This is a genomic window from Burkholderia crassaminum (assembly GCF_964265005.1).
GTDB lineage: Bacteria > Pseudomonadota > Gammaproteobacteria > Burkholderiales > Burkholderiaceae > Burkholderia.
Genome location: NZ_OZ183800.1, coordinates 1,196,513 through 1,309,052, shown reverse-complemented (window position 1 = coordinate 1,309,052; position 112,540 = coordinate 1,196,513). Strand labels below are relative to the sequence as shown.

Sequence of the window (112,540 nt, the reverse complement as noted above, 5' to 3'; positions counted from 1 at the left end):
CGGGCTCATCGTCGGCCTCCTCGCCCGCGCGCTCAAGCCCGGCGACGACAAGATGGGCATCCTGATGACGATCGTGCTGGGCATCGTCGGCTCACTGTTCGCCGGCTACGTCGGCCGTGCCGCCGGCTGGTACGCGCCGGGCCAGGGCGCAGGCTGGATCGCGTCGATCATCGGCGCGATCGTGCTGCTCGTGATCGTCGGCGCGGTACGCAAGCGCATGAACTGAACCGCGCACCTTCGGCTCCGACGCAAAACGGCCGCTCGATACCGAGCGGCCGTTTTGCTTTCCGGGCGGCACAAGGCCGTTGCCCACACAACGGTCATGACGACCGTTCGTCCTTCGATCTTATGCCACCCGGCATTTCCCTGACTTGCGCTTGCGCAGATTCGGCCTACATTGGTTTAAGCAATACGCAATCGTTTGCTTATAGCCATTATTTCGATTTTTTCATTCAAGAGGTCCAATGGTTTTGCCGTTTACGCATACAGCATCGCAGCGTTGACGGACTGCCACCCGAGCGGCCCCGCTGCGACGCGCTTCCTCTCTGGAGCCTGTCATGAAGCATCGCCATATCGCCGCCTCGTTCGCCCTGGCTGCCTCGCTTCTGGCCACTTCCTCGTCCTTTGCCGCCGGCGCGTCCGGCGTCATCCACTTCTCCGGCATGATCGTCGAGCCGCCCTGCTCGTTCGCGCTCGATACGACCGATCTCGCCCGTGGGCACGTGCGCCCCGACTGTCCGCGCCCGGCAACCGGCCAGATCGCGTTCGTCGACGCAGCGAGCCAGCAGGCCATCAAGACCACGACCTTTACTCAGGCCTCGCGCGCAATCGTTTTACCGAACCGTCCCGGCAACAATCAGGCACCGATGATCGCCGTCGTGACCTACCAGTAAAGCCGTTCGCCGGCGCGGCACCCGACGGGTTCCGTGACCTGTTCGGCGCACGTGTGCGCTTCGCCAGTCAATCGCGATGGCGTGCGATCCAGTCGCTGAACGCGCGGATCTTCTGCTGGTTGCCGATGTTCTCGGGATAGACGAAGAAGTAGCGCGCGCCCGTCTCGAGCACGATGTCGAACGGCCGTTCGAGCCGGCGCGCGCTGACGTCGTCGTCGACGAGCGTCACGTCGCCGATCGCGACGCCGAAGCCCTGCATCGCCGCGTTCGTCGCGAGATCGAGCGTGTCGAACGTCGGCCCGCGTGCGGGATCGACGCTGCGCTCGCCCGCGTGATCGAGCCAGGCGCGCCAGTCGCGATGGTCGCGGGTCGGATGCAGCAACGTATGACGCGCAAGATCGCCGACCGAGTCGAGCGGCGACGCCTGCCGCAATTCGGGTGCGCATACGGGTGTCAGCCGTTCGTCGAACAGCGGCAGCGCGAACACGCCTGCGCCCGGCGGCGTGCCGTAGACGATCGCCGCGTCGAACGGCTCGGTCGAGAAATCGACGACGTGCTGCCACGCGGTCGTGATCTGCACGTGGAGATCGGGATGCTCGCCCTGGAAGCGCATGATGCGCGGCAGCATCCAGCGCATCACGCAGGTCGGCACCTTCAGCGCGAGATCGGTGCGCTGCCGCGTGAGCTTCATCGAAATATCTTCGATCCGCGCGAAGCTCTCGTTGACGACCGGCAGCAACTGCTCGCCCTCCGCCGTCAGCGTGAGGCCCTTCGCATGCCGCTTGAACAGCGGAAAACCGTAATGCGCCTCGAGCGTCTGGATCTGCCGGCTCACCGCGCCCTGCGTGATGCACAGCTGCTCGGCCGCGCGCGTGAAGCTGCGGTGGCGGGCCACCATCGAGAAGATCTGCAGCGCGTGCAGGGGCGGAAGTCGGCGCATGAAGAAGGCAAACGGAAAAACGGCGCGGAAGGACCGCGCGCCGACCCCGGCGCGCGCTGTCCGACACGATAAGCCAAACGCCGGTTTTGCGCGAGGCGCGAGGCGCGGGTCGCTCAGGCCGTCGCGGTGAGCGCGCCCGCCACGATACGCGCCGCCGACGCGACGACGTCCGCGCGGGCCGCGGCGGCGGCCTGCGGCTGCGTGAACGACACGGCCATCACGATCGGCGCGCGCGACGGCGGCCACAGCACCGCGATGTCGGTCGTCGTGCCGTAACCGCCCGTGCCGGCCTTGCCTGCGATGCGCCAGCCTGGCGGCACGCCCGCCGCGATGCCGGTCGCACCGCGCGCGCCGCCGGCCATCCATTCCGTCAGTTGCGCGCGCTGCGGTTCGTGCAGCGTGTTGCCGAGCAGCAGCCGCTGCAGCGTGTCGACCATCTCGACCGGTGTCGACGTGTCCCGTTCGTCGCCGGGCGCCGCGTTGTTCAGTTCGGGTTCCCAGTGATCGAGGCGGAACGACATGTCACCGCTCGTGCGCGCGAACGACGTGACGGCCTGCGGGCCGCCCAGCACGCCCATCAACAGGTTGCCGGCCCCCTTGTCGCCCGATTGCAGCATCGCCACGCACAGCTGCTCGATCGTCATGCCCGTGTCGACGTGGCTTTCCGTGATCGGCGAGCCCGACACGACTTCATAGCGGCGGTAAAGGATGCGGCGCGGCAGCAGCGACGCGTCGAGCGAGCCGCGCGCGAGCATCGCGGCGGCCGCGACGACGGCATACGTGCCGCACAGCGGGAAGCGCTCGCGCGCATGGTGAGCGATGCGCACGCCGTTCGACGTATCGAGCGCGGCGACACCGAGCCGGCCATTCGAGGCCTTCTCGAGCGCGGTCAGTTCGGCCTGGGCGGTGTGCGCGCGCCCCTGGTCGGCGACCGGCGCGGACGTGCACGCGGCGACGAACGGCGCGGCTACGGCGGCAAGCAACAGCGAGCGGCGTGTCGGAGAGTGTTCCATGGATGAGGTGGGTTCTGTCTTCTGTCGGAAACGGTGGCACGAAGCGACGCGGGCGCGCGTCGAAACGGCGCGCCCGTTCACGCCGGCGGCCGGCCCGCGACGGCATTCGCCGCGCATCCCCGAAAGACGACCGTCGGCCCCGCGACGCGCGGGACTCGCATGAACAGACCCTAGGGTCTGTTTACATATGGAACGCGCATGCGTTGCCACGAGAACGGCCGCTCGCGAGGCGCGCGACGCCGCGAATACTGACGTATTCGCAAGGAGCGCAACGCGGCGAGCGGCCGTTCTCGTGGCAACCCCAAATTAAAAAATTCATGTCACGGGAATGCCCGAAATCGCCCGTATGGCGGCGTCGCTCGTCGCTTGTTTGGCGCGGCCAAACGGCGCTCCTCACTCCTTGCCCTACGAGCGATTTCGGGCATTCGCATGTGCGTTCCATATGTAAACAGACCCTAGCGTAGCAGCGACCGCCGCCACGTTCCAGCGAAACGGCCCTGCTTTACCCTTGTGACGAAGGCAGATACGGCATCGGATTGACCGGCTTGCCGTCGCGCCGCACTTCGAACAGCAGCGCGACACGCGAGTTGTCGAGATCGCCCATCTCGGCGATCTCGTCGCCCTGGCGCACGATGTCGCCCGTCTTCACGAGCAGCTTGCGGTTGTGCGCATACGCGGTCAGGAAATCCGCGTTGTGCTGGACGATGATCAGGCTGCCGTAATCGTTCAGGCCGGTGCCGGCGTACATCACGCGGCCGTCGGCCGCGGCGCGGACCGGGTCGCCCGGCCTGCCGGCGATCTGGATGCCGCGGTTCTGCCCCGGCCGAAACCCGTCGACGATCTTGCCGCTGGCGGGCCACTTGAGCGCGACACCGCCTGCATGCCGCTTCGTCTCCTTGACGACCTGACGGTCGTTCGCGGTCGACGCGGTGGCCTGCGCCGATGCCGGGTTGCTCCCTGCGCCATTGCTCGTGGCCGACGAGGCGGCCACCTGCGTGCCGCCCGAGCCCGGCGGCGGCAACGGCTGCTGCTTGACGATGCGCAGCACCTGCCCCATGCGCAGCCTGCCGTTCGCGCCCAGCTTGTTCCAGGTGCGCAGGTCGGCCACGCTGCAGCCGTTCGCGGTCGCGATGCCCGTCAGCGTGTCGCCGCGCTTCACGACATACTTCTGCGCGACGAGAATCGGCGCCGGAGGCGGGGTGGCGGCCGACGGCGCAATGGCGAGCGGGCTCGACGGCGACGGCTGTCCCGCCTGCGTGTCGCTCGGCGGAACGGACTGCGTGCCTGCACAACCGGCCATGACGAGCACGGCTGCCAGGCCTGGCAGCCACGCCGCGTGACGGTGAATCTCGCGCGTTTTCATGGACGATCCGACTCCGGTTTGACAATCTTTCAAGCATCTCAAAAACGGAACGGCCGACGTGTAACCGGATGCAAACAATGATGACAAACGATCACGAACCGGATGCCGGCCGGCATTCGCTACCGGTAATACGGTCCGATCCAGAAAAACTTGATGGTCTTTTGCGCGAAAACGGAAGAATTTTCGTTTCAGGAAACTATGGCGGATCTGTTTCGATAGGCACGAAGCGTGCGATTACCGCCCACGCCCACTGCGGCGCGCGTCCGCCGCGCCGCTCAGCGCAGCCACGCGGCGAGTTCGGAACAGGCCCACGCGATGCCGATGCACAGGAACAGCACGTGCAGCGCGATCTTGAACGACACGCCCCACGACGAATCGATCCGCATGACAGGCTCCCCGGTTGATGTGCGGCCATGATCCGCCATCGATCGCGCCCCGAAAATGCGGAACCGGCGAATCGGGCCTCAGGCTGCGCCTGAGACCACGGTTGCGGTTCCCTGCTAACTTATCGGCCATTCCAATACGATCGCCCCCACCCATCATGCGCTTCGACCTGACCGACCTGCGGCTCTTCCTGAACATCTGCGAGGCCGGCACGATCACGAGCGGCGCCGAGCGGACCCACATCACGCTGCAGGCCGCGAGCGAGCGCATCCGGGGCATGGAGGACGAGCTCGGCGTACCGCTGCTGCACCGGACCAAGTCGGGCGCGCAGGCAACCGATGCAGGCCGTGCGCTCGAACACCACGCGCGCACCGTGCTGCAGCAGATCGACCACATGCGCGGCGAACTGCAGCAATACGGCCAGGGGCTGCGCGGGCATATCCGGCTGCTGTGCAACACCGCGTCGCTGAGCGAATACCTGCCCGATGCGCTGGCCGATTACCTGCCGCATCATCCGAAGCTGTCGATCAGCGTCGAGGAGCGCTCGAGCCAGGAGATCGTGCATGCGATCCGCAACAAGACGGCCGAGGTCGGGATCGTCGCCGATTCGGTCGGGCTCGGCGGGCTCGAACAGAAGCCGTTCCGCGAGGACTGGCTGATCGTCGTCGTGCCGGCCGCGCATCCGCTCGCGTCGCATGACAAGGTCGCGTTCGACACGATCGCCGATGCCGACTTCATCGGCCTCACCGACGGCAGCGCGCTGCAGGTGCATCTCGCCGACCAGTCGCGCGCGCTCGGCAAGCGGATCCGCTATCGCGTGCAACTGAAGAGCTTCGATGCGATCTGCCGCGTAATCGCCAGCGGCGTGGGCATCGGCATCGTGTCGCGCCATGCGGCCGAGCGTGCAATGCAAACGATGGACGTGCGACTCGTCGAGCTGTCCGATCCGTGGAGCCACCGCCGACTGAAGCTGTGCGCGCGATCGTTCGACGCGCTGCCGAAATACACGCGGGAGTTCGTCGCGTTCCTGTCCGGCGAAACCACGCTGCAGTGACGCACGCCGTTCGCGGTCGATGTCGCGATGCGCCACACGATTCGCTTCGATCCTTATGGATAACGTTTTCTTTAAAATTCTGGCAAACGCACATCGCTGGATAACCCTTCTGCTCGACGCGTCCGCGTCGACATCCCGCTCTGCACTTCATCTCATCCGAAAAAATCCCGGTAATTTTCGCGATATTCCACGCTCGCGCTCCGTTCGTTCCTTTCCACCATCCGGGTTTGTCCCGGCGCATCCAGCGTGAAAGTTCATTGACATCATGTCGCTCGATGCCTAAATTTGGAAAACGTTTTCCAATGCATTCGCGCGACGCCGGTCACGGCCCGTGCAGGGAGAACGCTTGCCCGCTCGAGTGGTGATTCAGGCCGTCCGTCTTCAGGGATCAGGGTTCAAGACGGAGACCAGGCACGGGCATCGAGCGCGGCAACGGTCACACCCGCCCGTTCCTCATCACTATTCAAACTGGAGACACAATGCATCCGCGCAGCAGATTCGCGCTCGGCGCCGCGCTCAGCGCCCTTTCCGTCGTGTTCGTCAGTGCCTGCGGCGGCAACGACATCACCGATCCGCCGTCTTCGTCGTCCCCGCCGTCCAACTCGACGCCGACGTCGCCGCCCGCCGCCACGCTCGCGGCGAGCTCGCTGCAGGCGCTCGTCTACGGCGCGGCCGACACGAGCGTGCCGGCCGGCACCGATACGCCGATCACGATGATGGGCCAGATGCGCGCGCTGTTCGACCTGATCCGGAAGTCGCCCGACTTCACGCAGGTCGTGATGGATCTCGGCGACGGCACGCCGGTCCACGTGCTCGACACGAACACCGGCGACAAATTCCTGCCCGGCAAGCTCGCGCTCGGCCTGTCGTACATCCTGATCGACATGAAGTCGAAGAACGATCCGCAATACGCAAGCTACCTCGCGACGTACCAGACGATCACGACCGCGATGATGGCGCAGTCGGGCGGCAACTACACGTATGCGAATACGTCCTGGGGCGAGTACTACTATCTCGTCGCGCTGAACAACCTGAAGGCGCACGGGATGCTCAACGAAGTCTTCAGCGACGCGATGCTCGCGACGCTGCAGCAGCGGCTGCGGTTCTGCGACATGTTCGGCCCCGACGCGAGCGGCAAGGTCGACACGTGCCCGGCCGCCGGCACGCCGATCGACATCGCGTCGCTGAACACCGCGCAGAACTACTATGCGGTGTCCTACGGAATTGCCGGGTTGCGCCAGAAGCTCGGCTGGAGCAGCCCGTCGTTCGCATCGAAGACCGATCCGTCGGTCGCGACGATGGGCGCGCGCGACGCGCTGCTGTACACGCTCACGAACCACATCCGCAACGACTCGTCGGGCGGGTTCTCGGACGAAGCGTCGAACACGCACACGACCTATTACGACCAGGCGCGCTTCGACCGCTACAGCACGCTGCTGATCGGCGAAGTCACCGAGCGCACGCTCGAGATGGGCAACGAAGCGAATCTCACACCGGAACTGAAGGGGTATCTGCGCAAGTCCGTCGACCTGATCCTGCCGCAGCTGAACGGCGACGGCGAAGGTTTCAACTACGGCCGCTCGATCGGCCCGTACGGCGATTCCGCGTTCATGGAAGTGCTGACGGCGGCCGCCAACGCCGGCGTGCTGTCCGATCAGGAGAAGCAGGTCGCGTACACGTTCATCTCGAAGGCCGCGCATCGCTTCGACACGTTCTGGTACGACCCGTCGCTGCCGACGCCGTCGGTGAACATGTGGGTCAAGGGCCGCGGCACGGACGCGTATCGCGGCAAGCCGCGCGTGATGGGCGAGAACTTCAGCCTGCTGCACCAGTACCTGTACGTGAACGCGTGGTGGAACAAGCTCGGCTTCGGCGGCAAGGCGCCGATGGCCGATGCCGACTACAACGCGTGGCTCGACGCGCTGCCGCACTACACGCTCACCTGGTACAACCAGCCGAACGATCCCGCGCATCCGTACAGCGCGGCGCTGGTGACCGTGCGCGACGGCCGGCGCGTGATCAACCTGAACCTCAGCCAGGCGCCCGACTACAACTCGTTCACGCCGTACTACCCGGTGCCGTCCTCCGACAAGCTGACCTACGGCACGACCGATCTCGGCTATGCGCTGCTGATTCCGCAGGTGTCGTACAACGGCAAGACCTACATTCCCGTCACGTACTACAAGAACCTGAATGTCCAGCAAGGCAACGGGCAGGTGATCGTGTCGTTCGATACCGCGAAGTTCCGGCTCGCATCGAAGAACGCGGCGTATACGACGGATCTCGACCTGCAGGTGCACACGGTGCTGACGTTCGCGCACGGCTCGGTCTCACGCAGCGATACGCTGAGCACGGGCACGCTCACCGGCAACCTGTCGGTCGAGACGGACTTCACGTCGTTCGCGGATTTCGCGTCGACGCAGGCCAACGGCGACGGCGTGTCGGTCACGTACGCGAACAGTGCCGCAACCGGCTATGCGGCGTCCGGGTTCGACAACTGCGCGCTGTCCGCCTTCGACACGGTGAACGGCACGACGAATCCGCTGTCGACGACGCCGATCGGCCAGCTGCATTCGAACTTCGCGTGCACGACGAAGCCGTTCGCACTCGGCACGGGCACGACCCGCACGTTCGGGTGGACGCTGAAGTACGCCGACCCGGCCTGAGCGCTGTGACCCACGTCCGGTGAATGCGCCCGAAGCCGGTTGTCGAAACCGGCTTCGGGATCGTCACGGACAGCGGGCATCACGCACGCCGGCGATGCCCGCTCACAGCCACCCCGAAGCCGCCATATACGCGCCGAGCACGATCAGCCCGACGAAGAAGCAGCGCTTGAACGCCTTCTCGCTCATCACGCGCCGCGCATATTGCCCACCGGCCATGCCTGCCAGTGCGGGCACGAGCGCGAGCGCCGACACGCCGAGATCGACCGTCTCCAGCGCCCCCGTCACGCGCAACTGCAGGCCGAGCACGATCGTCGATGCGGTGAACGACAGCCCGAGCGCCTGGATCAGGTCGTCCTTCGACAGCCGCAGCGCCTGCAGGTACGGCACGGCCGGCACGACGAACACACCGGTCGCGGCCGTCACGACACCGGTCAGGTAGCCGACCACGGCCGACAGCCATTTTTCATGGCGCCCCGGCGCGGGCAGCCGCGCGGCGGCCAGCCCCCACAGCCCGTAGAGAATCAGCACCACGCCGAGCGCCGCGTGCGTCCAGGTGCTGCCGGTAGCGAGCGCGGGCAGCCCGCCCGTCAGCGTGCCGATCGTCAGACCGGCGAGCAGCGGCCACAGCCGGCGCAGCAGCGGCCCGAACGACGGGCCGAGCCACAACTGCCACACATTGGTGATGAACGACGGCACGAGCAGCAGGCTCGCGGCGGCCGACGGCGGCATCGCGAGCGTCAGCAGCCCCATCGCGATGGTCGGCAGGCCGAGCCCGATCATTCCCTTGACCGCGCCGGCCAGCAGGAACACCACCGCAATGATGGTCAGCGTATGAATGTGCATGACAGGCATTCCGTCCGGTTGAGTACGGCGCCGATGGTGAACCCCGATCGCGCCGCCCGCCATCTGGCTTTGCCTGAGGCTGGCTAGGGCTTGCCGGACGGAGCCGGTGGCGCGATTGTGCCGATGTGTCGTCGCGCCGCGGGCCACGGGCCGCGGGCCGGCGAAACACGCGCCGCCGGCGTCAAGGCAGGCGAGGCCGGACCATGCATCCGGGTTGCCAAATCCCGCCCCGGCACCCGATCCCGAGTCGAATACCGCACCCGTTCCGAAACAGAAGCCGATCTGAACCGATCAGTCCCCGTGAGATCCCCCCCGCCCCTGCTCGCTGTCGAGGTGCGCCATCTGTGCGGCCGGATAGCGCTCACCGGCAGCCGCCCCGGCGGGAACCGCCGCTTCGATGCGAGCGATGTCTTCGACCGTTAGTTGCATCTCTGCCGCCTGCAGCGCATCCTGAAGCTGCGTGCGCTTGCGCGCGCCGATCAGCGGCACGATATCGCCGCCGCGCGACAGCACCCACGCGATCGCGACCTGCGCCGGATTGCTGCCCTTCTCGTCGGCGATGGCGCGCAGCGCGTCGACGAGTGCGAGGTTGTGCGCGAGGTTCTCGCCCTGGAAGCGCGGGCTCGCCGCGCGGAAATCACGCTCGCCCTGCCGTGCCGTGCTCCAGCCCCCGCCGAGCAGCCCGCGCGACAGCACGCCGTAGGCCGTCACGCCGATCCCGAGTTCGCGGCACGCGGGCAGGATCCCGGCCTCGATACCACGCGACAGCAGCGAATATTCGATCTGCAGGTCGGAAATCGGCGCGACGGCCGCCGCACGGCGGATCGTGTCGATGCCGGCTTCCGACAGGCCGATATGGCGCACGTACCCGGTCTTCACGAGATCGGCGATCGCACCGATCGTCTCCTCGATCGGCACCGCCGGATCGACGCGCGCCGGCCGGTAGATGTCGATGTAGTCGGTGCCGAGCCGTTTCAGCGAGTACGCGACGAAGTTGCGGATCGCCGCCGGCCGCGCGTCGTAGCCGGCAAACCCGCCGGCCGGATCGCGCAGCGCGCCGAATTTCACGCTGATCAGCACTTGGTCGCGTGCGCGGCCGCGCAGCGCATCGCGAATCAGCATCTCGTTGTCGCCCATTCCGTAGAAATCGCCGGTGTCGAGCATCGTGATGCCGTGGTCGAGTGCCGCGTGCAGCGTCGCGATGCTTTCGTCGCGGTCGGCCGGCCCGTAGAAGTCCGACATCCCCATGCAGCCGAGCGCGAGCGCCGACACCCGCGGGCCCGACCGGCCCAGTTCACGCGTATCCATGTCCGTTTCCTCGAGTGATGAATCGACAGGCCGGATTCTGGACGCACCGCGGCGCACGATAAATGCGAAACACTCAACCAAACCATTCGACGCTGATTAACAATGGAGCCTGCCCCATCCGCCAACGCACCCGCCCCGCATGGACCATCTGCAAGCAATGCGCATCTTCGCGCGCGTGGCCCATCTCGGCAGCTTCACGAAAGCGGCCGAGCAGCTGCAACTGCCACGCCCGACGGTCAGCAACGCCGTCCAGTATCTGGAAAAACACCTGAAAGTCCGCCTGCTGCAGCGCACGACGCGGCGCGTCGCGCTGACAACCGAGGGTGCGACCTACTACGAGCGCTGCATGCGCTTGCTGGCCGATCTCGACGACGCGGAAACGCTGTTCGAGGACGCCGGCACGACGCCGCGCGGCGCGATCCGCGTCGACCTGCCCGAGCGCTTCGCGGTGAACCAGATGATTCCGGCGCTACCGGATTTCCACGCGCGCTACCCGGACCTGCGCGTCGTGATCGGCACGACCGACCGCTTCGTCGACCTCGTCGCCGACGGGATCGACTGCGCGGTGCGAATCGGCGCGATGTCCGACACGTCGCTCGTCGCGCGGCGCATCGGCGAACTGGCGCAGGTCAACTGCGCGGCGCCCGCGTATCTCGAACGGTACGGCACACCGCGCTCGCCGGACGAGCTGCCCGACCACGTCGCGGTCGGCTATGTCTCGAGCCGCACGGGCCGTGAGCTGGACTGGGAATATGCGGACATGGATTCGGGCGAGCTGCACGCGGTCAAGATGCGCAGCGTCGTATCGGTCAACAGCTCGCAGGCGTATCTCGCGTGCTGTCTTGCGGGCCTCGGGCTGATCCAGGTGCCGCGCGAAGGGCTCGCGCCGCTGCTGGCCGACGGCTCGCTGGTCGAGGTACTGCCGGAATGGAATGCCGAGCCGCTGCCGGTGTCGGTGGTGTTTCCGACCGGGCGGCATCTCGCGCCGCGCGTGCGGATCTTCGTCGACTGGCTCGCGGAAACGCTCGGCGCCACGCCCTGGGCGACGTGACGGCAGCCGGCGCCGAAGCACGCGGCCCCGGCACCGCCCGATCAGAACATCAGAACTTGTGGCGGATCGCGGCACGCACCGCGAACTGGTTCGACGACGCCGACGGGCCGTCCGTCCCGACCACGTAGCCGCCATCGGCCGCCGTGCCGGTCTTGTCGCCGGCAACCTTCTGCCATGCGCCCTGCAGGTAGACGTCGGTGCGCTTCGACAGGCTGTAGTCGGCCATCAGGCCGACCGTGTGGTATTTCGGCTTGAACGACCCCGCCGCGGCATCGAACTTGCCGTCCGTGTACACGTACTGCGCGCCGAGATAGAAATCGGGCGTGAGCTGGTACTTGCCGTTGATCTCGAAGTTCTGGAACTTCGTCGCGGTCAGCCCGAGGCCGGCGAACGTCGAAGCCGGCAGGTAGACGGTCGACACCGGATTCTTCACGTCCGTCTTCGTGTAGACAAAACCGACCGTGGCCGGGCCGAACGTGTAGTTGACGCCGCCGCCGAAGATCCGCAGGCGGTCGGCGATGAAGTTCGCGTCATCCGCCGCGATCGCCCCCGCGCTGCCGACACCCGGGTTGTTCGCCTGCAGGTACGCCGCCGCGACCTGCAGCCCGGCCAGCGAATATTGCGCACCGAGGCTGTACTGACGGTTGTTCGAGAAGCCGGTGCTGTTGCTGAAGCTGTACGTGCCGCCGAACGTCAGGCCGTTCCAGTCGGCGCTCGCATACTTGACCGTGTTGTTGACGCGGAACGAGTTGTCCGTGTTGTCGTTGTCGAACGGGTGCGAGAACAGCGTGCCGCCCCAGTTGCCGTTGGCCGTGAGCGGCGCGAGATAGTCGACGACCGAGTCGTACTGGCGGCCGAAGGTCAGCGTGCCGAAGCGCGACTCGGAGAGCCCGACGAATGCCTGGCGGCCGAACATGCGGCCGCCCTGGCCGAGCCGGCCGTTGTTCACGTCGAAACCGTTTTCCAGCGTGAAGATCGCCTTCAGCCCGCCGCCGAGATCCTCGCTGCCCTTCAGGCCCCAGCGGCTGCCCTGCGCATAGCCGCTCGCGAGCTGGTAATTCGATTTTCCGACCCCATTGACGTTCACGTTGTTCGTGTAATTGAAGCCTTCGTCGATCACACCGTACAGCGTCACGCTGTTCTGGGCGAAGACCGGCGCGGCGAAAGCGGCCAGCGCGGCGGTAAAAATGACGTGCTTCTTCATGACGGATCTCCGGAGCCGGGGCCGGGCAGGTCGAGCGCCCGGCGAATGTTTGATCTGTTGTATGTGTGGCCCGCAGGGCGGACGACGCGGTGTGCGGCCGCGTGAGGACAAAATGGTGTCACGTCGCAAACCGTCCGTCCATCGGGGTATGTGAACCCGGCGCAAAACGTTGCGCTCGTCCAACTGCCCTGCCGCGCAGACTGCCTGACCCGGCTTATCGGCAGCGGCAGGACGGCCCGCCATCCGCGTAAACCCGAGAGGTGGCGCATCGGTGGCACAATGCGCATCCGTTCGTCATTTCTTCACGAAGTCATGCTTCACCTCGATTCATGCGCGGCGCGTGCCGGTCGCGCACGCGGCCCGCGCCGGGAGGCGGTCCGATGACCGCGCCGGCCCGGGCCGGCCGCTACGCCGAGCTCGATTTCTTCCGCGGCCTCGTGCTGCTCGTCATCGTCGTCGACCACATCGGCGGCAGCATCCTGTCGCGCGTGACGCTGCACGCGTACGCGCTGTGCGACGCGGCCGAGGTGTTCGTGTTCCTCGGCGGCTTCGCGACCGCGATCGCGTACAACTCGCTCGCCGAGCGGCACGACGAAGCCGCCGCGCGCCAGCGCTTCATCCGCCGCGCGTTCGAGATCTACCGCGCGTTCCTCGTGACGGCCGGCCTGATGCTGCTGATCACGGCCGCGCTGAACGCGTTCGCGATCGACGGCCCGAACATGCCGACCAACGACCTCGACGGCCTGCTCCACAAGCCGCTCGCTGCGCTGCGCGACATCCTGCTGTTCCGTCGCCAGCCGTACCTCGCATCGGTACTGCCGATGTACGCGTTCTTCGCGCTGCTCGTCCCGCTCACGCTGCCGCTCGCGCGCACGCAGCCGTGGCTGCTGCTCGCGTTCAGCGGCTCGCTGTGGGTTGCGGCGCCACACGTCGCGCGCTTCTTGCCGACCGTCGAAGGCGCGCCGTGGGATTTCAATCCGTTCGCGTGGCAGTTCCTGTTCGTGCTCGGCGTGATCGCGCGCTGCCAGCCCGTCTACCAGACGCTCGCGCCCAAGCCGCAAGGCTGGCTGCTGACGGCCGTCTCGCTCGCGATCGTCGCGGCCGGCGCGTATTACCGGCTGCGCATCGAACCGTTCCCGACCGATCCGTCGATCAAGCAGAACCTCGGCGCGCTGCGGCTCGCGAACTTCCTCGCGATCGCGTGGCTCGCGGCCAAGCTCGTCCACCTCGGCTGGATGAAGAAGGTCGCGCACGCGATGCCGTGGATCGGCACGATCGGCCGGCAGGGGCTGCTGTGCTTCGTCGCGGGCACCGGCATCTCGCTCGCGGTCGATTCGCTGCTTTACCAGGCGACCGAAGGTTATCTCGACGTGAAGCTCGGGCTGACCGCCGACGTCGTCGCGATGGGCCTGCTGTATCTCGTCGCCAAACTCTACGGGCCGCTCGTCGCGCGGCTGCCGTTCCGATCGCGGCGATGACATGCCGCGCCGTCATGCGCCGCTGCTACGATAGCCGGCGCCTCTCCTGAAACGATTCGACATGCGCCGACTCGCCCTTCCGTTCGCCATCGCCCTGATCGCCGGCTCCATCGCCACCGCCCGCGCCACGCCGGCCGCGCCGACGGTATCGCCCGTGCCGCCGCCGGCCCTCCAGACCGCGACAACCCCGTCGGCCGCCCAGGAGCCCGCGCTCAATCCGGGCAGCAGCGTCGTGCTGCGCTCGTTCCGGTCGGCTTCGCTGAAGCGCGACTGGTCGTACACGGTCTACCTGCCGCCCGGCTACAACCCGGAAGGCGCGCGCTACCCGGTGATGTACCTGCTGCACGGCAATGCCGGCAACGCGAACGACTGGGTCACGCAGGGCCGGCTGCAGGCCACCGCCGACACGCTGATAGAGCGCCGCGAGATCCCGCCCGTCGTGATCGTGATGCCGCAGGGCGGCACCGACTGGTACGTCGACCGCAAGGAGAAGATGCAGAGCGCGTTCCTCAACGACCTGCTGCCCGAAGTCGAAGCGCACTTCGCGGTGTCGAACCAGCGTGCGGGCCGCGCGATCGGCGGCGTGTCGATGGGCGGCTTCGGCGCGCTGCGCTTCTCGCTGCTCGAACCCGGGCTGTTCTGCGGCGCGATGCTGCTGAGCCCCGCGATCTACGCAAACGAGCCGCCGCTCAATTCCGCCGCGCGCTACGTCGGCGTGTTCGGCGACCGGCAGTTCGACCCGCGCGTGTGGCACGAGCTCAACTACCCGGCGCTGATGCGCGGCTATTTCGCGCGCAGCTGGCGGATCCCGATGTTCATCGCGGCCGGCGACGACGACCTGACCATCCAGGCCGAATCGAGCGTGCTGTACACGCACCTGCGCCGCGCGCAGAACCCGGCCGAACTGCGCATCGTCGACGGCGGGCATACGTGGGACGTTTGGCGCGGGCTGCTCGGGCAGGGGTTGAAATATGCGCTCGAGTGCGTGAAGTGACGACCGCCCCGGTCGGGCGCGCGCTTGCTTGCGTCCGTCGCGCGGACGCAAGCAGTCTCCCGGCATGAACGCACGGAACCCGCGGCACGACGATGCCGTCCCTCCCTGCACCGATCACCGCGCGATGAACGGCGCGGCCAGTTGTCCGAATGCCCCTTTCTGATAGGCGCTGATCCGCTCGTCGAGCTGCGCGCGCGTATTCATCACGAACGGGCCGTGCCTGGCGATCGGCTCCCGTAACGCGGCACCGGACAGCACGACGAAGTGCGCATCGTCGTCGGCAACGATGCGGATCCGCACACGGTCGCCCGGCGCGTCGCGGTCGAACATGACGCCGACCGCGTCGCCGGCCTTCAGGCTGCTCGCGGTCGAGTCGACCTCCACGCGCAACGTCCCGGAAACCGCATGGATCGTCGCATTCCATCCGCGCGGCAGCACATGGTCGAACGACGACGCACGCGACAGGAATCCGTCCAGCAACGTGAACGGCTCGGGCAGTTTCTCCGTGACCGGCGCGCTCACACCGTTGCTGCTGCCCGTGACGACACGCACCCGCACGCCGGGCGCCGCGAACTCCGGGATGTCATGCGGCTCGACATGGACGGCATAGGGCGTGTCGTACTTCTTCGCGGCCGGCAGGTTCACGAAAATCTGCAGCGCATGGACACGATGCCCGTCGCCTTCCGGCTGCTCCGTATGCACGGCGCCGCGGCCGGCGGCAAACCAGTGCAGCGCGCCCGGTTCGATCGGCCCGTGGTTGCCGAGCGAGTCGTAATTGACATGCGCGCCCGTTGCATCTTCGAACACGTACGTCACGGCCGAGATGCCCGCATGCGGGTGCGGGTCGAAGGTCGGCGCCGTCATCTCGAAGTGATCGAGCATGATGACCGGGTCCATCGCCCCGCCGAACCTGCCCTCGTCGAAATTCCTGGCGCTGAATGATTCGCCGATGATCAGATCGCGTCCGGTAACGACGCGCGACATCCGCACATATTCGTTCATCGTGGTGCTCCTGGCTGGATAGCCTTTTCCTGCACGATGGCCCGGCGACGACGGCACACGCCCTCGCCGGCCCCGCGAAACCGCTTGCCCCGTCACTTGCCCGATGCGCTCTTGAGCTGCCAGACCAGGTTCGCGAACGGCATGTCGAGATCCGCATACACCTGCTGCGCCTTCGGATCGACGTTGCTGTGCAGCAATTCGACACCGACCGTCGCGTAGTCGGTCACGGGGATGCCGGCGCCCGCGAGACGCTGCAGCCCGGCCGTGCGCTTCGCGTCGCTGAACGTGCCGGACGCGTCGAGCACCACACGCGGATCGTAGCCGGCGGCCTTGAGCGTCAGCGCCGGGAACGTCGCGCACACCTCCAGCGACACACCCGCGATGACCACCTGCTTGCGGCCCGTCTTCTCGATCGCGGCCCGCACGTTCGGGTCGTCCCACGCATTGATCGACGTGCGGCTGATCACCGGCACGCCGGGCAGCGCCGCCTTCAGTTCGGGGATGGTCGGCCCCCACATGCCGTCGGGCATCGTCGCGGTAACGATGACCGGGATGCCGAGCGTCTTCGCGGCCTTCGCCAACGCGACCACGTTGTGCCGAAGCTGTCCGACGTCGATGTCCCGTACGCCCGTGAACAGGCCGACCTGGTGATCGACCAGCAGCAGCACGGTGTTGTCGCGCGACAGCAGCGAATACGGCGCGCCCGACGGCGCGACGGCGACGGGTGCTGACGCGGGCGTGGTTGCAGGTGCGGCTTCAGCAGCCAGCGCAGCCGTGCCGGCCGTACCGGCAAAGGCGATGGCGATGGCGGCAGCCGCGGCTTTCAGAAGGGAGAAGCGTTTCATGATGTCTTTCCTCACGATGATGTCGGGTGACGGATCGGCGGGACCGATGTGGCGGCCGAATCGCCCGGTGCCTGTCAGCGCCGGTTGGAAAGAATGATATTTACGCAACGACAAACGATAAATACACTTCAAATCAACCTATCGTTTCCATGTGGAAACGATAGATCGACATTTTCCCCTGGTGAATCCCGAATGAATCCGGCTTCCTCCGATCTGAACGACCTCTACCTGTTCGCGAAGGTCGTCGAGCATCGCGGCTTCACCGCGGCCGGTGACGCGCTCGGCGTCAGCAAGTCGCATATTTCCCGGCGCATCACCGATCTGGAGACCCGTCTCGGCACCCGGCTGCTGCAGCGCACCTCGCGCCGCCTCAGCCTGACGGACGCCGGCGAAGCACTCTACGTGCATTGCCGCGCGATGATCGACGAGGCGCTGGCCGGCGAGGACGCCGTGCGCCGCCGCACCGCCGAGCCGTCGGGGCTGGTGCGCGCGAGCATGCCGATCGCGATCACGGATATCGTGCTGGCCGGCCTGTTGCCCCGTTTCATGCAGCGCTATCCGAAGGTCCGGCTCGCGCTGCAGGCCAGCCATCGGCAAGTCGATCTCGTCGACGAACACATCGACGTAGTAGTACGGGGCATGGGTTTCGACGTCGAATCGTCGAGCCTCGTCCAGGTTCCGCTGTGCACCGCGCGCTGGGGGCTGATCGCGAGCCCCGCGTATCTGGCCGCAACCGGTCCGATCGATGCGCCCGACACGCTCCCCGAAGACGATTTCCTGATCCATGCGCCGATCGGCGACCCGGCCGCCGCGCTCCGGCTGATCGGCGCCAACGCCGACGTCGTCACGCGAACGATCCGGCCGCGCGTGCAGAGCGACAATGTCGCAACGCTGAAGCAGGCGGCGCTGGCCGGGCTGGGGATCGCGAGCCTGCCGCTGTATGCATGCCGCGCCGAGATCGCGTCCGGCGCGCTGCAGGTTGTTCTGCCGACGTGGCGCTCGCGGGAGGGACGGCTCGTGCTGCTGTTCCCGACGCGGCGCGGCATGATGCCGGCCGTGCGCGCGCTGGTCGATTTTCTGAAGGAAGAACTGCCGCCGTTGCTGGGTTGAGCCATGCTGCCGCATGAAGCAATACGCCGGGGGCGCGTGCCGGGCTGCAAAGGACTGCCGCCCGACTTCACCCAGCTACGTCCACGTGGAAATCGCCGCCTCCGGCATGCCCGGCTCAAAGCCACGTGCCGCCCTGCCGTTCGCTCGGCTCCCCGGCCAGCGCATCGAAATCGTGAATCCAGTCCAGGTGATGCAGCACGCTGTCGCGCTCGGCCAGACGCGCGTTGCGTGCCTGCGCGGCCGGCCCGTCGGGCAGGTGCAGCACGTCGGCCACGGAGATCGACGCGTACTGCACCTTGCGCGTGCGGCCGCGACGCAGCCGCTCGTACGCTTCCTGCGCCTCACGCCAGTTGCCCGGCCCGGCCTGCGCCAGTTGCGCCGCCAGCACCACCGCATCCTCGATCGACTGATTCGCGCCCTGCCCGTGGTGCGGCACCAGCGCATGCGCGGCGTCGCCGATCAGCGTCACGCGCCCGCGGCTCCAGCGGCCGAGCGGCGGCCGATGGAACAACCCCCAGCGCTGGCTGATCGGCACCGCGGTGATCATCTGCACCACCGCCGGATGCCAGCCCCTGAACGCACGCAGTTGCTCGCCCTCTTCCGCCGGCATCACCCAGTCGCGCGACGGCCACGGTGACGGATGACGCTCGACCAGCAGGAAATTCTGGTCGCCGTCGTCGCCGATCGGATAGTGCAGCAGATGCCCGTGCGGCCCGATCCAGTACTGCAGCGTTTCGGGATCAGGCAACAGGCTGAGCCGCGCAGCCGGCACCACGCCGCGAAAACCCGAACAGCCCGAATACAGCGCATCGTCGTAGCCGAGCATCCAGCGCCGCGTGATCGAGCGCGCGCCGTCCGCGCCGATCACGAGATCCGCGTCGATGCGCACACCGTTGTCGAACGCCAGCGTGACGCGATCGGCATGCTGCGCGAGATCGGTCAACCGATGGCCGAGATGGATGCATTCGAGGCCGACCGCCTTCGACAGCACGGCCTGCAGATCCGCGCGATGCACGCCCCAGTACGCGCCGCCGAATTGCCGGCGATAGTCGGGCGCGCCGCGATGATGGCCGATCACCGCACCGCTGCGGCCGTCGCGATAGACGAGCCCCGGGATGTCCGCGCACACCGCGTCGAAGGCCGCACGCAAGCCCATGCGTTCGTAGAATCGCGTCGCATTGGCCGACAGCGCGACGGCCGCGCCGACTTCGCGCAACACCTCCGTCTGTTCGTACAGCTGCGCGTCGATGCCGTGCTCGCGCAGGGCAAGCGCGAGCGTCAGGCCGCCGATCCCGGCGCCGACGATCGCAATCCTCAGGTTCGTCTGCATGATGAAGGTGTCTCCGATGTTCCGATGTGGGGTCTGCGGCTTGCGCAGCGGCCATGTCGATTGCATGGGCCGTATCGGTATTCTCGGGAGCGGACTTTCATCCCGCAATAAAATGAAAGTAATCTGCATCATCACTGGATGCAATGAACCGGGCGAGGCAAAACCCATGGAATTGAGCGATGTCGACCTCAACCTGCTGCTGCTTTTCCAGCGGCTGATGCAGGAACGGCGCGTGTCGAGCGTTGCCGAGCAGATGAACATGAGCCAGCCGGGCGTGAGCAATGCGCTGGCGAAACTGCGCCGCCGGCTCGGCGATCCGCTGTTCGTGCGCGGGCCGGGGGGCGTGGTGCCGACGCCGTTCGCACTGCGCCTGGCGGAACCCGTGTCGCACGCGCTCGCGACCCTGCACGCCGCGCTCAATCCCGAGATCGGTTTCGATCCGCTGCGCGCCACGCGCACGCTGACGATCGGCATGACCGACATCGGCGAAGTCGTGTTCCTGCCCGCGCTGCTCGAACACCTGTCGCGAGCGGCGCCGGGCATCACGCTCAATACCGTGCGCAACACGAGCATCAATCTCGGCGACGAAATGGCCGACGGCCGTGTCGATCTCGCGATCGGCCTGCTGCCGCAGCTCCAGGGCGGCTTCTATCAGCGCCGGCTGTTCGATCAGCGCTATGTGTGCCTGTTCCGTCGGGGGCATCCGCTCGAGGACGCGCCGCTGACGGTCGACGCGTGGCGCAATGCCGAACATCTGGTCGTGGTGTCGGCCGGCACCGGTCACGGGCAGGTGGACGAATGGCTGAAGCGCCGCCGCGTGAAGCGCCAGGTGCGGCTCACGGTGCCGCATTTCATGAGCGTCGGCTACATCCTGCAGCGCACCGACCTGATCGCGACGGTGCCCGAGCATCTCGCGCAGCAGCTCGCCGCACCGTTTTCGCTGGGCTGGCGCGCGCTGCCCGTCGCGCTGCCGGGTACGCCGATTCACATGCTCTGGCATGCGCGCGTCAACCAGGACGAAGGGAACCGGTGGCTGCGCGACGTCGTGGTCGATCTGTTCGCGCAAACCGGCACGCGGGCACGGAGGGCCACGCCCGGCCGGAAGAAGTAGTCGCGGCCATCGCGCAATCGAGCGTGCCTGACGATGTCGCTCGAACATGCGCGCCGCGCATTTCGACTACATTGCCGAATGCGGCGATGATCCCGGTCATCAGCCGCCTCGCCCTCTTTCAACCAGCAGGAAATCAAGCCATGTCAGTCTCGAAGAAATTCGCAGCCGTCACGGGCGCCGGATCCGGCATCGGTCGCGCGGCGGCCGTCGCGCTCGCCCAGGCGGGATTCACCGTCGCGCTGCTCGGGCGCACGGAGGCCTCGTTGCGCGAAACGCAGGACACGATCCGCGCCGCCGGCGGCGACGCGCACGTGTTTCCCGCGGATGTCACCGACGAAGCATCGGTCGACCACGCGTTTGCGCAAATCGCTCAGCAGTTCGGCCGGCTCGACGTGCTGTTCAACAATGCCGGCCGCAACGCCCCTGCGGTTTCCCTCGACGAATATGAATTCGACCTGTGGAACAGCGTCGTCGCGACGAACCTGACCGGCGTCTTTCTGTGCGCGCGGGCCGCCTGGCGCCTGATGAAAGCGCAAACGCCGCAGGGCGGCCGAATCATCAACAACGGCTCGATCTCCGCCCATGCGCCGCGCCCCGATACGATCGCTTACACGGCCACCAAGCATGCGGTGACCGGAATCACGAAGGCGCTGGCGCTCGACGGCCGCCGATACAACATCGCGTGCGGCCAGATCGACATCGGCAACGCAGCGACGTCGCTGACGGAACGGATGACGCAAGGCGTCCCGCAAGCCGACGGCAGCCTCGCGCCCGAGGCGCGCATGGACGTCGCGCATGTCGCGAACGCGATCGTCCAGATGGCGAACCTGCCGCTCGACACGAACATCCTGAACATGACGATCATGGCGACGGCCATGCCGTTCGTCGGGCGGGGATAGGCGCGCGCGACGCCGAATCCCGTTCGGGCTGCATGCGTATGTGGCGCCTTCGCCTGAAGGCATCACGCTGCTCGTGGTGCCGCCGCCGGTGTCATGCCCCGCCGTGGCCCTGCGCCCTCCGTCAGCCGGCCCGGGTTTTCTTGCCGGTGGACGGCGGCTTGACGATGACGAACTGACGACGATCCTTGCCCCTGATCCAGAGCGGTGCATTGCCGCGCCCGCTCCACTCCTTTCCACTCGCCGGATCGCGATAGCGCGCCGGCAGGACTTTCACGATGTACGTGCCCCGGCTGCCGTTGCGGCCGACCAGGTCGCGATGCTTGATCGCATAGGTATCCATCAGCGAGTGAACCTTCTCGATCGCATCGACGCGCTCGCGGGCACGTGCATGCTCGATTTCCTCGTCCAGTTTGGCCAGCTCGACTACGAGCTGCGCATAGGTCTTGCTCACGCTCATCTTCTGCTTCCCACCATGCATCCGCATACGAATCCACATGATTCGCATGACTAACAGAATGATTCATCACGTCCCGTGGGCGTGACCTTTACCTGATCGGCAGGCGACGCGCTCCGCGCATCGGCGACGCGATGCGGCAAAAGCGCGAATCCCTGGCGTACCGGCGCCGCACCGACGCCCCACACCGGAACGATCGTCCGCCCGGTCCCCGCCCGATGCGGACAGTCAGGCGCACCAGCACGCCACCTGTTTCATTGCTCGATAGATAATTGCAAATGCAATCGCAATGACATCCATCTCAAATATCAACCGATACCCGTCCGGCCATCACCGCGGTGCGCTTCGCCGTGCGGCCGACCCGCCGCATTTGATTGCCGCGGCAAAGCGGCCGGCATTGGTCCGTGTGATCCCTGCCCATTGCCGACAATGAGGTGCACAATCGCGCGCCGCATTCCACATATCGAGTGATATCTGAAATCGGATCGTAATGGTATCTATCTCAAATATCAACTGATATCCTTCCGGCCATGAACATGCCCTCCCTTCCCCCGCGGCTGAGCCGCGAAGAAAGCCGGTTGCAGACCCGCGCGCATTTGCTTGCCGCGGCGAAACGGCTGTTCGTCGACCGCGGGTTCGGCGCCACGTCGCTCAGGGATATCGCGGCCGAGGCCGGCTATACGCAGGGTGCGTTCTATTCGAATTTCGCGAGCAAGGAGGCGTTGTTCGTCGAGCTGATGCGGGAGCGTTCAAAGGCGCAAGTGGCCGACATCGCCCGGGTACTCAGCGACCCGTCCGCGTCCGGGGAGGACATATTGAATGCGCTGGATGTCTGGTCGCGAACCGTCGATGCCGAGCCCGAGTGGTCGGTGCTGGGCGTCGAGTTCAAGCTTCAGGGGCGGCGCAACCCCGCTTTTGCCATCGCGTCGCAGGCATTGCTGGACGCCCACCGCGATGGCCTCGCCTATTGCATCGAACAGATTTTCGCGCGGCTGAAGAAAGTGCCGCCCGAACCGCCGGCCGTCCTGGCCATTTCGTTCATGGGGCTCTCGCAGGGCCTGTCGCTGCAGCAGTCGATCCTGTCCGAGGTGCCGATCGGGCACATGATCATGGTGTTCCTGCGCAGCCTGCTGGCCACGGCCGCGCCGGTGGGTGGACCGGAAAGGTCGCGCTCGAAGAGAAAATGACCAGCGCCGCGGCGGAGCCGGATCGCGCGTAACGCCGTTCGGTCCGTTGCGGCCGTTCGACACACGCGATGGCGCCCGCATCCGGGCAACGAACGCCGCGATGCCGCGGGCGATGCGCCGCCCGCGACGCGCGGCGTCACGCCCGCAGGATCTCCTCGACGACCTGTTCGAACGGCACGCGCCCTTGTCGAAGCTCGACCGTGTCGTCGCTCCCGAAGTCGATGTGGCCGCTGTTCAGCCCGCGATTCATTTCGATGAAGCCATCGATCGCCACGGTCGAGAACGGATTCATCGCGAGTACCCCGGCCCACGCGGAAGGCTCGAGCGCCACCGGCCGCACCGGTCGATTCAGCGCGCGCGCAAAGATCGCCGCGATGTCGCCGGGCGAATACGCAATCGGCCCCGCCAGGCCGATCTTCCGGATGCCCGCCCACTCTTCACGCAGGAGGCCCGCCGCGATGCGGCCGATATCCTCCGTCGCGACCATCGGGACGGCACGCTCGACCGGCACGAGCAAGCTCGGCAGGATGCCTTGCGTGCGGACCGGCTCGACGACGCGCGCCCAGTTCTCCATGAAGTACGCCGCGCGCAGGAACACGACCGGTATGCCCAGTTCCGCCAGACGTTGCTCGGCCGTGCGGTTGGTCGCGATCACGCCGGTGCCGTCCGGCCGGTCGGCGCCTACCGACGACAGCAGCACGAGTTTAGGCAAACCCGCCGCGCGCACCGCTTCGGCGACGGCACGCGCCGTGACGTCTGCGTGTTCGAACAGGTTCTCCAGCGCATAGTTGGGCGGCTTGACCAGATACGCGCCGTGCGCGCCGGCAAAGGCACGCGTCAATGCGTCGGCGTCGGCCAGATCGGCAACCGCCACTTCCGCACCCTGCGCGGCAAAGCGCGCCGCCTTCGCGCGATCGCGCACGACCACGCGCACCGCGACGCCCGCATCGATCAGGGCCTGGGCCGCGACGGCTCCCGTGCGCCCGCTGACTCCCGTAACAACGAACATGTGTTCTCCCGACAGCCGCTCCACCCGTTGGAGCGATGGCTTCGATGATGTACGCTGGCATCTCATAACTCAAATGCATACCGATCATGTCCAGCATGCACGAAGTGGATTTGCGTGACGTCGATCTCAACCTGCTCAAGCTGCTCGACGCGTTGCTCAAGGAGCGCAGCGTCACGCGCGCCGGTGTGCGGCTCGGCCTGACGCAGCCGGCGGCAAGCCGCGCGCTGGGCCGGCTGCGCACGCTGCTCGACGATCGCGTTGTCGTGCGCACGCCGAAGGGGCTGGAATTCACGCCGCGCGCGGCATCGCTCGCGCTGCGCGTGTCGCGCGTGCTGACGGAAGCGGCCGGCATCGTCGCGCCTGCCGTATTCGATCCGGCCACCACACGCGGGCAGTTCTCGATCGCAAGCCTCGATCACATGGCGCTGACGCTGATGCCTGACGTGATTGCGCGGCTGGAACAGCGCGCGCCGGGCATGGATCTCGACATGCCGCCGTCACGCGGCAACAACGTCGAACTCGTGGCGAACGGCACGGCCGGTATCGCGCTCGGCGCGTTCGACGACGACACCCTGCCTGCCGGCATCTATCGTCGAAAACTCTACGACGACAGCCTGGTTTGCATCGTGCGTAATGGGCATCCGGCGCTATCCGCCCGACTGACGCCGAAGCGCTTCGCGGCGCTGTCGCATGTGCTGGTGACGATCGGCGGCCGCGGTGGCGAGCTGGTCGACGCGGCGCTCGCGCGGCAAGGGCTGCATCGGCGCATCGCGATGCGGTTGCCGCATTTTCTGGTGGCGCCGATGGTCGTCGCGAAGAGCGACATGACGGTGGTACTGCCGCGCCGTCTCGCGCAGCACGTCGCGTCGTCGATACCGGTCACGCTAGTGCCGCTGCCGGTCGAAGTCGCCCCTTTCGCGTTGACGATGATCTGGCACGAGCGCACGCACGACGATCCGGCGCACGGGTGGCTGCGCCGGCAAATCGCGGAAATTGCGCAGGACATGGCGCTGTAGTGCGCACCACACCCTGTCGCGCGGCGCGTCGACCAGCAGCGCAAACGCGAGCGACGCATGACGACGGCTCCGGTAATCGAGGGAGTACGGCTCGAACGTCTTGCGCCAGCCCGACAGTGTTTCGACCCATTGCCCCGAGGCGAGCTGGCCTGCGACTTACGCATGCGGCAGATAGTCCAGGCCGATCCCGCTCAGCGGGGCACCGCAATCACAGGCTTGTATCGAATGCCGGCCCGTCAAACATCCGGATCCGGAATCCGCGCCGACTGGATGACAACCAGCGTATCCCCCGCCTCGATCCTGCACGGCGGATCCTCGTAGAACGAAAAAATCTTCCCGCACCGATCGAGCCCGACGACGATCGCACCCGGCACGACATTCGTCATGCAGCCGATCTCTTGCGGCATCGCCTCGCGCTCCAGCAGCGTCGCGCGTCCGCGCGTCGACAGCATGTCGTTCACGAACGGCACGATGTAGCGGCTATGCACGGCATCCGCGAGCAGCAGCGCGCCGATCTTCGTCGACGACACGATCACGTCGGCGCCCGCCTGCCGCAGTTGCCGCTGGTACAGGTTCTCCTGGATCCGCACGACGATCTTCGTATCGGGCGCGATGCTGCGCACCGACAGCGTCAGCAGGATCGCGGTCGGATCGTCGGTCACCGAAATGATCACGGCCTTCGCTTCACGCACCTGCGCCTGCTGCAGCAGATCCTCATGCGCGGGATCGCCGAGCAATCCCGCCACGCCGAGCGACGTCGCGGCCTCGATCGCCTGCTGCTGCGAATCGATCACGATGAGCGTCGCCGGATCGACGCCGCTCTCGAGCAGTTCGCGCACCGCGATCGAGCCCGACAGGCCATAACCGCAGACGACGATGTGATCGGACAATTGCTTTTGCAGGCGTTTCATGCGGAATTCCTCGACGACGCGCTGGATCACGAACTGATAGGCCGTGCCCAGGAAAATGAACCAGATGACGATGCGGATCGGCACGATGAAGAACGCATCGATGAGACGTGCCCGTGCGGTGACGGGCACGATGTCGCCATAGCCGACCGTCGCGACCGTGACCATCGTGAAGTACACGAGATCGGCGACGGTCATCGGCGTGCTCTTGGTCGAATCGCGCAACCCGTCGCGATCGAGATACAACACGAGGAACGCGAGCGTACACAGCAGCACGACCGCGCCGATACGGAACAGCAGCGTGCGGCGCGGCGACGTCGCGGGACGCGTGAACAGCGTGCGCGCACGCGGTGCCTGCCACGGATTGCGGGCGCGACGCAGGCGTGAGCGCAACGAGCGGCGCTGGGCGGAAGGCGTTGCCAACGGGGAATCTCCTGAAGGATGCGGGCTCGATTCTACGATGGGTCGGCCGTCACCAGCCGACGTCATCAAGTCGATTCGCCTGCTACAACATGCTGCGCGGCCGCACCATCGTTCCGTCGACGAAGCGCTGCGCGCGAAACGCCGACAGGTCGAGCGACGGCGCGCCGGTGTCGATCCATTCGGCAAGCAGCTTGCCGACGATCGGCCCCATCGCGAAACCGTGGCCGCAGAACCCCGTCGCAATCGCGAGCCCGGACGGCGTACCAGGCGCATCGATCACCGGAATGCCGTCGGGCAGCACGTCGATCAGGCCGGCCCAGGCCTCGACGATCTGCGCGTCCTTCAGCACGGGAAAGATCGCCTTGAGTTTCGCGAGTGCACGCGGCGCATGCGCGCGATTCGGCTGCGGCTGCGGATCGCGCGGCTCGATCGGCCCGGTCGCGCCGTTGATGCGCGCAAGCGCATCGCGCCACGCCGCCCCGTTCATGTGCAGCCGGAATTTGTCGCGCTGCGACCAGAACTCCGGCCAGAACAGGCTCAACCCGCACAGGTGGCCGAGTGTCAGGTCGACGTCGACCTGCATGTCGTCCGCAAGATTGATCGCACCGTTCTTGCGTTGCCGGATGCCGAGGCCGTGCCCCCACACCGTCGCTGCCGACACCGGCGGCACCACATTGGTGCGCATGCAGGTGCCGCGAACGGCCTGCTGCGGCAGCCGGATGCCGACACCATCGAGCAGCCGGAAGCTGGTCGCGCCGGCCGCGCAGATCACGCGCCGCGTGCGGATCGTGCCGCGCTCGGTCACGACGCCGGTCACCTCGCCGCCGGCCGTCTCGATCGCCGTCACACCGCAGCCTTCGAAGAAGCGCGCGCCAGCCTCGACGGCACGCGCGGCGAACGCGGCGGCCACCCGGCGCGGCTCGGCCTGCCCGTCGGTCGCGGTGTACAGCCCGCCGAGCGTGCGTGCCTGCGGCGAAAGGCCGCTGATGCGCGCGTCGATCTGCGCGCGCGTCAGCGTGCGCGTGTCGAGCCCGTGCTCGCGCGCGACCGCGAGCCACGCGTTGAACGACGCCCAGTCCGTTTCGTTGTCCGCAATATAGAGACAGCCGCCCTGCCGCCATTCGAGATCGAAACCGAGCGTTTCCTCTAACCCCTCCCAGATCCGCATGCCGGCCATCATCAGCGGCACCTCGGCAGCTTCGCGGCCCTGCTGGCGCACGAAGCCCCACGCCCGTGTCGACTGCTGCCCGGCGATGCGCGACTTGTCGAGCACGACGGCCTTCAGGCCGCGCAGGCCCAGGTAATACGCGGCCGCGCAGCCCATGATGCCGGCGCCGGCGATCACGACATCGGCTTCGGCCGGGAATGGCAGGTCGGCAAGGGTCAGGGCATCGTGCAGCGGATAGGTGGTCGTCATTGTTTCCTGTCAGGCGTTAATGCATCCGGATACGGGCCGCGGTGGTAACGTCGTGACACACCTTTCACACAAACGCACCTTTCGCGACGCTGAATAACGACCATTTTGCGGTAAAGTTATCTTTTCCGCGCGTGGCCGGTCGGCTCGCCCCTGGACGTCATGAAGACTGTCCGTCGAGACTGCCGCAAGGCGTCGTTCTGAACGTCACGATCCGTTCCCGTAGCATGACCACTGAAGCAATCACCACGGATTCCCTCGCGGTTGCCGAGCGCGTGCGCGAGCTGATGACCCGCAACGGCATCGGCAAGCGCCAGCAGACCACCGAGCTGTGCCGCATCCTCGACCTGAGTTTCTCGCAAGGCCATCGTAAATTGCGCGGCAGCAGCCCCTGGACGCTCGCGCAGATCAAGAAAGTCGCCGAAGCGTACGGCGAACCCGCCGCCCAGCTGTTCGGCGCGCAAACGCTCGACCCCGGCATGGTCGGCGCCTACTCGCAGGAGGCCGTACTGTATGCGGGCGTCGCCGAGATTCCGTGCACCGCATGGATCGGCGCGCCGCTCGAAGCCGGCGCGCGCCCCGAATTCGTCGCGTACGAACAAAACGGCCGCTGGCGCGTGCTGCGCCACACCGGCGTGCTGTACCAGAACGCGTACGACGTGCACAAGATCGAGATCTATCCGCGCCGCGCAGAGAGCGACAAGCTCGTCGTCGCGGTGATCGACCCCGATCGCGTGAGCGCGACCGAGCTGTGCCGCTATCTCGAGCGCCAGGGTTTCGCGACGGCCGCATTCGACGGCCTCGCGCCGTTCGTCGACGCGCTCCAGGGCCAGGCGTTCGACGCGGTCCTGACCGAATGGCTGTTCGACGACAGCACGGCCGCCACCGCGATCAAGGCCGTGCGCACGTCCGACAACCCGGGCGCGCCGATCTTCGTGCTGACGGGCGACCTGCTCACCGGCCGCGCGAGCGAGGCCGACATCAGCGAAGTGATCCGCGCGTTCGACGTCGTCTGCTACGAAAAGCCCGCACGCATGGCGATCCTCAGCGCCGATCTCGCGAAACGGCTCGCGCGCGGGTAACGTCCCCGGGCCGCTCCTCCTCCGGACGGCCGACGTCCGCGCGGCACGGCGGTCGTGAACAGGTTCATAGCTCAGTACAATAGGCGCACCTGTTCACGCCCACCCCGGCATCCGCCGCCCGACGCCATGGCCCGCCTCATCCCCGACGACTGGAAAAGCCTCGCCGCGACCGGCGCGGCCGAACGCGAGCGCGAGACGCTCGCCGCCCTCGAACACGCGCTGCCCGACAGCTACACCGTGTATCACGGCGTGCACTGGACCCGCGCCGACCAGGCGTTCTCGGTGTTCGGCGAGGCCGCGTTCGTCGTCGTGAGCCCGGCCGGCCGCGTGCTGCTGATCGAGCAGAAAGCCGGCTTCCTGCGCGAAACGCCGAAGGGGCTCGTGAAGGTCTATCTGCAGAAGCAACGCAACGTCCCGATCCAGCTCGCGCGCACGCAGGAAACGCTGCACCGGCGCCTGACGGCCGCGCTCGGCGCGGGTGTCTATGGCGTCGAGGCGCTGCTGTACTGCCCCGACTACTCGATCCGCGACGCATCGATCGCCGGCGTCGCGGCCGACCGCATCGTCGATGCGTCGCGCAAGGCGCAGCTCGCGCAGGTGATCCTGCAGATCCTGCCCGAGGACGACGAGCATTTTCCGAACGCGCCGAAACTCCACCATTTCCTCGCGGACGAGCTCGCGCTCACGCCCGATACGAGCGCGCTCGTCGGGCAGGCCGGCACGCTCGTCACGCGGCTGTCGGGCGGGCTCGCCGCATGGGCGCGCCAGCTCGAATTCGCGCCGTTCCGGCTGCGCGTCACCGGCACGGCCGGGTCAGGCAAGACGCAGCTCGCGGTGCAGGCGATGCGGGATGCCGTCGCGGCCGGCAAGCGCGTGCTCTACGTGTGCTTCAACCGGCCGCTCGCCGACTACATCGCGCGCATCGCGCCGCCCGGCGCGAAGATCGCGAACTACCACCAGCTGTGCGACTGGGTCGCGCGCGACGGCGGCTATACGCCCGACTTCCAGGTGCCCGGCGAATTCGAACGACTCGAGGCGCGCTTCGCGCAAACGCCGATTTCCGAACGCTGGCGCTTCGACGTGCTGGTCGTGGACGAAGGGCAGGATTTCCATGCGCCGTGGGCGGCCGCGCTGGAGCGCCTGCTGGCGCCGGACGGCGCATGGTGGTGGCTGGAAGATCCGCTGCAGAACCTGTACATGCGGGAGCCCGTCGCGCTACCGGGCTGGGTCACGCTGAAGGCGCTCACGAACTACCGGAGCCCGCGCGACCTGCTCGAATTCGTGCGCGACATCGTCGGCCGGGTCGAGCCGCTCGCGGCCGAGCTGCGCTCGGGCAGCCCGTTCGACGGTTCGGATCCGTCGGTGTCGGCGTACGGGGAAGAAGGCGCGTCGCAAGACGCGTTGGCCCACGCCTGCGTCGACGCGACCAAGCGGGCGATCACGCACGCGCTGTCACTCGGCTTTCGCAAGCAGGACATCGCGGTGCTGTCGTATCGCGGCCGCGAAGGCTCGGTGCTCGCGCCGCTCGACCAGCTCGGCCCGCACCGGCTCAAGAGCTTCACCGGCAAGTACGACCTGTTCGGCAACCCGGAATATCGCGAAGGCGACGTGCTGCTCGATTCGATCTACCGCTTCAAGGGCCAGTCGGCGCCGTGCGTGATCCTCACCGAGGTCGACTTCGACACGCTCGACGCGCGTGCCGCGCGCAAGCTGTTCGTCGGCGCGACGCGCGCGACGATGAAGCTGCTGATCGTCGCGTCGTCGCGTGCGGCCGCGCAGCTCGCGGCCGTCTGACGCAATCGGCGGGCGGCCGGCGGGCAAGCGCCCGGCCCGTCGCCGCCCACGGCCGATCAGGCGACCCGGAACGCACCCACCGCGCGACGCAGCCCGTCCGCCTGCTCCTCCAGCGACGCTGCAGCCGCCGCGGCCTGCTCGACGAGCGCCGCGTTCTGCTGCGACACCTGGTCCATCTGCGACACCGCGCGGTTCACCTGCTCGATCCCGTCGCGCTGCTCGTTCGACGCGGCCGCGATCTCCGTCATGATGCCCGTCACGCGGCCGATCGCCTGCTGGATGTCCTGCATCGTCGTGCCCGCCACGCCGACGAGCCGCGAGCCGGTCGCGACGCGCTCGACCGATTCGCCGATCAGCGTGCGGATCTCCTTCGCCGCCGACGCCGAGCGCTGCGCGAGCGTGCGCACCTCGCCCGCGACCACCGCGAAGCCGCGACCCTGCTCGCCGGCGCGCGCGGCTTCGACCGCCGCATTCAGCGCGAGGATGTTGGTCTGGAACGCGATCCCCTCGATCGTGCCGATGATGTCGGCGACCTTCTGCGAACTCTGGTCGATCTCGTTCATCGTGCCGATCACCTCGCCGACCACGGTCGCGCCGCGCGTGGCGATCTCGCTCGCGGTGTCCGCGCAGGCCTGCGCCTCCACCGCATTGTCCGCGTTCTGCTTCACGGTCGCGGTGAGCTGCTCCATGCTCGCAGCCGTCTCCTGCAGGGCGGACGCCTGTTCCTCGGTGCGCTGCGACAGGTCGGTGTTGCCGGCCGCGATCTGGTGCGTCGCCGTCGAGATCGCCTCGGAACCCTGGCTGACCTGGCGCACCGTATCCGCGAGGCTGCGCTGCATGCCCGTCACGCCCTTCACCAGCTCGGCCATCTCGTCGCGCGACGACCAGCGCACTTCCGACGTCAGGTCGCCGTCCGACAGGCGGCGGAAATGCGACAGCAGCCGGTTCACCGGCTGCGTGATCGCGAAATGCAGGCCGATCGCACAGCCAAGGCACGCGGCCAGGCCGAATGCGATGCCCGCAATCGCGCCCACGCGCATCCAGCCGTAGTAGGTCTGCGCGGTGTCGTACACATCCTTGCCGCGTGCGACCTGGTACGCATCGAGCGCATCGGTCGCCTGCGTGAGCGCAACCGACAGCGGCGGCGCGACCGACATCAGCAGCCGGTCGGCCTCGTCGCGGCGGCCGTCGCGAACCGCGTCGATCATCGGCTTCAATGCCTGCCCGATCAGCGCCTGGCGCGCGGCGTCGAGACGGCTCGCGAGCGGGCCTTCGTCGCCGTCGTGCGGCATCGACGCGTAGCCGCGCCACGCGGTGTCGGCCTTCGCGAGATAGCTCTCGGCCTTCTTGACGAGATCGGGCACTTCCGGCGCTTCCGGATGCAGCAGCGCGCGGTCGAGCGTCGTGCGCACGATCGTCAGGTTCAGGCTGGCCGCGGACAGCGCGGTCTTCGCAGCGAGTTGCTGCGTATAGGCCTCGTCGAGCGCGCGGTTCGAGCTCTGCATGCCGGCGAGGCCGATCAGCCCCGAGACGACGAGCAGGATGGCAACGAGGCCCAGCGTGGAGAAAATCCGCGTACGGATCGAGAAACGGGAAAACAGGGCGTTCAGGTTCATGACGGGACGTGAGCGGTGAAAAATGCGGCGGCAATCGGTCTGCAGCACTCTGGATTACGGTTTGCCTGCAGAAAACTTGAGTCCGGCCCCGCTTTCCACGTGATCCCGGTCAATTTTTTGCGCTGGCAATTTACTGTTACGGTTGCAACAGATCGTGGCTGGGCAGAAATTGACTGGTCAATCATCCATGGCTATAGTTCGACACAATTCCCTGCCATGGCAGATATATCAATGACAACCGACACCCTCCTCACTCCGCCGGCCGCTGAAACGGCCCGCCGCGACGCGCCGACCGGGCTGATCGTCGCCGCGCTGCTGCTCGTCATGCTGCTGTCCGCACTCGACCAGACGATCGTGTCGACCGCGCTGCCGACGATCGTCGGCGAGCTCGGCGGGCTCGACCAGTTGTCGTGGGTCGTCACCGCGTACCTGCTGTCGTCCACCGTCGTGCTGCCGCTGTACGGCAAGCTCGGCGACCTGTACGGCCGCAAGATCGTGCTGCAGGCCGCGATCGTGCTGTTTCTCGCGGGGTCCGCGCTGTGCGGCGTCGCGCAGGACATGACGCAGCTGATCGTGCTGCGCGCATTGCAGGGGCTCGGCGGCGGCGGCCTGATGGTCGTCACGATGGCCGCGATCGGCGATCTGGTGCCGCCCGATCGCCGCGCGCGCTATCAGGGGATGTTCGGCGGCGTGTACGGCCTCGCGACCATCATCGGCCCGCTGCTCGGCGGCTTCCTGGTCGAACACCTGTCGTGGCGCTGGATCTTCACGATCAACCTGCCGCTCGGCTTTCTCGCGCTCGCGGTGATCGGCGTCGCGTTCCGGCCGCACACCGCGCACGTGAAGCACCGGATCGACTACATGGGCGCCGCGTTCCTCGCCACCGCCCTCACCTGCGTGATCCTGTTCACGAGCGAAGGTGGCTCGCTGCTGCCGTGGACGTCGCCGCAACTGTGGATGACGCTCGTGCTCGGCCTCGTCGCGATCGGCGGCTTCATTTACGAAGAACGGCTCGCAGCCGAGCCGATCATGCCGCTCGAACTGTTCCGCCATCGCACCTTCGTGCTGGTCAGCCTGATCGGCTTCGTCGTCGGCGTCGCGCTGTTCGGCTCGGTCACGTTCATCCCGCTCTACCTGCAGGTCGTGAAGGGTTCGACGCCGTCGCAGGCCGGGATGCAGCTGCTGCCGATGATGGGCGGAATGCTCGTGACGTCGATCGTCAGCGGCCGCCTGATCTCGCGGCTCGGCTCGTACCGGATGTTCCCGATCCTGGGCACGCTGACCGGCGGCATCGCGATGGCGCTGCTGTCGACGCTGACGCTCGATACGCCGCTGCACACGATGTATGCGTACATGGCGCTGCTCGGGATCGGGCTCGGCATGGTGATGCCCGTGCTCACGCTCGCCGTGCAGAACACGGTCGAATTCCGGCACATGGGCGTCGCGACGTCGGGCGCGACGCTGTTCCGCTCGATCGGCGGCTCGCTCGGCGTCGCGGCGTTCGGCGCGCTGTTCTCGCACGGGCTGCAGTCGCGGGTGATGGATGCGCTGCCGGCCGGCACGGAGCTGCCGCCCGCGCTCGGCCCGGCCGCTGTGCACCAGCTTCCGGATGCCGTGCGCGACGCGTACCTGCATGCGTTCGCCGGTTCGCTGCATGTTGTCTATCTCGCGGCGGCGACGGTCATCGCGATCGCGTTCGTGCTCGCGTGGTTCGTCGAGGATGCGCCGCTGCGCAAGCACAACTGACCGGCCCGCGAATCGCGACGCAGCCACCGGGCCGCATCGCGATGCGCAACCACCCGCCGTTACGGCAGCAGCACGACCCCGCCCGTCGTCGCGCGCGACTCCAGCAGCCGGTGCGCATCGGCCGCCTGTTCGAGCGGTAGCCGCGCGCCGATCTCCACGTGCATCCCGCTCGCCAGCCGGTCGAGCGTCGCACGCGCAGCCTTCCGATACCCGTCAACGTCGCGCGCGATGAAGCCGAGCACGCTCGGCCGTGCAAGCGCGATCGACCGCGCCGGCCCCAGTTCGTCGAGATCGAACGTCTGCCGCGCACCGATCGCGGCCACCTGCCCGATGCTCGCGACCATCCCGAACGGGCGGATCGCACCGAGCGTGCGCATCAGCACGTCGCCGCCGATCCCGTCGATCGCGTAATCGACACCGGCGCCGCCGCCGAACGCGCGTGCCGCCGCGACAAAATCCTCCTCGCGATAATCGACGACCGCCTCGGCGCCATGCGTGCGCACGAGCGCGGCCTTCGCGGCCGACCCGACCGTGCCGATCACCCGCGCGCCGAGCGCACGCGCCCACTGCGTCGCCAGCAGCCCGACGCCGCCGGCCGCCGCATGCACGAGCACCGTGTCGCCGGCCCCAACCTGCCGGACGCGATGCAGCAGCATGTAGACGGTGATCCCTTTAAGCAGCCCGGCGGCCGCTGCGTCATCGCTCAAGCCGTCGGGGATCGGCAGCACGCGCTCGGCCGGCATCGTGCGCAGGCTTGCGTAGCTGCCGGTCGGCATGCCCGCATACGCAACGCGCTGGCCAGGGACGAGATCCGTCACGCCCGGCCCGACCGCGTCGATCACGCCGGCCGCCTCGACACCGAGCGCGTCCGGCAGCGCGGGCAATGCATGCGCGCCCGTCCTGAAATAGATGTCGACGAAATTCACGCCGATCGCGGTCTGGCGAATCCGCACTTCGCCGGCACCGGGCGGCGCGACGGGTGCATCGACGCGGCGCAGCACGCCGGCGTCGCCGTAGCGGTCGATCCCGATCCGGATGGCGGTGGTGGTCTGGGTCATATCGTTCCTCGTAATCGGATGAAGTGACACGATCATCCCATCGTGCATAATCGAACGGAATTCCCGGTTATCGCCCATCTACTGTGCAAAATTCGACCGACCAAGAACCCATACCCGCGTCCGCGCCGCCGATGAGCTGGGACGACGTCCGCTACTTTCTCGCGGTGATGCGCGGCGGCAGCCTGTCGGCCGCCGCGCGGGCGCTGCAGGTACAGCATTCGACGGTCGCGCGGCGCATCGACGCGCTGGAGTCCGCGCTCGGCATCCGGCTGTTCGACCGGCTGCCGCGTGGCTGGCCGCCGACCGAAGAAGGGCTGCACCTCGCCGAGCACGCGAGCCGCCTCGAAGCCGACGCGCATGCATTCGCGCGCGCCGCCCAGGGTGCCGCGGCACTCGACGGCGTGGTACGCGTATCGGCGTCGCCGGTGTTCGCCAGCCATTTCCTCGCGCCACGGCTCGCCCGCGCGCAGCGCGCGTGGCCGGCGCTACGGATCGACCTGATGGGCGAGATGCATGCGGCGAACCTGTACGCGCGCGAAGCCGATCTCGCGGTGCGGTTGTCGCGCCCGAGCGAACCGGGGCTCGCCGTGCGCCGGCTCGGCACGATGCGTTTCGCACTATGCGCCGCGCCGGAATGGGCCGACGCGCCGCCCGACACCTGGGCGTTCGTCGGCTACGACGACGCGCTCGCGCAAACGCCGCAGCAGCAATGGCTCGAACGTTTCGCCGCCGGACGCCGTTTCGCGTTCGTCACCAACGACCTGGCCGCGCAACATCGCGCGTGCGCGGCGGGCGCCGGTGTCGCGCTGCTGCCCAGGTTTCTCGTCGACGATCCGGCGGCGCACGCCGGTGCGCCGCTCGTCGAGCTGACGGCCGCGCCCCGCTGCGACATCGAGCGAGAAATCTGGCTCGTCGTCCACCCGGACGTGCGCCGGTCGCCGCGCGTGCAGCGCGTCGCGGATGCGATCGCCGACGCGGTTCGCGCGGCGGACGGCCGGCTCTGACGCCCCGGCCTTGTCAAAACCGCTGCTGCAGCCCGGCCATGATCCCCAGCTGGTTCCGGCCCGTGTCGACCGTGCCGCCGGCGGCGACCGCCTTGGCGGCCGTGGCACTGTTCAGCATGTAGCCGACCGACGTGTAGACGCGCGTCCGCTTGGAAAGCTGATGGTTGGCGCGCCCGACCAGCAGCGTCGCGTTCGCATTCGCGTTCGCGTTATGCGCAGGCCCGCGTTGCAGATAACGCGAGCCTTGCGCGTCGAACGACACCGCCGGGGTCAGCGTATACGTAGCGCCCGCGAAGAAAATGTCGGTCTGCAAATGGACGGCCGCCGCAACGTTGTTCCGGATCCATCCCGCGCCGAGCTTCGCGCGCCCCATCACCGCGTATCCGTCGACGACGCCGTGCGTGCTCGTATGGGCGCTGCTGTCGAGCGGCGCCGATGCGCCCGCCCCGCCGCGCTTCACGTCGTAGGACACCGCGACGCCGAAGCGCGTCGCGTCGTAAGCGACCAGGGCCGTATATTGCCGGCACGCGAGCGGATTGCCCGGCACCTGCCCCGCGCAACCGGTGGCCGAAGGCCCGGCCGGCCCGGCAGCATCGCGGCCGAAGCTGTACGTGCCGCCGATCGTGAGCCCGCGGAACTTCCCCAGGTAGCCGATCGCGTTGTCGCTGCGCGCATTCGGCAGATACGCGTCGAAGCTGCTCGGCGAATGAATGGACGGCCCGATCACGTCGGCGTTGGCAAGCGCATAGGCCGTCATGTTCATCTGCCTGCCGAGCGTAAGCGTTCCGTACTGGCTGCTCAGCCCCACGTTCGCCTGTCGGCCGAACAGTCGCCCGCCGTAATTGAGCCGACCGGTGCCTGGCTGGAAGCCGTTCTCCAGCACGAAAAACGCCCGGTTGCCGCCACCCAGGTCTTCCGTACCCTTCACGCCCCACCGCGACGGCAATTCGCCGGTCAGATGCGGCATGCCCACCACCGATCCGCCCTTCCCCGCATGGTTGTAATACGAAATGCCGGTATCGACGATGCCGTACAGCGTCACGCCGCCTTGCGCATGCGCGATCGACGATGCCGCCGCCAGCGCCCACACGGGCATGCTCCCCTTCATCATCGCCTTCACTGCCTTCGAATCGATATGCATGACTGAATTTCTCCCAAAAGACGAAGGACGCTGCGTTGCCGCGCACGACAGACCGGCGGCCGCGCGCCGGCGCCGCGCCGGTGTGCCATTCAGGACTGCCGGGCGGGCGACGCCTGCGGTTCGCCGGCCGAAGCCGCAAGCCCGTGATGCGACGCCGAGCGCCGATGATCGATCAGGCCGACCGCGAAGGCCGCCGCCAGCGCGGGCAATCCGATCGCCATGAAGTTCTGCTCCAGCGGCAGATCGATACCCACCAGCAAACCGATGACGATCGGCGCCAGGATCGCGCCGCTGCGGCCCACGCCCAAGGTCCAGCCGATGCCGGTCGAGCGGATCGCCATCGGGTAGAACTGCCCCGCATACGCGCAGTTGACGATCTGCGTGCCGATCGTCGACGCGCCGGCGAGGCCGACCAGCACGAACAGCAGCGCGGTCGGCATCTTGTAGCCGAGCAGCGTGATCGACACCGCGGCGAGCAGATACATCGACACGAGCACTGTCTTGATCGGAAAGCGATCGGCCAACCAGCCGCCGCCGATTGCGCCTACCATCGCGCCGGCATTCAGCACCAGCACGAACGTCAACGCGGAGCCGAGGCTGTAGCCGGCGCTCGCCATCAGCCGGGTCAGCCACGAGCTGAGCGCATACACCATGAACAGGCACATGAAGCACGCGATCCAGAACATGACCGTGCTGAATCCGCGACCGTCGTCGAACAGCTGGCGGACCGGCGCGCCGCCCGCCTTGTCGTCGCGCGGAACGACATAACCGTCGCCCGGTTGATACTGGTATGCGGGATCGAGCCGGCGTGCGATCCGTGCGAGCTCGTCGGTCCTGCCGCGCCGGATCAGGAACGGCAGCGATTCCGGCATCCATTTCACGAGCAGCGGAACGAGCAGCACCGGCGCACCCGCGGCAACGAACACGGACTGCCATCCGTACGCCTCGATCATCCCCCTGCCCATCACGGCCGCCAGCATGCCGCCGACCGAATAGCCGCTGAACATCAGCGTCACCAGCGTGCTGCGCACGCGGCGCGGCGCGTACTCGGTCATGTGGGCGATCACGTTCGGCATCACGCCGCCGATGCCGATGCCCGCAACGAAGCGGGCCGCACCGAACAATGCGGGCGTCGGCGCCAGCCCGGCCGCTGCGGTAAAGACGCTGAACAGCGTCAGGCAGGCCGCGATGGCCCAGCGGCGCCCGATCCGCTCGGCGACGGTCCCGAACACGATGTTGCCGAACATCATGCCGAACAAGGCCGAGCTGACCATGAAACCGGCCTGCGCGGGGTTGACGCCCATCTCGTTCATGATCGCCGGCAGCGCGATGCCGGCCACGGCCAGGTCGTAACCGTCGAACACGATGATCAGCGCGCACCAGAACAGCACGACGCCGTGCAGCTTGCCCAGCCGCGCCTCGTCCGAGAGCGCCTGCAGGTTGATTTGACGCATGGAGCTTCCTTCCTTTTCCAGAGGGGATTCGGGCCCGGCGGTAGCCGTCGCATGACGCGAGTTCGAACTAATACGATCGATCAACCCATCAATTTAGTAGTTGTACGAATCATTACCGTGAAATGCGCCGCGGTTCGTCCGGCTGCCGGCGCAGTGTAGGAAGCCACAATGATTTCCACTATCCGGAATTTGCAGGCGGCTCGCGAATTCGATCCGTTTTCACGTGCCGCACGCCGCGCGCTATCCGGATTTTTTCCCGGCGGGGATGGAACTATCCGATTCTTGCGAAACTTTCGACAAGCCTGACAAAGATCAATATCATCCTTTCAGGATATCTCGCTCACAAGAGAAACCGATGTGGCACGACGCGCATCCGCGGCCAGCTGATGTGCTGCACGAAAATCGCCACGCAGGAGACGCCCCATGCCCCTCACCCCGAATGCGGACGTGCTGTCCGCGCTGTATCGGAATTGCGTGTTCCGATCCGGCCTGCGCGCGGATGCGCACGAGCAGGTCTCGCTGGAACTGGCCGAGCATGCGCTGCGCTGGAAGCAGGGCGTACCCGACGCAGCGCTTTTCAAGGGGCAACTGAATCACCTGAGCGTCTACGCGCTGCAGTACGGCGCCGAAGTCGAGGTCGCCCCGCGCCCGTTCGACGGCTTTTCGCTGGTCCACACGTCCCTCGCGGGCGGCGCCGAAATCGAGTGCGACGGGCACGTGATGGGCGTGTCCGAAGGGCGCACCGCCGTGCTGGCGCCGACGTCGCGCGTCCGCCTCCGCTGGCGATCCGGCACCCGGCAACTGATCGTCAAGGTGCCCGATTCGCTGATGCACTCGGTCCGCGGCCGCCCGCCCGACGACGCGGCGCCCGGCCTCGCGCCAGGCTTCCTGTTGCCGACGGCGCTTGCGTCGCAATGGGATCTGATCGCGCAGTCGCTGCTCAACGTGCTCGCCGTTGCCGACGACGGCGGCATCCGGGCCGAATGGCGCGACCATTTCGAACGAAGCCTTGCGCTGTTCCTGCTCGTGCATTGCCCGCCGTCGCCCGCTGCCGTGCATGCCGGCCCGGCGCTGCAAGCGCGCGGCGCACCCGCGCAAGCCGGATCGCGCGGCGGCATCCGGCAGATGGACGCGCTGCACGAATTCATCCACGCGCGGCTCTGCGCGCCGATCTCGCTCGAGGATCTCGCCCGCGCGGCCGGCGTCAGCCTGCGGACGCTGAACGTGCTGTGTCGCCGCTATCACGGCGCGACCCCGATGGAGCTGCTGCGCAACATCCGGCTGGATGCCGCGCGCGTACAGCTGCTGACCGACCCGGTGGCCAGCATCACCGATACGGCGCTGACGTTCGGCTTCGGGCACCTCGGCCGCTTTTCCGCCTACTACTTCGCCCGCTTCGACGAGTTGCCGCGCGACACGCAAAAGAAGCGCGCGCCGAACTGAACGCCGCGGCGCCGGACGCGCGGCCGCCGCTTTACGCGTCACGCAATCGCCCGCATAGTCATGGTTTGCCCGCACCCCGCCCTGCCGCCCCGTCACCATGTCCGCCACGCCAGCCACGCCCGCCGCCTGCATCGTCCGTGATTCGACCGACGCCGATCTCGCCGCTATCCACGCGATCTATGCGCACCACGTCCGCCACGGCGTCGCGTCGTTCGAGGAAACACCGCCCGACGCCGCCGAGCTGCGCGCGCGCCGCGACGCGGTACTGGGCCACGGGCTGCCGTATCTCGTCGCCGAATGCGACGGCCGCGTGGCCGGCTACGCCTACGCGACGCCTTACCGCACGCGCAGCGCGTACCGCTTCACGATCGAGGATTCGATCTACATCGACGATGCGCAGCGCGGGCGCGGGATCGGCCGCGCACTGCTCGCGGCGCTGATCGCGCGCTGCGAGGCCGGCCCGTGGCGGCAGATGATCGCGGTCATCGCCGACGGCGGCACGGGCGGTTCGACGTCGCTGCATCGCGCGTTCGGCTTCGCGCCGGCCGGCACGCTGAAGGCGGTCGGCTTCAAGCACGGCCGCTGGATCGACACGGCGCTGCTGCAGCGCCCGCTCGGCGACGGCGCACACACGCTCCCCGCCTCGCCTGAGCCTGCCGCGTCGCGCTAGAATGACCGCATGTCAAAACAGACTCATTCCACCCCTGACGAGGCCGCGGCGGATTCCCGCAACGAGTACACGGTCGACGAACTGGCGCGCGTGTCCGACACGACCGTGCGCAACGTCCGCGCGTACCAGGATCGCGGTTTGCTCGCGCCGCCCGAGAAGCGCGGGCGCGTCGGCATCTACGACGACACGCACGTCGCGCGCCTGAAGCTGATCAACCACCTGCTCGCGCGCGGCTATACGCTGTCGAACATCCAGGACCTGATCAAGGCGATCGACGAAGGCCACGACCTGCGCTCGATCCTCGGCCTCGAAAACGCGATCGGCGGCCGCTGGTCGCATGAACTGCCGAAGACCTATTCGCTCGCCGCGCTCGCACAGATGTTCGGCCCGCAGGCCACCACACAGCTTTCGCGCGTGACCGAGCTCGGGCTGCTCGAACGGCGCGGCCTGTCATTCGTCGCGAAGAGCCCCGCGCTGCTCGAGGCGGCGGCCGCGATGACGAAGGAAGGCATCCCGCCGCGCGAACTGCTCGACGTGATCAGCCTCGCGCGGCCGCACTTCGACGCGATCGCGCGGCTGCTCGTCGATCTCGTCGTGAAACGGCTCGACCGCTACGACGCCGGCACGCTGCCGCCGGCCACCGACGTGCCCGAACTGGTCGACGCGATCTGGCGCCTGCGCCCGCTCGCGGCCGTGTTCGTCGAAGGCGAGACGAACCGTGCGCTGGAAACCGCGGCGAGCGCGTATCTCGGCGGCCGCGTCGCGACGATCCTCGACAAGAAGCTCAGCGACGAAGCGGCGCGCCAGTCCGGTACGCCCGATGAGCAAAGCGACGGCGACAAAGCATAGGGCCGCCGCCGTCATATTCTTATCGGCAATGCTTCGTTTGCGGGCGTGATCGCTCATGCGACGATTCTTCCAACCGAGCGGCACCGCCGCTCGCCCGAAGACGTTTCGCATGGAGTCCGTTCGATGATTGGTTTCACCCGCTGGATCACCCGCACCGCCGCCGTCACGCTCGTTGCGCTCGTCACGCTTTCCGCCACGTCGGCCTTCGCGCAGGGCGACACCGGCAAGGTCGTGCGCATCGGCTATCAAAAGGCCGGCCTGCTGTCGATCATCAAGGCGCAAGGCTCACTCGAAGCGCGGCTCAAGCCGCTTGGCTACAACGTCCAGTGGTTCGAATTCCCGGCCGGCCCGCAACTGCTCGAAGCGCTGAACGCGAACAGCATCGACTTCGGCTATACGGGCGCACCGCCGCCGGTGTTCGCGCAGGCAGCGGGCGTGCGCTTCGTGTACGTCGGCGCGGAACCGCCGTCGCCGCACAACGAAGCCGTATTCGTGAAGGCCGATTCGCCGATCCGCTCGCTCGCCGAGCTGCGCGGCAAGAAGGTCGCGCTGCAGAAAGGTTCGAGCGCGAACTACCTGCTGCTGGTGGCGCTGAAGAAGGCCGGCGTGCGCTACGACGAGATCCGCCCCGTGTACCTGCCGCCCGCCGACGCGCGCGCCGCGTTCGAAAGCGGCAATGTCGACGCGTGGGCCGTCTGGGATCCGTATTACGCGGCCGCGCAGCATTCGCTGAAGATCCGCACGCTCTCCGACTACACGGGCCTCACGCCTGCGAACAACTTCTACGAGGCGACACGGGACTTCGCGGAGCAGCATGGCGACGTGGTCGGCGCGATCCTGAAGCAGGCGCGGGAGACGGGACTATGGGTCAACGGGCATTCGGCCGAAACCGCCGCGCTGATCGCGCCGAAAGTCGGGCTGCCGCTTGCGCTCGTCGAGACGTGGATCAAGCGCGTGCCGTTCGGCGCGGTGCCGGTCGACGAGAAAATCGTCGCGGTTCAGCAGGGCGTTGCCGATGCGTTTTACGGGGCTAAGCTGATTCCGCAGAAGCTGAGCGTTGCTGATAATGCCTGGAGCGACAAGCGGGTGGCGACGGCGTTGGCGGCGAAGTAACGCACGACGCAGCGCAGTGCGCACTCATTCGAGAAAGGCCGACGGGCACCCTGCCCGTCGGCCTTTTTTGGTTCGTCTGAAATGTTCGTGAAGCGCGGGCCGAACCGTCGGCGTTCGGCCACGAGCAACCGTTCCCGGCCATCACGTTGCAGCAGTCGAGGCGCATCGACTTGCCGGCATTCGACTCATGCGGCACCTCCCGCAAACCTTTCGGCCAGCCGCTCCCGGTCGAATGCTTCGACAACGAAGTCGACAAACACGCGTGTTTTCGCCGGCAGCAGCGTTCGCGTCGCGTAATAGATCGAAATCGCGCCGGCGTCCACGTACCAGCGCGGCAGCAATCGAACGAGTTCGCCCCGTTCGATTGACGACAGTACGTCCGACACGGACAGCAGCGCGACGCCCAGCCCAAGCACTGCCGCTTCACGCATTGCCGCCGGGTCGTTGACCACGATGGTCTCGCCGAGCAGCGCTGGCATTTCAACGCCTGCCGGGCCGCGCATCGTCCGGTGACGCACGCGGCCGGTGCGGCTCGAACGCATCACGATGCCGCCGAGCGCCGCCAGATCTCCAGGATCGGTGGGCGGTGGGCGGCCGGCCATGTAGGCCGGAGACGCGACCGCCACGAGATGCGCAGGCGCCAGCGGGCGAGACACGACGCCCGGTGCGAGATCGAATCCGCCACCGAGCGCCGCGTCGTATCCCTCCGCAATCAGGTCGACCTGCCGGTTCTCGAAGTACCAATCCGGGCGAACCATCGGATAGCGAGCGAGGAACGCCGGCAGCAGCGGCATCACGTACGTCATGCCGAACGTCGGCGCCATGCTGACTTTCAGCGCGCCAGCCGGCTCGCTGCGATCGGTCGAGACGGACGCGATCGCAGCCTGCAGCGCGTCCAGATTGCCGCCAATTTCCACGAGAAAACGCGCACCCGCTTCGGTCAGCGTGAGCTTGCGCGTCGAGCGCTGGAACAGCCGCACGCCGAGATTGCGTTCCAGCAGCGCAACGTTGCGACTGACCGCTGCGGGTGTCAGCGCAAGACGCCGCGCGGCCGCGGAGAAGCTGCCCGTTTCGGCGCTGCGCACGAACGATTCGAGGTTGGCGAGCGTTTCCATGCGTGAATCTTAAAGCATTGCTTGAAAATAATTCAAACAATTACCCACTAATCGTCAAGCAATAACGGCAGCAACATTCGCTCACCTGATCTTGGAGAGCGAACGTCAGTTGTTCCTCCCCTCGTCGACACAGGCATCGGCGTTATCACTTGATTCATCCCCTTTCACCAGGAGCATCGTCATGAACACCATCGGTATCATCGGAGCAGGCGCCATCGGGTCCGCGTTCGCGAAAGCGCTGGCGGGCAAAGGCATCGAAGCCATCATCGCGAACAGCCGGGGCCCGGATTCGCTCGCGGACCTCGCACGCGAACTCGGCCCGTCGATCACGCCGGGAACCCGGGAGCAAGCGGCTGCGCAGGACATCGTCGTCGTCGCGGTGAACTGGGCGAAGCTGCCATCCGCCCTCTCCGGGTTGCCGGATTTCGGCGGACGCATCGTGATCGACGCGAACAACCCGATCGAGGCGCCGCGGTTCGAACCCGCCGAATTGCATGGCCGGACGTCGAGCGCGGTATTCGCGGACCTCGTGCCGGGCGCACGCGTCGTGAAGGCGTTCAATCATCTGCCGGCGCACTTCATTTCCGACGATCCGCAGGCCGAGGGCGGACACCGCGTGCTGTTCTTCGCGGGAGACGACGAGCACGCGAAATCGGTTGTGAGCGGACTTATCGGGCGGCTCGGTTTCTTCGGCATCGACCTGGGTTCTCTCGAAAGCGGCGGGCGCCTCGTGCAAATCCCGGGCGGCCCATTGCCGGTGCTGAATCTCGTCAAATTCGGCTAGCCACCGAGGGGGGCGCCGCGCCTTTGCGCAAGATCCCGGGTGTTTTCTGCCGGCGGCCGCACGGGTGCGCAAACGGGCGCCCCTGTTCCGGCTTCGCGCAAGACTGCTACGGGTCGAGGCTGTGTGAAAACGCTGGCCGAATGCTCCATTCGAAAATTCGGCCCTTCAGATCGCACTGTATTGGCTTGGTAGCAACCTGGGAGGGGTGAGGCGGCCCCCCGAAACCGGCTGGTTTTGCGTTTTCACACAGCCTCGGTCGGAGAGCGCCAATCACGGTATTCCGCGAGTCACTCTTTTACCGGCACCGCGGGAAGCCACGCAAAACGCATGTAAAAAGGCCGGCGGGCAAATTACCCGCCGGCCCTTTTGCATTGCATGACCACGCGCCCCCGTTTACTTCAACGCCCCCGCCACCTTCTTCTGCCGCCACAAGCACAGCAAATCGCAAGCGACATGCGCCGCGGCGATCGCCGTTATATCCGCGTGATCGTAAGCCGGCGCGACCTCGACCACATCCGCGCCGACCAGATTCACCGCCCCGAGCCCGCGCACGATCGCCAGCGCCTGCGCGGACGACAACCCGCCCGCGACCGGCGTCCCCGTCCCGGGCGCAAACGCCGGATCGAGGCAGTCGATGTCGAACGTCAGGTACGCGGGCCGCGCACCGACGATCTCGACGATCCGCTCGACCGCCGCGCGCGCACCGTGGTCGTGCACCCACGCGGCATCGAGCCGCTCGATCCCGAGAAAGTCATCGTTCCACGTGCGGATGCCGACCTGCACCGACGTCGCCGGGTCGATCAGCCCTTCCTTCACGGCCTTGTAGAACATCGTCCCGTGATTGAGGCTGTCCGGATCGTCGTCGGCCCACGTATCGCAGTGCGCGTCGAAATGGATCAGCGACAGCGGCTTGCCGTAGCGCTCCGCGTGCGCGACCAGCAGCGGATACGTGATGTAGTGATCGCCGCCGAGCGTCAGCATCTTCGCGCCCGAGCGCAGGATCGTGCGCGCATGCTCGACGATCGCGGGCTTGATCGACAGCGGGTTGTGCGCGTCGAACCAGCAGTCGCCGTAGTCGACGGCCGCGAGATCGTCGAACGGGTTGAAACCCCACGGATACGGATGAAGCTCCGCGAGCTGCACGCTCGCCGCGCGAATCGCGGCCGGGCCGAGCCGCGCGCCGGAGCGATAGGTCGTTGCAAGGTCGAGCGGCACGCCGGAGATCGCGACGTCGACGCCGTCGAGCGCGCGCGAATAGTTGCGGCGCATGAAAGACAGCACGCCCGCATAGGTGTTTTCGATCGAGGAGCCGTACGGCGTCGTGCGACGGATCGCACCGTCGCCGTGGAGAAGTTCGGTCATGGTCGGACCATTTTTTCGTGGGGGCCGGCCTTACCCCGCGCTGCGTCAGCGCAAGGAAGCACGGCATGGATTCATCGGGCACGCATCGGCTTGCGCATCCTGTCGCGCGGCCGAGCGGGACAACGACAACTGCAACGACAACGACAACGACAACGGCAACGGCAACGGCAACGGCAACGGCAATACCGCGGCGATCATAACAAGCCGAATTGATGTCGTTGCCCCGGTTCAGCCGGGGCAACGCATCGAAGAAACCGGGCGACGGCGTTCGCCCATCGTGCGCCCGACGGCGCCGGCTCGTCGCAGTCGCAGCGCAATCGCCTGCGCGTACCATCGTTGGCCGCGCCCTAGAAGGATTCGCCGGTTTTCCCACGTCCTTTCTTCCGGATAATGGCCGACAGCCGCGCCCACGACCGTGCGCCGTCCACCGCAGACAACAACAAACCGGAGACACCCGCCTTGATCGCCACGCTTCCCGCCACCTACCGCCGGCTCTGGCCGCTCGCCGTCGCCGCCGCGCTGCTGTACGGGCTCTCGCTCGCCGTCGCGCCCTATCCCGGCCAGGCCGCTGCGAAAGCCGCGATGGGGATCCTGCTGCTCGCGGCGGGCAGCACGTGTGGCGCGCCGCGCGAACGCGCGTGGCTGTGCGCGGCGCTCGCGACCGCCGTGCTCGGCGACGTGCTGCTCGCGCTGCCCGACTGGCCGCTGTCGTTCGTGCTGGGCCTCGGCGCGTTCCTGCTTACGCACCTGTGCTATTGCGCGATCTTCATGCGCTGGCGCGCACGGCCGCACGGCTGGCGCATCGTCGCGCTCGTCGGGCTGTGGATCGCCGCCCCTGCTTTCTACATAGCGTTCTTCCCGCACCTCGGCGAGCTGCTGGCACCCGTCGCCGTCTACATGCTCGTGCTGTGCGTGATGGCGAGCTTCGCGCTCGCCGCCCGCACGCGCGGCCCGCTGGTGGCCATCGGCAGCCTGATCTTCGTCGGCTCCGACACGCTGATCGGAGTCGGCCGCTTTCTCGGCGGTTTTCCGGGCATCGATTACCTGATCTGGGGCCTCTACGCGCTCGCACAGGTCACGATCGTGGCCGGGGTTTTCCATGAGACAGCCGCCCGAACGATCCGTCCCTGATACTGTTTCAAACAGACCGCCGCGCGCCGGCGGTCTCGTCTGCGCCCTCTCTCGCCCTGTCGACGGCCTTTTCCGCGCATCCCGCAATACGGAAACCGGCCCGTTCCAAACCCCGCTCAGCCTTTTCCCGTCTGGTTTCCGGCCCTTAGAGCGCCGCTTCTAGCCTCTTGCGATTTCCGGGTTCACCCACTATCGTTACATCAAACAATGTAACATTCGAAAATGAGCCAAATCGGAGACACCCGGATGAATGCTCGCACGTTGCCTTTCGGTCCACCCGGCCACGACGGCCAGGACGAAACCATCGACATCGCCATCATCGGCACCGGCTTCGCCGGCATCGGCATGGCGATCCGCCTGCGGCAAACAGGCGTGACCGACTTCGTCGTCCTCGAGAAGGCCGCGTCGGTCGGCGGCACGTGGCGCGACAATCATTACCCCGGGTGTGCATGCGACGTGCAATCGCACGTCTATTCGTTCTCGTTCGCGCCGAACCCGCGCTGGACGCGCATGTTCGCGCCGCAGCCGGAGATCCGCGCCTATCTGGAAGACTGCGTGCAGCGCTTCGGCGTCGGCCCGCACCTGCGCCTGAACCACGAACTGCAACGCGCCGAGTACGACGAGGCCGCGCAACGCTGGCGCCTCACGTTCGCGAACGGCAAGCGGCTGTCGGCACGCGTGCTGGTGTCGGGGATGGGCGGCCTGTCGCGCGCCGCGCTGCCGTCGATTCCCGGCGTCGAGAACTTCAAGGGCCGCGCGTTCCATTCGCAGCACTGGGATCATGACTACGCGCTCGAAGGCAAGCGCGTCGCGGTGATCGGCACCGGCGCGAGCGCGATCCAGTTCGTGCCGCAGATCGCGCCGCGCGTGAAGGAACTCGCGCTGTTCCAGCGCACGCCGCCGTGGATCATGCCGAAGCCCGACCGCAACCTGACCGGGCTCGAGAAGTGGCTGTTCCGCACGCTGCCGTTCACGCAGAAGGCGGTGCGCAGCGGCATCTACTGGATGCTCGAATCGCGCGTGCTCGGCTTCGCGATCCATCCGTCGCTGATGAAGAACGTGCAGAAGCTCGCGCTGCGCCACATCCGCAAGCAGATTCCCGATCCGGAGCTGCGCAAGACCGTCACGCCGGACTACACGCTCGGCTGCAAGCGCGTGCTGATCTCGAACGACTACTATCCGGCGCTGTCGCGCAAGAACGTCGACGTGATCACGACCGGCATCGACCACATCGAAGCCGACGCGGTCGTGACTACCGACGGCAAGCGCCATGAAGTCGACTGCCTGATCTACGGCACCGGCTTCCAGGTGGCCGATCCGTTTCCGCGCGGTGCAATCGCCGGCCGCGGCGGGCTCGATATCGTCGACGCATGGCGCGACGGCGCGCATGCGTATCTCGGCTCGACGCTGCCCGGCTACCCGAACTTCTTCATGATCGTCGGCCCGAACACGGGCCTCGGCCACAACTCGATGGTGTTCATGATCGAGTCGCAGATCGAGTACATCCTCGGTGCGCTGAAGGCGATGCACCGCGAGCGCGCGGATGCGATCGAGGTGCGCCCGCTCGTCGAGGCGCAGTTCAACAGCGACCTGCAGGGCCGGCTCAAGAAGGCGATCTGGTCGACCGGCGGCTGCAAGAGCTGGTACCTCGATCCGCGCACGGGCAAGAACACGACGCTGTGGCCGGGCTTCACGTGGCGCTTCCGCCAGGCGACCGCGCACTTCTCGATCGCCGATTACCACGCGTATCGCGCGCCGCAACATGACACGGCCGCGCGGCCCGCCGCCGCGCCGGCCGCTGCCGCTTCCGCCTCCACTTCCGCCTCCACTTCCGCCTCCACTTCCGCCGAAGCGGCCTGAGCCAGACAAGGAGCAACCGACATGAGAGATTTCGCCAACAAGGTCGCCGCGATCACGGGTGCCGGCTCGGGCATGGGCCGCTCGCTCGCGATCCAGCTCGCGCAGGCTGGCTGCCAGGTATCGCTCGCCGACAAGAACGGCGTGGGCCTCGCGGAAACCGAACGGATCGTCCGCGCGATCGCGCCGAACGTGCGGGTATCGACGCGCGTGCTCGACGTCGGCGACCGCGATGCGATGTTCGCGTGGGCCGACGACACCGCGAAGGAACACGGCAAGGTCAACCTGATCTTCAACAACGCGGGCGTCGCGCTGTCGAGCACGATCGAAGGCATGGAATACAGCGATCTCGAGTGGATCGTGAACATCAATTTCTGGGGCGTGGTGCACGGCACGAAGGCATTCCTGCCGCACCTGAAGGCATCGGGCGACGGCCACGTGATCAACACGTCGAGCCTGTTCGGGATCTTCGCGCAACCGGGCATGAGCGGCTACAACGCGACCAAGTTCGCGGTGCGCGGCTTCACCGAATCGCTGCGCCAGGAACTCGACATGATGAAGTGCGGCGTGTCGGCGACCTGCGTGCATCCGGGCGGCATCCGCACGAACATCGCGCAGGCGAGCCGCGTGTCGAAGAACATGGTCGGCTTCATGGTCGCGAGCGAGCAGCAAGGCCGCGACACGTTCGAGAAGTTCTTCATCACGACCGCCGACGATGCCGCGCGCACGATCCTCTCGGGCGTGCGCAAAAACAAGCGCCGCGTGCTGATCGGCCGCGACGCAAAGGCCGGCGACTGGATGGCACGCGTGCTGCCGTCCGCGTACCAGGCGCTCGTCGTGCTCGCGACGCGCCGCGAGGCAGCGAAGGCTCGACGCGCAGCCCGCGGCACGCCGGCGCCGGCGCCCGCACCGCTGCACGCCACCTACAACAATGCAGGCAATCAGGGAGGAGAACAATCATGACGACCCCGAACATGATGCCCGTGCGGCGCGACATCCGTTTCGCGCTGCCCCCCGAACGCGCGCGCGACTGGCACGTGCAGGGCGTGCCGGTCACGCACTTCATGAATGCGCTGTCGCTGCTGTTCCCGGCCGGCGAACGCTTCTTCATGGATTCGGTGCGCAACTACCGCGACCGGATCGAGGATCCCGAACTGAAGAAACAGGTGCTCGGCTTCATTGGCCAGGAAGCGATGCATACGCGCGAGCACATCGAGTACAACGACCTGCTGCAGTCCTCGGGCCTGCCCGCCCACAAGCTCGACAAACGCCTGTGGACGATCCTCGGCTGGTTCAAGAAGGCGCTGCCGCATTCGATGCAGCTCGCGATCACGATCGCGCTCGAGCATTACACAGCGATCCTCGCGAACCAGTTGCTGTCGGGCCACGAACACCGGATCGACGGCTCGGTCGAAGGCTACCAGCAGATGTGGATGTGGCATGCGATGGAGGAAACCGAGCACAAGGCCGTGTCGTACGACGTATGGACCACCGTGATGAAGCCGGGCCTCGGCAGCTACCTGCTGCGCACGGGCACGATGCTGACGACGACCGTGTTCTTCTGGACGATCGTGTTTGACTTCCACGTGCGCCTGATGCGCGCGCACCGTCGCGAACACGGCAAGTTCGGCGGCATGTGGCGCCTCGTGAAGTACCTGTACAGCCCGAAGCACGGGGTGTTCCCGAGCATCGCGCGCGAATGGCTCGACTACTTCCGCCCCGGCTTCCACCCGTGGGACCACGACAACCACCAGTACCTGCAGGGGCTCGACACGCTGCTCGAGAACATCGACGCGACCAACGCGCGCTACGCCGCGCAAGCCGCCCCGCGCCGCGTGCCGCTGCACCCGGTTGTGCAGGCATGACGCCATGGCGCGCGCCCACGAGATGCTGACCGTCCAGTCCGGCGACGTGAAACTCGCCGTCTACGTGAGCGGGTCGCGTCGCGCCCCGCCGCTGATCCTCGTGCACGGCTACCCCGATTCGGCGGCCGTGTGGGCGCCGATCCGCGCGCGGCTCGCGAAGCGCTACCGCGTGATCGCGTACGACGTGCGCGGCGCCGGCGCGTCCGATGCGCCGCGCCGCCGCGCCGACTACACGCTCGAGCGGCTCGCCGGCGACCTGAAGGCGGTGGCCGATGCGACCTGCGGCGGCCGGCCGTTCCATCTCGTCGGCCACGACTGGGGCTCGATCCAGTGCTGGGAAGCCGTGACCGATCCCGCGTTCCGCGGCCGGATCGCGTCGTACACGTCGATCTCGGGCCCGTGCCTCGATCACGTGTTCCGCGCGAAGATGCGGCTCAAGCAGAGCCTGAAGTCGTGGTACATCGCGTTCTTTCACCTGCCGGTCGTGCCGTCGCTGGTGTGGCGGCTCGGCGGTGCGGCGCTGTGGCCGCGCTGGCTGCAGATCACCGAACGCGTGCGCGCCGAGCGCGACCCCGTGCAACTGAAGAACGCGCTGAACGGCCTGCAGCTTTACCGCGCGAACTTCCTTGCGCGGGCGCGCAAGCCGCGCGAACGCTATGCGCAGGCGCCGGTGCAGATCCTCGTGCCGGTGCGCGACCGTTATGTCACGCCCGAGATGTCGGTCGACCTCGACCGCTGGCTCGGCGACCACGTGCGCGAGGAAATCGATGGCACGCACTGGATCGTGCTGCGCCACCCGGACATGATCGCGTCGCGCATCGACCGCTTCGCGTCCGCGCAGGAGCGGCCAGCCGTCGCGAACGCGGTGGTTCAGCGGCCCGTCGGCGCCGGCAGGCGTCTGAACAGCGTCTCGTAGTCGATCACGAGCCCGTCGTCGTCGATGTCCATCTCGGCGGTGAAATTCCGGAAGATGCCTTCGTAGCGGTAACGCCGGCCCGGCTCGATGCACGCGTAAGCCTGCTTGACCGGCGTGACCTTCAGGTCCGGCGTCGAGATGTACGCGACGTCGATCGGCCGCCGCTCGCCGCGCGCGAGCCCCAGGCGGCCGATCGGTAGCGAATTCGTGAACGGCGTCGCCGCGATGTCGATGTCGATGCAGCCGTCCAGTTCCGGCAGCGCACGGCCCGCGCCGTCGCGCCAATGGCCTTCGCCGTCGCCGTGCAACTCGAGCGTGCCGCCACCCATCACCTTGAGCACCGCATACGTGACGCGCCAGCGCGCGTCGCACTCGACGCGATACGCGAGCCCATACGCGCGGCCGTAACGCTGGCCGACCACCGCGCTTTCGACGACGATCCCATCGCCGCTCCGGTCGAACGTAAGATGTTCGACCCCGTCGCCTTCAAGCGACGCCCATCGCACTTCACGCATCGTTTCGCCTCCCGGTGCCCCCGATGCGGGGCACTGTCGCACGAATCCACCGACGAAAACGCCAGTGGATGCCCGAATTCGCCACCACGGAGCGTTCGCCTCGGAAAACGCCAACGCGGCGCCCGTCAAGCATGGCCGACCGTCCGCATTCCCCATTTCGGGGCACCGCCGACAAATCCTGACTATCCAGAATTCCCTATTCCGGTGCATCGGATTGTGTCCTATGCTCGCGGCTCGTCCTGTTCCGCCGCCATCATGCCTACCGCCCGCTCCGCCTCGCCGTCGATCGACCTGCGCATTCTGCTGCGCGGCATCGGTCAGATCGTACTGCAGGCGAACGCGCTCACCGGCGCGCTGCTGCTCGCCGCGCTGGCGCTGACCGACCTGCGGCTCGCGTGCGCGGCGCTGCTCGGCTCGGCCGCCGCCAGCATGACCGCCGTGCTGACGGGCGCCGAGCGCCAAGACGTCGAACAGGGGCTGCACGGCTTCAACGGCGCGCTCGCCGCGCTGATCGCGGTGCTGTTCGTGCCCGATTCGCTTGCCGCCGTCGCGCTGGCGCCGCTGGCCGCGATCGGTGCGGCACTCGTGCAGCGCGCGATGCGCACGCCGCTCGCCCGCTGGCGCCAGTGCCCGTATTCGAGCCCGTGCCTGGTCGTCACCGCGCTGTGGCTGCCGTTTGTCGCGCTGCAACACGCAACCGATGCGACGACCGGTGCGGCACTGACGCCTTGGTCCGTCACCGACGCGCTGCTGTCTGGCGTCGCGCAGACCACCTTTGCGCAAGGCGCGTGGGCCGGCGCGCTGATCATGGCCGGCCTTGCCGTCGCGTCGCGCCGCGCGGCCGCATTCGCACTCGGCGGCGCGATCGTGTCGACCGTGCTGCTGGTCGCGCTCGGCGCGAACGGCGCGCTGTTCACCGACGGCCTGCTCGGCTTCAACGGCGCGCTCGCCGCACTGGCGCTGATGCCGCGCGGCCCGCGCGCCGCACTTGCAGCCGCCGCACTCGCCGCGCTGATCCAGTGGCTCGCGATGCGCGCAGGCATCCCCGTGTTCACGGCCCCGTTCGCGCTTGCGTCGTGGGTGACCGTAGCCGTCGCACGCCGCCTCACCTTCGGAGAACCCGATGTCGTCATTCGCACACCGTCCTGAAGCCGTGAAACCCGGCGGCCCGATCTCGGACGCCGAACGCCAAATGCGCGTCGATCTCGCCGCAGCCTACCGGCTCGTCGCGCTGAACGGCTGGGACGACCTGATCTACACGCACCTTTCCGCAACCGTGCCCGGCGAGCCCGGCCACTTCCTGATCAACCCGTTCGGCCTGACGTTCGACGAGGTCCGCGCATCGAACCTCGTGAAGATCGACCTCGCCGGCAACCGGATCGGCGACAGCGAGCACGCGGTCAACGTGACGGGCTTCGCGCTGCACGCGGCCGTGCATGCCGCACGCGCCGACGCCGTCTGCGTGATGCATCTGCACAATACGGCCGGCATCGCCGTATCGATCCAGCGCGACGGGCTGCTGCCCGCGTCGCAGCACGCGCTGCGCTTTCACGGCGACCTCGCGTACCACGACTACGAGGCGCTCGCGTTCTCGCCGGCCGAAGGCACGCGGTTGACCGCAAGCCTCGGCGCGAAATCCGCGATGCTGCTGCGCAACCACGGCACACTGACGGTCGGCCGCACCGTGGCCGAAGCCTATGTGCTGATGGATACGCTGATCAAGGCGTGCGACATCCAGGTGCGCGCGCAGGCCGGCGGCGGGCCGCTCGTGCTGCCCGATCCGGCCGTGGCCGACCGCACCGCCGAACAGCTGCGCGACGGCGGCGCGATCGAAGGTGAGCTGGAATGGCCGGCGCTGCTGCGCCGGCTCGACCGGATCGATCCGTCGTATCGCGACTGACGCCGCATCCGCGTTGCATCCGCATTCAACCCAATCGTTCAATCCCAACCGGAGCACTTGTCATGCCGACTTTCAATATCCAGCTGTTCGAAGGCCGCACCGTCGAACAGAAGCGCGCATTCGTCGAAGCAATCACGCGCGTCACGTGCGAGACGCTCGGCTGCGAGCCGGGCTCGGTCGACATCATTCTCACCGACGTGAAGAAGGAGAACTGGGCGACGGCCGGGAAGCTGTGGAGCGACGAGCGCTGAGCGTCACGACCGGCGATGCCTGAACGCCCGCCTGCATCGCACTGATTCATCTCCTGCGGCGCCCGCCCGGCGGCGCTGCAGGCGGCCTCCTCCTTCGCCTCCCGTTGTGCGCGTGCACATCGCTTTGTCACGCAATCGGTGCATATAATGCGCCTCAGACGCAGCAGCCGATGGCCACCCGACGAGGAGACCGCCATGGAAGCGAAGAACGAGGAAGTCGTCGCACACCTGCTCTCGGACGTCGTCGAATTCGCGCGCGGGCGCCTGCCCGAAGCCACCTTCCGGATCGTCGAACCCTTCCTGCGTCACTACTACGATTTCGTCGATGCCGACGATCTGCAAAGCCGCAGCATCGCCGATCTCTACGGCGCCGCGATGGCGCACTGGCAGACCGCCCAGAAATTCGTGCCCGGCAGCGAACGGCTGCGCGTGTACAACCCGATCCTCGAACAGCACGGCTGGCATTCCGACCACACGGTCATCGAGATCGTCAACGACGACATGCCGTTCCTCGTCGATTCCGTGACGATGGCCGTCAACCGCCTCGGGCTCGCGCTGCATTCGGCACTGCACCCGGTATTCCGCATCTGGCGCGGCACCGACGGCGGCATCGAGCGCGTCAATGCGGGCGGCGCGACGCCCGGCGACGGCCAGTCGCAGCTCGCGTCGTTCATCCATTTCGAAGTCGATCGCTGCGGCGATGCCGCGCTGCTCAACACCTTGCGCAACGACATCGCGCATGTGCTCGGCGACGTGCGCGCATCGGTGGAAGACTGGCCGAAGATCGTCGAGATCGCCCGCGCGACGATCAAGGAAATGAAGGCGCGCGAATCGACCGCGGAAGACATCGAGGCGCGCGCGTTCCTCGAATGGATGGCCGCCGATCACTTCACGTTCCTCGGCCAGCGCGACTACGCGCTCGTGTCCGACGGCACGGGCTTCGGGCTGCGCGGCATCGAGGGCACCGGCTTCGGCATCCTGCGCGAATCGCTGCGCACGTCCGGCGCGCCCGACGTCACGCCGCTGCCGCAGGCCGCCGCCGACATCATCACCGGCTCCTGGCCGATTTTCCTGACCAAGGCGAACTCGCGCGCGACCGTGCACCGGCCCGGCTATCTCGACTACGTCGGCGTGAAACTCGTCGGCTCCGACGGCAAGGTCGCCGGCGAGCGCCGCTTCATCGGGCTCTATACGTCGACCGCCTACATGGTGTCGAGCGCCGAGATCCCGATCGTGCGCCGCAAGTGCGCGAACATCGTGCGGCGCGCAGGCTTCCTGCCGAAGGGGCATCTCGGCAAGTCGCTCGTGACGGTGCTCGAAACCTATCCGCGCGACGAGCTGTTCCAGGCCGACGAAGACCAGCTCTACGACATCGCGCTCGGCGTCCTGCGGCTGCAGGAGCATCAGCGCACGCGCCTGTTCGTGCGCCGCGACCGCTTCGACCGCTTCGTGTCGTGCCTCGTGTACGTGCCGCGCGACAAGTACAACACCGACCTGCGCCGGCGCATCGCGAAGCTGCTCGTCGATGCGTACAACGGCGTGAACGTCGAGTTCACGCCGCTGCTGTCGGAATCGGCGATCGCGCGCATTCATTTCGTCGTGCACGCGGAACCGGGCACGATGCCCGACGTCGACACGCGCGAGCTCGAAACGCGGCTCGTGCAGGTCACGCGCCGCTGGCAGGACGATCTCGCCGACGCGCTGCTCGACGTATTCGGCGAAGAGCAAGGCAACCGCCTGCTGCAGCGCTATGCCGATTCGTTCCCGGCCGGCTATCGCGACGACTATCCGGCACGCACGGCCGTGCGCGACATCGAGCTGATCGAGCGCGTGAAGGATTCGGGGCAGCTCGCGATGAACCTGTACCGGCCGATCGAGGCCGAGGCGCGTGCGTTCCGCTTCAAGGTCTATCGCGCGGGCGACCCGATCGCGCTGTCGCGCAGCCTGCCGATGCTCGAGCATCTGGGCGTGCGCGTGGACGAGGAGCGGCCGTACCGGATCCAGACGCAGGACGCTGCGCATGCATGGGTACACGACTTCGGCCTCGAGCTCGCGGACGACACCGAGTTCGACATCGAGCGCGTGAAAGGCCTGTTCGAGGATGCGTTCGACCAGATCTGGAGCGGCCGGATCGAGAACGACGACTTCAACCGCCTCGTGCTGCGCGCCCACCTGAGCGCGCGCGAAGTGACGATCCTGCGCGCGTATGCGAAGTACCTGCGGCAAGTCGGCTCGACCTTCAGCGACGCGTATATCGAGCGCGCACTGACCGGCAACCCGGCGATCGCACGGCAGCTCGTCGAGCTGTTCCTGCTGCGCTTCGACCCCGCCACCGGCGACACGCGCGACGTGCAGGCCGAGCGGCTGCTGAAAGCGATCGAAAGCGCGCTCGACCAGGTGCCGAACCTCGACGAGGACCGCATCCTGCGGCAGTTCCTCGGCGTGATCAACGCGACCGAGCGCACGAACTACTTCCTGCTCGACGCGAACGGCGAATCGAAACCGTACCTGTCGTTCAAGTTCAATCCGGCCAAGGTGCCCGGCCTGCCCGAACCGAAGCCGATGTTCGAGATCTGGGTGTATTCGCCGCGTGTCGAGGGCGTGCACCTGCGCGGCGGGAGGGTCGCGCGCGGCGGCCTGCGCTGGTCGGATCGCCGCGAGGATTTCCGTACCGAAGTGCTCGGGCTGATGAAGGCGCAGATGGTGAAGAACGTCGTGATCGTGCCGGTCGGCTCGAAAGGCGGCTTCGTCGTGAAGAATCCGCCTCCGCCGAGCGATCGCGAAGCGTGGATGCGCGAAGGCATCGCGTGCTACCAGACCTTCCTGCGCGGCCTGCTCGACCTGACCGACAACCTGGCCGGCAACGCGATCGTGCCGCCGCCCGACGTGGTGCGGCACGACCCCGACGATCCGTACCTGGTCGTGGCCGCCGACAAGGGCACGGCCACCTTCTCCGACTACGCGAACGCGATCTCGCACGAATACGGCTTCTGGCTCGACGACGCGTTCGCGTCCGGCGGCTCGGTCGGCTACGACCACAAGAAGATGGCGATCACCGCGCGCGGCGCGTGGGAATCGGTGAAGCGGCACTTCCGCGAGATGGGCATCGATACGCAGACGACCGACTTCACGGTGGTCGGCGTCGGCGACATGTCGGGCGACGTGTTCGGCAACGGGATGCTGCTGTCGCCGCACATCCGGCTCGTCGCCGCGTTCGATCACCGGCACGTGTTCCTCGACCCGAACCCCGATCCCGCGGTGAGCTTCGCGGAGCGCGAGCGCATGTTCGCGCTCGAACGCTCGAGCTGGGCCGACTACGATCCGGCCGCGATCTCGTCGGGCGGCGGCGTCTATCCGCGCACCGCGAAGACGATCCCGCTGTCGCCGGCCGTGCAGGCCGCGCTCGGCATCGACGCGCACGCGCTGCCACCGGCCGAGCTGATCCGCGCAATCCTGCAGGCGCCGGTCGACCTGCTGTACAACGGCGGCATCGGCACCTACGTGAAGGCCGCGCGCGAATCCCACCTGCAGGTGGGCGACCGCGCGAACGACGCGGTGCGCGTGAACGGCGCGGACCTGCGTTGCAAGGTCGTCGGCGAAGGCGGCAACCTCGGCTGCACGCAGTTCGGCCGGATCGAGTTCGCGCAGCGCGGCGGCCGCATCAACACCGATGCGATCGACAACTCGGCCGGCGTCGATTGTTCGGATCACGAAGTCAACATCAAGATCCTGCTCGGGCTGGTCGTGTCCGACGGCGAGATGACCGAGAAGCAGCGCAACGCCCTGCTCGCGGAGATGACCGACGAAGTCGGGCTGCTCGTGCTGCGCGACAACTACTACCAGACGCAGGCGCTGTCGATCGCCGGCCGCTATGCGGTCGAACTGCTCGATGCCGAGGCGCGCCTGATGCGCTGGCTCGAACGCGCGGGCCGCCTGAACCGCGTGATCGAATTCCTGCCGACCGACGACGAAGTCGCCGAACGGCAAGCCGCGAAGCTCGGCCTCACGTCGCCGGAACGCGCGGTGCTGCTCGCCTACAGCAAGATGTGGCTGTACGACGCGCTGCTCGAATCCGACGTGCCCGAGGATCCGCTGGTGGCCGCGATGCTCGTCGACTACTTCCCCAAGCCGCTGCAGCAGCGCTTCAGCGAACCGATGCGCCGCCATCCGCTGCGCCGCGAGATTCTCGCGACGCATCTGACCAACGCGCTCGTGAACCGCGTCGGCTCCGCGTTCGTGCACCGGCTGATGGAGGAAACCGACGCGAAGCCCGGCGACATCGTGCGGGCATGCATCATGGCGCGCGACGTGTTCGACCTCGATGCGGTGTGGCGCGACATCGATGCGCTCGACAATCGCGTCGCCGACGACATACAGGCGCGCATGTTCGTCGACGTCGCGCGGCTGCTGGAGCGCGCGGCGCTGTGGTTCCTGCGGCATCTGCAATCCGGCGCGGTGGCCGACGGCGGCGTCGCCGAGCTGATCGCGCGCTGCCGCGACGCGGCCGAGCGGCTTGCGCCGCAACTGCCGTCGCTGTTGCCGGCCGACGATCTCGAAGCGCTGTCCGAGCGGCAGCGCGTGCTGGTCGAAGCGGGTGTCGACAGCGCGCTCGCGGTGCGCGTCGCGAGCGGCGACATCTCGGCCGCGCTGCTCGACATCGCCGAAGTGGCCGCGACCAGCAACCGCAGCCTCGAACTCGTCGCGGGCGTTTATTTCTCGCTCGGTACGCTGCTCAATTACGGGTGGATCAGCGAACGTGCGGCGACACTGCCGACGCCGACGCACTGGGACATGCTGGCGCGCGCGGCCGCGCTCGCGGAAGTCGCGCGCCTCAAGCGCACGCTCGCGACGAGCGCGCTCGCGGAATCGCCGGATTCGACCACGCCGGAAACGATCGTCGGCACATGGCGCGCGCGCCGCGAAGCCGCGCTCGTGCGCTACGAACATTTGCTTGCGGACTTGCGAGCGTCGGGCGGCGCGAGCCTCGCGGTGCTGCTCGTGATCGTGCGGGAAATGGCCGTGCTCGAACGCGCGTGACCGGGCTGGCGGGCGCCCGGTGAATGAGCGTCGGCGGTCCGGCGTGACCGGAACCCGCACACGTGCCCGTTTTCGTGCGCGCGACGCTAGATCGTCGCAACCAGCAGTTCCTCCGCGTTGTTCGGCGGCCTGAGACCGTCCGGACGATCCGCGAAATAACGGCGCGTCAGTTCGGCGGCCGAAACGTGCTCGGTTTTTGTGAAGCCCGCTTCCATCGCGAGCGCCTGGACCTGCGCCGGCATGAAGAAGCTGATGAACGGCGTGCCGCTTGCGCGCGCGCCCTTCGCCGCCATTTCCAGCCCCGGACGCACGTCCGGATCCGCATGCTCCAGCGGCAGCAGGAACGTCATCGCGAGCGTCGAGCCCGGCGCGAGCGATGCGACTTCGCGCAACGCGGCCGCGTTCGCCTCGCGCGTCAGGTACATGCTGACGCCGGTGGACACCACGACCGCCGGCTTGCCGGCATCGAAGCCCGCGCCGACGAGCGCCGCGCGCCACGACTGTTTCGCCTCGAAATCGACCGGCACGAAACGCAGCCAGTCGGGCACGCCGAAGCCCAGCTCAATAAGGCGCCGTTGCTTCCAGCGCTGCGGCGCCGGCGGGTCGACCTCGAAGACGGTCACACGCGACGCCATGTCGGGCCGGCGCTGCACGAAGCTGTCGAGGCCCGCGCCGAGGATCACGTACTGGCTCACGCCGCGCGCCGCCTGCTCGGCCACCCGATCCTCGATGAAGCGCGCCCGCGCGACGATCGACGCGCGGAACGGCCGCGTGAACTGCGCATCCATGTCACCGCGCTGCTGCCAGCCGGGTGCCGGTGCGAGCAATTGCAGCCCGACTTCGTCGGCAAGCACATGCGGCGGCGCGTCGAGTTCGACGTGAAGCGCACGCCACAGCGCGACGCGCGCGGCGGTGCTGTCGGGGGCGCTTTCGCGGGTATCGGTCATGTCGGCCTCACGCGCCCTGCCGGCCCGGCGCCTGCAGGCGCCATACACGGCCGTCCGGGTCGCGCACGGTCATGTCGCGCGTGCCCCAGTGCGTGTCCTCGAACGGCGTGACGACGTCGACGATCGGCTGCGGCTGCACCGCCTGCTCGTCCGGCACCTTGAGCACGACCTGCATGTCGGGCGTCTCGCTTGGCGGCACTTCGGCGATGAACAGAAAGGGGCCGTCGCCGCTGCGCAGCTGGCCCGAGTTGTGATCGGTTTCGAACTCCAGCGTGAAGCCCAGCGCCTGGAAGAACTTCGCCGACTTGCCCCAGTTGTGCGTCGTCAGGTACACGGCTTCGATTCGCTCGGATGACATGTCACTCCTCCTCGGTGGACGGCCCCGCGCCCGGCTGCGGCGCGGCCAGGTACGCGCGCAACGCATCGGCCACCAGCGCGGACAGCGATTGCTCCGTTTCGATGGCGCGATGCTTGACCTGCCGGATCAGGCTCAGCGGCAGGTACACGTTGAATTGCTTCACTTCTTCGTCGGTCATGGGAACTAGTATGCTAGCAATCTAGCAAAAATCAAGCGCGGACGCGTCCCGCGTGCGCGGGCCGCGATGGGCTATCGTGAGTCCGGTTTACGTCGCGGCACGCGCCGCCAGCCGCGCGAACAGCGCGTCGAGATCGAATCCCGTCGTATCGATGCCGATCGTGTCGCGCAGGCACGCGCCCCATGCAGCCGCATCGTCGAACGTGACAGAGCGCCCGGCGCCCGCCGCATCGCGGATCGTCAGCGTGGTGTTGCGCAGCGCGGCGCGGCCGTCCGGCAGCACGCGGCATGCGATCAGGGTATGCAGGAAGATCGATTCGGGATACGTCGACGTGAACCAGTTCGCAGCGTCGTAATCGATCCATTCGACCCGCTTCGGCTGGAAGCGGTAGGTGGTCTGCCAGCCGTCAGGCGTCTCGATCTGCACGTCGAATTCACCGTCGACCGGCGCGGCGACGACGCGGAATACGCCGTGCGGCGTCAGCTGCCGCTCGTCTGGCACGAACCGCAGCGGCGCGGTCAGTGTCGCGCTGCCGAAGCCGATGTCCGCGAGCCAGGCCGCGCCGTCGAGATCGATGCGCAGCAGCATGTGCGTATGCGCGGAGGCGACTTCCGGCGGAAGCATCCACCGCACGCGCGCGATCATCGGCGTCACGCGAAAGCCGATCGTCGTGAGCGCGGTGTAGAACAGCTTGTTGAGTTCGAAGCAGTAGCCGCCGCGGCGATGCGCGAGCACCTTGTCGACGATCGTGGGCAGGTCGAGCGCGACGCGCGCGCCAGTCAGCGGATCGAGGTTTTCGAACGGAATCGCCTGCGGGTGCAGCAGGTGCAGCCGGCGCAGTACGTCGAGCGTCGGCTCGACCGGGCCGTCGTAGCCGATGCGGGAGAAATAGCGCGAGAGGTCGAACGAGTCAGTCATGAACCTGCACCGAAAAAGGGACACGCCACGATAACATCGCGCGAAATCCCCATGTTGGGCAGGGCGATCTTCGGCGTCGCGCGCGAGGCGGGCGCCGCCGCGCGCGGCCCCGCGCAACGTTACGGCAGCAGCTTCAGCGCGGACGATGCGACCGACGGCACCGAAATACCCTGGCTCGTCGCGAACTGCACAGCCTGGCTGAGGGTCGTCGCGAGCGACTGCAACTGGCCCGGCGCACTTTGCGCGATATACGACGCAGCCTGCATGTTCTGCGGATTCAGGCCCGACTGCAACAGCGATGCCGCGCTCGTCGAGCCGAGATTGCCGAGCCCCGACTGCAACTGCGAATACTGTGTGAGCCCCTGCCCGAGCGACGTGAGGCCGTTGCTGAACGCCTGCTTGTCGATCGGCCCGTGCGTCGCGCCACCACTCGCGAACGCCTGGCCGAGCGCCTGCGACACCGATTGCTGCGCGCCGCCCATCTGCGACAGCGCAGCCGGCGTCAGCGCATCGCCGCCGGCGAGCTGGCTCGCGGCCTGCTGCGCCTGCCCGGCCGCGCCGGTGAGCCCCATCGCCGACGCGAGCGAAGACTGGCCGGTCAGCACCTGCTGGTTCGCGCCGACATAGGCCTGCAGCAGTTGCGCGACGCCGCCCTGCGCGGGCGCCGCCTGCTGCTGCCCGCCGCCGAGCAGCGATGCGCCGAGCGACTGCAGGTCGAGCTGCGCGTGTGCAGCACCGCTTGCCAGGATGCCGAACGCGATGCCTGCCGTGGCCAGGTGCCGGCCCGTCGCGCGAATCTGCTTCATGTGTTTTCCTCGTGCCCGATTGATCAAGGCCGATATTGTCGAAGCGCGCCGCGCGCGGCCGCAACGACTGAAACACATCGAAACGAAATCACGCGGTGCGGCGGCTTGCAATTCGGCGACCGGCGTACGTGCTTGAGGAGATTCGTCCGCGGTTGCCGTGCGATTTCCAGGCGCGCACCGACATTCGTTCTCGCGCCGCATCAATCAATGACGGCGGTTGCGGGCTCTCGCAGGTGATGCCGGAGGTGATCCGCCAACCGTCGCGCGTGTCGCACTGCACAGCGAACGCTTCTGCGACCGGAACAGCAGCGACACGGAACGTGCTGTCCTGCGTCAATGACATGACGCCATACCGTCGCACGACACGTCCGAACGCGACGTGACGCGCACCTACGAAACACACGTTCGAGAATCGAAGCAAAACGGGCGGCTTCGCGCCGCCCGCTTCTCCATCTGCCCACCGCAACCGGCTTCGGCTTCGGCTTCGGCCTTCCGCCTTCCGCCTTCCGCCTTCCGCCTATCAGCTATCGGCTAGCCAGCGCGGCGTTACGCAGCCATCCACGCCGGCAACCGCCCCCCGACTAGGTCGGCCGCCTGCTCGTAGCCGCGCGCGAGCTGCAGCACGGCAAGATCCGCGCGCGGACGCCCGATCAGTTGCATCCCCATCGGCAGCCCCGCGTCGTTGAATCCGACCGGCACGCTGATCACCGGGCAGCCGGCCAGCGTCCACGGCACGACCGTTTCCATCCAGCGGTGGTAGGTATCCATCTCACGGCCCGCAATCTCCTTCGGCCAGCGCTGATCGACGTCGAACGGGAACACCTGCGCGGTCGGCGCCGCGATGAAGTCGTAGCGGTCAAAGAAGCTCAGCACGGCCTGATGCCACGCGGTGCGCTCGACGCTCGCCTCGAATACGGCCGCGCCCTGCATCGCGAGCAGCCCTTCGACCTCGTAGATCGCCTCGGGCTTCAGCAGCGCGCGCCGCGCCGGGTCTTGATAGTGCGCAAGCAGCCCGCCGCCCGACAGCAGGTGCCGGTGCGCGAGCCACAGGCGCCAGATCCGGTCAGGCGCAAACGCCGGCAGTGCGACATCGACCTCGCAGCCGATCTCGCGCAGCGTCGCCAGCCCCTGTTCGCACTGCGCGAGCACGCCGGCTTCGGTCGCGAGATAACCGTTCCAGTCGCCGACCCATGCGATGCGCTTGCCGCGCAGGTCGGCGTCGAGCGGCTGCGCGAAAACGGCCGGATCCTCCGCGAGCGACAACGGATCGTTGCGGTCATAGCCGGCCTGGATCGCGAGCAGCTGCGCGACGTCGCCGACCGTGCGGCCCATCGGCCCTTCGATGCCGAGTTGCTGCACGAACACGTCGACGCCCGGCCAGCGCGGCACGCGGCCCTGCGACGGGCGGAAACCGTAGATGTTGCAGAACGCGGCCGGATTGCGCAGCGAACCGCCGAAATCGCTGCCGTCCGCCACCGGCAGCATCCGCGACGCGAGCGCCGCCGCCGTGCCGCCGCTGCTGCCGCCCGCACTCTTCGTCAGGTCGTACGGGTTGCGCGTCGCGCCGTAGACTTCGTTGAACGTATGCGAGCCGAGCCCGAATTCGGGCGTGTTGGTCTTGCCGATGAAGATCGCGCCGGCCGCGCGCATCCGCGCGACGCCCACGGAATCGGCCTGCGGCACGTTTTCGCGGAAGATCGGCGAGCCGTAGGTCGTCCGTAGCCCCTTCGTCATCGCGAGATCCTTCGGCGCCTGCGGCATCCCGTGCATCCAGCCGTGGTACTCGCCGCGCGCCAGTGTGGCATCCTTTTCCGCGGCTTCGGCGAGCAGCGCGTCGCGATCGCGCAGCGCGACGATCGCGTTGACCGCGCCGTTCACGCGCTCGACGTGATCGAGATACGCGCGCATCGTCTCGACGCACGACACGGCCTTGCTGCGGATCGCCGACGCGAGTTCGCCCGCCGACAGGCGCACGATCGGGTCGACCGGGATGGAAGCGGGAGCGAGAAGCTGCGGGGCGCCGTGCGGCATGCGGAGTCTCCTGTAGTCGGATGGAATGGCGGGCCGCATGGCGGCGGTCGCTCCCGAGCCGGCCGGGAGGGGCCGCGCCGCGGCCGATGCACTACTCTACGCGACGCCGAATCGGCGACCTCCGATATTTTCCGCCGCGATTCATTGCGGTTCCGACTAAATCGGGGCGACGGGCCAAGCTTCGCATGTGCCGCCCCCGCCGATGAAATCGTTTATGCGCATAAACTTAAATTTCTTATATTTCTATCAGGCGCGGCACGAAGCGGCGCGCGTTAACGACATTTTTACGCGGTCGCCCGTTCTCTTTAGATCGTTCGGCCCGGCGGGGCGCTACGCTGGAATCATCTCGTTCCCTGGACAACGTTCATGCTCAAGCTGCTGGTTCCGGTCGGCCACTCTCCCCGCTCGCTTCAGGCGGTTCGCCACGCGACATTCCTGTATCGCGAACGGTGCGCGTCGGAGATTGTGCTGATCAACGTTCAGGCACCGCTCGAATCGACGCGGCTAGAGGCCTACCATCCGCTGTCGCGGCTGCGTTCGATCGAGGAGAAGTTTGCGTCCGACGATCTGGCCATGGCCGAGCGAATCCTGCAGGAAGCCGGCGTCAAGTACAGCGTCGTGATGAAGGTCGGCCCGGTGGCCGATACGATCGCGACCGTGGCGGCGGAGACAGGGTGCGACGAGATCGTGGTCGTCGCGCCGCGGCACGATCCGTTGCATGCGCTGATGTCGGTGTTCCGCCGCAGCGTGATGAGCCGGCTCGTGCGGATTTCGAATGTGCCGGTCACGGCCGTGCAATGACGGGGATGACGCGCGGCAGCGCGTCGACGGCCGTTCGCTGACGGGCCGCAGGTTTGCAGCGAGCGATGCGACACCCGTGCGCGTTACTGCGTTACCGCCCACACGCGCACCGGCCTTCCCGCTGCGTTTAGTCGATGACCTTGCGCCAGAACACGAAATAGGCGGCTGCCGAAGATGCGACGAGCAGGATGGCCCACATCGGGGCGAGGCTGATCAGGACGGAAGAGACGTTAAGCATTTGGATTCCTCACTATTTCAACAGCGATGTTCAACACGCACCTGCTTGCCGGACCCGATGCATTCCTCCGCGATCTCGTTCCGTCAAATCATGCATTCATGCTATCGCTTTGAACGGTTGCGCGACCGCCCCCTGCCACCCGTATCCTGACATTCGTCAAACTCGCGCGAATCGCGTGCCTGTCGCGCTGAAAACCGTTGCGCGAATAGCTCGCCGCACGTCCGGTTCCGCCTGTCGGCCGCATTGAAGCCGCGCCCCCGTTCCGCCCCCAAGACTCGAAAAAACGGGACAGGATCACCCGGCCCGCCTCGTTTCAGCAGACGTTTACCGGGGGAACCCCCAAGTGCTTCGTCAGATGAGTCCGCGTTACGCTTGAGCGACGAGGAGACGAATCATGAGACGAGCCGTACATATCGCCGTTTTTGCGCTGCTGGCCTATCTCATCGCGGATCGCGCGGTCCTGCATGCGCAGGGGCATGACGCGAGCCCGCTTGCCTGCGAACAGGGCGCCGCGCAGGTGAAGGCCGACGCGCTCGGCCGAGGTTTCGGCGACGCAGCAGCCGGCAGCCAGAGCGAGGCATTCATGTCGGGTTGCCTGGTGACCGGGCGTGGCAACCAGGACGTCGCGCTGGCGAACCGCTGACGCGCGTCGGGCGGCGCGCCGCTATCGTTCGGGCCGGACCGGCCGAACCGAAGCCGCGTACCTCCGCGTCAATTCCCGCTGTTCACCGTCATTTTCTCGATCGACGCCGCGACCGATGTGACGGCCCGCACGCCGTTCACGGTGAACGTCTGCTCGCGATCGGCGTCGCTGCCGGGCACGCGTATCGCCATCTGCGCGAACAGGCCGTCCTTGCCGTATCCGCCAAACCAGTCGATCAGCCGGCCGATGTAGCACGTGCCGCCGACCCGGACCGGCATGTCGCCGACGATCTCGATCGTGTAGTGACCGGGCCCGTAGCTCATGTACTCGCTGCGATCGTCGCCCTGCACCGAAGCCGGAATCGGACACAGCGGCGTGTCGGAGCCGGCATCGCGCGCGGTGCTGTCGCTCACGTCGCGCAACGCCCGTTCGAGAGCCGCATGCAGCGTGCGGTCGAGCGTCGTCGCACCGGCCTTGCCGTCGTCGCGCTGCTCGATCGGCACCGACAGCCGGTAGCGATAATGCACCGTCAGCTTCGGCACCCGGTCGACGACGGTAAACGGCCGCAGCAGGTAATACTCGTCCACGCCGTAGTGGCTGTCGCGATACAGCGCATAGACGCGCCCGCGCAGGCGCACCCAATCCGCCGCCTGATTCGCGCCGCGGCCGTTCGTCGTGTACAGGTTGCGATCGAGCGCCTCGTTCGAGCTGGCGGGCACCTCGAACCGGCCGCCGTTGCGGCGCCATACGTCGACCGACGACCACAGGCCGGTCCCCTCCGCCGCGGATTCGATGACCAGGTCGCGCTGCCCGTCGCCGTCGAGGTCGATCAGCGTGTAGAACGCACGCGTCACGGTGTCGCCAGCGTCGATGTGCGACGCGTGCAACGCCTTCCATTCGTCGGCCGTCACGTCGTGGGGCCGGGCCGTCGGAAACGCCGCGTCCTGCCCGTCGTCGGACGCGCTGGAAAACTGCGCGACCGCCGTCCTGACCCGCAGCCGCTCGACGACCTGCTCGACCGGCGAAATCGGATCCGTCCGGCGCGCCTGGTCGACGAGCGCACGCAAATCGTCGAGCGCGGCCTTGTCTTCGGCGTCGGGGCGGTACGCGAGCACCGTCACCAGCCGCGTCTGCAGATCACCGATCCGCGACAGATAACGCTGTTCGATACAGCCGCGATCCGCGCCGCATTGGTCGCGCGTCTTCAGCCAGCCGAGCTGTTCGGTGCGCAACGCGGCGCGCGGCCCCTGCGGCAACGCATCGGACAGCTTCCGGTAGAAGGCCGACAGCCTGCCGTCGTCCAGGCGCAGGTCGTTCGACGCGCACACGGCCTGTTCCGTCGGGCTGCCTGCATGCGCACAGTCGAGCCCCGCGGCGAAAGATCGGGATGCAACGGCGAGCAGCACGAGCAACAACGCGCGCCGGAACGGCGCTTCAATGCGGAATGTCATGGATCGGTCTCGACGGTCGACGCTGGCTCTGCGGACGAGGCGCGGGCGGCCTCCCGCGCCGGATTGTCCACCAATTGACCGGCCGGCGAAACAGCCGGCCGCGGTCGTCGCACACGGGCGACAGCCTGTGCGATTTCCGCTACAGTGGCTTGCCCGTCATCGGGCCGCCGCGACGACACGCCACTTCATCGACAACGACAGCCAATCAACAGATGAACCATCCGCACACCGAGTTGATCCAGCGCTTCTACACGGCGTTCCAGCAACGCGACGTCGACGCGATGCTCGCCTGCTATGCGGATGACGTCGTCTTCAGCGATCCCGCGTTCGGCGAGCTGCGCGGCGACCTCGCTCGCGACATGTGGCGCATGCTGGTCGCGCGTGCGCAGGACTTTTCATTGACGTTCGGCGACGTCGACGCGGATCAGCAGGCCGGGCGCGCCGAGTGGATCGCCCACTACCGGTTCACCACGACCGGCCGGATGGTGGTCAACCGGATCGACGCACGGTTCCGGTTTCGCGACGGGCGCATCGTCGAGCATCGCGACAGCTTCGACCTGTGGCGCTGGGCACGTCAGGCGCTTGGACTGAAAGGCGCCCTGCTCGGCTGGACGCCTTTCATGCAACGCGCGATCCGCGCGCAGGCACGGAAGAATCTCGACGCGTATCGCGCACGGCGGAAGTAGCTCGCGCACCTTTACTGCTTCATCGTCGCGTTGATCAGGTCGTACGCCATGTCCGGCAGAACACCGTCCGGATTCCTGAGACCGTACTGGCGATACCAGCTTTCGTCGGCTTCGGGATGCGGGCCGACGAGCCCGACGCGTCCTTTGCCGTAGCGATAGGTCGCGGCTGCGATATCGCGGTTCGGATAGGTCGCCAGCACGACCGCGCCGGGGGCGTCCGGGAGCATCGCGCCGTCCTGGAAGTAGATCCAGCGCTTCTGCCCGCGCCACACCACCGGCGTCACCGTGTCCGCGATACCGTGAAGTGTCGAGCGCGGCCGGTCGACCTCGGAGTCGACCTCGCCGGCGACAAGCCCGAAACCCGGGTCGCCCGCCAGGTAGGCGCCCATGCAGATGCCCAGGTAGCGCCCGCCGTTCGATACGTATTGCCGCACGGCCTCGATCGAATTTTTCCCGATGCTGGCCGCCGCGCCGGGAATGTCCTGCCCGCCGCCGGGCTGCACATACAGCGCGGCGCCTGCCAGGACGGCTGGCGTGATCTTGAGTTTTTCCGCCGGCCCGACGTAGATCACCCTGAACTTGTGGCCGGATTCACGCAGGCGCTGCGCAATCGACTCGGGGCAGCCATCACATGCGGCCGGGCCGCGATAGACCAGCGCGACGGGACGGCTGGCGGAGTCACGCGCCTCGGCGTCGGCCGTGGCCGCATGAACGACCGACGCCACGACGAGGGACGCCACTACGAAAATCGATTCTCTGGCTCGCATGTGCTTGATCGACGGGATTTGAGGGCTCGCGGCCCTCCGGGACATTCCACGACGGGGCGACCGGCAGCACCGATGCCCGCGCCGTCTTTTGAAAACAGACTGAAAGTCGCGCGCAATAGAGCGTAGGCGCGCCAAAGCGGCCTGTGTGTAACGTTTCTTGCGTGCTTGTACAGATATATGCGCCGTCGGCAACCGGGCTCCCGGGGCTTCGTTATCGGTAGCGCACCTCGCCGGTCGCGGCCTCGAACGGTTCGCGTCGGCTCGCACGACAGCAGCCAAAGTCGACGCCGAAGGCACCTGACCCGAACGGACGCGCCCGGATCGCAGTCGGGCACCCCGCCGCCCGCCGCGCCTCCCGGTCACCGCCAGAACCACCCGAAACACCTTGCCTGCATCCGCCCCCAAGCAAGCCTCCGCAACACGTCGGAAAACACCCACTCCCCCGCTCCACCGAGCTTTCCCGCGTCGCGAGCCTCAACTCTTATATAAGACATAAGACATTTGACGTTATAGAGCATTGAGATTAGAATCCCGCTCAAAGCAGTGCCTGGAACAGCCCGGAGTGCCGGCAAGGCCTTCCCCTCAAACGCAATATCAGCAGGTCTCCCCATGCTTGAAAACTTTCGTGCTCACGTGGCCGCCCGCGCCGCGCTCGGTATTCCTCCCCTGCCGCTGACGGCTCAACAGACCGCCGAACTGGTGGAACTGCTGGCGAACCCGCCGGCCGGCGAAGAGCAGACGCTGCTCGAACTGATCACCTACCGCGTGCCTGCCGGCGTCGACGAAGCCGCCCGCGTGAAGGCCGGCTTCCTGGCCGCCGTGGCCAAGGGCGAGACCGCCAGCCCGCTGATCTCGCGCGAACGCGCCACCGAACTGCTCGGCACGATGCTGGGCGGCTACAACATCCAGCCGCTGATCGAGCTGCTGTCCGACGAAGCGGTCGCTGCCGTCGCCGCTGAAGCACTGAAGAAAACCCTGCTGATGTTCGACCAGTTCCATGACGTCAAGGAACTCGCCGACAAGGGCAACGCGCACGCGAAGGCCGTGCTGCAAAGCTGGGCCGACGCCGAATGGTTCACGAGCCGTCCGGAAGTGCCGCAAAGCCTGACCATCACCGTGTTCAAGGTGACGGGCGAAACCAACACCGACGACCTGTCGCCGGCCCCGGACGCCACCACCCGCCCGGACATCCCGATGCACGCGCTGGCGATGCTGAAGAACGCACGCCCGGGCATCACGCCGGAAGAAGACGGCAAGCGCGGCCCGGTCAAGTTCATCGAATCGCTGAAGGAAAAGGGGCACCTGGTCGCCTACGTGGGCGACGTGGTCGGCACCGGCTCCTCGCGCAAGTCGGCCACCAACTCGGTGCTGTGGTTCACCGGCGAAGACATCCCGTTCGTGCCGAACAAGCGCTTCGGCGGCGTGTGCCTCGGCAGCAAGATCGCCCCGATCTTCTACAACACGATGGAAGATGCCGGCGCGCTGCCGATCGAGCTCGACGTGTCGCAGATGGAAATGGGCGACGTGGTCGAACTGCGCCCGTACGAAGGCAAGGCGCTGAAGGACGGCAACGTGATCGCCGAATTCCAGGTCAAGTCCGACGTGCTGTTCGACGAAGTGCGCGCCGGCGGCCGCATTCCGCTGATCATCGGCCGCGGCCTGACCGCGAAGGCACGTGAGGCACTGGGCCTCGCGCCGTCGACGCTGTTCCGCCTGCCGCACCAGCCGGCCGACAGCGGCAAGGGCTTCTCGCTCGCGCAGAAGATGGTCGGCCGCGCTTGCGGTCTTCCGGAAGGCCAGGGCGTGCGCCCGGGCACGTACTGCGAACCGAAGATGACCTCGGTCGGCTCGCAGGACACCACCGGCCCGATGACCCGCGACGAACTGAAGGACCTCGCGTGCCTCGGCTTCTCGGCCGACCTCGTGATGCAGTCGTTCTGCCACACCGCCGCCTATCCGAAGCCGGTCGACGTGAAGACGCACCAGACGTTGCCGAACTTCATCAGCACGCGTGGCGGTATCGCGCTGCGCCCGGGCGACGGCGTGATCCACTCGTGGCTGAACCGCATGCTGCTGCCCGACACCGTCGGCACCGGCGGCGATTCGCACACGCGCTTCCCGATCGGCATCAGCTTCCCGGCAGGTTCGGGCCTGGTCGCGTTCGCGGCCGCCACCGGCACGATGCCGCTGGACATGCCGGAATCGGTGCTGGTCCGCTTCAAGGGCAAGATGCAGCCGGGCGTCACGCTGCGTGACCTCGTCAATGCGATCCCGCTGTACGCGATCAAGCAAGGCATGCTGACGGTCGCCAAGCAAGGCAAGAAGAACATCTTCTCGGGCCGCATTCTCGAAATCGAAGGCCTGCCCGACCTGAAGGTCGAGCAAGCGTTCGAGCTGTCGGATGCGTCGGCCGAGCGTTCGGCCGCCGGTTGCTCGGTGCACCTGAACAAGGAACCGATCATCGAGTACCTGAACAGCAACATCACGCTGCTGAAGTGGATGATCGCGCAGGGCTACCAGGATCCGCGCAGCCTGCAGCGCCGTATCGCGGCGATGGAGCAGTGGCTGGCCGACCCGCAACTGCTGTCGCCGGATGCCGACGCCGAGTACGCGGCCGTGATCGAGATCGACCTCGCCGACATCCACGAGCCGATCGTCGCATGCCCGAACGACCCGGACGACGTGAAGACGCTGTCGGACGTCGCCGGCGCCAAGATCGACGAAGTGTTCATCGGCTCGTGCATGACCAACATCGGTCACTTCCGTGCCGCGTCGAAGCTGCTGGAAGGCAAGCGCGACATCCCGGTCAAGCTGTGGGTCGCGCCGCCGACCAAGATGGACCAGAAGCAGCTGACGGAAGAAGGTCACTACGGTGTGTTCGGCACGGCCGGTGCGCGTACCGAAATGCCGGGCTGCTCGCTGTGCATGGGTAACCAGGCTCAGGTGCGCGAAGGCGCGACGGTCATGTCGACGTCGACCCGCAACTTCCCGAACCGCCTCGGCAAGAACACGAACGTGTACCTCGGCTCGGCGGAACTGGCGGCCATCTGCTCGCGTCTGGGCAAGATCCCGACCAAGGACGAGTACATGGCCGACATGGGCGTGCTCAGCGCGAACGGCGACAAGATCTACAAGTACATGAACTTCGACCAGATCGAAGACTTCAAGGAAGTGGCCGACACCGTGCAGCTGTAAGCACGCGCAGCGGGCTGTGACGGGCGGTTGACGTCACGGCACCACGCAATGGCGTCGCAGGCTGAATGCCCGCGGCGCCATTTTTTTATCCGGCGCCGGAACGAATTTCCGGCCCGGCCCGGTCAGTCGTAAAGCGCGTAAAGCCGGTCGGCGACGTCGAACGGCAAGCCTTCGTCGTACCCTTCCATCTCGTCGAGATCGACATACTCGCGGCCGTCGGTCGGCTTCAGCATCAGCGCCGGAACCGGCCGCGCGACCGGTACGTCCGGATAGTCGTCCGGGCCCGCGCCCTCGAAGTCATGCGGATCGAACCAGATCCCGTGATCGGCGTAAAAGCCTTCCGCGTAACGCTGCTCGATTTCGCGCAGCAGCCGGAACGTGTCCAGTTGATACGACGCATCGCCCAGGTCGCTTTCGTTCGCGTACTGCACGAACCACGCGGCGCCGAGATTCCAGTAGATCAGCAGCGCGGTGGCGCGATCGATGCTGCGGTTGTCGAGCAGCCAGCGCAGCGCGCGGCCGTTGCCGTCGTAATTGGAGCGCGCGGCGAAGCGGTGCCATTGCTCGGGCGTCGCGCCCTCGAGCCAGGTGCGGACGATATCCCACGCCTTTTGTTCGATTTCGGAATCATCCATGAATGGGGCCCTCGCGGAAGGATGAATGGCGGAAACGCGTCGAATGACCGGCGATTCTAGCGCCGCTTCGCGACCTTCACGCGCCCTCGCCGCCCGGCTCGCGGCGGATCACCAGTTCGTTGAAGCCGGTGTGCGGATCGGGTTCGCGGGCAAAGCGATGCGCGGGAAGCACGGCAATCAGGATCTCGGCGGTCGTGCGCACCATGCAGCCGCTGGCCACATGGCCGCCCGATACGCGGCCGACCACATCGGAAACGGACATGTGCAGGTGCGCGCCGTGCGGCGATACCGAGCCGGCCAGCGTCAGGATTTCGAGGTCGCCGCGCAGCTCGGTCGGCACGTCGGCACCGGCAAAGCGCAACTGCGCGACGCTCAGGCTGCCGATGCCCTGGATCACGAATGCCGCGTGCGCGTCGTGCTGACGCAATGCGTGCTCGATCGACGCGCGCAGGTCGTCGCCGGGGGAAAGACGCAAAGGGAGGGCTTGCATGGTCGAGCACCTGCCGATGGTGGTGGGGGTCGACCAAGGGTACGTTTGTGGCGTGATTCCGGCAAGTCACCCGCGCCCGGGAGCATGGCGCGCCGGCGTCGCCCCGCCCCCGCCCCCGACATCGACATTGACATCGACATCGACATCGACATCGACATCGACATCAAACAGTAAAACGCTCGCTCGCGAACTGCGCATCCGGCACGCCTGCCGTCATCGCCACCTCCCGCACGCCCTGCACGAGCGGCGGCGGCCCGCACACGTAGATGTCGGGCAGCCCGTCGTGCTGCGCGAGCGCCAGACGCAACGCATCGACCGGTGTGCCGCGCAACCCGCTCCACTCCCCGCCCGGCCGCCACACGCACAGATCGACGCGCAACTGCGGCAGGTCGACCTGCAAGCGCGCCAACTCGTCGAGCATGAACAGTTCGCTTTCCTGATTGACGCCGAAGAACAGCCGCGCGTCGGCCATCTCCTGGAATTCGGCCATGCGCCGCAGCATCGACAGGATCGGTGCGAGCCCCGTGCCGCCCGCGACGAACCAGCGCGGCCGCAGGCTGTCCGTGAACAGCCCGAAGCCGCCCATCGGCACGCGCACGGTCAGCGGATCGCCCGGCCGCGCACGCTCGCGCAGGTAGGTCGAGAACCAGCCGCCCGGCCGCAACCGGATCAGGAACTCGAGCCGGCCGTCCCAGTTGCTCGTGTTCGCGAGCGAATACGGGCGGCGCACATCGCTGCCCGGCACCTCGAGTTCCGCGAACTGGCCCGGCTCGAACTCCGCGGCCGAGCCGAACGCGTCGTCGGGTTCGATCTGCAGCTCGACGCGCAACGTGTCGGCCGCAATCGTCTCAAGTGCCGCGATCCGCGCGGTGCGCACGGGCACCGGATGCAGCAGCACCTTGGTCCGGTCGTACGGCGCGGCGACCCGCAGATCGCCGCGCGGCGTGGTCCGGCACAGCAGGACCACGCCGCGCTGGCCGGCCGGCAGCACGCCGGCGCTGTCGGGCGGCATCTCGTACGCGCCGTCGACGACGGTCGCCTGGCATGCGCCGCAGCTTCCGCGCCGGCATTGCGACGGCAGCGTGATGTCGGCGTCGGCCGCCGCCGACAGCAGATCCTGCCCGGCGTCGCAGCCAAAGCCGAAGCGCTCGCCGTCGCGTGTCGTGATCTCGATGCGATAAGTCATCGAACGATCCCGCTCAAGCGGCCCGGCGCGCCAGCGACGCGGCCAGGTCGGTGCCGGCGTCGCCGATCGGCTGGATGCCGAACTGCTCGACCAGCACCGCCAGCACGCCCGGCGTCACGAAGGCCGGCAGCGTCGGCCCGAGGCGGATGTTGCGCAGGCCGAGCGCGAGCAGCGTCAGCAGCACGGCCGCCGCCTTTTGCTCGAACCACGAGATCACGAGCGACAGCGGCAAGTCGTTCACGCCGCATTCGAATGCGTCGGCCAGCGCCGTCGCGATCCGGATCGCCGAGTAGCTGTCGTTGCACTGCCCGAGGTCGAGCAGGCGCGGAATGCCGCCGATATCGCCAAACGCATGCCGGTTGAAGCGGTACTTGTTGCAGCCGAGCGTCATCACGACCGTATCGTCGGGGGCCTGCTCCGCGAACTCGGTGTAGTAGTTGCGGCCCGGCGCCGCGCCGTCGCAGCCGCCGATCAGGAAGAAATGGCGGATCTGTCCGGCCTTGACCGCGTCGATGACCTTGTCCGCGACACCGAGCACCGCGTGCCGGCCGAAACCGACCGTGATCGTCTGCTCCGGCGCCGTGGCCGGGAACCCGGGCAGCGCTTGCGCGGCGCGGATCAGCATCGAGAAATCATGATGCTCGAGATGGCGCACGCCCGGCCAGCCGACCGGCCCGGTCGTGAAGATCCGCTGACGATACTGCGGCATCGGCTCGATGATGCAGTTGGACGTCATCAGGATCGGTCCGGGGAAATGCGCGAAGTCGCTCTGCTGGTCCTGCCATGCGCCGCCGTAGTTGCCGACGAGATGCGGGAAGGCCTTCAGCACCGGATACGCATGGGCCGGCAGCATCTCGCCGTGCGTGTACACATGAATGCCCGTGCCCGCAGTCTGTTCGAGCAGCGCGTGCAGATCGCCGAGATCGTGGCCCGACACGAGGATCGCCTTGCCCGCTACCGGCGACACGCGCACGGCAGTCGGTTGCTGCGCGCCGAAACGGCCGGTGTTCGCGCTGTCGAGCACCTCCATGACCGTCAGGTTCAGCTGGCCGAGTTCGAGTGCCTGCGCGAGCAGCGCGCTGACGTCGGCGGGGTCGCGCGCGAGAAACGCGAGCGCCGCCTCGATCCCCTCGTAGATATCGTCGCGCTCGTAGCCGAGCACCCGCGCATGATGCGCATACGCGCACACGCCCTTCAGCCCGTACAGCACCAGCGCGCGCAGGCCGACGATGTCCGCCCCCACCTTGTCGAGCCCCTGATCGACGCCCACGCTCGCGGCCTGCGCCAGCAGGCCGGCCAGATCGTCCGCCGGCTGCCACATCGCCGGCCCGTGCTGCGCCGGGACGACCGTTCCCGCCGCCCGCGCACTCACATCACAGGCGGCCTTCACGCGGTCGCGCACCTGCGCCGCTTCGCGCAGCAGCGCGACGAAACGTGCCGCGTGGAAATTCACGTTGGTCAGCGTCGTGAACATCGCGTACAGCACAAAGCGGTCGGCGTCGCGATCCGGTGTGCCCATCGCTCGCGCGATCGCGCCGTATTGCGCAATGCCCTTCACCGCATGGACCAGCAGGTCCTGCAGGTCGGCCGTCGTTGCATCCTTGCCGCAGTTGCCTTTCGCCGATGCGCAGCCGGGCCGCGCGCCGGTCCGGTCGGTCTGTTCGCATTGATAGCAAAACACGGTGCTCTCCTTTCTCGATCATGGGGGCGCGGGTCGGCGCGAACGGCGGCGGAACGCGCGTTCCTGGCCGCCGGGCATCCCGCCCGCTTCAAGATGCGTGGTGCATGCATCTTTTTTCATGATGTTTCGGCACGCGCTTCGCAACCGTGATGCAGATCAAGAATCCGGACGCACTCGGGTGAGGCAACTTGTCGCTACGACTGCCCGCCGGCCGCGGTTGCGTGCTCGTGTTCGTCGTCGGCATCCGCGCCTTCGATGCTCCAGTCGCCGTATCGATACCAGTCGTCGCCGAGCAGCTCGCTAGGGTGCTGCGTGCGGCTGGAGCCGTTGCCGCAGCGCATCGCGTGCGTCGGGCAGTAGTTGTCGCATCCCCAGCAGATCCGCTCCGGATGCACGGGATGCAGCGGAAATTTCTTGGCCATGATCTTGTCTTCCCGGTGTCGTTTCATCCGCTACCAGTCGACTCTAGTTCACCGGCGCACACGGGCCATGCGGCATTCGTTCGCACCGGCGGCGCTGCATCGGCTAGGCACGCGCGGGCGATTGGTCTAGGCTGCACGGTATTCCGCGGCGCGAGCCGCCCACCCGATCCCTGCCCGATGACCGCCATTCCGAACCGACGATCCCGCCTGCGCGGCGGCCTGCTTGGCCTGCTGATCGGCGACGCACTGGGCGTCCCGTACGAATTCCACGACGCGGCGTCGATCCCGCCGCCCGCCGCGATCGACATGACGCCGCCGCCTGGCTTTGCACGCGCACACGACGGCGTGCCGCCCGGCACCTGGAGCGACGACGGCGCGCAGGCGCTCGCGCTGCTCGACGCGCTGTCGGATGACCGCGACCTGAATCTCGATACGTTCGCCCACAACCTGCAGGACTGGTTTCATCGCGGCGCCTTTACGCCCGACGGCCGCGTGTTCGACGTCGGCCTGCAGACGCAGCGTGCGTTGCACGCGCTGGCGGCCGGCGCGGCGCCGGCCGTTGCCGGCCCCAGCGACGAGCGCGACAACGGCAACGGCTCGCTGATGCGTTGCTTCCCGGTACTGATGGTCGCCGCATCGCCCGACGAAGTGATCCACCTCGCGCGCAGGCAGAGTGTCGTCACGCACGGCCACGTGCGCTCGCAGCTGTGCTGTGCGCTCTATGGCCTGACGGCATGGGGCATCGTCGAAGGACAACCGGCGCCCGACGCGGTGCGCGCGGCCGAAGACGAACTCCTGGCGCGCTACGCGGGCACCACCGACGAGATCGAACTGAAGGTCGTGCTCGATGGCCGCTTCGACGCGCCGCAAGGGTCCGGCTACGTGGTCGACAGCTTCTGGTCGTCGATCCATTGCCTGTTGTCGACGCGCAGCTACGAAGACTGCGTGAAGCGCGCGATCGCACTCGGCAACGACACGGATACGACGGCGGCCATCGCGGGCAGCCTCGCCGGCGCGCTGTACGGCGAGCACGCGTTACCCGACCGGTGGATTGCAGCGCTGCGCGGAAAAGAACAGGTCGAGGGCTGGCTCGCGAAATCGTGAGCGCATCGCGCAATCGCCGGTCAACCGGTGAATCAGACGCGGCGAGTCGAACCCGACCGCACCGAACCACCGCATCACCCTGAGAGGACAGTCGCATGCTGCGTGCAATCAATCCCCCCGGCGCCACGATTCCCGGCATTTCGCAAGCAATACTCGTGGAAGGCGGCCAACCGCTGTACTTGTCCGGGCACGTTCCGTTCGACACCGACGGCACCGTGGTCGGCACCGATCACGCGACGCAGCTCGATCAGGTGTTCCGGAACATCGCCGCTACACTTCGTGCCGCGGGCGTCGGCTTCGAGTCCGTCGCGCGACTCACGCTCTACGTCCGCGACTTCGATTCGAGCCTGTTGCCGCAGATTCGCGAGGTGCGCGACCGGTGGGTCAATACCGCCTGTCCGCCCGCGAGCGCGCTCGTCGGCGTGGCTTCGCTCTTCCACCCCGACGTGCTGGTTGAAGTGGACGCGTTCGCGATCGTTCCTGCGGCGAAGTGATCCGGCTCCCGCGCATCACGCGCGCCGGTCGCTCGCCAGCAGCCCGTACAGCGCGCTGTCCGACACTTCATCGCCGACGATCCAGCGCTCGCGCAGCACCCCTTCCCTCACGAAGCCGAGCCGTTCGAGCAGCCGCGCCGACGCGACGTTGCGCGGATCGATATCGGCTTCGATCCGGTTCAGCCGCAGCGTGCCGAACGCGTGATCGATCACCGCCGATGCCGCCTCGCGCATGTAGCCGCCGCTCCAGTACCGGCGCCGCAGGCTGAAGCCGATCTCGGCGCGCCGGCATTGCTCGTTCGCATGGAACAGTACGCATTCGCCCAGTGCTTCGCCGGTTTCCCGCAGTTCGAGCACGCAGATCAGGTCCTGCCCGCTCGCGGACGTCTTCAGGTTGCGCGTTACACGCTCGATCGCCTGTTCGATGTGCGTCATCGGCGAGAACGAGAAATAGCGCATGGCTTCCGCATCCGACCAGATCTCGAAGAAGGCGTGCGCGTCGGCTTCGCGTAGCGGCCGCAGCACGAGGCGGGAAGTATCCAGCGTGACAGGTTCGAACAGGGGCATGGCGACAGTCGGTCGGAAAACGGGATCGTGAATTAGAACACGCAAGCCGCAAGTCGGCCATCGCGCGCGTTTGCACGCGCCGTCACGCCACGGCAACCAGATCGCCGCACAACAAAAAGGCCCGGACATCGCCCGGGCCTCCGCTCCTCATCCGTTACCGCCGGCCGCGCTTACGCTTCAAGCGCTTCGAGCACCTTCCCCTTCGTCTCGATGCCGACGAAGTGCACAGTCACCGCCGCGATCAGCGGCACGATGCCGATCAGGTAGAACGCCGGCGCGAGGTTCCCGCCGATGATCGCGTGCGGCACCACCATCGGCGCGACGAACGATGCGATCTTCAGCCATGCGCTGCCGAGCCCGCAGCCCGACGCGCGGATACTCGTCGGATACTGCTCAGGCGTATAGACGTACGCGGTAATGAACCCCGACGCCATCAGGCCGAGCGACAGCGAGCAGAAGATCGACACGACATACACCGACGACGCGTGATAGACACCCGCGAACGCCAGCGACAGCGCGCACAGCACGAACGACCACACGATCACCGGCTTGCGGCCGAGCTTGTCGACGAGCAGCGCCGATGCCAGCGACCCGAGCACGCCCATCACCGAGCCGATCACCGCGAGGTTCAGCGCGAGCTGCAACGGCGCGTGATAGAAGTTCTTGTAGATCGTCGGCAGCCACGTCGACAGCCCGTACTGGATGAACCCGCAGGTTGCCCACAACGTCGCCACCGCGAGCGTGCGCTTGCGATACGCGGCGCTGAACAGGTCGCTCATCCGGCGCTTCGGGTGCTGGCGCACCATCTCGTCGAACGCGGCCACCTGCGCGACGGGCGGCAGTTCACCGCGCACCGACGCTTCGAACACGCTTGTTGCACGCCCGGCTTCCGCGAGCCGCCCGCGCGATGCGAGCCAGCGCGGCGACTCCGGCACGAGGCGCGTGAGCACGAGCGACAGGATCAGCGGCAGCCCGCCGACGAAGTACATGATCTCCCAGCCGAAGCGCGGCACGAGCCACGCGCCGAGTGCCATCGACACGAGCAGGCCGATCGGGAACACGATCTCGTACAACAGCACGAAGCGGCCGCGGCCATGTGCACGCGTGATCTCGTTGATGTACGTCGCGGCGACCGGCAGCTCGCCGCCCAGGCCGAGGCCCTGCAGGATCCGCAGCAGCACGAAGATCTCGAACGTCGGTGCGAAACCGCACGCGATGCTCGTGATGCCGATCACGGCCGAGCTCCACGCGATCGCCTTCACGCGGCCGTGCTTCTCCGCCAGCGCCGGAAACAGGAAGGCGCCGATCAGCTGGCCGATCGCGCCGGAGGCGATCAGCAGGCCGATCTGCGTCGGCGACAGCCCCCATTTGTGAATCAGCAGCGGCAGCGTGGCCGCGATCGTGATCACGTCGAAGCCGTCGAAGAACGTCGCGGCGCCGATCAGCAGGCGGGCGCGGAGCTGCATCGCGTTGGCCGGAAGCCGCTCAAGCCGCGCGATGATCGCGCCGGGCGTGGAGGCGGCAGCTTCCATCGTGGCGCGACCGGCCACGACGTTGTCGAAAGTGCTCATGCGGGGTGTCTCCTATGTCTCGTCGCCCGGTCAGGCCAGTGGCTTGCTCGTGTCTGCCAGCGCTTCCGTATCCACTGCCCGGCCCTGGTTCATCCACTTGCGCGCGAGCTTCAGCTCACGCGCGTTGTTCACGGCGATGACACCTCTCACATGTCCTTCGCCCACGAAAAACAGCGTCGCGCGGCGCGCGGCAAGCTCGCCGCGCACGACGAGCCGCGCATCGGCCGGCAGGTCGCCGAGGATCTGCAGGTTCACGTCGTACTGATCGGACCAGAACCACGGAATCTCCGCGTACGGCGCGCGCACGCCCAGCACGGCCTTCGCGGCCGCGATCGCCTGGTTCTGCGCGTTGGCCCACGATTCGAGCCGCACGCGCCGTTTCAGCCAGCCGTTGTGATGGTTCGCGACGTCGCCGCACGCAAAGATCGCCGGGTCGCTCGTCGCGCCGAATTCGTCGACGACGATGCCGTCGTCGATCGCCAGCCCAGCATCGCTCGCGAGCGACGCGTTCAGCGCGAGGCCGATGCCGGCCACCGCGAAATCGGCATCGATCGTCGTGCCGTCGGCGAGTGTCGCGCGTACCTTCGATGCATCGTCCGGCTGCGCGTCGAGCGATGCGAGTGCCGCGCCGAGACGCACGTCGACGCCGTTCGTGCGGTGCAGGTCGAGCAGGAAATCCGACACGACCTGCGGCACCGAGCGGCCGCACAGCCGCGGCGCGCCTTCGACCACGACCGCTTCGACGCCGAGCTTGCGCGCGGTCGCCGCGACTTCGAGGCCGATCCAGCCGCCGCCGATCACGAGCACGCGCCGGCTGGCGCGCAGCCTCTCGCCGAGCGCGGCCGCTTCGTCGAGCGTGCGCAGGTAATGTAGGTTCGGGGTCCTCACGAGTGCGTCCGGCAGGCGGCGCGACGTGCCGCCGGTCGCGATCACGAGGCGATCGTATTCGATCTCGCGGCCGCTTTCGGTTGTCACGACGCGGCGCGCACGGTCGATCGATGCGGCGCGTTCCGGCTGCCATGCCTCGACGTTCAGCGCGTCGAATTCGTCGGGACGCACGACGCGCACGGTTTCGATGTCGGCGTCGCCGGCCAGCACGGCCTTCGACAGCGGCGGGCGCTCGTATGGCAGATGCGGCTCGTCGGCGATCATCACGAGACGGCCCGCGAAGCCTTCCGCGCGCAGCGTCTTCAGCACCCAGCCGGCGGCCTGGCCGCCGCCGATCACGACGACCGTGCCGGGCGCGGGCTGCGCCTGTGTGTTCTCTTCGCTCATGATTTGCGCTCCGTCATGAACTTGCCTTCCGGCGCCTTCGCGTTCTTCTGCCGGCGCGTGTTGCCGTCGAGGCCGCCGTCGACGGCCCACTCGGCGAACACGGTCGGGCCCGGCTCGAATTCGCGCGGCTGCCACTCGGGCGTCAGCATGTCTTCGTCCGCGTAGTACTCGATCAGGCCGCCGGCCGGGTTCTGGAAGTACCAGAAGTACGCGGACGACACCGGGTGACGGCCCGGGCCGAGTTGCGTTTCCCAGCCGCAGCGGTCGATGTGCATGCCGCCGCCGAACACCTCGTGGATGTCGCGCACGGTGAACGCGACGTGGTTCAGGCCGCGCTTGCCATTCGGCAGCGCGAGCAGGAACAGGTCGTGGTGGCCGCCGTGCGGCGCGCAGCGCATGAATGCACCGCGGCCCGGGTAGCGGTCCGACGTCTCGAAGCCCAGCAGCTCGTGATAGAACTTTTCCTGCGCGTCGAGGCAGTTCGTGAAGAACACGACATGCCCGACCTCGACCGGCTCCGCACGCGCATAGATCGGGCTCGGCTGGTCGACGCGCAGCGTCTGGCCCCACACGTTCGACGGCGAGCCCGTGATGCCGAGTTCGCGCTTGCGCGTGACTTCGACGCGGATCGCCATCCCGTTCGGGTCGGTGCAGCCGAGCGCATCCTTGCGTGCGTAAAAACCGGGCTGGCCGGCGAACTTGCCGCGCAGCGCGTCGAGTTCCTGCTGCGTCGCGACGCCCCACGTGACTTCACGCAGCGTCGGGCCCGCTTCGAACGCGGGCGGCAGCGCCGGATCGTCGGCCTTGACGACCAGCACGGTGCAGCCGTTCATCGTCTCGAAGCGTGCTTGCGTGTCGTCGTGCTCGACTTCCTTCAGCCCCCAGTCGGCGAAAAAGCGCCGGCAGGTCGCGAGATCGTCGACACCGTACGTGATCTGCTCGATTCCCAAAATGCTCATTGCGTTTTTCCCCTTCGCTCAGTTCGCCCACGGCAGCGGCGCGTCGTTCAAGCCCCAGTAGAGGCTCTTCTGCTGCATGTACTCGCGGATGCCGAGACGCCCCTTCTCGCGGCCCATCCCGCTCTCCTTCCAGCCCGAAAACGGCGTGGAGATCGAGAACAGCTTGTAGGTGTTGATCCAGACGGTGCCGGTTTCCAGCGCACGCGCGATGCGCCATGCGCGCTTGTAGTCGCGCGTCCAGATGCCGGCCGCCAGCCCGAACACGCTGTCGTTCGCCTGCGCGATCAGCGACGCTTCGTCGTCGAACGGCATCGCGACGAGCACCGGGCCGAAGATCTCTTCCTGGCAGATGCGCGCGCTGTTCGGCAAGCCTTCGAGAATCGTCGGCTGGTAGAAGAAGCCGTTCTCGCGACCGTCGCCCGACGGCCGCTCGCCGCCGCACAGCAGGCGGCCGCCTTCCTCCAGGCCGAGTGCTACGTAGCGCTCGACCGATTCGCGATGCTTCGCGGTGATCAGCGGCCCCATCTGCGTGTCGGCGCGCGTCGGATCGCCCACGCGCAGCTTGCGGGCGCCGGCCACCAGGCGCTTCATGAATTCGTCGTACACCGAGCGCTGCACGAACAGCCGCGAACCCGCGATGCACGCTTCGCCCGACGAGCTGAAGATGCCGTACAGCACGCCGTTGACCGCGTGATCGAGATCGGCGTCGTCGCACACGATCGTCGGCGACTTGCCGCCCAGTTCGAGCGACACCGGCATCAGCTTCTCGGCCGCGATGCGCGCGATGCCGCGGCCCACTTCGGTGCCGCCCGTGAACGACACCTTCTTCACCAGCGGATGACGCACGAGCACGTCGCCGATCACCGAGCCCTTGCCCGGCAGCACGCTCAGCACGCCCTTCGGCACGCCGGCTTCCTCGCAGATGCGTGCCAGCGCGAGCGACACGAGCGGCGTGACTTCGGCCGGCTTGAGCACGACCGCGTTGCCGCCGGCGAGCGCCGGCGCGAGCTTCTGCGCATCGGACGCGATCGGCGAATTCCATGGCGTGATCGCCGCGATCACGCCGATCGGCTCGTACACGCTCATCGTCAGGTAGTCGCCGCGCGACGGCGTCAGTTCCTCGTCGAGCGTTTCGAGGCACGCCGCGAAATAGCGGAACGTGTTCGCGGCGCTGGCCACCAGCACACGCGTCTCGCTGATCGGCTTGCCGTTGTCGCGACGCTGCAGGTTCGCGAGCGCTTCATGGCGCTGCATGATCAGGTCGGCGATGCGGTACAGCACCTGCGCGCGCTGGTGCGGCTTCAGCCCGGCCCAGTCGGCGCGGCGCCATGCGGCGTCGGCGGCCACGACGGCTTCGGCCGCATCTTCCGCGTTCGCCGTCGACACTTCCATGTTCAGCGACTGGTCAGCCGGATAGATGCTCGCGTAAGGCGCGCCGCGGCCGCGCCGCCATTCGCCGCCGATCAGGATGTTGCCGTCGGGTACGAGGCTCGTATCGAAAGGAGTCATGTCACAAGTCCCACAAATCTGTCTCTGCACATCCGCCCTCGCCGTGGCGCGGGCGGACATTCAATGGCCCGGTCAGATCACGCAGCGGGCCGCGCGGTTGCGCAGCGCGCGGATCGCGCAGTACGCCGTCAGCGCGGACGTCTTCGGGTTGTCCGGCAGCGGCTTGCCGCTCATTTCCAGCGACATCTCGCCGAATGCGCCGCGCGCGGTGATGCGGTGCACGTTGCGCTCGACCGCCGGATCGGCGATCAGGCGCACGTGCGTCGCGTCGAGGCCGAGGCCCGCCAGCGCGACGGTGGCCGCGACGTTCGCGTTCTTCGGATACAGGCGCGCGGCATCGCGCGCGGTGCCTTCGAAGATCACCTTTGCCTCGGTCATCGCGCGCAGGTCGCACAGCGCCTCGGCGGGCGTGCCGAGCCAGCCGAGCGGCGGCTTGCGGCCCACGTACAGCACTTCGTCGAGGCCGCCCTGCTTCGCGGACGCCAGCGCGTCGATACCGCCGATCGCGCCGGACAGCAGCGTGACCGTCGCGTTGCCTTCGTCGGCCGCCTGCGCGAGCACGTCGAGCAGCGCGAGGTCGGACAGCGCGCCGATCGACGCGACCGCGCAATCGGTGCCGGCCTTCAGCAGCGGTACGACGTGATCGACGAGCGCGCTGTGGCCCGCGCATTCGAGCGCGAACTCGGGGCGGCGGGCCAGTGCGTCGACCGACGACACGACCTCCACCGCGCCGCCCAGCACGCCCTGCACCGCCGCGCGCTGGTGTTCCGGCACGATCACGTGTGCGACGCGCAGCGACGCATCGTGCTCGACCGCGTGGTACACGGCCGCGCCGATCGCACCGAAGCCGATCATCGCGACGTCGACGGGTGCGTGGGCCCGCTTTTGCCCGTTAAGCATATTGGCGCTCCGTCGGCGCTTCCTTCTTCACCGGCGGGCCTGCGAACTGCGATGCGAACGAGCCGACCGACAGCATGTCGACCTCGACCATCACCGGCCCTGCCTTCGCCATCCCTTCGCGCACGATCGCTTCGGCGTCGTCGAGCGACGTGATCCGGTAGTGCGTGAGGCCGAAGCTCGCGCAGAACTGCGCGAAATCGGGCTGGTGCAGCTGCACGAAGCAGCGGCGACCGCCGTAGTGCGCGTCCTGGATGTTGCGGATCACGCCGTAGCACTGGTCGTTCATCAGCACGATCATCACGTTCGCGTTTTCCTGCACGGCCGTCACGAGCTCGCCGACGTTGACCATCAGGCCGCCGTCGCCGACGAGGCACACCGTCTTCGCGGCCGCATCCGCCAGCGCCGCGCCGATGCCCATCTGGATGCCCTGGCCGATACCGCCGCCGAGCGCATGCACGCCCGAGCGCGGCTCGAAGATCTTCAGCAGGCGGTTGCCCCACGTGCTGTTCGAGATCGTCACGTCACGCACCCAGTTGTAGTCGCGGCCAACGGCACCCTGCAGCGTGTCGACCAGCTTCTTGTACGGCCCGAGGCCCTTCGACACGTCGGCCACTGCCTGCTCGCGGGCTGCCGCAAGATCGGCTGCGAACTGGGGATCGACCGACAGGCGCCCTTCGAGGCGGTCGGCCAGCTCGGCCAGCACCCGCTTCGAATCGCCATGCACGAACAGCTCGTTGCGATAGCCGCGGTTGTCGGCAAGTGCTTCAGCATCGACGCGGAACAGCGGCTGCGGCAGCGCGAGCTTGTACTTCAGCGTCTCGTTGCCGCGCAGGCGCGAACCGACGACGACGAGCGCATCGCAGGTCTTGTAGAACGCTTCGACGCACGCGTGCACGTTGAACGCGCCGAGCGTCGCCGGGTGATCCTCGGGCAGCACGCCGCGGCCCTGCACGCTCGTCACGACACCGAAGCCGAGCTTCACGAGGCGTTCGACTTCCTCGCGTGCGTGGCGCGCGCCGCCGCCGAGCCACAGCAGCGGGCGGCGCTTGGCGGCCAGTGCGTCGGCGAGCTTCGCGACGCGTGCGGGGTCGTGCTCGCGCACCGCGACGTGTGCCGGCGCGAGGTCGTCCGGCCATTCGATTTCGGCCGCCTGGATGTCGATCGGAATCTCGACCGACACGGGGCCCGTCGGCGCCGTCTGCGCGATGCGCACGGCTTCGCGGATCGTCGGCAGCACGGTTTCGACGGTGCGCACGCGGAATGCGGCCTTCGAAATCGAGTCGAGCATCGACAACTGGTCCGGCGCTTCGTGGATATACGCGAGATCCTGGTCGAGATACGGCGTCTCGATCTGCCCCGTCACGTGCAGCAGCGCGGTGCCGGCCGTCAGCGCCTCGACCATCGCGCCCGCCGCGTTGCCTGCGGCCGTACCCGTGCTCGTGAACGCGACGCCGAGGCCGCCCGACACGCGGGCCAGGCCGTCGGCCATGTTCAATGCGCCGGCTTCGCCCCGTGCGCCGACATAGCGGATGTTGCCGCGCGAGTTGATCGCGTCGAGGATCGGCATGTTGTGGATCGAGATGACACCGAATGCGGTCTTCACGCCGCACTGCTCGAGAAAGGCGGCAATCAGCTCGCCAACCGTGGTTTTTTCAGACATGGCGTGCAAAGCCTCCAGAAACGTCGATATGGCTGCCCGTCGTGTAGGACGACAGATGCGTTGCGAGATAAAAAAGTGCCCAGGCGGCCTCGTCGGGCTTGCCGAAGCGGTTCAGCGGAATGTTCTTTGTGCGGGCGATCGCGCCCGTCCAGTCCTCCCAGCTTTCGCCGGCCTGCGCCTGCGCTTCGTAACGGCGGCGCCACTGGCCCGACTCGACGATGCCGATCAGGATCGAGTTCACGCGGATGCGCTGCGGCGCGAGTTCGGTCGCGAGCGACTTCACGAGGCTCAGCACACCCGCACGCGCCGACGACGTCGCGACCATGTGCGGCTCCGGCTGCAGCGCGAGCAGCGAGTTCACGCAGGTGATCGTCGGCGCCTGTGCGTCGCGCAGCAGCGGCAGGAACGCGCGCGTCGGGCGGATGATGCTGAAGTACTTCAGCTCGAGCTCCTCGCGCCACGCATCGTCGGTCGTGTCGGCGAAGGTCGACACGCGGCCCTGACCGGCGTTGTTGACCAGCATGTCGGCGCGGCCGAAGCGCGCGGACACGGCCTGCGCAAACGCGGCGACGTCATGCTCGTCGAGCACGTTGCAGCGCGCGGCGAGCAGCTGCGCGCCCGGGTATTTTTCGTTGAGCATCGCCTCGGCACGCGCCAGGCGCTCGCCGTCGCGGCCGCAAATCGCGACCGATGCGCCAGCCTGCAGGAATCGTTCGGCGGTCGCGAGGCCGATGCCGGACGAACCGCCCGTCACCACCGCCACCTGCCCGGTCAGATCGATCTCAATCATCGGAGTCCTAAAGCCTTGAGAAACGTGTGCTCGTCATCCGAGCGGTAATTGAGCCGCCGCGACAGTTCCGCCGCCGCGCGCTGCACCTTGTCGATCAGCCCGTCCGCGATCAGCGCCGCATCGATTTCCGGGCGCGGCACCGTCACCGTGATGCACGCGACGATCTTCTGCGTCTCGTTGCGCACCGGCGCCGTAACCACCGAGATGCCGCGCTCGAACGACGAATTGCTGACGCCGTAGCCGCGCAGCACATCCTCGCGGATCACTTCGTACAGCGCGTCGACCGTTTCCGGCGTCGCGTTCGTCATCCGGTTCAGCGTGCCCTCCGGATACAGCGCGTGCAGTTCCTTCAACGACAGGTCGCCCATCAGCACGTGGCCGTGTGTCGTCGCATGCGCGGGCAGGCGCGTGCCGACGTTGACGCGGATCGAGCTGAACACCGGCGCCTGGCTCTGCGCCTTCGCGACGAACACCACGTCGCGGCCGTCGCGAATCACGATGTGCGTCGTGAAGCCGGTGGCGTCTCGCAGGCTCTCGATCACGGGCAGGCCCAGATCGGTCAGCTCCAGCGAGCTCAGGTATTCGAAGCCGAGCCGCAGCACGGCGATGCCGAGCTTGTAGTTGCGATCCTTGTCCGCGCGCTCGAGGAAGCCGAGCGATTCAAGCGTCTGCAGCAGGCGGAACACCGTGGTGCGCGGAATGCCGAGCCGCTTCGACAGCTCGGGCGCACCGAGCACGGGCTCGCGCGGCGAAAATTCGGCGAGGATCCGCAGCCCGCGTTCGAGGCCGGGCACCACGTAGCTGGCTTCGGCTTTCGCGTTCTCTGCGTCTTGTTGTTGCAGCGGTTCGTTCATGCCAGTCCTCGCTGCGTATCGCATTGACGGCAGAACGTGTCGATCAATGCGGAATAAACGGCCGGTGCTTCGACATAACCGGCATGACCGGCTTGCGGAATCACCTGCAGCCCGACGTGCGCGGCCGCGGCGATCCGTTCGCACGCGGCGGGTGGTGTGATCGCGTCGTTTGCGCCGACGGCGACCGCCGTGCGACCGCGAAAGCCGGCGAGATCGGCCGCGAGATCGGCGTTCGCGAGCAGATGCGTGGCCTGCGCGTAGCCGGCCGGCACGATGCGCGCCATGTTCCAGCGCACCCACGCACGTGCCTCCTCGTTCGCGAAACCGGACAGCATGTTGCCGCTGCGCTGTTCGGCGAGCCCGGCCGGGCCGAGTTCGGCGAGCATCGCGAGCCGCGCGTCGCGGCGCGATTCGCGGGTTTCGGCCGGTGCGCTGCCGTAGCCACCCGCGGGCGACACCAGCAGCAGGCCGGCGATCCGCGCGGGCATCACGCGGGCGAGACCGCCCGCAATGATCGCGCCGAGCGAATGACCGACCAGCACACAGCGTTCGATGCCGAGTGCCTCGAGCCACGCGTTCAGCGATGCCGCGTAATCGGCGGCGGCCGGCGACGCGCCGTGCACGGGCGTCGACACGCCGTAACCGGGCGCATCCCACGCGAGCACGCGGCGCGACGCGCCGAGCGTGTCGAGCTGGCGGACCCACGATGCGGCGCCCGAGCCGATCCCGTGCAGCAGCACGACGGGCAGCGCACGGCCCGCATGCTGCGCGCCGGCCTCGCCTGCGCCAGCTTCACGGTAGCCGATCGTGCCCGCCGCGCCGGCCGCGCAACGCTGTTCGGGAAACTGCCCGAGCAGCGCGGCGAACGCCGCGGTGCGGTCGCGTTCACGTTTGTCGATGACACTCATTGCTTTACCGGCTCCGTCTCAACGCTTGATCTTCGCGAGCGGCGAATCGGGCGGATACGTCGGCGTGATCGGCTTCGACGATCCGAGCATCACGCACATCAGCGCGTCTTCCTCGCCGATGTTGATTTCCGTGCGATACACGCCCGGCGGCACCGAGATCAGGTCGCGTTCGCCGAGGATCGCTTCCCAGGTCTCGCCGTCGCGCTCGCAGATCACCTTCATCTTGCCGCGCAGCACGAAGAAGATTTCCTCGACGTCGATGTGGATGTGGCTCGGGCCGATGTTGCCGGCCGGGATGACCATCGTCGAGAACGTGAAGCCGCCGGCCGGCACCGTGTTGACGTCCTTCGCGACGCCCGTGCCGCCCGTGCCGACATAGCGCATCTGCGCGCGGCGGTACTTCGGGTCGTAGTCGGCCTGGAACTTCAGTGCGTCCCAGTCGTAGCGCCGCGTCGCGTAGCGCGCGACGCGCCCTTCCATCCAGTCGTTGAAGCTTGCGCCTTCCGGCTGGTCCCACGACTTGCGTTCGAGATCGGCGTCCGCCATCGTCCTCTCCTTCATCAGAGTGAAAACTTCAATTCATTACGAAGCCGCCGTTCACCGGCAGCAGTTGACCCGTCACGAAGCGCGCGCCGTCCGACAGCAGGAACAGCACGGGGCCCGTCACGTCGTCGGGCACCTGCGCACGCGTCAGCGCGCGGCCCTGCATGTAGAACGCGTGGCGCTCGGCCGGCACGTAGGCCGTCGCCTCGACTTCGGTCAGCCCCGGCGCGATCGCATTGACCGTCACGCCGTGCGCGCCGAACTCGCGTGCCTGCGCATGCGTCATCGCGATCACCGCGCCCTTGCTCGCGACGTACGCGAGCAGCCTCGGCGCGCCCCACAGCGCGGTGTCCGATGCGAGGTTCACGATCGCGCCGCGGCCCGACTGCGCGAGGTGCGGCAGCGCGGCATTGCTGACGAGCCACACGCCGCGCACGTTCACGTTCATCACGGCGTCCCAGGTCGACACGTCCAGCTCCGTCGACAGCTTGCCGCCCGAGTTCGTGATCGCCGCGTTGTTGATCAGTGCGTCGATGCCGCCGAGTGCTGCCGCGCCCTGCGCGACGAACGCGTCGATGCTCGCCGGATCGGCGAGATCGAGCGCAAAGAAATGCACGGTGTGGCCGGCTTGCGTGAGCTGCGCGGCCAGCGCGCGGCCCGCTTCGACCAGCACGTCGCCGAACGCGACCTGCGCGCCCGCTGCGACCAGCGCATTGACGAACGCCGCGCCGAGCCCGCGCGCGCCGCCCGTGACGAGCACGCGGCGCCCCGGCAGCGACACGACCGGAGTGAACTCAGCCATTCGCGGGCTCCGCTGCGGCCTGCGCCGCGCGATGCGTGTCGAGCGCGGAAAGATGCTCCTGCGCACGCGTGCGCAGCATCCGGCGCACGCGCGTCATGCCGACGTCGTGCTGATACAGGTATTCGTGATCGCGTGCGTTCGGCGCGAGGCTTTCGAGGACGTAGCGGTCCTGCTCGAGCACGTCCCAGTGCAGGCCCTCGAGGCGGTTGCGGTACATGAAGCGCCACACGTCGCGCTGCCAGCCGCTGACCTTGCGCGTACGCCAGAAGTAGACCTGGCAGTTGTCGCCGTCGACCGGCGTCGCGAAACCGATGATCCCGAAGTTGCCGCCGGGGCCGAACTTCTGCTTGTACGGAATCGCGAGGCGCATCCACAGGCAGCCCGTTTCGCCGAGCTCGACCCAGTCGAAGTTCACGTCGCGCTGGCCGATCTTCTCGAACATCAGGCCCGTTTCCGTCTTGCGCACGCGCATGTCGGCCTGCTTGTCACCTTCGGCCATCGAGTGCGACGTGGCGTGCAGGTACGCGCCGTGCATCGGGTCCATCACGTTGTCGATCGCGTACTGGTAATTGCACTTCCAGTTCGACACGCACAGGAAGTGGCCGTACTCGTCGTCGACCAGTTCCTCGGGCAGGTTCAGCGGCGCCGGCTCGCCGTGCGCTTCGTCGCCGAACCACAGGAAGATCGCGCCGGCCTTCTCCTCGACCGGATACGACTTCACGCACTTCGTGCCTTCCAGCGGACAGTTCGACACGGCCGGCACGCGGTTGACCGTGCCGCCGCCGTCGATTTCGACGCCGTGATACCAGCAGGCAATGTTGCCGCCGAGATTCCAGCCGAGCGACAGGCGCGCGCCGCGGTGCGGGCAGCGATCTTCGAGCGCATGGACTTTGCCTTCGTGATCGCGCCACAGCACGATCTGCTCGGACAGGCGCGTGAGGCCGACGGGCGCATTCGACACCTGCCAGCTCGGCGCGACGGGATACCAGTAGTTCTTGATGCCGCGGTCGAGATAGTCACGGACCGGGTCGTGTTGGACTGCGTGTTGTACGGGGGACGTCATCAGTGTGCTCCGGATGCGGTTGTCGTCGGGTCGGCGGTCACGCGCTCGGCGCGGTCATTCCGCGAGCGAGGCCATTTCGGCGCGGAAGCGCTCGGGGGTCCACGCCGTGCCGTCCGGTGCGCGGAAGCCGATGCGGTTCAGGCCCGCGACGACATCGTCCAGCTCGATCGCACCGGCTTCGAACACGCGTTCGAGTGCATCGCCGAGGTCGTTTTCGTATTGGGTCGGTGCGGCCTTGCGGTTCTGCCAGACCTGGTTCTCGACCTGGCCGGGGATCTCGATTTGCCCCTTGCCCGCGACGTTGTTCGGCTGCGGCGCCACCCACGGCTTCAGGAAGGGATTGAAGTTGACGGTCGCTTCTTTCATGTCATTCCACCTTGATCTGGATTTCCTCGCCGGCAAGGCGCACCGCGTACTGCTTCAGCGCGCGCCCGCCCGGGCCCTTCAGGCATTCGCCCGTCCTGATGTCGAACACGGCCTCGTGCAACGGGCATTCGACCGTGCCTTCGTCGACGAACCCCTGCGTCAGCAGCGCGTACGCATGCGGGCACACGTTCTCGAGCGCGTACACGTCGTCGCCGACGCGGTAGATCCCGATTTCCACGCCGTCGGTCCGCTTGAACTCGATCGGCGTGTCTTCCGACAGCGCGCCGGCGTGACCGGCGCAAACCCATTGTTCAGACATCTCACACCCTTCCTTCTGATCGACTCTCGGTTTGTTCCGATTTGTTCCATACCCGGAACAGCAGTTTATGGATGGTGATTATAGGAGCGACTTTTCACGAGTAAAACAAAAAGCTGCATGTCCTAGGGAAAACACCGACCATCGGGTTGGAGATCGCTTTCGCCTGCCTTATCAAATGTAATTTTTTGTTGTGTGACGGGGAGTTATGCCCTTTTTGCGGGCTTTGCGCACCGGTCACGAGCATCGCCCCGGCCCCCATCCGTCCCGAAAAAATTATTTTTGACCAGACACTCGACGCCTCTATACTCCATTCCATCAGAGGCACACTGTTCCTTATGTGGAACATACAAATGCCCGTTCGATGGCGAAAACGCGCAACGGCCGGCCGTTCCTGCGCATGCCGCCACGGCACGTTTTCATCAGGTTGGAGATTCAGGAGATCAAATGGTCAAGCATGCGGTAGCAGCAGCAGTGATCGGGATGGGCGCCGTGTCGGGCGCGTGGGCGCAGAGCAGCGTGGTGCTGTACGGCAGCCTGGATGCGGGCATCGCGTACGTGAACAACGTCGGCGGCCATGCGAAGTGGGCGATGATTCAGGGCAACACGCAGCCCGACCGGTGGGGCCTGAAGGGCAAGGAAGACCTCGGCGATGGCCTGTCGGCGATCTTCCAGCTCGAAAACGGCTTCTATACGAACAACGGCCAGTTCGCGACCGCGAACACGATCTGGAACCGCGCGGCGTTCGTCGGCCTCAGCTCGGAACGCTACGGCACGCTGACGCTCGGCCGCCAGACGCCGCTGTCGTTCGACTATCTCGATCCGCTCAGCACGGCCTACCTCGCGATGAGCTGGTACGCGTTCCACCCCGGCAACATCGACGGGCTCGCCGCGACCGGCAACGTGCCGTACAACAACGCGGTCAAGTATCGTTCGCCGACCTTCGCGGGCTTCTCGGCCGCGGCGACGATGGCGCTCGGCAACACGACGAACTTCTCGACCGGCAAGTCAGTCGGCGTCGCGCTGAACTATGCGAACGGGCCGTTCAAGGCGTCGGCCGTGTACTCGAACGAGCACGACCGCTCGATCCTGATCAGCACGACCGGCATCACGTCGTTCCAGGGGCAGAACACGGCAAACGGCTACACCGCGAACAAGGTCGAGAACATCGGCGCGGGCGCGTCCTACCAGTTCGGCGACTTCCTCGTGCATGGCCTCTACACGCGCACGAAAATGCAGTCGAACGGCTTTTCGGATACGTTCCAGAGCTACGACGCGGGCGTGAACTACCGCAGCAGCGCGTTCAACACGATCGCGGGCGGCGCGGCAACCACGACGCTGGCCGGCCGCCGCTGGACGCAGGTCGAGCTCGGCGACATCTATGCGCTGTCGAAGCGCACGCAGCTTTATGCGAACGTGTTGTACGAGCACGGTTCGGGCGGCGCACAGGCCGCGTTCTTCACGGCAGGCGTGTCGAGCACCGCCAACCAGGTGGTCGTGCTCACCGGGATTCACCACTCGTTCTGAACGACGTCAGGCATTCGCCGCCTGAAACGACAAGAGCGGCCCGCGGGCCGCTCTTGTTGGTTCGCGCGCAGCATTTGCACGGCCGCCGTACGCGTTGCACCGGCAACGGGTAGCATCAGCGGATTCCGACGAACGGAGACGACCGTGGCAGTCTATTTGCTGGCGCAACTTCGCTTCACGCACCGCGACGCATACGACCGGTATCAGGCGCGCTTCATGGATGTATTCCGCCGGTTCGACGGCCGCCTGCTCGCCGCCGACGGTGCGCCGGTGGCGCTCGAAGGGGAATGGGATCGCGACAAGGTGGTGCTGATGTCGTTTGCCGACGAGGCGTCGGCGCGCCGGTTCGTCGAGTCACCCGAGTACCGGGAGATTTCCGAGGATCGCCACGCGGGCGCGGACACGCTCGCGCTGCTCGTGCGCGGCCTGCCCGCGCCGGGCGCCTGAGGACGACGGCGGCCGTGCACGCGCCGCCCCTTGCTCGCAAGCAGCGGCGCGGCGCCGGCCCGCGCGTCAGAACATCGCGACCTTGTGGCGCGCGTGCGCGAACGTCGGGTCGCTTTCGAGCGGACGATAGTTCAGCCGCTGGGACAGGTCGACCGCCGCGCCGCACACGGCTTCGACGAGCCGTTCCTTCTCGCCGGCCTCGCCGATCTCCGAGCGCGGCACCGTCGCGGTGATCGCCGCGACGATCGAGCCCGAATGATCGCGCACGGGCGCGGTGACTGCCGAAATGCCGCTCTCGAACGCTGCCTCGCTGACCGCGTATCCGAGCCGTGCGTAATGGCGCACGCGTTCGTATAGTTCATCGACGGTGCCCGGCGTGCGCTCGGTGAACTGCTCGAGCCGCTTTTCCGGATAGAGCTGGCGCAGCGCGTCGCGGGTCAGGTCGCCCATCAATACGTGGCCGTGCACGGTCGCATGCGCGGGCAGGCGCGTGCCGACGTGCACCTTCACCGAACCGAACATCGACGCGTTGCTCTGCGCCTTCGCGACGAACACGACGTCGCGCTGGTCGCGGATCAGCAGATGCGTCGACAGGCCCGTTGCGTCGCGCAGCCGTTCGAGCACCGGGGTGCCGAGATCGGTCAGTTCGAGCGAATTCAGGTATTCGAAGCCGAGCCGCAGCACGCCGACGCCGAGCCGGAAATAACGGTCGCCGTTCACGCGTTCGAGGAAACCGAGCGCTTCGAGCGTCTGCAGCAGGCGGAACGTGGTCGTGCGCGGAATGCCGATGCGCTTCGACAACTCGGGCGCGCCGAGCACCGGCTCGCGCGCGGAGAATTCGGCAAGGATCCGCAGCCCGCGTTCGAGCCCCGGCACCAGGTAGGACGATGCGCCGCCGGACGATTCGTCGTCGCCGGGCGCCGCTTGGTCGGGTGCGTTGCTCATCGTTGCCTTGGCCATGTGGACATGGACGGAAGGAAATCAATCACGAAACAGGTCATGGATCGTCGTGGACGGCCGGTCATGCCGCCCCGGCGCGCACGCAGTTGCGACCGCGTACTTCGCCGCGACGCAGCATGCGCCGCCACGACTCCAGGAAGAGTCATTCACGGTCGAGAGGATAGCAGCGATGGCCAGCGCGACGCCATGCGCAAATCGCCGGAGGGCGGGACCGCCGCCGCCCGGCCGTGTGCGAGGCGAGCTGCCGGCCGATCGCGGCCGGCGCGGCATGCTCCGCCGAGACGCCCGCAGGCTACAGGTGCGACAGATGAACCCGGATATTCGCGCGGTCATACGTGAAGCCGCCGGCCGCGTCAGGTTCGAGCACGCTTGCCAGGTCGACCGCATACCGCCATCCGCTGCCGAGGAGCCCGCCGTTCACGGCCCGGATCCGGGTGCCGCCAATGGCGATCGCCGCATGAAAGACCGTGCCGCCTCGCGAGAAGCCGACGGCGGTCCCGGCCTGAATGGGCGCGTGCCCGTCCCATTCGCCGCCGTTCTCGAAGTTGAATCGCGGCCGCCAGTGCTGACCGATCGTGTCGAGCAGCGTGTTGGGTGTGATCATCGCGTCCGCGCGCATCAGGTACCGCACATAGGCCGCAGCGTCGTAGCAGACGCCGGCCGAAACATACGTGTTGATGTCGGCCGTGCCGCCAATCAGCGCCTGCACGTGTCTCTGCCGCTCGGGGAAACCGAACTGGGCGACATGCGCGCCCAACGGGGTCAGTTGCATGGGTGGCTCCTGTTGAAGAAGCGAGGCGTCATCGTCCCGCCAACGCAATAACCTCATATCTTATTACGATATCCGGCGACGTCGAAGCCCGGCCCCGGGCGTCACGGCAGGCGCGCAGCCGATGCCGGTGCGGCGGCGGCCGCCGCCTCGGGATTCGGCGCGAGCCGCAGGCGCACGCGCAACGGTTGCAGCATGTCGGGCGGCGGCGGCTCCGCCAGCGGGCTGGCCGTGAGCAGTTGCCGCAGTGTCGCGTCCGCGTCGGGATCGCCGAGCGACGCGAATTCGACCCGCGAGACGGCGCCGTTCGTACCGATCCACGCGCGCACGACGATCGCGGGCGGCGGCGCAGCGGCGCTCGCGTTCAGCACGCGCGCCTCGAGATAGCGGTGCAGACGATCGGCCGCGTCGCCGTCGGCTTCGAGCCACGTCTGGAACTGCTGTCCGGCGAGCTGCCCGTAGCGAACCCATGCCTGCGGCACGTCGGCCGTCTGTGCGACGGCCGGTGCGACACCCACGGCCAGCGCCCACGCGACGACGATCGCCCGCCACCCTCCGGATACGCCCCACTGCTGCATTCGCTTCATCCCGCCTCCCGTTTCGACGATGGTCCGTCGTGCTCCGTTGCGTCGCCCGCCCACCCGATCAGCCGATCTCGATCGGCACGTACAGCCGTGTTCCGCCGCGCTGGACGAGCAGCGCGACATTGCCGTGCGCGGCGTCGATCTCGGTCATCAGCGCGCCGATGTTCGCGACCGGCGTGCCATTGACCGACAGTACGACGTCGCCGGGCTGCAACCCCGCGCGCGCGGCCTGGCCGCTCGCCTGCTCGACGACGAGCGCCTGGCCGACACCGAGCCGCTGGCGCTCCTGCTCCGTCGCCGCGCGTAGCGCGAGCCCGAACCGCGCGGGCCCTTGCTCTCCGCTCGCCGACGCCGTGCCGCTGTCGAATGCGCCAACCGTCGCGCTCACGTGCATCGCCCGTCCCGCGCGCCATACGAGCAAATCGGTTTGCCGCCCGGCCCGCATGCCCGCAACGGTGCCGAGCAGATCCGACGATTCGGCGACCGGCTTGCCGTCGACCGCGAGCACGACGTCGCCCGGCTGCAGGCCCGCGTGCGCGGCCGGGCCATCCGGCTCAACCACGGTGATCAGCGCGCCATCCGGGCTCGCGAGGCCGAACGAGCGCGCAAGCGCCTGGCTCACTTCCTGGACGGCGACGCCGAGCCGGCCGCGCGTGACCTTGCCGGTTCGCAGCAACTGGTCCTTCACGTCGAGCGCGATATCGATCGGGATCGCGAACGCGAGCCCCTGATAGCCGCCCGTCTTCGAGAAAATCATCGAGTTGATCGCGATCACGCGGCCGCCGAGATCGAACAGCGGGCCGCCCGAATTGCCGGGGTTGATCGGCACGTCGGTCTGGATGAACGGAATCGCGCGCTCGCCGGGCAACGAGCGCGATTTCGCGCTGACGATGCCCTGCGTGACCGTGTTCGCGAACCCGTACGGCGAACCGATCGCCATCACCCAGTCGCCCACTTCGGTGCGCGCCGGGTCGCCGGTCGCGACGACCGGCAGGTCGTGCGCGTCGATGCGGATGACTGCAACGTCGGAGACGGGGTCGCTGCCGATCACACGCCCCTTGAACTGCCGCTTGTCGGTGAGCTTCACGTCGATCGCAACGGCGTCGCCGACCACGTGCCGGTTGGTCAGGATCACGCCGTCCGCACTGACGATGAAGCCGGAGCCGAGGCTCACTTCCTCGCGGTTGCCGATCACGCGCCGCGCGAGAAACGGCGCGAGCGGATGGTCGGGCGCGATGCCCGGCGGCAACTGGATGCCCATCTGCGTGACTTCGCGCGTGACGCTAATGTTGACGACGGCCGGGCCGACGCGCCGCACCAGCGCGGCGAAGTTCGGCAGCGCGATGGTTGGCGTTGGCGTTGCGGCACCTGGCGGCACGGGCCGCTCGGCGGCCGATGCCGTTGAACAAACGCACGCGCACGCCAACGCCAGCCCGCCGGCCATCGCTCGCAGCACCACCGCCCGTTTCGTGTGCCTGCCCGCCTTCATGTCGCTGTCCCTCGTCGGTTCGCGCCGGAACGCCGCCGGCTCGTCGATACGCGCGCCGCCCGCTCGGCCGCACGCATTACTTCGGCGGCACCGCGACCGGTGCATCCGGCCGCTGCGGGGTCGTCGAGCGGCCCCAGTTCGAACCGAAGCGGTTCCGCTCGGTCGACAGGTTGAACGTGCCGAGACGGTTCGACGGCTGCTTCGACAGCCGCTCCGAATCCGTTTGCGATGCGCCCGCCTGCGGATCGGCCTTCGGCTTCAGTTGCTGGCTCAGGCAGTCGTACGACAGCGCACGCCTGCCGTCGACTTCCGCGTCGACGCACACCGGCTTCGTGGCCGAACCCGGACTGGCCGGCGCAGGCGCGGGTGCGCTCGCCGCCGTGCGGCCGCCCTGCGCGTGCGCGCCGGTTGCCAGCAGCAGGCAGACGATCGTCGTGATTCCGCTTTTTCGCATCTTCATGCGCGCCTCCTTCAGAAATGGCTCCATGGCACAAGCGCTGCCGCGCTCACAGATTCGCGCCCGGTGCCGATGCGCGCGCCAGGAAACGCGCAAACGCCGCGCGATCGGATTCTTCGACGGCCGGCTCTTGCGCATCGACCCGCTGCGTCCAGGCGTCGCGCATGCCGTCGACCGGCTGCCACGCTTGCACCTGCGCACCGGTCGGATACGGCGTGACCAGCGGTTCGCGATAGTCGACGCGAAACAGCGGCGGCGCGCTGTTGCCGGCCGTCCACAGATCGCCGACGTCGCGCACGCTCGCGTCGAACCAGAACCGCGCCCAGCGCACCGTCGGCGCGCGCGTATCGGCGCCGGGCGCATCGGTGCCCGACGCATCCGGCACGCGCAGGAAACCGGCCAGCACGAGCAGCACGGCCGCCAGATCGTCGTCGCGCAACATCCGGTACGACCAGATATCCGCGACGTCGACACAAGCGATCACCGCGATGAAGCGCCCGATCGTGAGCGCGGGCCACGCGCGCCGCATCAGCGTGTAATGACGCGCCCAGTGCGCGACGAAGCGCTCGCGATGCCCGGCGGCGACCTGCACGTCGCGCGAGCCGCGAATCGTCAGTTCCTCCGGTTGATACTGGCGTGTCGTGAGCACGCACTGCGCGGAGCACCGCGCGCTCCGGTGCCGCGCATAGCCGCCCACACCGGGCAACGGCTCCAGCGCGCCGAAGCACAACGGGCAATGCGTGGGCCACTCGCCGGGCAGGCCCGGCCACGGGTTCGCTTTCGGCATGCGCGGGCGGTCGGCGGCCGCGGCCGGGCGACGTCGCCCCGGCGTGCGTGCGTCGGGGGCGTGGACGCGGGGCGTCGAACGGACGGTTGCCATGGGTACGCCTACCGGGCAGACGCGAGCGCTTTCTTCAGCGCGTCTTCGTTGATCGGCGCATTCGCGGCGAGCTTCGCGAGATACGCCTGCGCATTCTGCTGCGTGCGCTGCGCGCGCAGCATCGCGCGCAGTTGCTCCTTCACGTCGGCCAGCGGGCGCGGCGCGGCCGCGCGGATGTCGATCAGCTTCACGACATGAAAGCCGGCCGGCGTCTGGATCGGCGCGGAGACCTGGCCCGGCTTCAGCGCGTCGGCCGCCTGACGGACCGCCGGCACCATCAGTTGATCGGGCACGAAACCGAGATCGCCGCCGTTCGCGGCGCTCGCCTTGTCCTGCGAGTTCGCCTTCGCGAGCGCCGCGAAATCGCCGCCGCGCGCGCGGCTCGCAAGATCGGCCGCCTGCTTGCGCGCCTTGTCGAGCGTCGCGGCATCCGCGTTCGGCGGCACCGCGATATAGATCTGCGCGACGTGCAGCGCGCGCGGCGCGGTAAACGCGGCGCGGTTCTTGTCATACGCCGACTGCAGCTCCGCGTCCGACGGATAGTCGGCCGGCGGCGCACTCGCCGACGCCAGGTAGCTGCGCACGACGATCTCGCGCTGCGCCTGCTCGACGGCCGCCTGCACCTGCGCCTGCTTGTCCCAGCCCTTCGATTTCGCCTCGGCCAGCACGGCCTTCTGCGCGAGCGTCGAGCGCACGACCTGGTCCAGCGCCGCGGGATCGGCCGCGAGACGCTCGCGCCCCTCCGGGCTCACCGACTTCAGCAGCCCGGCGATATCGGCCTGCGTGACCGACGCCTGCGCGGCATTCGCGATCACGTCGTCCTGTGCGTACGCGACGAACGGTGCGCCCAGCACGAGACTGCCTGCCACCGTCGCCAGCATCTTCATCTTCGTCATCATCGTTCGACTGCCCTCTCGATCGTTCTTGGAATGCGGACGCCGCATCAGCGCGCGTCCGTCAGCGTCATGCGCAGGACGAGCGGCTGCGCCATCCCGCGTGGCGGCGCCGCGCCGACCGCCCGGCCGACGAGTGCGGCGTGCAGCGCCGCGTCGAGCGCCGGTTGCCCGGCCGCACCGCTGTCGATACGCGTCATGTGCCCATACCGGTCGAGCCACGCGCGCACCGGCAGCACGGGGCCGTCGTCGCCCGCATCGGCCCGTTCGCCGGCCCAGCGCTCGATGCCGGCGCGCAGGCGGCACACCGCCGCGTCGTCGCTTTCGCCGTCGAGTGTCGCCTGCAGCCACTGCGCGATGCGCTGTGCATACGCGCCCCACGCGGCGGGTACATCACCCGCGGCCGCGACTTTCGCGTCGTGCCGCGCGCGGCCCGGCAACCACGCACGCAGCACGGCGCCGATCCGGCTGCCGGCGCGCGTCACTGCGCGGTGGCCTCGACCGCTACCGTGGCCGCTCCAGCGGTCGATTCGTCTACCCGATCGCCGGCCGCCGCACGTGCCGCCGCTTCCTGCTCGGCCATCGCGGGGCGGTTGCGCAGGTGCAGCAGGAATTCCTGGATCAGGCGATCCCACAGCTCGATCGTCGAGCGCAGGTAGCGCTCGGACACGCCGCCCGCGACGACCACGTCCATTTCCAGCGCGAGAAACTGCCCGTGGCTTGCGAGACGCGCGAAGCGCTTGGTGCGGTTCCAGTCCGCGACGAGTTCGACCGGCAGTTCGCCCTGCACCTGCAGCACGCACGAGAGCGTGTAATCGATGTACGGCAGCGCGGCGAGCTGTGCGTCGGCGCCCTGCGGCGCAAGCACGGCAGCCGGGTTGCCGAAGCGCACCGCGAAGCCGATACCCTGGCTCGCGCTCATCAGTTGCACCGTGCCGTTCTGCTCGGCCGCCGTCACGCGGTAGCCCGCGCGGCGCAGCACGTCGGCGAGGCGGTCGGCGCTGATCGATTCGATCGGCGCGTCGTGTGCCGCGCGTTCGTCGCCGGCGTTCGGTTTGTTCTCTTGCATGTCTGTCTTCCCCATATTCAACGAATCGATCGGTTCAATCCCGGTTGCACGCTCACTGCGCGTTCGCCGAAGCAGCCGACGCCGACGCCGGTGCCGGCGTGGCGGCAACCGGCCGCGCGGCCGGATCGTACTTGCCCGCATACAGCGCGTCGCCGTAGCGTTGCGCGAGGTCGTCGTACTTCACGCGCGCCGACTGTGCGAACGGCTGACGCGACGCGAACAGCGTGCCGATGCCGACGTGCTCGTACGCGTCGAGAATCTCGTGCCCCACGCGATACAGCTCGGCATTGTGTGCCTGGCAGGTTTTCAGCTGCGTGTCACGCGCGGCGACGTCCTTCTGCAGTTGCGTGTGCTGCGCATCGCGGCCGCGTGACACGGCAAGCAAGTCCTCGTAGGACGACTTGTATTTCGCCAGCGACTTCGCGTCCTGCTCGCGGCCCGCCCGCTCCTGCGCAAGCGCGCGCTTCGCGGCCGCCTCGGCGCCCGAGTCGCCGCGCGCGGCCGCAAGCTGCCCCTGCATCACCTTCAGTTGCGCGAGCGCGTCGTCGCGCTGCTTCTCGGCCGCGGCCTTGTCGCTCTGCAACTGCGCCTGGCTGTCCTGCAACTGACGCAGCTCCTGCACGGTCGAGCGCAACTGGCTGCGCAGCTTGTCCTCGATGCTCTGCGCGTGCGCGCCGCCGGCCGCGAGCAGCAGCGTGCCGGACAGGGCGGCCGCGAGCATCGTGCGAGTGATCATGTTCATCCGCGGCTCCGGTCAGAAGCGAGCATTGAGCTCGATCTGCAGCACATCGATCGATACCGGCGGCCCGTACACTTCCTTCGAGCTCAGGTAACGGGCCGACACCCACGTGTCCCGTGCAACCGCATACGCGGCGCCGAGCACGTAGCCACGCGCGTTGGTGCCGCCCAGATGGAAGTCGGGATCGTTGAACGCGTCGAGCACGGCGTCCGGCTGCAGGTACTTGTATGCAACCGAGAAGTTCCACTGGCCCTTCTCGCGCGGCTCCGGCTCGCCGAACGTCGCCTTCGCGAGGAAACCGTTCGGGCCGCTGCGGTAGTCGGCGCGCGTCGCGTTCACCGACGTCGAATCGTAGTTGTTGACCGGCAGCGACGCCGCCGCGAACGCCTTGTTGTCGTTGTATGCGAGGTTGCGCACGTATTCGCCGTCGAGACGCAGCTTGAAGCGGTCGGCCACGACCGTATCCCACTGTGCCTTCAGGTCGAGCAGCCGGTAGTTGTACGCGAGCCCGAAGAGCTGCGGCTGCGGGGTCATCCCCGGCGCGAGGTTCGGGTTCTGCACGATGTTGCGCAACGCGATCAGCGTGTTGCCGCCCTGCATGAACGTGGGCGCCTCGTTGTCGGTGCTGCAGCTCGTCGCGCCGAGATACAGCGCGCATGGCGACGACAGCGTGCCGCGCATGTTCTGGAAGTCGTAGTACGCGACCGCACCGCGCAGCCGGTTCTTCGCATCGATCTTCCAGTCCGCGCCGAATTGCGCGCCGAACATCCACTTCGTGTCGCTGCCGGCCTTTTCGGTGCTGTTCGACGGGAAGTTCTCGCTCGTGTACTGGATCGGGAACACACCGAGCGTGCCGAACAGCGTGACGTCCGGATTCCACGGCAGCGCATGGCGCAGGTTCGCGGCCAGCCCGTCCATCATCAGGTCGTCGGAGAACACGAGGTCCGACTTGAAGAACGGATTGTCGAAACGGCCGGCCGTCAGGTTCAGCCACGACGTCGGCTTGTACGCGAAGAACGCCTTGTTCAGCCAGAGGTTCTTCTTCCCCCAGCCGCCCCCGGCCGTTCCCGTCGTGGAAACGGGGCCGTTGTCGTTGCCGCTCGCGAGCTGGAGGCCGGCAATCATGTCGTCGGACAGCGTCGCCGTCACGCCGAGCCGCGCGCGGTAGCGCAGCAGGTTGTTGCGGTTTTCCCGCGTGTTCTGCGTGGGAATCTGCGTGCTGTTGGTGTTCTGGTTGACGTCGAACCCGCCGGCCTGGTTGATCGCCGCGAAATTCGTCACGCCGTTCGTGTTGCCGCCGCCGTAGAAGTGATACTCGTCACGCACGCGCATGTCGCCGTCGAGCTTGATACGCGACACCCAGTCGGGGAACGTGTTCGGCTGCGCCCAGTTCTCGGCCTTCGCCTGCGCGATCACTTCCTGCTTCACCTGGTCGCGGATCTGGTCGCGCACGAGCTGCGGCACGTACGGCACCGCGACATCGCCCGGCTGCGTCGGCGGGTTGACCACGCCGCCCGCCACGACCGGCGCGCCCGACGCGCGCGCCGACCGCGCCTGCACGGCTTCCGTGCGTGCTTCGCTGATCAGCTCGTTCGCGTTCTGCTGCGTGAGCACGCCGCGCTTCACGAGCAGGTTGATCAGATTGATCACCACGCTCTCGGTCGGCGCGGCTTTCCCCGATGCCGCCTGCGCCTCGAGCGATTGCCCGTGCGCGGCGGACGCGCAGGCCAGCCCGAGCGTGAGCACCGCCGCGCCGACGCGCGACAGGCGCGCGGGCAGCGCGCCGTTGCGGGGTACCCCACCCCGTCCGTTCATCTTCCGCTTCATCAAAGGACTCCGAACAATATCCGTTGCTTTTCCGGCGGCATCCGTGCAACGGTGCCACCCCATGATTCTTTCGTCGTTTCGCGCGCGCATCGTCATGCCGGCTTGCGCCCCTGAAGCTTGACGAGCACCGGATACGACGTCGCCGGCGGCGGGACTTCATCGACCCTGCCGAGCGCTTCCACTGCCGCGACGACAGCCGTGTCGATCTTCGCGTCGCCAGTGGACTGCGCGATCGTCACCTTCGTGATCCGCCCCGACGCATCCATCCACAGGTTCAGGCTGCCCGCGAAACGCGCGCCGCCGGCCTCCTGCACGCCCTTGTCCTGCTCGATCGCGCGCTGCAGCACGTACACCATGTATTGCGCGTAGCTCGCGTTGCCGAACTTGCCGCCCCCGCCGCTGCCCAGCAAGCCCGAGCCGTCGCCCGCGCCGATGCCGAAGTTGTCGGTGCCCGCCTGCGCATCGGCATTCATCGTCATCTGCTTCGGCTGGTTGTCAGACGGCTTCGGTGCCTCAGACGGCTTCGGCGCGATCGTCGGCCGGTCGACCGGCGTCTTGACCTCTTCCTTCACCTTCTCGGGCGGCGGCTTCTGTTTCGGCGGCGGCGGAGGCGGCGGCAACGGAATCACCGTCGTCACCTGCGGCGCGCTCACGCGCTTCACGCCCGCGGTATCGCTCGCGAAACGCCAGATCAGCGCGGCCACGCCCGCGAGCACCAGTGCGATCGCGACGGGCTTCACGTAGCGGCCGGGGCCCTTGTCCGGCGGGCCGCCGTTGTAGGTCATTTCCATCGCGTCAGCCGCCCTGCTTCGCCTTGCCGGTCACCAGGCCGACCTGCGACAGGTCGAGGCGGCGCAGCAGGTCCAGCACGTCCATCACCTTCTGGTACTGCACGCCCGCATCGCCCTTCAGCACGATCGGAAAATCCGGGCTGGTCGCCTTCTCGGTACGCAGCCGGCTCTCGAGTTCGTCCATCGTCACCGGGTACGCGTCGAGGAACACCTGCCCCGAATCGGCGACCGTGATCGCCTTCGTCTTCGGCTTCGCGAGACTCGCGGACGAACTCGCCTTCGGCAGGTCGACCTTGATGCCCTGCACCGACGCGGTCGTCATGATGATGAAGATGATCAGCAGCACGTACGCGAGGTCGAGCATCGGCGTGATGTTGATGTCGTCGTACGGCTTGTCGTCGTCCTGAACCTGCATGGTGGTCTCCTGCGTGCGTTCGATGCGGTCAGTCGGCCAGCACCGCGTGATCGGGCGAGCGGTGCGCTTCGGCGAGGCGCGTGACGAATTCGTCGACGAACACCTGCATGTTCGCGGTCACGTTCTTGTTGCGGATCAGCAGGTAGTTGTAGCCAAACAGCGCGGGAATCGCGACGAACAGGCCCGTGACCGTCGCGAGCAGCGCGGCCGCGATACCCGGCGCGATCGCGTTCACGTTCACGTCGCCGGCCGCCGCGATCGCCGCGAACGTGATCATCACGCCGACCACCGTGCCCAGCAGCCCGAGGAACGGGCCACCCGAGATCGCGATCGTCAGCAGCACCATCGACTTCGACAGCCGCTGGTTTTCGCGCACGAGCGTCGCGTCCATCGACGCGCGGATCGCCTCGATCGATTCGGACGTGATCACCGTGCGGCCGTTGCCGTCCACGCGGCTGTGGATTTCATGCACGCCGGCCTTGTACAGCCGGTACAGCGACGACTGGTACAGCCGGCGCCCGTCGGTGCTCGCTTCGTCGACATGCGCGAGACCGACCAGGTGGCGCCCGGCCACTTCGCGGAACCGCTGCACGAAATACAGGTTCGCCTTGTCGACGGTGCCGACGTAGCGCGCCTTGGTCCACATCACGACCCACGACACGACCGCCATGCCGAGCAGGATCGCGATCACGACCCACGCGTCGACCGTCACCGACTGCACGATCACGCCGAAATAGCCGAAGCCGAAGCCCGACTGCTTCTCGTCGGCGCCGTACGCGACGAGCTTCGATTCCGAACCCTGCGCGAGCGCGTCGACCGCGATCGCGGCCGGCGAGCGTGCGATCTTCGACAGGCGCAGCTCATCGAGCGCGCCCGCATACGCGGCGAACCCGGCCGGCGCGCCCGTTGCGTCCGCCGCGACCGTCGCCGCGCCGTTCAATGCGGGCAGCGTCGCCGCGACTTGCGCGGCCTGCTTGCCGTTCACGTAGACGGTGAGGTTCTTGCCGTCGGCCGTGACCGCGAGATAGGTCCACTGGTTCGCGGCGACCGGCGAGGCGGCCGGCGTGCGCACCGGGGCCGGATTGCCGGCTGCGCCCTGGACTTCCGCGAACGGCACACCGTTGTCGAGCCCGATCAGCAGCGCACTCGCACCGTCGCGGCGGCTGTAGAGCAGCGTGTTCGGCGCCAGCGCCGACGGCTTCACCCACGCGCTGAACGTGAAGCTGCCGCCTGCGGCCACGTTCAGCGACGGGCTGGCCGGCAGCGTCAGCGACCCGTTGCCGTCAAACCGCGCACCCTTGCCGACGATGCCGTCCTCGACCGTCTGGAACGACGCGTTCTGCGCGTGGTTGCCGTACGCGGTCAAGTCCTTCGGCGGCGCACCCGCAGCACCGTTGAAGTGATAGACGAGCGTGTAGTCGGCATCGAACGTCTCGGCCGGCTTGCTGCCGTCCGGCGCCTTCTTGTTGCCGTAGTACATCCAGATCGACTCCGCGGCGCCGGCCGGCATCTTCGGGACGTCGACCCAGATCAGCGCGACGCCGAGCACCGGATCGTATTGTTCGATGTGGTAGTTCAGCGGCGTCTTGTCGTCGCCGGCGACGAAGCGGATGTCGGCGCCGTTGTCGGCCAGCCCGTCGAACTGGAAGTTGCCCGAGTGCAGGCGGATCAGCAGCGGCACGCGGCCGGCCGACTCCGCGAGGTTCGCGCCTTTCGCGCTCGCATCGATCGTGATCGCCTTCCGGTACGACCAGTCGTTCTGCCACCACGCGTTCGCGATGCCGGGCAGCACGCCGAGCATCACCGCCAACAGGAAAAACAAGACTCGCTTCACGATCCACTCCCCGAATGTGCGGGCGCCGCGCTCGTCGCATCGCCCCGGCACGATCAAAAAAAATCCGTCAGAACCCCAGCCTTACGTAGAAATCGAACCGCGGGCTGTACTGCCGCGTGTAGACGCCCGCCTTCAACGGCCAGCCGGCCTCGAAATCCGCGCTCGCATACTTCATGATCTGCACCCGCGTGCCGACGCCGACACTCATCAGGTTGAAGCGCGACGTCTGCTCCGGCAGCGGGCTCAGCAGCCACAGGTGCGCCGCGTCGAAGAACGCGTGGAAGCGCCACTCGTTCACGCGGCTGCCGACCGCACCGCCGAGCCATTTCGCGAGCGACGGGCTGCGCAGCTCGATCGACGCGATCACGCCGCTGTCGGCCGTGTCCTCGGCCTGCATGTAGCCGCGTACGCTGTTCATCCCGCCCGCGGCGAACTGCTCGCTCGACACGAGCGGCGAGTTCGAGATCTGGGCATTCACGTGCGCGTTGGCCTGCATGTCGTTCGCGAAGCGCTGCGTATGGTTGACGTCGAATTTGCCGTACACGAAATCGGGCGTCGCGTTGTAGCGCTTGTTGTCCCATGCGCCCCAGTCGCTGCCGAGGCCGCGGATGTTCGTCGTCACCGACGCGGAGAACGACGTCTGCGAGTTCTTCAGGCTCAACTGGCCGTTGTACGACAGCGTCACCGGCACATACGTGAGCGGCGCCGTCGAGCTCGCCTGGCCCGGCATCGACACGTTCTCGTCGAAGTGCTTGCGGTCGATCTCGACGCTGACCGAGTGCGCGTAGGTCTCCGTCGCCGGCAGCGCATAGATCGCGGTGAAACCGTAGGTGGTGCCCTTGCCGAGCACGTTGGTGCTCGCAACCGACGCGACGTTGCTGTCCGAATGCACGACCGTCGCGAGGAAGCTCCAGCGCGAATCCTTGATCGGCGCGAGATACGAGAACGCGTAGACGCGCGCATCGTTCGGATGCTGCGGCGCGATCACGTAGGTGCCGGAAATCACGTGGCCGAGCTGCCACAGATTCGAGTAGCTGAGGTTCGCGGTCGTGCGCAGCGTCGACGTGCCCGGGCTGTTGTCGTTGTTCAGCTCGAGCGAGCCGTGCAGCGGGCTGTGATCGTCGACCTTCAGGTCGACGTCGACCGTCTGCGGCAGGGCGCCCGGCTTGAGGATCGGAATCACCTGCCGGTCCGCCGAGCGGTTCAGGTCGGTGAGCTGCTGCTGGGCCTGGTTGAAATCGGGCACCTGGCCCTCGGCCAGCGCGGGCACCGCATCGCGGATGTTCTGCGGCGAGTTGTATTGCGCGCCGTCCACACGCAAGCGCCCGACCTTCGCTTCGGTCACCTGCAGCAGGATCACGCCGTTCTTCACCTGCTGCTGCGGCAGCTCGACGACGACCGACTGGTAGCCGCGATCCTGGTACACCTTCTGCAACGCGTCACGTGCCGCGTTCACGTCGGCGAGCGTACGGCCCGGCCCTTCGAACGGATACACGGCCTTCTCGATCTCGAGCGTCGGCAACGTCGTGTTGCCGCGCACCACGAAGGCATTCACGTCGAACGACTGCGGTGCGGCCGGTGCCGCCTTTGCGGCCGGCGCGGCTTCCTGCGCATGAACGCCCGGCGCGAGGCCCAGCCCTCCGGCCAGCACGACACCCGCCAGGCATCGGCAGTTCAGCCGCCATCGTTCGCGTGACTTGCGGTCTACTCTCGGCGGCATGCGCCATTCCCCTTTGTTGTTCCGGATCGAAGCGAAGCCGCACTGCACCAGCCGCTCGCTCCGCTATCAGTTGCCTGTTTCACTTTGATGACGATTTATTCGTTATCCTTAGCATGACCTGTGCAATGCTTTTCCCGATTTCCGTACCCGATGCGTTCAACCGCATCTACCGGAAAGGACGAAGCGAATCCGGAAAACCCGCAACCTCCGGCGCGCATCGTCGCGATCAGCCGCCTGACGACGCATCGGCACTGCTGCGTCGATCGGCAACGACCATCATGTGCGGCGTACGAGTCGCCGCTCTCACCTACCTAGACGGAACCGGGCGCGCATTGCCGCAAACTTTTTTTCGCGGGCCGTCCGACGCGACGCCGGAAGCAGGACGCGGCCGCCAGCGTGCGACCTGCAATGCGCGCGCAACGACAGCCGGCGCGAATCGCGCGGCGCGTTGCGCAGGAATGTGCGTGGCCCCCGTTTCGTGTGCGTATCGTCTGCCGTGGCTGCCAGGGCTTCCGGACATCGCGTGCGTGCGAGATCGCCGGCAAACGTGTTGCCGCCCCAAAGACAACGCGCGACGCGCATCGCCCTCGTGCGGGCAACCCGACAATCCTCGGGTTTCAACCGGGAAGTTTTTGTGACATTCCGCTGAAGATATGCACGAGATGCGCGCGAGACCGTTTCCTTCCGCGCAGCGCACACGCCGTGCGGCGCCGGGACAAGCGCCCATGCGACGAGAAATCCTGCGGTTTGCGGCCGTTCGCTTCGTCCTAGCTATTGGGTAAAAACATCAACGACCGGATCCATCCATGTCATTCGCGACGATGTTCGTACGGTGGCTCGCCGAACGGCTGTCCGGCCATGCCGCGACCGCGAGCCGGCTACCGCCCGCCGCCTTTGCCGCGGCGCGGCGCCCGTTGCGCTGGCGCGCGCCCTGGCTGGTCTGGCACCTGCTGTCATGGATCGTGCTCACGTTGCTCGCGCCGCCGATCTGGACGATCGGCACGCTGCTGCTGATCGACGCGTCGAGCGACCAGCCGCTGTTCTGGATGTTCGCGATGGCGATCGTGCCGGTAGCGAACGGGGCCGCGATCGTCGCGACGAACCAGCGCCATCACCGCACGCCGTTCACGCGCCGCTCGACGGTCGCGCTCTACCTGTTCTTCGTCGCGATGGCCGTCGGCTGCACGCTGTTCGTGCTGCTGCTGTGGCGCTCGCATGCGATCGCATCGCTGGTCGGCCCGCTGGCGCTGACGACCGACGGCACGCATCCCGCGACGCTCGCGTTCTGGGTGGCCGGACTCACCGCGATGTTCGGCGTCACGTCATCTGCGCATGCGAGCATCGCCCATGCGTGGCTGGCATTCGAGGACTGAGCGCCGCCCCACCGCCCTTGCAGGAGGTTGCGAATGCATCGATACGGAAGATCCGGCCGAACGCGGCCGCTGCGCGCACGCGGCATCGCGATCGTCACGGTGCTGCTCGTCGTCGCGCTGGCGGCCACGCTCGCGGCGAGCGTGCTGTGGCGCCAGCAGGTCGCGACGCGCGACGTCGAGAATCAGCGGCTCGCGACGCAGACGATGTGGGTCGAACGCGCGGCGGTCGAATGGGCGCGTGCGACGCTGCGTGCGCAGAGCGCGACGTCGAACGTCACGTTCGTCGGCCAGCCGTGGTCGTCGCCGGCCGCCGACGTCCAGCTCGCGGACCTGCTGCCGCCCGAAGCCGCGGCGGTCAATGCGGAGCTGTCGCGTGCGTGGATCTCCGGCCATGTCGAGGATGCGCAGGCGCGCTTCAACCTGACGAACCTCGTGATGCGCATCGCGCCGGGCAAGCCGTGGCAGGCCAACGGCGAAGGTGTGCTCGCGTACCGGCGGCTGCTGAGCCAGTTGTCGCTCGATCCCGCGCTCGCGCAGCCGACAGCCGACTACATGCTGCGCTCGCTGCGCGACACGAACGGCCCCGACGGCTGGCCGCTTCAGCTCGTGTCCATCGACGATCTCGCGCGCATTCCCGGCTATGACACGCATGCGATCGACACGCTGACGCCGTTCACGACGATCCTGCCGGACCTGACCACCGTCAACGCCAACACCGCCGCCGAGCCCGTGCTCGTCGCTGCGATTCCGACGCTATCGGCCAGCCAGGCCAGGCGGCTCGTGGACCGGCGCGGCACGGCGTACTTCGTCAGCACCGGCGACATCGCCGAATACCTGCTGCCCGCGAGCGGCGGCAATTCGACGCTGCCGGACGGTTCGACCGTCGGCGTCAACAGCCTCTACTTCATCGTGCATTGCCGCGTGCATTCGGCGCGCATCAATGCACGCGTCGACACGCTGATCGCGCGCTACGGCAGCGGCAATTTCACGTGGACATCGGTGATCTGGGTCCACCGGCTGACGAGCTGAACGCGGCGCCTGCGCGCCGCTACGCCCGCTAGTTCAGCGACGATTCGCTCAACGCGACCGAACGCAGGCCCTGCGCGGCCGCGCAGTCGAACGACAACCGCGTGAGGCTCGTCTCGCGCACTTCGCCGAGCAGCCGGTTCCAGTCGTCGATCGACACGAGCAACGCGATCGGCCGGTTGTATTTGGTGACCATCACGAGCGCCTCGCCCGCATGCCGCAGCGCCTTCGACGGATTGCTGCTGAAGTCGCGCGTCGCCATCGCGATCGTGCGCAGGCTGAACACGTTCGCGGCCGGGTCGCCACCGTCGTCATGCAGCAGGCGTTCGAGCGTCGCCGCGCGCAGCAGCGCCTGCGACTTCGCGGACAGCCGGTTGTCGCGGCGCCTGCGCCGCTCGCTGCGCGGATCGACGTGCACGGCGAGCATCCGCACGATCTGGCCGAGCGTCGCCGCGGGCAGCTGGTCGTAGCGTCGCCACCAGTCGGGCGGCAGCGCGATCATCATCCCGGCATAGGTGGCGGTGACGCCTTCGGCGATATGCGACGGCACGCGTTGCGCGTCGCGTTCGTCCAGGCCGAGCGCGCCACTGACGACGCGCGTCATCACGCTGAACGCGTTGTACGCGAGCGCCGCGATGCCGCTCGCGAGCAGCGACGCGCGCGCGGGCACGCTGCCGAACAACGTGCCACCGGGTACCGGGTCGAGCGGAAACGGCAGCGCTTCGCGCCAGCGCCGGCGCGCGAGCTGCATCACCTGGCACGCGTCGAACGGCTCGACCGGCAGGTTCGTCAGCACCGCGACCCTCGTGCCCGGGTGGCCGCCGGGCACGTGACCGCGCCATTCGATCCGCCTGAGCGTGCCGGCCGCTTCGCCGTCGCCCGCGATGACAACCGCCTGCTCGCGAACCTCACCGCCGTCGAGCGGGCCGGCATCGCGCCAGCCGCCGAGCGGCCGGCATGTCGCCGCGCCGCCATCGTCGCGCAGCACGAAGGCAGCGCCGCGGCGCGGCCAGCCCGACACGAT

106 protein-coding genes (2 of these 106 cut by a window edge) are annotated in these 112,540 nt (G+C 67.6%); 41 read left to right on the top strand and 65 right to left on the bottom strand.

The annotated features are described in order from the left end of the window. Both ACPTTF_RS22970 and ACPTTF_RS22965 read left to right on the top strand, forming a co-directional pair. A protein-coding gene (locus ACPTTF_RS22970; RefSeq protein WP_423368341.1) for a GlsB/YeaQ/YmgE family stress response membrane protein crosses the window boundary here: on the top strand, positions 1–226 show its 3' portion. It extends 29 nt beyond the left edge of the window; the window shows 226 of its 255 coding nt (coding positions 30–255); the start codon falls outside the window, past its left edge; the stop codon is at positions 224–226. Positions 227–557: 331 nt separating this feature from the next. Then, entirely contained in the window at positions 558–893 is a 336-nt protein-coding gene (locus ACPTTF_RS22965; protein ID WP_423368340.1) for a type 1 fimbrial protein, read from the top strand. A 67-nt stretch (positions 894–960) separates the two neighbouring features. Here ACPTTF_RS22965 and ACPTTF_RS22960 read toward each other — a convergent pair whose 3' ends face one another. The 3 genes from ACPTTF_RS22960 to ACPTTF_RS22950 form a co-directional block, all read right to left on the bottom strand. After that, the gene (locus ACPTTF_RS22960) at positions 961–1,833 is read right to left on the bottom strand and encodes a LysR substrate-binding domain-containing protein (protein WP_166951688.1); all 873 of its coding nucleotides are present in this window, start codon (positions 1,831–1,833) and stop codon (positions 961–963) included. 113 nt (positions 1,834–1,946) lie between these two features. Further along, the gene (bla, locus tag ACPTTF_RS22955) at positions 1,947–2,846 is read right to left on the bottom strand and encodes a class A beta-lactamase (protein ID WP_423368339.1); all 900 of its coding nucleotides are present in this window, start codon (positions 2,844–2,846) and stop codon (positions 1,947–1,949) included. A gap of 502 nt (positions 2,847–3,348) precedes the next feature. Continuing rightward, a complete protein-coding gene (locus ACPTTF_RS22950; protein ID WP_423368338.1) occupies positions 3,349–4,209 on the bottom strand; it encodes a peptidoglycan DD-metalloendopeptidase family protein in 861 nt (286 codons plus the stop codon). Positions 4,210–4,750: 541 nt separating this feature from the next. Between ACPTTF_RS22950 and ACPTTF_RS22945 the strand changes: the two genes are divergently transcribed. After that, the gene (locus ACPTTF_RS22945; RefSeq protein WP_423368337.1) at positions 4,751–5,647 is read left to right on the top strand and encodes a LysR substrate-binding domain-containing protein; all 897 of its coding nucleotides are present in this window, start codon (positions 4,751–4,753) and stop codon (positions 5,645–5,647) included. A gap of 479 nt (positions 5,648–6,126) precedes the next feature. Further along, entirely contained in the window at positions 6,127–8,313 is a 2,187-nt protein-coding gene (locus ACPTTF_RS22940; RefSeq protein ID WP_423368336.1) for a hypothetical protein, read from the top strand. Positions 8,314–8,415: 102 nt separating this feature from the next. Here the strand turns inward: ACPTTF_RS22940 and ACPTTF_RS22935 are convergent, their stop codons facing one another. Then, positions 8,416–9,156: a sulfite exporter TauE/SafE family protein gene (locus tag ACPTTF_RS22935; protein ID WP_423368335.1), complete on the bottom strand. Its 741-nt coding sequence runs from the start codon at positions 9,154–9,156 to the stop codon at positions 8,416–8,418. A 291-nt stretch (positions 9,157–9,447) separates the two neighbouring features. Beyond that, on the bottom strand, positions 9,448–10,464 hold the full coding sequence (locus ACPTTF_RS22930) for an aldo/keto reductase (protein ID WP_423368334.1): 1,017 nt from the start codon (positions 10,462–10,464) through the stop codon (positions 9,448–9,450). A 139-nt stretch (positions 10,465–10,603) separates the two neighbouring features. Here ACPTTF_RS22930 and ACPTTF_RS22925 point away from each other — a divergent pair, with 139 nt between their 5' ends. Beyond that, positions 10,604–11,515, top strand: coding sequence for a LysR family transcriptional regulator (locus ACPTTF_RS22925; RefSeq protein ID WP_166951669.1), 912 nt, complete (start codon positions 10,604–10,606; stop codon positions 11,513–11,515). Positions 11,516–11,564: 49 nt separating this feature from the next. Here ACPTTF_RS22925 and ACPTTF_RS22920 read toward each other — a convergent pair whose 3' ends face one another. Continuing rightward, positions 11,565–12,719 carry a porin gene (locus ACPTTF_RS22920; RefSeq protein ID WP_166951667.1) on the bottom strand — a complete coding sequence of 385 codons (1,155 nt, stop codon included), beginning with the start codon at positions 12,717–12,719 and terminating at the stop codon, positions 11,565–11,567. 380 nt (positions 12,720–13,099) lie between these two features. Between ACPTTF_RS22920 and ACPTTF_RS22915 the strand changes: the two genes are divergently transcribed. Together ACPTTF_RS22915 and ACPTTF_RS22910 are read left to right on the top strand one after the other, a co-directional pair. Next, a complete protein-coding gene (locus ACPTTF_RS22915) occupies positions 13,100–14,197 on the top strand; it encodes an OpgC domain-containing protein (protein ID WP_166951665.1) in 1,098 nt (365 codons plus the stop codon). Positions 14,198–14,258: 61 nt separating this feature from the next. Further along, positions 14,259–15,191 carry an alpha/beta hydrolase gene (locus tag ACPTTF_RS22910; protein ID WP_166951663.1) on the top strand — a complete coding sequence of 311 codons (933 nt, stop codon included), beginning with the start codon at positions 14,259–14,261 and terminating at the stop codon, positions 15,189–15,191. 114 nt (positions 15,192–15,305) lie between these two features. Here ACPTTF_RS22910 and ACPTTF_RS22905 read toward each other — a convergent pair whose 3' ends face one another. Both ACPTTF_RS22905 and ACPTTF_RS22900 read right to left on the bottom strand, forming a co-directional pair. Beyond that, positions 15,306–16,193 carry a pirin family protein gene (locus ACPTTF_RS22905; RefSeq protein WP_423368333.1) on the bottom strand — a complete coding sequence of 296 codons (888 nt, stop codon included), beginning with the start codon at positions 16,191–16,193 and terminating at the stop codon, positions 15,306–15,308. 92 nt (positions 16,194–16,285) lie between these two features. After that, complete coding sequence (locus ACPTTF_RS22900; protein ID WP_166951659.1) at positions 16,286–17,038, bottom strand: isochorismatase family protein; 753 nt, start codon at positions 17,036–17,038, stop codon at positions 16,286–16,288. Between the two features lie 192 nt (positions 17,039–17,230). On the opposite strand from ACPTTF_RS22900, the gene ACPTTF_RS22895 reads away from it, so the two are divergent. Further along, positions 17,231–18,148: a LysR substrate-binding domain-containing protein gene (locus tag ACPTTF_RS22895; RefSeq protein WP_423368332.1), complete on the top strand. Its 918-nt coding sequence runs from the start codon at positions 17,231–17,233 to the stop codon at positions 18,146–18,148. 115 nt (positions 18,149–18,263) lie between these two features. Here the strand turns inward: ACPTTF_RS22895 and ACPTTF_RS22890 are convergent, their stop codons facing one another. Next, a complete protein-coding gene (locus ACPTTF_RS22890; RefSeq protein ID WP_423368331.1) occupies positions 18,264–19,478 on the bottom strand; it encodes an FAD-dependent monooxygenase in 1,215 nt (404 codons plus the stop codon). A 166-nt stretch (positions 19,479–19,644) separates the two neighbouring features. Between ACPTTF_RS22890 and ACPTTF_RS22885 the strand changes: the two genes are divergently transcribed. Both ACPTTF_RS22885 and ACPTTF_RS22880 read left to right on the top strand, forming a co-directional pair. Continuing rightward, complete coding sequence (locus ACPTTF_RS22885; RefSeq protein WP_423368330.1) at positions 19,645–20,589, top strand: LysR family transcriptional regulator; 945 nt, start codon at positions 19,645–19,647, stop codon at positions 20,587–20,589. A gap of 140 nt (positions 20,590–20,729) precedes the next feature. Further along, positions 20,730–21,488 (top strand): SDR family oxidoreductase, encoded by a 759-nt coding sequence (locus ACPTTF_RS22880; protein WP_423368329.1) that lies wholly within the window; start codon positions 20,730–20,732, stop codon positions 21,486–21,488. Between the two features lie 121 nt (positions 21,489–21,609). On the opposite strand, the gene ACPTTF_RS22875 is transcribed toward ACPTTF_RS22880, so the two are convergent. After that, entirely contained in the window at positions 21,610–21,945 is a 336-nt protein-coding gene (locus tag ACPTTF_RS22875) for an H-NS family nucleoid-associated regulatory protein (RefSeq protein WP_423368328.1), read from the bottom strand. 527 nt (positions 21,946–22,472) lie between these two features. Between ACPTTF_RS22875 and ACPTTF_RS22870 the strand changes: the two genes are divergently transcribed. Further along, positions 22,473–23,129: a TetR/AcrR family transcriptional regulator gene (locus tag ACPTTF_RS22870; RefSeq protein WP_423368327.1), complete on the top strand. Its 657-nt coding sequence runs from the start codon at positions 22,473–22,475 to the stop codon at positions 23,127–23,129. 136 nt (positions 23,130–23,265) lie between these two features. On the opposite strand, the gene ACPTTF_RS22865 is transcribed toward ACPTTF_RS22870, so the two are convergent. Beyond that, positions 23,266–24,138, bottom strand: coding sequence for an NmrA family NAD(P)-binding protein (locus ACPTTF_RS22865; RefSeq protein WP_423368326.1), 873 nt, complete (start codon positions 24,136–24,138; stop codon positions 23,266–23,268). Positions 24,139–24,224: 86 nt separating this feature from the next. Between ACPTTF_RS22865 and ACPTTF_RS22860 the strand changes: the two genes are divergently transcribed. Beyond that, positions 24,225–25,154: a LysR family transcriptional regulator gene (locus tag ACPTTF_RS22860; protein WP_423368325.1), complete on the top strand. Its 930-nt coding sequence runs from the start codon at positions 24,225–24,227 to the stop codon at positions 25,152–25,154. 236 nt (positions 25,155–25,390) lie between these two features. On the opposite strand, the gene ACPTTF_RS22855 is transcribed toward ACPTTF_RS22860, so the two are convergent. Both ACPTTF_RS22855 and ACPTTF_RS22850 read right to left on the bottom strand, forming a co-directional pair. Then, a complete protein-coding gene (locus ACPTTF_RS22855; RefSeq protein ID WP_166951608.1) occupies positions 25,391–26,485 on the bottom strand; it encodes a potassium channel family protein in 1,095 nt (364 codons plus the stop codon). An 82-nt stretch (positions 26,486–26,567) separates the two neighbouring features. Further along, entirely contained in the window at positions 26,568–27,902 is a 1,335-nt protein-coding gene (locus tag ACPTTF_RS22850; RefSeq protein WP_423368324.1) for an NAD(P)/FAD-dependent oxidoreductase, read from the bottom strand. Positions 27,903–28,126: 224 nt separating this feature from the next. Between ACPTTF_RS22850 and ACPTTF_RS22845 the strand changes: the two genes are divergently transcribed. Together ACPTTF_RS22845 and ACPTTF_RS22840 are read left to right on the top strand one after the other, a co-directional pair. Beyond that, positions 28,127–28,981, top strand: a complete 855-nt coding sequence (locus ACPTTF_RS22845; protein ID WP_006485970.1) for a helix-turn-helix domain-containing protein — start codon at positions 28,127–28,129, stop codon at positions 28,979–28,981. A 126-nt stretch (positions 28,982–29,107) separates the two neighbouring features. Continuing rightward, positions 29,108–30,775, top strand: a complete 1,668-nt coding sequence (locus ACPTTF_RS22840; RefSeq protein ID WP_423368323.1) for an ATP-binding domain-containing protein — start codon at positions 29,108–29,110, stop codon at positions 30,773–30,775. A gap of 56 nt (positions 30,776–30,831) precedes the next feature. Here the strand turns inward: ACPTTF_RS22840 and ACPTTF_RS22835 are convergent, their stop codons facing one another. After that, positions 30,832–32,391 (bottom strand): methyl-accepting chemotaxis protein, encoded by a 1,560-nt coding sequence (locus ACPTTF_RS22835; RefSeq protein ID WP_166951596.1) that lies wholly within the window; start codon positions 32,389–32,391, stop codon positions 30,832–30,834. A 231-nt stretch (positions 32,392–32,622) separates the two neighbouring features. Between ACPTTF_RS22835 and ACPTTF_RS22830 the strand changes: the two genes are divergently transcribed. Further along, positions 32,623–34,137: an MDR family MFS transporter gene (locus tag ACPTTF_RS22830; RefSeq protein ID WP_423368322.1), complete on the top strand. Its 1,515-nt coding sequence runs from the start codon at positions 32,623–32,625 to the stop codon at positions 34,135–34,137. Between the two features lie 59 nt (positions 34,138–34,196). On the opposite strand, the gene ACPTTF_RS22825 is transcribed toward ACPTTF_RS22830, so the two are convergent. Beyond that, on the bottom strand, positions 34,197–35,195 hold the full coding sequence (locus tag ACPTTF_RS22825) for a quinone oxidoreductase family protein (protein WP_423368321.1): 999 nt from the start codon (positions 35,193–35,195) through the stop codon (positions 34,197–34,199). 131 nt (positions 35,196–35,326) lie between these two features. On the opposite strand from ACPTTF_RS22825, the gene ACPTTF_RS22820 reads away from it, so the two are divergent. Next, on the top strand, positions 35,327–36,199 hold the full coding sequence (locus ACPTTF_RS22820) for a LysR family transcriptional regulator (RefSeq protein WP_423368320.1): 873 nt from the start codon (positions 35,327–35,329) through the stop codon (positions 36,197–36,199). Between the two features lie 13 nt (positions 36,200–36,212). On the opposite strand, the gene ACPTTF_RS22815 is transcribed toward ACPTTF_RS22820, so the two are convergent. Together ACPTTF_RS22815 and ACPTTF_RS22810 are read right to left on the bottom strand one after the other, a co-directional pair. Continuing rightward, the gene (locus ACPTTF_RS22815) at positions 36,213–37,307 is read right to left on the bottom strand and encodes a porin (RefSeq protein WP_423369858.1); all 1,095 of its coding nucleotides are present in this window, start codon (positions 37,305–37,307) and stop codon (positions 36,213–36,215) included. Positions 37,308–37,429: 122 nt separating this feature from the next. After that, positions 37,430–38,794, bottom strand: a complete 1,365-nt coding sequence (locus tag ACPTTF_RS22810) for an MFS transporter (RefSeq protein ID WP_423368319.1) — start codon at positions 38,792–38,794, stop codon at positions 37,430–37,432. Positions 38,795–39,217: 423 nt separating this feature from the next. Between ACPTTF_RS22810 and ACPTTF_RS22805 the strand changes: the two genes are divergently transcribed. The 4 genes from ACPTTF_RS22805 (at position 39,218) to ACPTTF_RS22790 (ending at position 42,869) form a co-directional block, all read left to right on the top strand. Next, positions 39,218–40,237 carry an AraC family transcriptional regulator gene (locus ACPTTF_RS22805; protein ID WP_166951581.1) on the top strand — a complete coding sequence of 340 codons (1,020 nt, stop codon included), beginning with the start codon at positions 39,218–39,220 and terminating at the stop codon, positions 40,235–40,237. Positions 40,238–40,334: 97 nt separating this feature from the next. Beyond that, positions 40,335–40,907 carry a GNAT family N-acetyltransferase gene (locus ACPTTF_RS22800; protein WP_423368318.1) on the top strand — a complete coding sequence of 191 codons (573 nt, stop codon included), beginning with the start codon at positions 40,335–40,337 and terminating at the stop codon, positions 40,905–40,907. Between the two features lie 9 nt (positions 40,908–40,916). Next, entirely contained in the window at positions 40,917–41,756 is an 840-nt protein-coding gene (locus tag ACPTTF_RS22795) for a MerR family transcriptional regulator (protein WP_423368317.1), read from the top strand. Between the two features lie 123 nt (positions 41,757–41,879). Next, positions 41,880–42,869: a sulfonate ABC transporter substrate-binding protein gene (locus ACPTTF_RS22790; RefSeq protein ID WP_423368316.1), complete on the top strand. Its 990-nt coding sequence runs from the start codon at positions 41,880–41,882 to the stop codon at positions 42,867–42,869. A gap of 185 nt (positions 42,870–43,054) precedes the next feature. Here ACPTTF_RS22790 and ACPTTF_RS22785 read toward each other — a convergent pair whose 3' ends face one another. Next, the gene (locus ACPTTF_RS22785) at positions 43,055–43,984 is read right to left on the bottom strand and encodes a LysR substrate-binding domain-containing protein (RefSeq protein ID WP_423368315.1); all 930 of its coding nucleotides are present in this window, start codon (positions 43,982–43,984) and stop codon (positions 43,055–43,057) included. 91 nt (positions 43,985–44,075) lie between these two features. Between ACPTTF_RS22785 and ACPTTF_RS22780 the strand changes: the two genes are divergently transcribed. Next, positions 44,076–44,768: an NADPH-dependent F420 reductase gene (locus ACPTTF_RS22780; protein ID WP_423368314.1), complete on the top strand. Its 693-nt coding sequence runs from the start codon at positions 44,076–44,078 to the stop codon at positions 44,766–44,768. Between the two features lie 393 nt (positions 44,769–45,161). Here the strand turns inward: ACPTTF_RS22780 and speB are convergent, their stop codons facing one another. Beyond that, positions 45,162–46,130, bottom strand: a complete 969-nt coding sequence (gene speB, locus ACPTTF_RS22775) for an agmatinase (protein ID WP_423368313.1) — start codon at positions 46,128–46,130, stop codon at positions 45,162–45,164. On the opposite strand from speB, the gene ACPTTF_RS22770 reads away from it, so the two are divergent. The 6 genes from ACPTTF_RS22770 to ACPTTF_RS22745 all read left to right on the top strand — a co-directional run bounded on the left by ACPTTF_RS22770 (position 46,129) and on the right by ACPTTF_RS22745 (position 51,899). Continuing rightward, positions 46,129–46,521: a hypothetical protein gene (locus ACPTTF_RS22770; protein ID WP_423368312.1), complete on the top strand. Its 393-nt coding sequence runs from the start codon at positions 46,129–46,131 to the stop codon at positions 46,519–46,521. The genes speB and ACPTTF_RS22770 overlap by 2 nt on opposite strands. Before the next feature lie 68 nt (positions 46,522–46,589). Continuing rightward, positions 46,590–47,261 (top strand): lysoplasmalogenase, encoded by a 672-nt coding sequence (locus ACPTTF_RS22765; RefSeq protein ID WP_423368311.1) that lies wholly within the window; start codon positions 46,590–46,592, stop codon positions 47,259–47,261. A gap of 246 nt (positions 47,262–47,507) precedes the next feature. Then, on the top strand, positions 47,508–49,121 hold the full coding sequence (locus ACPTTF_RS22760) for a flavin-containing monooxygenase (protein WP_423368310.1): 1,614 nt from the start codon (positions 47,508–47,510) through the stop codon (positions 49,119–49,121). A 21-nt stretch (positions 49,122–49,142) separates the two neighbouring features. Further along, positions 49,143–50,081: an SDR family NAD(P)-dependent oxidoreductase gene (locus tag ACPTTF_RS22755; RefSeq protein ID WP_166951557.1), complete on the top strand. Its 939-nt coding sequence runs from the start codon at positions 49,143–49,145 to the stop codon at positions 50,079–50,081. Beyond that, positions 50,078–50,983 (top strand): metal-dependent hydrolase, encoded by a 906-nt coding sequence (locus ACPTTF_RS22750; protein WP_423368309.1) that lies wholly within the window; start codon positions 50,078–50,080, stop codon positions 50,981–50,983. The genes ACPTTF_RS22755 and ACPTTF_RS22750 overlap by 4 nt, the downstream gene beginning before the upstream one ends. A 4-nt stretch (positions 50,984–50,987) precedes the next feature. Then, entirely contained in the window at positions 50,988–51,899 is a 912-nt protein-coding gene (locus tag ACPTTF_RS22745) for an alpha/beta fold hydrolase (protein WP_423368308.1), read from the top strand. On the opposite strand, the gene ACPTTF_RS22740 is transcribed toward ACPTTF_RS22745, so the two are convergent. Then, complete coding sequence (locus ACPTTF_RS22740) at positions 51,854–52,414, bottom strand: putative glycolipid-binding domain-containing protein (protein ID WP_423368307.1); 561 nt, start codon at positions 52,412–52,414, stop codon at positions 51,854–51,856. The two genes, ACPTTF_RS22745 and ACPTTF_RS22740, sit on opposite strands and share 46 nt — an antisense overlap. Before the next feature lie 255 nt (positions 52,415–52,669). Between ACPTTF_RS22740 and ACPTTF_RS22735 the strand changes: the two genes are divergently transcribed. From ACPTTF_RS22735 to ACPTTF_RS22720, 4 genes are all read left to right on the top strand, one after another. Next, the gene (locus ACPTTF_RS22735) at positions 52,670–53,563 is read left to right on the top strand and encodes an urea transporter (RefSeq protein WP_423368306.1); all 894 of its coding nucleotides are present in this window, start codon (positions 52,670–52,672) and stop codon (positions 53,561–53,563) included. After that, complete coding sequence (locus ACPTTF_RS22730; RefSeq protein ID WP_423368305.1) at positions 53,538–54,314, top strand: class II aldolase/adducin family protein; 777 nt, start codon at positions 53,538–53,540, stop codon at positions 54,312–54,314. The genes ACPTTF_RS22735 and ACPTTF_RS22730 overlap by 26 nt, the downstream gene beginning before the upstream one ends. Before the next feature lie 62 nt (positions 54,315–54,376). Further along, positions 54,377–54,565, top strand: coding sequence for a 4-oxalocrotonate tautomerase (locus ACPTTF_RS22725; RefSeq protein ID WP_175957787.1), 189 nt, complete (start codon positions 54,377–54,379; stop codon positions 54,563–54,565). 195 nt (positions 54,566–54,760) lie between these two features. Continuing rightward, positions 54,761–59,602 (top strand): NAD-glutamate dehydrogenase, encoded by a 4,842-nt coding sequence (locus tag ACPTTF_RS22720; protein ID WP_423368304.1) that lies wholly within the window; start codon positions 54,761–54,763, stop codon positions 59,600–59,602. Positions 59,603–59,688: 86 nt separating this feature from the next. Here the strand turns inward: ACPTTF_RS22720 and ACPTTF_RS22715 are convergent, their stop codons facing one another. From ACPTTF_RS22715 to ACPTTF_RS22685, 7 genes are all read right to left on the bottom strand, one after another. Further along, positions 59,689–60,549: a class I SAM-dependent methyltransferase gene (locus ACPTTF_RS22715; protein ID WP_423368303.1), complete on the bottom strand. Its 861-nt coding sequence runs from the start codon at positions 60,547–60,549 to the stop codon at positions 59,689–59,691. A 7-nt stretch (positions 60,550–60,556) separates the two neighbouring features. Further along, entirely contained in the window at positions 60,557–60,907 is a 351-nt protein-coding gene (locus tag ACPTTF_RS22710; RefSeq protein WP_423368302.1) for a VOC family protein, read from the bottom strand. 1 nt (position 60,908) lies between these two features. Then, positions 60,909–61,085, bottom strand: a complete 177-nt coding sequence (locus tag ACPTTF_RS22705) for a ribbon-helix-helix domain-containing protein (RefSeq protein WP_166951534.1) — start codon at positions 61,083–61,085, stop codon at positions 60,909–60,911. An 87-nt stretch (positions 61,086–61,172) separates the two neighbouring features. Further along, on the bottom strand, positions 61,173–62,003 hold the full coding sequence (locus ACPTTF_RS22700) for an arylamine N-acetyltransferase family protein (protein WP_423368301.1): 831 nt from the start codon (positions 62,001–62,003) through the stop codon (positions 61,173–61,175). 119 nt (positions 62,004–62,122) lie between these two features. After that, positions 62,123–62,809 (bottom strand): hypothetical protein, encoded by a 687-nt coding sequence (locus ACPTTF_RS22695; protein WP_423368300.1) that lies wholly within the window; start codon positions 62,807–62,809, stop codon positions 62,123–62,125. A gap of 88 nt (positions 62,810–62,897) precedes the next feature. After that, complete coding sequence (locus tag ACPTTF_RS22690; protein ID WP_423368299.1) at positions 62,898–63,152, bottom strand: hypothetical protein; 255 nt, start codon at positions 63,150–63,152, stop codon at positions 62,898–62,900. Positions 63,153–63,355: 203 nt separating this feature from the next. Beyond that, on the bottom strand, positions 63,356–64,840 hold the full coding sequence (locus ACPTTF_RS22685; protein ID WP_423368298.1) for an amidase: 1,485 nt from the start codon (positions 64,838–64,840) through the stop codon (positions 63,356–63,358). Positions 64,841–65,206: 366 nt separating this feature from the next. On the opposite strand from ACPTTF_RS22685, the gene ACPTTF_RS22680 reads away from it, so the two are divergent. Then, the gene (locus ACPTTF_RS22680; RefSeq protein ID WP_166951520.1) at positions 65,207–65,641 is read left to right on the top strand and encodes a universal stress protein; all 435 of its coding nucleotides are present in this window, start codon (positions 65,207–65,209) and stop codon (positions 65,639–65,641) included. Positions 65,642–66,273: 632 nt separating this feature from the next. Continuing rightward, positions 66,274–66,522, top strand: coding sequence for an adhesin (locus tag ACPTTF_RS22675; protein WP_166951518.1), 249 nt, complete (start codon positions 66,274–66,276; stop codon positions 66,520–66,522). Between the two features lie 68 nt (positions 66,523–66,590). Here ACPTTF_RS22675 and ACPTTF_RS22670 read toward each other — a convergent pair whose 3' ends face one another. Further along, positions 66,591–67,973: a lysozyme inhibitor LprI family protein gene (locus ACPTTF_RS22670; RefSeq protein ID WP_423368297.1), complete on the bottom strand. Its 1,383-nt coding sequence runs from the start codon at positions 67,971–67,973 to the stop codon at positions 66,591–66,593. Positions 67,974–68,185: 212 nt separating this feature from the next. Here ACPTTF_RS22670 and ACPTTF_RS22665 point away from each other — a divergent pair, with 212 nt between their 5' ends. Further along, positions 68,186–68,659: a nuclear transport factor 2 family protein gene (locus ACPTTF_RS22665; protein ID WP_423368296.1), complete on the top strand. Its 474-nt coding sequence runs from the start codon at positions 68,186–68,188 to the stop codon at positions 68,657–68,659. Between the two features lie 11 nt (positions 68,660–68,670). On the opposite strand, the gene ACPTTF_RS22660 is transcribed toward ACPTTF_RS22665, so the two are convergent. Further along, positions 68,671–69,399 carry a BPL-N domain-containing protein gene (locus ACPTTF_RS22660; protein ID WP_423368295.1) on the bottom strand — a complete coding sequence of 243 codons (729 nt, stop codon included), beginning with the start codon at positions 69,397–69,399 and terminating at the stop codon, positions 68,671–68,673. 636 nt (positions 69,400–70,035) lie between these two features. Here ACPTTF_RS22660 and acnB point away from each other — a divergent pair. Further along, a complete protein-coding gene (gene acnB, locus ACPTTF_RS22655) occupies positions 70,036–72,621 on the top strand; it encodes a bifunctional aconitate hydratase 2/2-methylisocitrate dehydratase (RefSeq protein ID WP_166951506.1) in 2,586 nt (861 codons plus the stop codon). Positions 72,622–72,743: 122 nt separating this feature from the next. Here the strand turns inward: acnB and ACPTTF_RS22650 are convergent, their stop codons facing one another. From ACPTTF_RS22650 to ACPTTF_RS22630, 5 genes are all read right to left on the bottom strand, one after another. Next, a complete protein-coding gene (locus ACPTTF_RS22650) occupies positions 72,744–73,256 on the bottom strand; it encodes a DUF4274 domain-containing protein (protein ID WP_166951503.1) in 513 nt (170 codons plus the stop codon). 76 nt (positions 73,257–73,332) lie between these two features. Beyond that, positions 73,333–73,746 (bottom strand): PPC domain-containing DNA-binding protein, encoded by a 414-nt coding sequence (locus ACPTTF_RS22645; protein ID WP_423368294.1) that lies wholly within the window; start codon positions 73,744–73,746, stop codon positions 73,333–73,335. A 163-nt stretch (positions 73,747–73,909) separates the two neighbouring features. Further along, positions 73,910–74,932 (bottom strand): FAD-binding oxidoreductase, encoded by a 1,023-nt coding sequence (locus ACPTTF_RS22640; RefSeq protein ID WP_423368293.1) that lies wholly within the window; start codon positions 74,930–74,932, stop codon positions 73,910–73,912. A 13-nt stretch (positions 74,933–74,945) separates the two neighbouring features. After that, a complete protein-coding gene (gene hcp, locus ACPTTF_RS22635) occupies positions 74,946–76,613 on the bottom strand; it encodes a hydroxylamine reductase (RefSeq protein WP_423368292.1) in 1,668 nt (555 codons plus the stop codon). A 194-nt stretch (positions 76,614–76,807) separates the two neighbouring features. Next, entirely contained in the window at positions 76,808–77,035 is a 228-nt protein-coding gene (locus ACPTTF_RS22630) for a DUF3079 domain-containing protein (protein WP_423368291.1), read from the bottom strand. 177 nt (positions 77,036–77,212) lie between these two features. Between ACPTTF_RS22630 and ACPTTF_RS22625 the strand changes: the two genes are divergently transcribed. After that, the gene (locus tag ACPTTF_RS22625; protein ID WP_423368290.1) at positions 77,213–78,139 is read left to right on the top strand and encodes an ADP-ribosylglycohydrolase family protein; all 927 of its coding nucleotides are present in this window, start codon (positions 77,213–77,215) and stop codon (positions 78,137–78,139) included. A gap of 95 nt (positions 78,140–78,234) precedes the next feature. Continuing rightward, positions 78,235–78,633, top strand: a complete 399-nt coding sequence (locus ACPTTF_RS22620; RefSeq protein ID WP_423368289.1) for a RidA family protein — start codon at positions 78,235–78,237, stop codon at positions 78,631–78,633. A gap of 15 nt (positions 78,634–78,648) precedes the next feature. Here ACPTTF_RS22620 and ACPTTF_RS22615 read toward each other — a convergent pair whose 3' ends face one another. The 15 genes from ACPTTF_RS22615 to ACPTTF_RS22545 form a co-directional block, all read right to left on the bottom strand. Further along, positions 78,649–79,200 (bottom strand): GNAT family N-acetyltransferase, encoded by a 552-nt coding sequence (locus ACPTTF_RS22615; protein ID WP_423368288.1) that lies wholly within the window; start codon positions 79,198–79,200, stop codon positions 78,649–78,651. A gap of 170 nt (positions 79,201–79,370) precedes the next feature. Then, positions 79,371–80,771, bottom strand: a complete 1,401-nt coding sequence (locus ACPTTF_RS22610; RefSeq protein WP_423368287.1) for an MFS transporter — start codon at positions 80,769–80,771, stop codon at positions 79,371–79,373. Between the two features lie 30 nt (positions 80,772–80,801). Continuing rightward, positions 80,802–82,046: an NAD(P)/FAD-dependent oxidoreductase gene (locus ACPTTF_RS22605; protein WP_423368286.1), complete on the bottom strand. Its 1,245-nt coding sequence runs from the start codon at positions 82,044–82,046 to the stop codon at positions 80,802–80,804. Next, positions 82,043–83,005: a VOC family protein gene (locus ACPTTF_RS22600; RefSeq protein ID WP_166951473.1), complete on the bottom strand. Its 963-nt coding sequence runs from the start codon at positions 83,003–83,005 to the stop codon at positions 82,043–82,045. The genes ACPTTF_RS22605 and ACPTTF_RS22600 overlap by 4 nt, the downstream gene beginning before the upstream one ends. 18 nt (positions 83,006–83,023) lie before the next feature. Next, positions 83,024–84,514: an aldehyde dehydrogenase gene (locus tag ACPTTF_RS22595; protein ID WP_423368285.1), complete on the bottom strand. Its 1,491-nt coding sequence runs from the start codon at positions 84,512–84,514 to the stop codon at positions 83,024–83,026. A 72-nt stretch (positions 84,515–84,586) separates the two neighbouring features. Next, on the bottom strand, positions 84,587–85,414 hold the full coding sequence (locus ACPTTF_RS22590) for an aspartate dehydrogenase (RefSeq protein WP_423368284.1): 828 nt from the start codon (positions 85,412–85,414) through the stop codon (positions 84,587–84,589). Beyond that, entirely contained in the window at positions 85,407–87,074 is a 1,668-nt protein-coding gene (locus tag ACPTTF_RS22585) for a thiamine pyrophosphate-binding protein (RefSeq protein WP_423368283.1), read from the bottom strand. Before ACPTTF_RS22585 ends, ACPTTF_RS22590 begins: the two co-directional genes overlap by 8 nt. Then, positions 87,067–87,864, bottom strand: a complete 798-nt coding sequence (locus tag ACPTTF_RS22580; RefSeq protein ID WP_423368282.1) for an SDR family oxidoreductase — start codon at positions 87,862–87,864, stop codon at positions 87,067–87,069. Before ACPTTF_RS22580 ends, ACPTTF_RS22585 begins: the two co-directional genes overlap by 8 nt. Further along, the gene (locus tag ACPTTF_RS22575) at positions 87,861–88,718 is read right to left on the bottom strand and encodes an IclR family transcriptional regulator (RefSeq protein WP_166951459.1); all 858 of its coding nucleotides are present in this window, start codon (positions 88,716–88,718) and stop codon (positions 87,861–87,863) included. Before ACPTTF_RS22575 ends, ACPTTF_RS22580 begins: the two co-directional genes overlap by 4 nt. After that, positions 88,715–89,626 (bottom strand): alpha/beta fold hydrolase, encoded by a 912-nt coding sequence (locus ACPTTF_RS22570; RefSeq protein WP_423368281.1) that lies wholly within the window; start codon positions 89,624–89,626, stop codon positions 88,715–88,717. The genes ACPTTF_RS22575 and ACPTTF_RS22570 overlap by 4 nt, the downstream gene beginning before the upstream one ends. A gap of 18 nt (positions 89,627–89,644) precedes the next feature. Then, positions 89,645–90,172, bottom strand: coding sequence for a cupin domain-containing protein (locus ACPTTF_RS22565; protein WP_166951453.1), 528 nt, complete (start codon positions 90,170–90,172; stop codon positions 89,645–89,647). Between the two features lie 28 nt (positions 90,173–90,200). After that, positions 90,201–90,971, bottom strand: a complete 771-nt coding sequence (locus ACPTTF_RS22560) for an SDR family oxidoreductase (RefSeq protein WP_423368280.1) — start codon at positions 90,969–90,971, stop codon at positions 90,201–90,203. Then, the gene (locus ACPTTF_RS22555) at positions 90,964–92,034 is read right to left on the bottom strand and encodes a Rieske 2Fe-2S domain-containing protein (RefSeq protein WP_423368279.1); all 1,071 of its coding nucleotides are present in this window, start codon (positions 92,032–92,034) and stop codon (positions 90,964–90,966) included. Before ACPTTF_RS22555 ends, ACPTTF_RS22560 begins: the two co-directional genes overlap by 8 nt. A gap of 54 nt (positions 92,035–92,088) precedes the next feature. Beyond that, positions 92,089–92,400 carry a recombinase-like helix-turn-helix domain-containing protein gene (locus ACPTTF_RS22550; protein WP_166951443.1) on the bottom strand — a complete coding sequence of 104 codons (312 nt, stop codon included), beginning with the start codon at positions 92,398–92,400 and terminating at the stop codon, positions 92,089–92,091. Between the two features lies 1 nt (position 92,401). Then, positions 92,402–92,719, bottom strand: a complete 318-nt coding sequence (locus tag ACPTTF_RS22545) for a non-heme iron oxygenase ferredoxin subunit (RefSeq protein ID WP_021161517.1) — start codon at positions 92,717–92,719, stop codon at positions 92,402–92,404. Between the two features lie 444 nt (positions 92,720–93,163). Between ACPTTF_RS22545 and ACPTTF_RS22540 the strand changes: the two genes are divergently transcribed. Further along, positions 93,164–94,243 carry a porin gene (locus ACPTTF_RS22540; protein WP_166951438.1) on the top strand — a complete coding sequence of 360 codons (1,080 nt, stop codon included), beginning with the start codon at positions 93,164–93,166 and terminating at the stop codon, positions 94,241–94,243. Positions 94,244–94,387: 144 nt separating this feature from the next. Beyond that, a complete protein-coding gene (locus ACPTTF_RS22535; protein ID WP_423368278.1) occupies positions 94,388–94,690 on the top strand; it encodes a DUF1330 domain-containing protein in 303 nt (100 codons plus the stop codon). Positions 94,691–94,756: 66 nt separating this feature from the next. Here the strand turns inward: ACPTTF_RS22535 and ACPTTF_RS22530 are convergent, their stop codons facing one another. From ACPTTF_RS22530 to ACPTTF_RS22460, 15 genes are all read right to left on the bottom strand, one after another. Beyond that, positions 94,757–95,650 (bottom strand): IclR family transcriptional regulator, encoded by an 894-nt coding sequence (locus ACPTTF_RS22530; protein ID WP_166951431.1) that lies wholly within the window; start codon positions 95,648–95,650, stop codon positions 94,757–94,759. 292 nt (positions 95,651–95,942) lie between these two features. After that, a complete protein-coding gene (gene tecA, locus ACPTTF_RS22525; protein WP_423368277.1) occupies positions 95,943–96,422 on the bottom strand; it encodes a type 6 secretion system effector deamidase TecA in 480 nt (159 codons plus the stop codon). 101 nt (positions 96,423–96,523) lie between these two features. Further along, complete coding sequence (locus ACPTTF_RS22520) at positions 96,524–97,006, bottom strand: YbaB/EbfC family DNA-binding protein (RefSeq protein ID WP_423368276.1); 483 nt, start codon at positions 97,004–97,006, stop codon at positions 96,524–96,526. Between the two features lie 58 nt (positions 97,007–97,064). Beyond that, the gene (locus tag ACPTTF_RS22515) at positions 97,065–98,492 is read right to left on the bottom strand and encodes a Do family serine endopeptidase (protein ID WP_423368275.1); all 1,428 of its coding nucleotides are present in this window, start codon (positions 98,490–98,492) and stop codon (positions 97,065–97,067) included. Positions 98,493–98,568: 76 nt separating this feature from the next. After that, entirely contained in the window at positions 98,569–98,952 is a 384-nt protein-coding gene (locus ACPTTF_RS22510; RefSeq protein ID WP_423368274.1) for a hypothetical protein, read from the bottom strand. A gap of 46 nt (positions 98,953–98,998) precedes the next feature. Further along, positions 98,999–99,736, bottom strand: coding sequence for a hypothetical protein (locus ACPTTF_RS22505; RefSeq protein ID WP_423368273.1), 738 nt, complete (start codon positions 99,734–99,736; stop codon positions 98,999–99,001). A gap of 101 nt (positions 99,737–99,837) precedes the next feature. Further along, positions 99,838–100,728, bottom strand: coding sequence for a peptidylprolyl isomerase (locus ACPTTF_RS22500; RefSeq protein ID WP_423368272.1), 891 nt, complete (start codon positions 100,726–100,728; stop codon positions 99,838–99,840). A gap of 44 nt (positions 100,729–100,772) precedes the next feature. After that, a complete protein-coding gene (locus ACPTTF_RS22495; protein ID WP_423368271.1) occupies positions 100,773–101,207 on the bottom strand; it encodes a hypothetical protein in 435 nt (144 codons plus the stop codon). Further along, positions 101,204–101,791 carry a YbjN domain-containing protein gene (locus ACPTTF_RS22490; protein WP_423368270.1) on the bottom strand — a complete coding sequence of 196 codons (588 nt, stop codon included), beginning with the start codon at positions 101,789–101,791 and terminating at the stop codon, positions 101,204–101,206. The genes ACPTTF_RS22495 and ACPTTF_RS22490 overlap by 4 nt, the downstream gene beginning before the upstream one ends. 52 nt (positions 101,792–101,843) lie before the next feature. Beyond that, positions 101,844–102,533, bottom strand: coding sequence for a hypothetical protein (locus tag ACPTTF_RS22485; RefSeq protein WP_423368269.1), 690 nt, complete (start codon positions 102,531–102,533; stop codon positions 101,844–101,846). A 12-nt stretch (positions 102,534–102,545) separates the two neighbouring features. Next, positions 102,546–104,357 carry a putative porin gene (locus tag ACPTTF_RS22480; RefSeq protein ID WP_423368268.1) on the bottom strand — a complete coding sequence of 604 codons (1,812 nt, stop codon included), beginning with the start codon at positions 104,355–104,357 and terminating at the stop codon, positions 102,546–102,548. 92 nt (positions 104,358–104,449) lie between these two features. Then, entirely contained in the window at positions 104,450–105,148 is a 699-nt protein-coding gene (locus ACPTTF_RS22475; RefSeq protein ID WP_166951403.1) for a TonB family protein, read from the bottom strand. Positions 105,149–105,152: 4 nt separating this feature from the next. Next, positions 105,153–105,563: an ExbD/TolR family protein gene (locus ACPTTF_RS22470; protein WP_021161942.1), complete on the bottom strand. Its 411-nt coding sequence runs from the start codon at positions 105,561–105,563 to the stop codon at positions 105,153–105,155. A 28-nt stretch (positions 105,564–105,591) separates the two neighbouring features. After that, entirely contained in the window at positions 105,592–107,397 is a 1,806-nt protein-coding gene (locus ACPTTF_RS22465) for a DUF2341 domain-containing protein (protein WP_423368267.1), read from the bottom strand. A gap of 67 nt (positions 107,398–107,464) precedes the next feature. Next, positions 107,465–109,117 (bottom strand): ShlB/FhaC/HecB family hemolysin secretion/activation protein, encoded by a 1,653-nt coding sequence (locus ACPTTF_RS22460; RefSeq protein WP_423368266.1) that lies wholly within the window; start codon positions 109,115–109,117, stop codon positions 107,465–107,467. Between the two features lie 806 nt (positions 109,118–109,923). On the opposite strand from ACPTTF_RS22460, the gene ACPTTF_RS22455 reads away from it, so the two are divergent. Beyond that, positions 109,924–110,490: a hypothetical protein gene (locus tag ACPTTF_RS22455; protein ID WP_423368265.1), complete on the top strand. Its 567-nt coding sequence runs from the start codon at positions 109,924–109,926 to the stop codon at positions 110,488–110,490. 33 nt (positions 110,491–110,523) lie between these two features. Further along, positions 110,524–111,519, top strand: coding sequence for a type II secretion system minor pseudopilin GspK (gene gspK / locus ACPTTF_RS22450; RefSeq protein ID WP_423368264.1), 996 nt, complete (start codon positions 110,524–110,526; stop codon positions 111,517–111,519). Between the two features lie 28 nt (positions 111,520–111,547). Here gspK and ACPTTF_RS22445 read toward each other — a convergent pair whose 3' ends face one another. Next, positions 111,548–112,540, bottom strand: the 3' portion of a protein-coding gene (locus tag ACPTTF_RS22445; RefSeq protein ID WP_423368263.1) for a type II toxin-antitoxin system Phd/YefM family antitoxin. Its footprint extends 675 nt past the window's final position; 993 of the gene's 1,668 nt are visible here — the last part of the coding sequence; its start codon lies beyond the right edge, outside the window — the gene reads right to left on this strand; it ends in the stop codon at positions 111,548–111,550.

Excerpts from the sequence above, each read along its gene's own strand:
- ACPTTF_RS22965 (WP_423368340.1), top strand. The coding sequence starts at position 558 with ATGAAGCATCGCCATATCGCCGCCTCGTTCGCCCTGGCTGCCTCGCTT.
- ACPTTF_RS22960 (WP_166951688.1), bottom strand. The coding sequence starts at position 1,833 with ATGCGCCGACTTCCGCCCCTGCACGCGCTGCAGATCTTCTCGATGGTG.
- bla (WP_423368339.1), bottom strand. The coding sequence starts at position 2,846 with ATGGAACACTCTCCGACACGCCGCTCGCTGTTGCTTGCCGCCGTAGCC.
- ACPTTF_RS22950 (WP_423368338.1), bottom strand. The coding sequence starts at position 4,209 with ATGAAAACGCGCGAGATTCACCGTCACGCGGCGTGGCTGCCAGGCCTG.
- ACPTTF_RS22945 (WP_423368337.1), top strand. The coding sequence starts at position 4,751 with ATGCGCTTCGACCTGACCGACCTGCGGCTCTTCCTGAACATCTGCGAG.
- ACPTTF_RS22940 (WP_423368336.1), top strand. The coding sequence starts at position 6,127 with ATGCATCCGCGCAGCAGATTCGCGCTCGGCGCCGCGCTCAGCGCCCTT.
- ACPTTF_RS22935 (WP_423368335.1), bottom strand. The coding sequence starts at position 9,156 with ATGCACATTCATACGCTGACCATCATTGCGGTGGTGTTCCTGCTGGCC.
- ACPTTF_RS22930 (WP_423368334.1), bottom strand. The coding sequence starts at position 10,464 with ATGGATACGCGTGAACTGGGCCGGTCGGGCCCGCGGGTGTCGGCGCTC.
- ACPTTF_RS22925 (WP_166951669.1), top strand. The coding sequence starts at position 10,604 with ATGGACCATCTGCAAGCAATGCGCATCTTCGCGCGCGTGGCCCATCTC.
- ACPTTF_RS22920 (WP_166951667.1), bottom strand. The coding sequence starts at position 12,719 with ATGAAGAAGCACGTCATTTTTACCGCCGCGCTGGCCGCTTTCGCCGCG.
- ACPTTF_RS22915 (WP_166951665.1), top strand. The coding sequence starts at position 13,100 with ATGACCGCGCCGGCCCGGGCCGGCCGCTACGCCGAGCTCGATTTCTTC.
- ACPTTF_RS22910 (WP_166951663.1), top strand. The coding sequence starts at position 14,259 with ATGCGCCGACTCGCCCTTCCGTTCGCCATCGCCCTGATCGCCGGCTCC.
- ACPTTF_RS22905 (WP_423368333.1), bottom strand. The coding sequence starts at position 16,193 with ATGAACGAATATGTGCGGATGTCGCGCGTCGTTACCGGACGCGATCTG.
- ACPTTF_RS22900 (WP_166951659.1), bottom strand. The coding sequence starts at position 17,038 with ATGAAACGCTTCTCCCTTCTGAAAGCCGCGGCTGCCGCCATCGCCATC.
- ACPTTF_RS22895 (WP_423368332.1), top strand. The coding sequence starts at position 17,231 with ATGAATCCGGCTTCCTCCGATCTGAACGACCTCTACCTGTTCGCGAAG.
- ACPTTF_RS22890 (WP_423368331.1), bottom strand. The coding sequence starts at position 19,478 with ATGCAGACGAACCTGAGGATTGCGATCGTCGGCGCCGGGATCGGCGGC.
- ACPTTF_RS22885 (WP_423368330.1), top strand. The coding sequence starts at position 19,645 with ATGGAATTGAGCGATGTCGACCTCAACCTGCTGCTGCTTTTCCAGCGG.
- ACPTTF_RS22880 (WP_423368329.1), top strand. The coding sequence starts at position 20,730 with ATGTCAGTCTCGAAGAAATTCGCAGCCGTCACGGGCGCCGGATCCGGC.
- ACPTTF_RS22875 (WP_423368328.1), bottom strand. The coding sequence starts at position 21,945 with ATGAGCGTGAGCAAGACCTATGCGCAGCTCGTAGTCGAGCTGGCCAAA.
- ACPTTF_RS22870 (WP_423368327.1), top strand. The coding sequence starts at position 22,473 with ATGAACATGCCCTCCCTTCCCCCGCGGCTGAGCCGCGAAGAAAGCCGG.
- ACPTTF_RS22865 (WP_423368326.1), bottom strand. The coding sequence starts at position 24,138 with ATGTTCGTTGTTACGGGAGTCAGCGGGCGCACGGGAGCCGTCGCGGCC.
- ACPTTF_RS22860 (WP_423368325.1), top strand. The coding sequence starts at position 24,225 with ATGTCCAGCATGCACGAAGTGGATTTGCGTGACGTCGATCTCAACCTG.
- ACPTTF_RS22850 (WP_423368324.1), bottom strand. The coding sequence starts at position 27,902 with ATGACGACCACCTATCCGCTGCACGATGCCCTGACCCTTGCCGACCTG.
- ACPTTF_RS22845 (WP_006485970.1), top strand. The coding sequence starts at position 28,127 with ATGACCACTGAAGCAATCACCACGGATTCCCTCGCGGTTGCCGAGCGC.
- ACPTTF_RS22840 (WP_423368323.1), top strand. The coding sequence starts at position 29,108 with ATGGCCCGCCTCATCCCCGACGACTGGAAAAGCCTCGCCGCGACCGGC.
- ACPTTF_RS22835 (WP_166951596.1), bottom strand. The coding sequence starts at position 32,391 with ATGAACCTGAACGCCCTGTTTTCCCGTTTCTCGATCCGTACGCGGATT.
- ACPTTF_RS22830 (WP_423368322.1), top strand. The coding sequence starts at position 32,623 with ATGACAACCGACACCCTCCTCACTCCGCCGGCCGCTGAAACGGCCCGC.
- ACPTTF_RS22825 (WP_423368321.1), bottom strand. The coding sequence starts at position 35,195 with ATGACCCAGACCACCACCGCCATCCGGATCGGGATCGACCGCTACGGC.
- ACPTTF_RS22820 (WP_423368320.1), top strand. The coding sequence starts at position 35,327 with ATGAGCTGGGACGACGTCCGCTACTTTCTCGCGGTGATGCGCGGCGGC.
- ACPTTF_RS22815 (WP_423369858.1), bottom strand. The coding sequence starts at position 37,307 with ATGAAGGGGAGCATGCCCGTGTGGGCGCTGGCGGCGGCATCGTCGATC.
- ACPTTF_RS22810 (WP_423368319.1), bottom strand. The coding sequence starts at position 38,794 with ATGCGTCAAATCAACCTGCAGGCGCTCTCGGACGAGGCGCGGCTGGGC.
- ACPTTF_RS22805 (WP_166951581.1), top strand. The coding sequence starts at position 39,218 with ATGCCCCTCACCCCGAATGCGGACGTGCTGTCCGCGCTGTATCGGAAT.
- ACPTTF_RS22800 (WP_423368318.1), top strand. The coding sequence starts at position 40,335 with ATGTCCGCCACGCCAGCCACGCCCGCCGCCTGCATCGTCCGTGATTCG.
- ACPTTF_RS22795 (WP_423368317.1), top strand. The coding sequence starts at position 40,917 with ATGTCAAAACAGACTCATTCCACCCCTGACGAGGCCGCGGCGGATTCC.
- ACPTTF_RS22790 (WP_423368316.1), top strand. The coding sequence starts at position 41,880 with ATGATTGGTTTCACCCGCTGGATCACCCGCACCGCCGCCGTCACGCTC.
- ACPTTF_RS22785 (WP_423368315.1), bottom strand. The coding sequence starts at position 43,984 with ATGGAAACGCTCGCCAACCTCGAATCGTTCGTGCGCAGCGCCGAAACG.
- ACPTTF_RS22770 (WP_423368312.1), top strand. The coding sequence starts at position 46,129 with ATGGTCGGACCATTTTTTCGTGGGGGCCGGCCTTACCCCGCGCTGCGT.
- speB (WP_423368313.1), bottom strand. The coding sequence starts at position 46,130 with ATGACCGAACTTCTCCACGGCGACGGTGCGATCCGTCGCACGACGCCG.
- ACPTTF_RS22760 (WP_423368310.1), top strand. The coding sequence starts at position 47,508 with ATGAATGCTCGCACGTTGCCTTTCGGTCCACCCGGCCACGACGGCCAG.
- ACPTTF_RS22755 (WP_166951557.1), top strand. The coding sequence starts at position 49,143 with ATGAGAGATTTCGCCAACAAGGTCGCCGCGATCACGGGTGCCGGCTCG.
- ACPTTF_RS22750 (WP_423368309.1), top strand. The coding sequence starts at position 50,078 with ATGACGACCCCGAACATGATGCCCGTGCGGCGCGACATCCGTTTCGCG.
- ACPTTF_RS22745 (WP_423368308.1), top strand. The coding sequence starts at position 50,988 with ATGGCGCGCGCCCACGAGATGCTGACCGTCCAGTCCGGCGACGTGAAA.
- ACPTTF_RS22740 (WP_423368307.1), bottom strand. The coding sequence starts at position 52,414 with ATGCGTGAAGTGCGATGGGCGTCGCTTGAAGGCGACGGGGTCGAACAT.
- ACPTTF_RS22735 (WP_423368306.1), top strand. The coding sequence starts at position 52,670 with ATGCCTACCGCCCGCTCCGCCTCGCCGTCGATCGACCTGCGCATTCTG.
- ACPTTF_RS22730 (WP_423368305.1), top strand. The coding sequence starts at position 53,538 with ATGTCGTCATTCGCACACCGTCCTGAAGCCGTGAAACCCGGCGGCCCG.
- ACPTTF_RS22725 (WP_175957787.1), top strand. The coding sequence starts at position 54,377 with ATGCCGACTTTCAATATCCAGCTGTTCGAAGGCCGCACCGTCGAACAG.
- ACPTTF_RS22720 (WP_423368304.1), top strand. The coding sequence starts at position 54,761 with ATGGAAGCGAAGAACGAGGAAGTCGTCGCACACCTGCTCTCGGACGTC.
- ACPTTF_RS22715 (WP_423368303.1), bottom strand. The coding sequence starts at position 60,549 with ATGACCGATACCCGCGAAAGCGCCCCCGACAGCACCGCCGCGCGCGTC.
- ACPTTF_RS22710 (WP_423368302.1), bottom strand. The coding sequence starts at position 60,907 with ATGTCATCCGAGCGAATCGAAGCCGTGTACCTGACGACGCACAACTGG.
- ACPTTF_RS22705 (WP_166951534.1), bottom strand. The coding sequence starts at position 61,085 with ATGACCGACGAAGAAGTGAAGCAATTCAACGTGTACCTGCCGCTGAGC.
- ACPTTF_RS22700 (WP_423368301.1), bottom strand. The coding sequence starts at position 62,003 with ATGACTGACTCGTTCGACCTCTCGCGCTATTTCTCCCGCATCGGCTAC.
- ACPTTF_RS22695 (WP_423368300.1), bottom strand. The coding sequence starts at position 62,809 with ATGAAGCAGATTCGCGCGACGGGCCGGCACCTGGCCACGGCAGGCATC.
- ACPTTF_RS22690 (WP_423368299.1), bottom strand. The coding sequence starts at position 63,152 with ATGTCATTGACGCAGGACAGCACGTTCCGTGTCGCTGCTGTTCCGGTC.
- ACPTTF_RS22685 (WP_423368298.1), bottom strand. The coding sequence starts at position 64,840 with ATGCCGCACGGCGCCCCGCAGCTTCTCGCTCCCGCTTCCATCCCGGTC.
- ACPTTF_RS22680 (WP_166951520.1), top strand. The coding sequence starts at position 65,207 with ATGCTCAAGCTGCTGGTTCCGGTCGGCCACTCTCCCCGCTCGCTTCAG.
- ACPTTF_RS22675 (WP_166951518.1), top strand. The coding sequence starts at position 66,274 with ATGAGACGAGCCGTACATATCGCCGTTTTTGCGCTGCTGGCCTATCTC.
- ACPTTF_RS22670 (WP_423368297.1), bottom strand. The coding sequence starts at position 67,973 with ATGACATTCCGCATTGAAGCGCCGTTCCGGCGCGCGTTGTTGCTCGTG.
- ACPTTF_RS22665 (WP_423368296.1), top strand. The coding sequence starts at position 68,186 with ATGAACCATCCGCACACCGAGTTGATCCAGCGCTTCTACACGGCGTTC.
- acnB (WP_166951506.1), top strand. The coding sequence starts at position 70,036 with ATGCTTGAAAACTTTCGTGCTCACGTGGCCGCCCGCGCCGCGCTCGGT.
- ACPTTF_RS22650 (WP_166951503.1), bottom strand. The coding sequence starts at position 73,256 with ATGGATGATTCCGAAATCGAACAAAAGGCGTGGGATATCGTCCGCACC.
- ACPTTF_RS22645 (WP_423368294.1), bottom strand. The coding sequence starts at position 73,746 with ATGCAAGCCCTCCCTTTGCGTCTTTCCCCCGGCGACGACCTGCGCGCG.
- ACPTTF_RS22640 (WP_423368293.1), bottom strand. The coding sequence starts at position 74,932 with ATGACTTATCGCATCGAGATCACGACACGCGACGGCGAGCGCTTCGGC.
- ACPTTF_RS22630 (WP_423368291.1), bottom strand. The coding sequence starts at position 77,035 with ATGGCCAAGAAATTTCCGCTGCATCCCGTGCATCCGGAGCGGATCTGC.
- ACPTTF_RS22625 (WP_423368290.1), top strand. The coding sequence starts at position 77,213 with ATGACCGCCATTCCGAACCGACGATCCCGCCTGCGCGGCGGCCTGCTT.
- ACPTTF_RS22620 (WP_423368289.1), top strand. The coding sequence starts at position 78,235 with ATGCTGCGTGCAATCAATCCCCCCGGCGCCACGATTCCCGGCATTTCG.
- ACPTTF_RS22615 (WP_423368288.1), bottom strand. The coding sequence starts at position 79,200 with ATGCCCCTGTTCGAACCTGTCACGCTGGATACTTCCCGCCTCGTGCTG.
- ACPTTF_RS22610 (WP_423368287.1), bottom strand. The coding sequence starts at position 80,771 with ATGAGCACTTTCGACAACGTCGTGGCCGGTCGCGCCACGATGGAAGCT.
- ACPTTF_RS22605 (WP_423368286.1), bottom strand. The coding sequence starts at position 82,046 with ATGAGCGAAGAGAACACACAGGCGCAGCCCGCGCCCGGCACGGTCGTC.
- ACPTTF_RS22600 (WP_166951473.1), bottom strand. The coding sequence starts at position 83,005 with ATGAGCATTTTGGGAATCGAGCAGATCACGTACGGTGTCGACGATCTC.
- ACPTTF_RS22595 (WP_423368285.1), bottom strand. The coding sequence starts at position 84,514 with ATGACTCCTTTCGATACGAGCCTCGTACCCGACGGCAACATCCTGATC.
- ACPTTF_RS22590 (WP_423368284.1), bottom strand. The coding sequence starts at position 85,414 with ATGCTTAACGGGCAAAAGCGGGCCCACGCACCCGTCGACGTCGCGATG.
- ACPTTF_RS22585 (WP_423368283.1), bottom strand. The coding sequence starts at position 87,074 with ATGTCTGAAAAAACCACGGTTGGCGAGCTGATTGCCGCCTTTCTCGAG.
- ACPTTF_RS22580 (WP_423368282.1), bottom strand. The coding sequence starts at position 87,864 with ATGATTGAGATCGATCTGACCGGGCAGGTGGCGGTGGTGACGGGCGGT.
- ACPTTF_RS22575 (WP_166951459.1), bottom strand. The coding sequence starts at position 88,718 with ATGAACGAACCGCTGCAACAACAAGACGCAGAGAACGCGAAAGCCGAA.
- ACPTTF_RS22570 (WP_423368281.1), bottom strand. The coding sequence starts at position 89,626 with ATGAGTGTCATCGACAAACGTGAACGCGACCGCACCGCGGCGTTCGCC.
- ACPTTF_RS22565 (WP_166951453.1), bottom strand. The coding sequence starts at position 90,172 with ATGGCGGACGCCGATCTCGAACGCAAGTCGTGGGACCAGCCGGAAGGC.
- ACPTTF_RS22560 (WP_423368280.1), bottom strand. The coding sequence starts at position 90,971 with ATGGCTGAGTTCACTCCGGTCGTGTCGCTGCCGGGGCGCCGCGTGCTC.
- ACPTTF_RS22555 (WP_423368279.1), bottom strand. The coding sequence starts at position 92,034 with ATGACGTCCCCCGTACAACACGCAGTCCAACACGACCCGGTCCGTGAC.
- ACPTTF_RS22550 (WP_166951443.1), bottom strand. The coding sequence starts at position 92,400 with ATGAAAGAAGCGACCGTCAACTTCAATCCCTTCCTGAAGCCGTGGGTG.
- ACPTTF_RS22545 (WP_021161517.1), bottom strand. The coding sequence starts at position 92,719 with ATGTCTGAACAATGGGTTTGCGCCGGTCACGCCGGCGCGCTGTCGGAA.
- ACPTTF_RS22540 (WP_166951438.1), top strand. The coding sequence starts at position 93,164 with ATGGTCAAGCATGCGGTAGCAGCAGCAGTGATCGGGATGGGCGCCGTG.
- ACPTTF_RS22530 (WP_166951431.1), bottom strand. The coding sequence starts at position 95,650 with ATGGCCAAGGCAACGATGAGCAACGCACCCGACCAAGCGGCGCCCGGC.
- tecA (WP_423368277.1), bottom strand. The coding sequence starts at position 96,422 with ATGCAACTGACCCCGTTGGGCGCGCATGTCGCCCAGTTCGGTTTCCCC.
- ACPTTF_RS22520 (WP_423368276.1), bottom strand. The coding sequence starts at position 97,006 with ATGAAGCGAATGCAGCAGTGGGGCGTATCCGGAGGGTGGCGGGCGATC.
- ACPTTF_RS22515 (WP_423368275.1), bottom strand. The coding sequence starts at position 98,492 with ATGAAGGCGGGCAGGCACACGAAACGGGCGGTGGTGCTGCGAGCGATG.
- ACPTTF_RS22510 (WP_423368274.1), bottom strand. The coding sequence starts at position 98,952 with ATGAAGATGCGAAAAAGCGGAATCACGACGATCGTCTGCCTGCTGCTG.
- ACPTTF_RS22505 (WP_423368273.1), bottom strand. The coding sequence starts at position 99,736 with ATGCCGAAAGCGAACCCGTGGCCGGGCCTGCCCGGCGAGTGGCCCACG.
- ACPTTF_RS22500 (WP_423368272.1), bottom strand. The coding sequence starts at position 100,728 with ATGATGACGAAGATGAAGATGCTGGCGACGGTGGCAGGCAGTCTCGTG.
- ACPTTF_RS22490 (WP_423368270.1), bottom strand. The coding sequence starts at position 101,791 with ATGCAAGAGAACAAACCGAACGCCGGCGACGAACGCGCGGCACACGAC.
- ACPTTF_RS22485 (WP_423368269.1), bottom strand. The coding sequence starts at position 102,533 with ATGAACATGATCACTCGCACGATGCTCGCGGCCGCCCTGTCCGGCACG.
- ACPTTF_RS22480 (WP_423368268.1), bottom strand. The coding sequence starts at position 104,357 with ATGAAGCGGAAGATGAACGGACGGGGTGGGGTACCCCGCAACGGCGCG.
- ACPTTF_RS22475 (WP_166951403.1), bottom strand. The coding sequence starts at position 105,148 with ATGGAAATGACCTACAACGGCGGCCCGCCGGACAAGGGCCCCGGCCGC.
- ACPTTF_RS22470 (WP_021161942.1), bottom strand. The coding sequence starts at position 105,563 with ATGCAGGTTCAGGACGACGACAAGCCGTACGACGACATCAACATCACG.
- ACPTTF_RS22460 (WP_423368266.1), bottom strand. The coding sequence starts at position 109,117 with ATGCCGCCGAGAGTAGACCGCAAGTCACGCGAACGATGGCGGCTGAAC.
- ACPTTF_RS22455 (WP_423368265.1), top strand. The coding sequence starts at position 109,924 with ATGTCATTCGCGACGATGTTCGTACGGTGGCTCGCCGAACGGCTGTCC.
- gspK (WP_423368264.1), top strand. The coding sequence starts at position 110,524 with ATGCATCGATACGGAAGATCCGGCCGAACGCGGCCGCTGCGCGCACGC.